Raw genomic sequence first — 115,343 nt, forward strand, 5'->3', positions numbered from 1 at the left:
TCCGTCCAGCCACGGTCCCCAGGCCAGCGACCGCGCCGGCAACCCGTGCGCGACCCGGTGGGAGGCGAGGGCGTCGAGGTAGGCGTTCGCGGCCGCGTACCCGCCCTGGCCCGCGCTGCCGAAGGCGCCCGCGACCGAGGAGAACAGCACGAGCTCGACCCGACCTGCCGTCAGCTCGTGCAGATGCCTTGCGGCGTCGGCCTTCGGGCCGAGGACCGCGGCGAGCCGGGCGGGGTCCTGCGCGCTGAGCAGGCCGTCGTCGAGCACCCCTGCCGCGTGCACCACCGCGGTGAGCGGCCGGTCCTGCGGAACGGTTTCGAGCAACGCGGCGAGTTCTCCGCGATCGGCGACGTCGCACGCCTCGACCGTCACCAGGGATCCAGCCGCTTCCAGCTCCGCGACGAGAGCCTTCGCGCCGTCTGCCTCCAGGCCTCGGCGTGAGGTGAGCAGCAGGTGCCCGGCCCCCTGCCCGGCGAGGTGCCGGGCGACGGCCGCGCCGAGGGCACCGGTGCCGCCGGTGATCAGCACGGTCCCGTGCGGGTCGGCGATGGTCGTGGGCTCACCCTGTCCGGTGGCCTTGGCCAGCCGCGGCACCAGTACCTGGCCGTCGCGGACGGCCGCCTCCTGCTCGTCGGGCAACGCGCGGAGTTCGTCGTCCGGACCGAGGTCGGCCAGGCCGAACCGGCCGGGGTACTCCTGCGCGGCGGTGCGCAGCAGGCCTCGGGCGGCGGCAGCGGTGAGGTCGGTGACGTCCTCGCCGGGGCGGGTGGCCACGGCCCCGCGGGTCACCAGGACCAGGCGGGACTGGGCGAACCGCTCGTCCGCGACCCAGGTGTGCACGAGGTCGAGGGCGCGGGTGACGGCGTCGGCCAGGTCGCACGGTGCCCATTCGAGTGCGACGACGGAGGGCACCGGGTCGGTGAGGGCGGCAAGACCGGTCACGATCGCGGGGCGGACGGAGCCGGCGTCCGCGAGACCGGTCACGACCACCGGTCGGACGCCGGTGTCCGCCGCGCGCACCCACTCCAGCCGGTGCAACGCCTCCACCCTCGTCGTCACCTGGTTCGCCGACACCGGGCGCAACGCCAGCGAGCGCACGCTCGCCACTCCCCGTCCGGTCGCGTCGGCCAGGGTCAGACTGATCGCGTCCTGGCCGGCGGGGCGGATCCGCACCCGCAGCGCCGCCGCCCCCGTCGCGGCCAGCGACACACCCGTCCAGGAGAACGGCAGGAACGCTCCGCCGGCCACGAACTCACCGAGGCCGACACCGTGCAGTGCCGCGTCGAGCAGAGCCGGGTGCAGGCCGTACTCCCCGGCCTCCGCCACGCGGTCCGGCGGCAGCTCGACCTCCGCGAACACCGTGTCGTCGTACCGCCAGGCCGCCCGCACTCCCCGGAACGCCGGGCCGTAACCGAAGCCCTGCTCCGCAGCCCGTTCGTAGAGATCACCGACCGGTACCTCGACCGCTCCCGCGGGCGGCCATTCCGTCAGATCGTCGGCCTGACCGGCGGAAGCGCTCACCGCACCGGTGGCGTGCACCGTCCAGGAGTCCTCATCGGACTGTCGTGAGTGGATGGTCAGCGGCCGCCGCCCGTCGGCAGGCGCTCCGACGGTCACCCGCAGGGACACCTGGCCGCGCAGCACCAGTGGCGCGCCGAGGGTGAGCTCGTCGACGGCCGGGCACCCCAGTTCGGCCCCCGCGCACAACGCGAGGTCCGCGAACGCCGCACCGGGAAGCAGCGGCTCCCCCAGCACCTCGTGCTCGCCGAGCCACGGCGCGGTCCGCACCGACAGCGTGCCGGTGAACACCGTCCCGGCGTCCGGCAGGTCGACGGCGGCACTCAGCAACGGGTGGCCGGGCGCGGACTGACCGAGTGAGGCCACGTCGGCGACCGGAGCCGCGTCGAGCCAGTACCGGTCGCGTTCGAAGGCGTAGGACGGCAGGTCGACCGGCGCGGAGCCGGTGCCCGCGAACACCTCGGCCCAGTCCGGCTCGACGCCCCGCACGTGCAGCCGGGCGAGCGCCGCGAGCACCGACGAGGCCTCCGCGCGTCCGGCACGGAGCAGCGGGACGGCGTCGTCGACCATCGCGGCGAGAACGGCGTCGGGACCGATCTCGACGAACTCCGTGACGCCCTGCTCCCGCAACCGCGTGACGGCGTCGGCGAACCGGACGGGCTCACGGACCTGCCGCACCCAGTAGTCCGCCGACAGCTCAGCCGAAACGTCCACACTGGACATGAACGGCACGGTGGGTTCAGCGCACTCGAGGCCGTCGATCGAGGCGCCGAACTCGGCCAGCATCGGCTCCATCAGCGCCGAGTGGAAGGCATGACTCGTGTTGAGCCGCTTGGTCTTCGCGAACCGCGAAGCCACCGCGACAACCGCTTCCTCGACCCCGGAGAGCACGACCGAGGAAGGCCCGTTGACCGCGGCGAGCGACACTCCTTCTGGCAGCGGCAGCACGTCCTCCTCGGACGCCTGCACCGCGATCATCACGCCACCCTCGGGCAGCGCCTGCATCAACCGCCCACGCGCGACGACCAGCGCGGCCGCGTCCTCCAAGGTCAGGATCCCGGCGACGTGGGCAGCGGCGATCTCGCCGACGGAGTGCCCGGCGACGAACCCCGGCCGGACTCCCCACGACTCCAGCAACCGGAACAACGCCACTTCCAGCGCGAAGATCCCCTGCTGAGCGAATTCCGTGCGATCCAGCTCAGCAGAATCTAGGACCTCGCGAAGCCGCGGGTCCAGCAGCGCACACACCGCGTCGAACGCAGCGGCGTAGACCGGGAACGCCTCGTACAACTCGCGTCCCATGCCCGCGCGCTGCGAACCCTGGCCGGTGAACAGGAACGCGACCTTGCCGGCACCAGATCGTCCGATGTGGACATCCGGAGCGGCCGTCCCCGAAGCGACGGCCTCAAGCCCGCGCAGCAGTTCGGCACGGTCGGCGCCGACGACGGCCGCACGGTGGTCCAGCGTCGCGCGGCCACCGGCCAGCGCCTGGGCCACCACGGGCACCGGCAGGTCCGGGGCCGCGGCGAGCAGCCGTCGCGCCTGCTCGCGCAGAGCGTCCAGGGTCTTGGCCGAGAGCACCCACGGCACCACCGGCAGTTCGCGGGAGGCGGTGACGACAGGTGCGTCCGGCGCCTCCTCCAGCAGTACGTGAGCGTTGGTGCCGCTGATCCCGAACGACGACACCGCGGCGCGACGGACGCGCTCACCCGCGGGCCACGCGACGGGCTCGGTCAGCAATCGGACCTCGCCCGCGGTCCAGTCGACGTGCGGAGTCGGCTCATCGACGTGCAACGTCCTGGGCAGCAGCCCGTGCCGCAACGCCTGCACCATCTTGATCACGCCCGCGACACCCGCGGCGGCCTGCGTGTGACCGAGGTTCGACTTGATCGACCCCAGCCACAACGGGCCCTCCGAGCGTTCCTGGCCGTAGGTCGCCAGCAGTGCCTGAGCCTCGATCGGATCGCCGAGCCGCGTGCCGGTGCCGTGCGCCTCGACCGCGTCCACATCGGACGGAGTCAGGCCCGCGGTCGCCAGCGCGGCCCGGATGACGCGTTGCTGGGACGGCCCGTTCGGCGCTGTCAGACCGTTGGACGCGCCGTCCGAGTTGACCGCCGATCCACGCACGACGGCGAGCACGCGGTGCCCGTTGCGCCGGGCGTCGGATAGCCGTTCCAGCACGAGGACTCCGACGCCCTCACCCCAGCCGGTGCCGTCGGCTGCTGCGGCAAAGGACTTGCAGCGTCCGTCCGCCGCGAGCCCGCGCTGGCGCGAGAACTCGAGGAACGTCGCCGGCGTGGCCATCACCGTCACACCACCGGCGAGCGCCAGCGAGCACTCGCCCGAACGCAGCGCCTGAGCGGCGAGGTGCAGTGCCACCAACGACGACGAGCACGCCGTGTCGACGGTGACCGCCGGGCCTTCCAGCCCGAACGAGTAGGCGATCCGTCCGGAAAGGACGCTGCCGGAGTTGCCGATTCCGAGGAAACCCTCGAGATCCGCCGGCGCGGTCGTGATCCGGGCACCGTAGTCGTGGTACATCAGGCCCGCGAAGACACCGGTGCGGCTGCCCCTCACCGAGTCGGGAGCGATGCCCGCGTTCTCGAACGCCTCCCACGACGACTCGAGCAGCAACCGCTGCTGCGGGTCCATCGCGACGGCCTCACGGGGACTGATCCCGAAGAACGCCGCGTCGAACTCCGCCGCGTCGTAGAGGAACCCGCCCTCGCGGGTGTACGTGGTACCGGTTCGCCCGGGGTCCTGGTCGTACTCGACGTCCCAGCCGCGGTCGTCCGGGAACTCCCCGACGCCGTCCCTGCCTTCCGCCACCAGCCGCCACAGGTCGTCCGGCGACGTGACGCCACCGGGATACCGGCAGCTCATCCCGACGATCGCGATGGGCTCGTCGGCCGCGACGACCGCGGCCGGCACCGCCGCGACCGAGGTACCCAGCAGTTCGGCGCCGAGGTGCGCCGCGAGCGCGGCCGCACCGGGGTGGTCGAACACGAGCGTCGACGACAGCCGCAGCCCGGTCGCCTCCGCGAGCCGGTTGCGCAGGTCGACCGCGGTGAGCGAGTCGAACCCGATGTCGCTGAACGCCTTGCTCACGTCGATCCTGGCGCCGGGTTCGTGGCCCAGCACGGCCGCGGCCTCGGTCCGGACCAGCTCCAGCAGCAACGCCTCGCGCTCGGCGGCGGAGACGGAGGCCAGCCGCTCACCGAACGCCGAGCCGGGCACCGCGCGCCGGGCCGACGGCCGCACCAGGCCGCGCAGCAGCGCCGGCACCTGACCCGCGCGGAACGCGGCCAGGTCCAGCTTCACCGGCAGCGTGACGGCCCGGCCGGCCGCCAGTGCGGCATCGAACAGCGCCAGTCCATCCTTTGTGGACAGCGGAACCAGGCCGCCCGCTGACGCGTCGGCGGCCATGCCGGTCTCCCAGGCACCCCAGGCCAGCGAGGTGCCGGGCAGTCCGGCGGCCCTGCGGTGCGCCACCAGTGCGTCGAGATAGGCGTTGGCGGCGGCGTAGTTCGCCTGCCCGGCCGCACCGAAAACACCCGCGACCGACGAGAACACGACGAACGCCGACAGACCAGCGTCGAGAGTCAGTTCGTGCAACAACCAGGCCGCGTCCGCCTTGGGACGCAGCACAACCGCGAGCCGCTCCGGCGTCAGCGAGTCCAGCACACCGTCGTCGAGCACACCGGCCGCGTGCACCACGGCGTCGAGACCGGGCAACGAGCCGAGCAGCGCGGTGACCGCGTCCCGGTCGGTGACGTCGCAGGCCACGACCTCGACGCCGAGCTCGGTCAGCACGGCCGCGCCGGGTGCGTCCTGCCCCCGGCGGGTGGCGACGACGACACGTCGGGTGCCGCGGTCGAGCAGGTGCCGGGCGAGCGCCGACCCGAGCGCGCCGGTGCCTCCGGTGATCAGGACCGTGTCCCAGTCCAGCGGGTCTCCGGCGGGCGCGGCGGCCCTGACCAGTCGCGGCACGAACACGCGGCCGTCGCGGACGGCGAACTGCGGCTCCCCGGCGGGGAACCTCGTCACGTCGGCCGAGTCGGTGTCCACCAGCACGAACCGGTCGGGGTGCTCGGCCTGCGCCGCCAGTACCAGTCCGCGCACGGCCGCACCGGCGAGATCGGTGACGGCCTCGTCCTCCACGGCGACCGCACCTCGCGTGACGACTACCAGGCGTTCGTCGGGCGCGTGCTCGGCGGCGAGCCAGTTCTGCAACTCGCTCAACACCTGAGTGGTCGCGGCGAGCGTGGCCGCGGGATCGACGCCGCCGCCGACCGTCAGGAACGTCGGCCGAATGTTCTCGGACGTCCCGCCAGGCGGCAGTTGCGGCCAGTCCACCGCGAACAGCGACTGCCGGGGCACGGCGACCGGCCGCATCGTCAGCCCCTCGACGGTGGCGACCGGCTGCCCGGTCTCGTCGGTGGCCACGAGCGCGACGGTGTCCGATCCGGTGGCGGACAACCGGACCCGCAGCGCCGAACGACCACGCGCGGGCACCGTGACGCCGGTCCAGGAGAACGGCACCCTGCCCGCACCGGTGTCCGGCAGCACGCCGAACGCCAGCCCGTGCAACGCGCTGTCCAGCAACGCGGGGTGCAGCGCGAACCGCCCGGCGGCCTGTGCCGAGTCGGGCAGTGCGACCTCGGCGAAGACGTCGTCGCCACGCCGCCAGGCAGCGCGCAGGCCCTGGAAAGCCGGCCCGTAGTCGAAACCGCGGTCGGCGAACCGGGCGTAGAGGTCGTCGACGTCCAGTGCCTCGGCTCCCGCGGGCGGCCACTCGGCGGGGCCCGTGACGGACTTTCCTGCCGTGGACAGGGTGCCGGTGGCGTGCCGGGTCCACGGCTCGTCGAACGCCGAACCCGCCGGGCGCGCGTGGATGCGCAGACCTCGGACACCGTCCGGGCCGGGAGCACCGACGGCGATCTGGACCTCGGCTCCGCTGTCGGTCAGGGTCAGCGGCGCCTCGATGGTGAGCTCGTCGATCCGGTCGCAGCCGGCCTGTTCGGCGGCGCGCAGGGCCAGTTCGACGAAAGCGGTGCCGGGCACCAACGTCGTGCCGAGCACGACGTGGTCGGCGAGCCACGGGTGCGATCGCGGCGACAGGACACCCGTGCAGAGGAACCCGTCACCGTCGGCGAGCGCCAGAGCAGCACCCAGCAGCGAGTGGTCGAGGCGGGTGAGTCCGGCGGCGCTGACGTCACCGGTCACGGCGGGTGCGGCCAGCCAGAACCGCTCGTGCTCGAACGGGTAGTGCGGCAACGAAAGCCGCCGGGCGCCGCCGAAGAACCTCGGCCAGTCGACGGCCGTGCCGCGGACGTGCAGGGTGCTCAGCCCGCGGATCACCGTCTCCGGCTCCGGCTTGTCCTTGCGCAGCAGCGGAACCACGTCGTCGGCGAGCGGGGTGAGCACCGCGGCCGGACCGATCTCGGCGAACACCGTGACGCCCTGGGCGCGCAGGCGTTCGACGCCGTCGTGGAACCGGACCGGCTGCCGCACCTGGCGGACCCAGTAGTCCGCGTCCCACGCGGCCGACTCCTCCACTGTGGACACGACGGGAATCGCCGGCGCGGAGAAGGTGAGCCGAGCGAGGGCGGTGCGGAACTCGGCGAGCATCGGTTCCATCAGCGCCGAGTGGAAGGCGTGGCTCGTGTTGAGCCGCTTGCTCTTCGCGAACCGGGACGCGACAGCGACGACCGCGTCCTCAGCTCCGGACAGCACGACCGAGGACGGCCCGTTCACCGCGGCCAGCGAGACCCCGTCCGGCAGCGGCAGAACCTCGTCCTCACCCGCCTGCACGGCGATCATCGCGCCGCCCTCGGGCAACGCCTGCATCAACCGCCCACGCGCCAGCACCAGCGCGGCCGCGTCCTCCAACGACAGAATCCCCGCGACGTGCGCCGCCGCGATCTCTCCCACCGAGTGCCCGAGCACGAAGTCCGGCCGGACACCCCACGACTCCAGCAGCCGGAACAACGCGACCTCGACCGCGAAGATCCCCTGCTGCGCGAACTCCGTGCGATCCAGCTCCGCACCGTCCAGAACCTCGCGCAGCCGCGGGTCCAGCAGGGCGCACACCGCGTCGAACGCAGACGCGTAGACCGGGAAGGCCTCATACAGCTCACGCCCCATGCCGGTGCGCTGTGATCCCTGGCCCGAGAACAGGAACGCGGTCTTCCCACCGGGCTGTCCCTGGACGACGTCGAACTCCCGCAGCGCGGTGAGCAACGCGTCCCGGTCCGAAGCGATCACGACGGCGCGGTGCTCCAGACCGCCCCGGGTCGCCGTGGCGGCCGCCAGTTCGGGCAGCGCGAAATCCACAGTGGACAGCAGGTGCGCCTGCTCGCGCAGTGCGGTCGCCGTGCGAGCGGACAGAAGCACCGGCGTGACCGGCAGCGCGGGCACCTCCACGGCATCGACGACCGGCGCCTGCTCCAGGATCACGTGCGCGTTGGTGCCGCTCATCCCGAACGACGACACGCCCGCACGGCGCGGCCTTCCGGTCTCCGGCCACGGTGTCGCGTCGGTGAGCAGCCGGACGTTGCCCGCCGCCCAGTCGACGTGCGGCGTCGGCTCGTCCAGGTGCAGCGTCTTCGGCAGCACGCCGTGCCGCATGGCCTGGATCATCTTGATCACGCCACCGACCCCGGCGGCGGACTGGGCGTGCCCGATGTTCGACTTCAGCGAGCCGAGCCACAGCGGTTCGGGCCGATCGCCGCCGTACGTCGCGAGCACGGCCTGCGCCTCGATCGGGTCGCCGAGCCTGGTGCCCGTGCCGTGCGCCTCGACCGCGTCCACATCGGACGGAGAGAGCCGGGCGCCGGCCAGCGCGTCCCGGATCACGCGTTGCTGCGACGGCCCGTTCGGCGCGGTCAGCCCGCTGCTCGCGCCGTCCTGGTTGACCGCGGAACCCCGCACCACGGCGAGGATCTCGTGGCCGTTGCGCCGGGCGTCGGACAGCTTCTCCAGCAGGACGAGCCCGACACCCTCCGCCCAGCCGGTGCCGTCCGCCGCAGCGGCGAAGGACTTGCAGCGCCCGTCCGCCGCGAGTCCGCGCTGACGCGAGAACTCGACGAACAACGTCGGTGACGCGAGAACCATGACACCGCCGGCGAGCGCGAGCGAACACTCCCCCGCACGCAACGCCTGCGCGGCGAGGTGCAGCGCCACCAGCGACGACGAGCACGCCGTGTCCACCGTGACCGCGGGCCCCTCCAGCCCGAACTGGTACGCCAGTCGTCCGGAGATCACGCTGCCCGCGTTGCCGGTCAGAATGTGGCCCTCAAGGCCTTCCGGCGCCTCCGGGAAGCCGCTGGCGTAGCCCGACGAGGACGCGCCGACGAACACGCCGGTCCGTCCGCCGCGCAGGCTCGCCGGGTCGATGCCGGCGTCCTCGAACAGCGCCCACGACGACTCCAGCAGCAACCGTTGCTGCGGATCCATCGCCAGCGCGGCTCGCGGCGAGATGCCGAAGAACTCGGCGTCGAACCCGGCGACGTCGTCGAGGAACCCGCCCGCCGCCGTGTGGCTCGCGCCGCGCTGGTCGGGGTCCTGGCCGGTCAGGGCGGCGATGTCCCAGCCGCGGTCGTCCGGGAACGGCGTGATGGCGTCGCGGCCCTCGCGCACCAGTTCCCACAGGTCGTCCGGCGACGCCACGCCGCCGGGGTAGCGGCAGCTCATGCCGACGACGGCGATCGGCTCCGGTTCGCCGGACTCGATCTCCTGCAGGCGCGTGCGCGTCCTCTGCAGGTCGGCGGTCACCCGGCGCAGGTACTCGACCAGCCGTTCCTCGTTGGACACCGTCAGTTCCCCAATGTGTTGTCGATGAAGTCGAAGAGGTCGTCCGCGGACGCCGTGGCCAGGCTGTCCGCGACGGCGGCGCCCGCGGTGCCGGACCACTTGGCCAGCAACGTCTGGAGCCGCCCGTGCAGCGCAGCCCTACCGGCGTCGTCGAGCTCGGCGGCCAGCAGCCGGGTCTCCAGGCCGTCCACTTCGGACAGAAGCCGGTCGGCGTCCGGCGCGGTGCCGGACAGTTCGGCGCGCAGGTGCGCCGCGAGGACCGCGGGCGACGCGTGGTCGAACACCAGCGTCGACGGCAGCCGCAACCCGGTCGCCGCGGCGAGCCGGTTGCGCAGTTCGACGGCGGTCAGCGAGTCGAAGCCGACCTCCAGGAACCCGCGGCTCGTCTCGACACCAGTGGCGTCGGCGTGCCCGAGCACCGCGGCCATCGCCTCGCGGACCAGCTCCAGCACGATCGCGTCCTGCTCGGGCGTGGTGCGCCCGGCCAGCCGCCGAGTCAGCTCGGCCGCGTCGGACGGCGCGACCGCCCGACGCGGCTTCGCCCGGACCAGACCGCCCAGCAACGCGGGCACGTCGTCACCGCGCAGCGCCGCGGGGTCGAGGCGCATCGGGACGAGCAGGCTCGCCGCCTCCGCCACGGCCACGTCGAACAGCGCCACACCGTCCTCAGCGGACAGTGGCAGCAACCCGGACCGGCTCATGCGACGGCGGTCCGTCTCACTGAGCCCACCGGCCATGCCCGTCTCCCACGCACCCCAGGCGAGCGAGACGGCGGGAAGCCCCGCCGCCCGGCGGTGGTGAGCCAGGCCGTCGAGGTAGGCGTTGGCAGCCGCGTAGCCGCCTTGTCCTGGAGTGCCGGAAAGTCCGGAGACCGAGGAGAACAACACGAACGCGGCCAGATCGGCGTCGCGGGTCAGCTCGTGCAGGTGGCGGGCACCGTCCGCCTTCGGCCGCAGCACGGCCGCGAGGTCGTCGCCGGTGAGCCGGTCGACAGTGGCGTCCGCCAGCACACCCGCCGCGTGCACGACGGCGGTGAGCGGGCGACGCAGCCCGGCCAGCAGTTCGGCCACCGCGGCCCGGTCGCCGACGTCGCAGGCCGCGATCGTCACTCCCAGCGCGGCCAGCTCGGCCGCACCCGGAGCGTCCAGTCCACGGCGCCCGGTGAGCACAACATGTTCGGCACCACCGGCGACGAGGTGCCGGGCGAGCGCGGCGCCGAGCGCCCCGGTACCGCCGGTGATCAGCACGGTGCCTTCGGGGTCGATCCCGTGCGGGACGGTGAGCGCGAGCTTCCCGACGTGCCTGGCCTGACTCAGGTACCGCAACGCGCCCGGCGTCTGCCGCACGTCCCACGCGGTGACCGGCAGCGGCCGCAGGTGTCCCGCAGCGAACAGCCCCAGCACCTCCGCGAGCATTCGCCCGAGCCGCTCGGCCCCGGCCTCGGCGAGGTCGAACGCCCGGTAGTCGACGCCGGGCACCGAACGGACGTCGGTCTTGCCCATCTCGAGGAACCGGCCGCCGTCCGCCAGCAGCGACAGCGACGCGTCCACGAACTCGCCCGCGAGCGAGTTCAGCACGACGTCCATCCGTCCGAAACTCTCAGCGAACGCGAGGGTGCGCGACGACGCCACGTGCTCGACGCCGAGACCGCGCACCACGGCGTGCTTGCCGGGACTCGCGGTCGCGTGCACCTCGGCACCGAGGTGCTGCGCGAGCTGGACAGCGGCCATGCCGACGCCACCCGCGGCCGCGTGCACCAGCACGGACTCGCCGGGCTTCAGCTCGGCGAGCTCGACGAGGCCGTAGTAGGCGGTCAGGAACGCGACCGGCGTGGTCGCCGCCTGCGCGAACGTCCAGCCGTCCGGAACCGGTGCCACCAAACGGTGATCGGTGACGGCGTGGGTGCCGAACGTGCCGGGGAACAGCCCGAAGACCTTGTCCCCCAACGTCAACCCGGTGACGCCAGAGCCGACCTCGACCACCACGCCCGCCGCCTCCTGCCCCAGCGGAACGGGCCCGCCGGGGTACTGCCCGAGAGCGTTGAGAACGTCGCGGAAGTTCACGCCGGCGGCACGGACCGCGATCCGCACCTCGCCCGCGGCAAGCGGTTGCGCCGACTCCGGCACCGCCGTGACACCGTCCACCGTGCCGGGCGTGGTGACCGCGAGCCGCCAGCCGCCTGCCGGAAGCTCCAGGCCCTTCGCCGTCCCCCGGACGACGCGGGGAACCAGAATCCGGCCCGCCCGCACCGCCAGTTCGGGCTCTCCGGCCGGAAGTGCGGGAACGGTGTCCCCGTCGAGGTCGACCAGCCGGAACCGGCCGGGGTGCTCGGCGCGAGCGGAGCGAACGAGTCCCCAGGCCGCGGCCGCACCGAGATCGGGAACGGCGTCACCGTCGACCGCGGCGACCGCTCCCCGCGTGAGGAACACCAGTTCGGCGTCACCATCGCCGGCGAGCCAGGCCTGGATCTCGGCCAGCACCGTCGCGGTCGTGGTGTGGACGTCGGCCGGAGCGATCAGGACGGTCTTGGCGTCGGCAGCGGGCTCTCCTTGAGCCTCAACCCAGTCGACTCGGAACAGGGCGTCCCGGACCTGCCCGAACTGGTCTGCCGCAACCGGTCGCAGCACGAGAGACGCCACGGACAGCACCGGCCTGCCCGACCCGTCGGCCACCGTCAGAGCCACGGTGTCCGGCGCGATCGGCGTGAGACGGACCCGCAGGCCGGCGGCACCTTCGCTGTGCCGCACCACCCCGGACCAGGTGAACGGCAACCGCCCCTGGCCGTCGTCGGGCAGCAGGTCGCCGAGACCCAGGCCGTGCAGGGCGGCGTCGAGCAACGCGGGGTGCAGGCCGAACCGCGCCGCGGTGTCGCGGTCGGCGGCGGGCAACGCCACCTCGGCGAACACCTCGCCGTCCCGCAGCCACGCCGCGCCCAGTCCCTGGAACGTCCGCCCGTACGTGAAACCCCGGTCCTCGAAACCGGTGTACAGGTCGGTGACGTCCACTTCGGACGCTCCGGCGGGCGGCCACTCACCGAGATCCTCGGCGGGCACCGGCTCATCGGTCAGCACACCGGTCGCGTGCCGCGTCCAGGGCTCGGTCTCGGCGCCGCGCGAGTGCACGGTGACCTCGTACCGGCCGTCGACCGGCACGACCGCCACCTGGATCCGGACCGTGCCGGTCGGTGGCAGCACGAGCGGTGCGGCGATCGTCAGTTCCTCCAGCACCGCACACCCCACCTCGGCACCCGCACGCAGAGCCAGCTCCACGAACGCCGTGCCGGGCAGGATGACCGTGCCGTGCACGGCGTGCCCGGAGAGCCACGGCGAGGTCCGGGTCGAGAGCGCGCCGGTCAGCACCCGGCCGCCGGACTCCGGCAGCTCCACGGCCACACCGAGCAACGGGTGGCCCAGCGCGTTGACGTCCCCCGCCGCGGCGCCGTCCAGCCAGAACCTCTCGTGCTGGAACGCGTAGGTCGGCAGGTCCGCACGAACCGGACCAGGTCCGAACACCCGCGCCCACGAAGCGGTGTCAGCGAAGCGCGCGAGCGCGGTCAGCACACCGAGGCAGTCGGAGCGCCCGGCCACCAGCGTGGGCACGGCCTCCTCGACCATCGGGGTGAGCACCGCGTCGGGACCGAGCTCGACGAACTCGGTGACCCCCGCGGCACGCAGCCGCGCGACGGCGTCGGCGAACCGGACGGGCTCGCGCACCTGCCGCACCCAGTACTCCGGCGAGACTTCCGGTTCTTCCTCCACAGTGGACACGAACGGGATGGCGGGTCCGGCGTGGGGAAGTCCTTCGACAACGGCGTGGAACTCGGCGAGCATCGGCTCCATCAGCGCCGAGTGGAACGCGTGGCTCGTGTTGAGCCGCTTGGTCTTGGCGAACTTCGACGCCACCGCGGTGACCGCGTCCGCCTCTCCGGACAACACGACAGAGGTGGCCCCGTTCACCGCGGCCAGCGAAACCCCGTCCGGCAGCGGCAGAACCTCGTCCTCGCCCGCCTGCACGGCGATCATCACGCCACCAGGCGGAAGAGCCTGCATCAGGCGGCCGCGCGCGGTCACCAGCTTCGCCGCGTCCTCCAGCGTCAGGATCCCGGCGACGTGCGCCGCCGCGATCTCCCCGACCGAATGTCCCGCGACGAAGTCCGGTCGCACACCCCACGACTCCAGCAACCGGAACAACGCGACCTCGAGCGCGAAGATCCCCTGCTGCGCGAACTCCGTCTGATCCAGCTCTGGCGAACCGAGAACCTCCGCGAGCCGCGGATCCAGCAGCGCACACGCCGCGTCGAACGCCGACGCGTAAGCCGGAAACGACTGGTAGAGCTCGCGCCCCATCCCCAGCCGCTGAGAACCCTGGCCGGAGAACAGGAACGCGGTCTTCCCACCGGCCGAACCACGGACGACCTCGGCGACCGACCGGCTCTCGGCGAGCCCGGTGAGCCCGCGGCGGAAGCCGTCGAGGTCGGCGGCGAGCACCACGGCCCGGTGGTCGTGCGATGCCCTGGCCGTGGCGAGAGTCCTAGCGGTCGCGACCAGATCGGGTTCGGTTTCGAGGAACGCCAGCAGCCGCGAAGCCTGCGCGCGCAATCCGGCCTCGGACCTCGCCGAGACCAGCCACGGCACGACGCCGCCGGAGTACGTCTCCGCAGGCACGGGCTCAGCAGCGGGTGCCTCTTCCAGAACGACGTGGGAGTTCGTGCCGCTGATCCCGAACGACGACACCCCGGCCCTGCGCACACGACCGCCGACCGGCCACGGCACGGACTCGGTCAGCAACGAGACCGCCCCGGCCGACCAGTCCACCTGGGACGAAGGAACGTCCGCGCGCAAAGTCCTCGGCAGCACCTCGTGCCGCAACGCCTGCACCATCTTGATCACACCGGCGACACCCGCGGCCGCCTGCGTGTGCCCGAGGTTCGACTTCACCGAACCGAGCCACACCGGCGCGTCCCGGTCCTGCCCGTAGGTGGCCAGCAGCGCCTGCGCCTCGATCGGGTCGCCGAGCCGGGTGCCGGTGCCGTGCGCCTCGACAGCGTCCACATCGGACGGTCGCAGGCCGGCGGCGTCGAGAGCCTGCCGGATCACCCGTTGCTGCGACGGGCCGTTGGGCGCCGTCAAGCCGTTGGAAGCACCGTCCTGGTTGACCGCCGAACCGCGCAGCACCGCGAGCACGGGGTGTCCGAGACGGCGAGCGTCCGACAACCGCTCCACCAGCAGCAATCCGGCACCCTCGCCCCAGGCCGTGCCGTCGGCGGCGTCCCCGAACGGCTTGCACCGGCCGTCCGCGGCCAGACCGCGCTGACGTGAGAACTCGACGAACCCGATCGGCGTGGACATCACGGTCACGCCGCCCGCGATCGCGAGCGTGCACTCCCCCGCACGCAACGCCTGCGCGGCGAGGTGCAGCGCCACCAACGACGACGAACACGCCGTGTCCACCGTGACGGCAGGGCCTTCCAGACCGAACGCGTACGCGACGCGACCGGAGAACACGCTCGCCGAACTGCCCGTGCCCAGATAGCCCTCGACCTGCTCGCGGGCGTTCATCAGCAAAGTGCTGTAGTCCTGGCCGTTCGTTCCGACGAACACGCCGACCCGGCTGCCGCGCAACGCCACCGGGTCGAGCCCGGCACGTTCGAACACCTCCCACGACGTCTCCAGCAGCAACCGCTGCTGCGGGTCCATCGCCAGCGCCTCCCGCGGGCTGATCCCGAAGAACGCCGCGTCGAACCCGGTCACGTCGTCCACAAAGGACCCGTGCCGGACGTAGGAACGGCCAGGCGTCTCAGGATCCGGGTCGTACACGGCCTCGACGTCCCAGCCGCGGTCGTCGGGGAACTCGGTGGCCGTGTCCCCACCGGCGGCCAGCAGCTCCCACAGGTCCTCCGGCGAGTCGACCCCGCCCGGGAACCGGCAGCTCATCGCGACGATCGCGATCGGTTCGTCGGCGGCCGCCCGCTCGGAGACCTCGGCAGCCGCGGTGACCACGCCGGTGAGCCGCTCCGCGAGGTGACGGACCAGCGCGCCAGGACTGGGGTGGTCGAAGACCAGGGTCGCGGGCAGCTTCAGGCCGACCGAGGCACCCAGCCGGTTCCGCAGCTCGACCGCCGTCAGCGAGTCGAAACCCAGATCGCGCAGGGCTCGCGCGGGATCGATGCGGCCGGGCTCGGAGAACCCGAGCACCGCGGCGATCTGCGTGCGCACGATCTCGAGCAACCGCCGGTCGCGTTCCTCCGGTGCCAGGTCGGCGAGGCCGGGTTCGGCATCGGTGCGGACGAGCCGCATCTCGGGAAGGTCGGCGAGCAGCGGACTCGGCGCCACGGCAGCGGTCCAGTCGACGTCGGCGACGACGACAGCCGTGTCGTCGAGGTCGAGGACCCGCTGAAGGCCGTCCAGGGCCAGCTCCGGCGCCATCGGCGGCACGCCGCGTTGCAGCAGCCGGGTCTCCAGGCCACCGTCGGCCATGCCGCCGCCGGCCCAGTGTCCCCAGCCGATCGACGTCGCGGGCAGGCCCAGGCCGCGGCGGTACCGGGCGAAGGCGTCCAGGAAGGCGTTGCCCGGCGCGTAGTTCCCCTGCCCGGCCCCGCCGTACGTGCCGGCGAGCGACGAGAACAGCACGAACGCGTCGAGGTCGAGGTCACGGGTCAGCTCGTGCAGGGTGATCGCCGCCTCGGCCTTCACCCGCAGCACCCGGCCCACCTGGTCGAGGCTCAGTTCGTCGAGCACGGCGTCGTCGAGCACGGCGGCGGTGTGGATCACCGAGCGCAGCGGGACGTCCTGCGGCAGGGCGTCGATCAGCTCGCCGAGCGCGTCGCGGTCGGCGGCGTCGCACGCGGCCACGGTGACCCGCGATCCGAGTGCGGTGAGCTCGGCGGCCAGGTCGGCGGCGCCGGGAGCGTCCGGTCCGCTGCGGCTGACGAGCAGCAGGTGCGAAGCGCCCAGGCCGGCCATCCGGCGCGCGACGTGGGCGCCGAGCGCACCCGTGCCACCGGTGATCAGAACCGTGCCCGCCGGACGCCAGTCGCGGCGGGCAGGCGCTCCGGCAGACCGGACGAGCCGCCGTGCGAACACGCCTTCCCGTCGCACGGCCAGTTCGTCCTCCGCGCCGTTCAGGGCACCCAGGAACAGGTCGACGGCGGTGTCGTCCGCGTCGGCGGGCAGGTCGACGACCCCGCCCCAGCGAGCGGGGTGCTCCTGGCGCACCACCTGACCGAGGCCCCAGACGAGGGCTTGCTCCGGGTCGGTGACCCGGTCTGCGGCCGAGGTGGAGACCGCGCCGCGCGTGATCGTCCACAAAGGAACTTCGTGCTCCGCAAGCGCTTGCACGGCGGCCAGAGTCGCCGCGAACCCCGCCGGAACCGACGGATGTTCCGGCACGCGACCGGCGGGAGCGACGGCCACCACACCGCGAACGTCCGTGAGGTCGCCCAGTTCGGAGCGGACCACTTCGGCGCCGTGGCGGGTGAGCCTCCGCGCGACGCGGCCGGCGAGATCATCTGCGCCGAGCACGACCCAGGTGCCGGTGACGGCCGGGGTTCCGGCGGCCACGAGCCGCCAGGTCGTCTCGTGCCGCAGGTCGTCGACGGCCGTGCGGCGCCGCGGTGTGCCGGGCTCCGACCAGTAGCGCTCGCGCTGGAACGGATAGGTCGGCAGGGTGACGCGGCGGGTGCCGGTGCCCGCGAAGACGCCCGCCCAGTCGACCTCCGCACCGCGGGCGAACGCCTCGCCGAGCGACGTGACGAGCCGGGACAGGTCTCCGTCATCGCGGCGAAGAGTGCCGACAGCGGCAGCGCTCGCGCCGACGTGCTCGATCGTCTCCTCGATGCCGACGGCGAGCACGGGGTGAGGGCTGCACTCGACGAAGACAGTGGCCCGGTTCGCGAGAAGCGTCGTGACGGCCTGGTCGAACCGGACGGGCTCGCGGAGGTTGCGGTACCAGTAGGCCGCGTCCAGCCCGGTGGTGTCCAGGACCTCCCCGGTCACCGCGGAGACGAACGGGATCCAGCCGGGCAGAGGACGCACCGCCAGCACCGAGGCCAACTCGTCGGCCAGCAGCTCGACCTGTGCCGAGTGCGAGGCGTAGTCGACGGCGATCCGCCGCGCCCGCACCTCGACCGACGCGAGCAGCTCGTCCAGCGCCCCGGCCTCACCCGAGACCACGACCGACGAAGGACCGTTGACCGCCGCCACCGAGATCCTGCCGTCCCACGGCGCGATCAGCTCCCGTGCGTGATCGACCGGCACGGCCAGCGAGACCATGCCGCCCAGTCCGGACAGCCGCAGAATCGCCTTGCTGCGCAGCGCGACCACCCGAGCACCGTCCTCGAGGGACAGACCGCCCGCGACGACCGCCGCCGCGATCTCACCCTGGGAGTGGCCCACCACGGCGGCGGGCTCGACGCCGTACGAACGCCAGACCTCGGCCAGCGACACCATCACCGCCCACAGCACGGGCTGCACGACGTCGACCCGTTGCAACGCCTCTTCGTCGTCGAGGACGTCGAGCAGGTCCCAGTCGACGAACGACGAGAGGGCCGAAGCGCACTCGGACATCCGCGAGGCGAACACCGGCGACGATCCGAGGAGCGCGCGACCCATCCCGGCCCACTGCGAACCCTGGCCGGGGAACACGAAGACGACGTCACCGGGGTTCGCCGGTTCACTGGCGACCGCGTCGAGTCCGGCGGCGTCGAGCACCACGGCCCGGTGTTCGCGCACCGACCGCGTGGTGACCAGCGCGCGCCCGACGTCGACCGGATCGTCGTGAAGGCCACCGAGGGCTTGGGCGAGGTCGCGCAGGGCAGGTCCGGTCCGGGCCGAGAGCACCCACGGCACCACCGGTAGTTCCGCGGACGGCTCGTGGTCCTCGGCGGAAACGGCCTCGATGATCACGTGCGCGTTCGTCCCGCTGACGCCGAACGACGACACACCGGCGCGTCGAGGCGTTTCGGTCTCCGGCCACCGCACCGCTTCGGCGAGCAACCGGACCTGACCGGAAGTCCAGTCCACATGGGACGAGGGAACGTCGGCGTGCAAGGTCCTGGGCAGCACGCCGTGGCGCATCGCCTCGACCATCTTGATCACGCCACCGACACCGGCCGCCGCCTGCGTGTGCCCGATGTTCGACTTCAACGACCCCAGCCACAACGGCCGGTCCCGGTCCTTGCCGTAGGTGGCCAGCAAGGCCTCGGCCTCGATCGGATCGCCCAGCGTCGTACCGGTGCCGTGCGCCTCCACGACATCCACATCGGACGGTGCGAGACGCGCGTTGGCCAGTGCCGCACGGATGACCCGTTGCTGCGCCAGGCCGTTCGGCGCGGTCAGGCCGTTGGAGGCGCCGTCCTGGTTGACCGCCGAACCGCGCAGCACCGCCAGCACCGGATGGCCGAGCCGGCGGGCGTCGGAGAGCCGTTCCAGCACGAGCAGGCCGACACCCTCACCCCAGGCGGTGCCGTCGGCGTTGTCGGAGAAGGCCTTCGCGCGGCCGTCGGCGGCGAGTCCGCCCTGCTGGCTGAACTCGACGAACCCCTCCGGCGTCGTCATGACGGTGACCCCGCCCGCCAGCGCCAGCGTGCACTCCTCCGCCCGCAGCGCCTGCGCGGCGAGGTGCATCGCCACCAGCGACGACGAGCAAGCCGTGTCGACGGTCAGCGCCGGGCCCTCCAGCCCGAAGGTGTAGGCGATCCGGCCGGAGAACACGCTGGCCGCGCTGCCGGTGAGCAGATAGCCCGACAGGGCCTCGACCTGTTCCTCCGACGGGCCGGAGATCTGGGCCATGCCGCCGACGAACACACCGGTGCGGCTGCCGCGCAGACCGTCGACCGGGAGGCCCGCGCGTTCGAACGCCTCGTGCGCGACCTCCAGCAGCAGGCGTTGCTGCGGATCCATGGCGACGGCTTCGCGCGGCGAGATCCCGAAGAACTCGGGGTCGAAGTCCGCTGCCTCGTGCAGGAATCCGCCCTGCCGAACGTAGCTGTGCCCCGGCTGCGCCGCGCCGGGGCGGTAGAGCCGGGCGACGTCCCAGCCGCGGTCTGCCGGGAAGTCGGAGATCGCGTCGGTCTCGCCCGCGACCAGGTCCCACAGGCGTTCGGGGGTGTTCGCGCCTCCGGGGTACCGGCAGGCCATGCCGACGATCGCGATCGGCTCGCCCGCCTTGTCCTCGGCGTCGCGCAGCCGGGCACGAACGTCGTGCAGGTCGGCCGTGACGCGCTTGAGGAAGTAGCGGAGCTTGTCTTCACTCGACATGGGAGGTCCTCGGAGAACTTTGGGTCGGTGGGCGCATCAGGAGATGCCGAACTCGGTGTCGAGCAGCCGGAACATCTCGTCGTCGGTGGCGGAGTCGAGCCGATCGGTGATCGACTCGTCCTCTCCTCCGTCGCGCCACTGGGCGAGCAGGACTTCGAGGCGGGCCAGGACGCGACCGCGGTCCTCCGTGCCGGACGCCGCCAGCCCGGCTTCGAGCCGGTCCAGGTCGTCGGCGAGGAGGTCGGTCGCGGGCTCCACCAAGGACTTCAGGTGCACGGCGACGGCGGCGGCCGTCGGATGGTCGAAGACGAGCGTGCTGGGCAAGGCGAGTCCGGTCGCCCTGGACAGGCCGTTGCGCAGTTCGACCGAGGCCAGCGAGTCGAGGCCCAGGTCGCGCAACGGCTGCTGGACGTCCACCGCCCCGGACGCGGAATGCCCGAGCACCACGGCGATCTCGCCGCGCACGATGTCGAGCAGCAACTGGTCGAGCTCGGATCCCTTGGCAGTGCTCAGGATCTCGGCGACCGCGCCACCGGGCGTCACCTCCGCGGCCAGCACCTCGCGCACCTCGGGCAGGTCGCCGAGCAGCGGGCTCTGGCGCTGTGCCGTGAACGCCGGCACGAACCGCGTCCAGTCGACGTCCGCGACGACGACCGCCGGCTCGTCCCGTTCCACGGCAGCGACCAGTTCCGCGACCGCCCGCCGCGGCGGCAGTCCGGCGACACCGCGCCGTGCCATCTGCACCCCGGCCTCGCCCTCGGCCATCCCGGGTCCGGCCCACGGCCCCCAGGCGATCGACGTGGCGGTCAGGCCGCGAGTCCGGCGGGCCTCGGCCAGTGCGTCGAGTGCCGCGTTGGCAGCCGAGTAGGCACCCTGGCCTCCGCTGCCCCAGGTGGCCGCGATCGACGAGAACAGCACGAACGCGTCGAGCGGCGCGTCCCCGAGCAGAGCGTCGAGGTGCAGCGCTCCGAGGACCTTGGCCGACCGGACGCGTTCGAACTCGGCAAGATCGGTGTCCACCAGGTAGTCGGGGTCGCCCAGGCCGGCCGCGTGCACGACGGCCGACGGCGGGAACTCCGCCAGCAACGCGGCGAGCGCGTCCCGGTCGGCGACATCGCACGCGCGCACCGTGACCCGCGTGCCAAGTGCGATCAACTCGTCGACGAGCCCGGAATCGGCCTGACCGCGGCGACTGGTCAGCACCAGGTGCTCGGCACCGTCCGCCGCCAGCCTCCGAGCCACCTGCCCGCCGAGCGCACCGGTACCGCCGGTGATCAGAACCGTGCCGCGGGGCCGCCACTCCCGGACCTTCCGGCCGGACGCCCGGACGAGACGCCGCCCGAACACCCCGGACGGCCGCACGGCGACCTGGTCCTCGGTACCGCCGAGCACGCCTGTGGGGTCCACATCACCCGCGAGGTCGACACAACCGCCCCACCGGCGCGGGTGCTCCAGGCCGACCACGCGGCCCAGTCCCCAGATCTCGGCGGCAGCGGGGTCCACCTGCTCGCCCGGCTCGACCTGCACGGCGTTGCGCGTCACGCACCACAGCGGCGCCTCACGGCCCGCGTCACCGAGCGCCTGCACGAGCACAAGCACCTGGCTGACGTCGGTGAGCAACGACAGCACACCATCGGTCTCCGGCAGCAACGCGGCGAGGTCCGCCCGGCCGATCCCGCCGGGCATCTCCAGCACCGTGGCGTCGAGCCCCTCGACGAACCGTTCCGCGGCAACGCCTTCCGGCACGACCACCAGCCACGTGCCCGAAGCGGCCGAGACCTCGACCGGCTTCCAGACCACGCGGTAACGCCAGTGCTCGGCTCCCCCGTCGGCCTCGGCACGCCACCGGGCCAGCGCGGGCAGCAGCGAATCCACAGTGGACTCGTCCACCGCGAGCGTGTCCGCCAGACCCACGACGTCGCCGTCGCGGACAGCGGCCCAGAACCGCTCCCCGGCCGGGTCAGCGGCCGCGGGCGTGCCGGGGTCGAGCCAGTACCGCTCCCGCTCGAACGGGTACGTCGGCAGGTCGACCGGCACCTCCGGCGATCCGAGCAGCGCGGTCCACTGTGGACCACAGCCGACCGCGTGCAGCCGGCCCAGCGCGGTGAGCAGCGTCTCCGGCTCGGACCGGTCCTCGCGCAGCAAAGGCACGGCGCCATCGACCAGCGCGGACAGCACGGCGTCCGGACCGATCTCGACGAACGTGGTGACGCCCTGAGCGCGCAGCGCCTCGACACCGTCCGCGAACCGGACCGTCGCCTCGACCTGACCGGCCCAGTACTCCGCCGTCGCCGGGTCGGCGGTCCCGCCGGTGGACACCATCGGCAACGTCGCCGAACCGAACGCCAGATCGTCGAGCACAGCACGGAAGTCCGGCAGCATCGGCGCCATCAACGGCGAGTGGAACGCGTGGCTCGTGTTGAGCCGCTTGGTCTTGGCGAACCTCGACGCCAGCTCGGTGACCGCGTCCGCCTCCCCGGACAACACCACAGCGGAAGACCCGTTCACCGCCGCGAGCGACACCCCTTCCGGCAGCGGCAGAACCTCGTCCTCCGAAGCCTGCACGGCGATCATCACGCCACCAGGCGGCAAAGCCTGCATCAAACGGCCTCGGGCAGCGACCAGCACGGCCGCGTCCTCCAGGCTCAGGATCCCGGCGACGTGAGCCGCGGCGATCTCGCCGACCGAGTGCCCGAGAACGACGTCCGGACGCACTCCCCACTTCTCCAGCAACCGCACGAGCGCGACCTCGACCGCGAAGATCCCCTGCTGCGCGAACTCGGTGCCGTCTAGCTCCGGTCCGCCGCCGAGAACGACCTCCCGCACGCGCGGGTCGAGACAAGCGCACACGGCCTCGAACGCCGCCGCGAAGTCCGGGTACGTCTCGTGCAGCTCACGCCCCATCCCCGCGCGCTGAGAACCCTGACCGGTGAACAGGAACGCCGTCCGGCCCGACTTGGCGACCCCGGTGATCGCGCCACGGCCGTCCCGGATCGCGGCCAGCCCCGCCGCGCGGTCCTCGGAAGCAGTTGCGACGACCACCGCCCGGTGGTCGAACGCCGCCCGTCCGGCCGCGAGTGTCCGTGCCACGTCCACCGCATCGGCGTCAACGCTCAGCAACCGCTCGGCCTGGGCCCGCAGCGCGGTCTCGGTGCGGGCCGACAGCAGCCACGGCACAGGTCCGGCGAACTCCCGTTGCGCCACAACTTCGGCAGGCTGTTCGAGGATGACGTGCGCGTTGGTGCCGCTGACACCGAACGACGACACAGCGGCCCGGCGGACATCGGTCCGCGGCCACGGAGTGGTCTCGGTCAGCAACGAGACCGCGCCCGCCGTCCAGTCCACCTTGGCCGAAGGCGTGTCGAGGTGCAGCGTCCTGGGCAGCACGCCGTGCCGCATCGCCTCGATCATCTTGATGACCCCGCCCACCCCGGACGCGGCCTGGGCGTGCCCGATGTTCGACTTCAGCGACCCCAGCCACAGCGGGACTTCCCGGTCCTGGCCGTAGGTCGCGAGCACGGCCTGGGCCTCGATCGGATCGCCCAGCACGGTGCCGGTCCCGTGCGCCTCGACCACGTCGACGTCCGAAGTGGACAGACCGGCGTTGGCCAGCGCCTGCCGGATCACCCGCTGCTGCGACGGACCGTTCGGGGCGGTGAGCCCGTTGGACGCGCCGTCGGAGTTCACCGCCGATCCGGCGACCACGGCGAGCACCGGGTGGCCGTGCCGACGGGCGTCCGAAAGTCGTTCCAGCAGCAGCATTCCCGCGCCCTCGGCCCACGCCGTGCCGTCGGCGTCGTCGGAGAACGACTTGATCCGCCCGTCCGGCGCGAGCCCGCGTTGGCGGCTGAACTCGACGAACGCTCCGGGACTCGACATCACCGTCACCCCGCCCGCCAGTGCCAGCGTGCACTCACCGGCACGCAATGCCTGCGCGGCGAGGTGCAGCGCCACCAACGACGACGAGCACGCGGTGTCGACGGTCAGCGCCGGCCCCTCGAACCCGAAGGTGTACGCGATCCGGCCGGACAGCACGCTGGCCGCGGTGCCGGTGCCGAGGTTTCCGCCGACGTGCTCGGGCGCCTCGTGCAGCGGCGGGCCGTAGTCCTGCGAGGCGACGCCGGCGAACACACCGACGGCGTCCCCGCGTACCGCCCGCGGGTCGATGCCCGCGTGTTCGAACGTCTCCCAGGTGACCTCCAGCAGCAGCCGTTGCTGGGGGTCCATCGCCAGCGCCTCGCGCGGGCTGATGCCGAAGAAGGCGGCGTCGAACCCGGCCGCGTCCGCCAGAAAACCACCGTGGGCCACGTAGGTCTTCCCCGGCCGGCCCGGTTCCGGGTCGTGCAGCCCCTCGAGATCCCAGCCGCGGTCCGGCGGGAACGGCGTGATCGCGTCGGTGCCGGCGAGCACGACGTCCCACAACCGCGCCGGGGACGTGACACCGCCCGGATAGCGGCATCCCATGCCCACGACGACGATCGGGTCGTCCGACCCCGCGTGCGCGACGGGCGCCTCGCCGGTCTCGGCCTCTCCCACCAGCCACGCGGCCAGCGCGGCGGGCGTCGGGTAGTCGAAGACCAGCGTGGGCGGCAACGTCAGCCCGGTCGCCTTGCCCAGCCGCGAGCTGAGCTCCACCGCGGTGAGCGAGTCGAACCCCAGGTCGGCGAACGCGCGGTCACCGTCGAGCGCCTCCGGATACCCGAGCACGGCGGCGGCCTGCGCGCGCACCAGGTCGATCAGCTCGACCTGATCCCCTCGCGAAGGAACGGCAGGACGCCCGGAAACCGGGGCACCGCTCGCCGTCGTGAGCCAGTAGCGCTCGTGCTGGAAGGCGTACGTGGGCAGGTCGGTCGCCCGCGCACCGGTCCCGGCGAAGTAGGCGGACCAGTCGACCGGTACGCCGTGGGTGTGCAGGGTCGCGACGGCGGTCAGCAGCGTGGTCGCCTCGTCCCGGTCCGGACGCAGCGCGACGGCGGTCACGGCGTCGGCGAGCCCGCGGGCCAACGCGGTCAGCACACCGTCGGGTCCCAGTTCCAGGAAGGCCGTGACGCCCTGGTCCTCCAACGACGCGACGGCGTCCGCGAAGCGCACCGCGTCCCTGACCTGACCGGTCCAGTACTCCACAGTGGACAGATCGGCCTCGACCCGTCCGGTGCGAGTCGACACGAACGGCACGGCCGACGGATGGAAGTCCAGCTCTCGCACGACTTCCGCCAACGGCGCCAGCACAGGGTCCATGGCGGCGGAGTGGAACGCGTGACTCGTCGTCAGCCGCCGGGTGCGACGGCCTTGTGCCGCCCAGTGGGAAACGACGTCCGCGACAGCGTCCCGCGGGCCGGAGACGACGACCGAGGACGGCCCGTTCACGGCGGCGAGGTCCACCCCGTCCGACACCGTCGCGACGATCTCGGCTTCGCTCGCCTCGACCGCGGCCATGGCCCCACCCGCAGGCAACGAGGCCATCAACCGGCCTCGCGCGGCCACCAGCGCCGCCGCGTCGGCCAGGCTCAGCACACCCGCCACGTGGGCGGCGGTGATCTCGCCGAGCGAGTGCCCGGCGACGACGTCGGGCCTGATGCCCCACGACTCGACGAGCCGGGCGAGGGCCACCTCGACCGCGAACAGGCCCGCCTGCGCGTAGTCGGTGCGATCGAGCAGGCCGTCGGCGTCGAGGAACACGACGTCCTTGAGCGACGCCAGGCCGATCTTCGCGCACACCTCGTCGAACGCGGCCGCGAACACGGGGAACGCCTCGTAGAGGTCCCGTCCCATCCCGGCGCGCTGGGATCCCTGGCCGGTGAACAGGAACGCGAGCTTGGTGTCCGCGCGAGCCTTGTCCTGCACGAGGCCGTCGGTGGGAAGGCCGCCGGCAAGAGCCTTCAGGCCGGCCGGGCCGGAGACGACGACAGCCCTGTGTTCGAGCAGCGCACGGGTCGTCGCCAGCGAGTAGGCGGCGTCGAGGGAAGTCTCGGACAGCCTGGCGGCCTGTGCGCGAAGTGCGGCCGGAGACTTGGCGGACAACAGCAGAGGCAGAACCGCCGGCGCCGCAACAGCAACCGAGCCGGCCGTAACGGGCGCTTCCTCGACGATCACGTGCGCGTTGGTCCCGCTGACCCCGAACGACGAGACCCCGGCACGGCGCGGACGTTCCCCGGCAGGCCACGGCCGCGGCTCGGAGAGCAGCTCAACGGCTCCGGCGGACCAGTCGACGTGGGGCGAGGGCTCGTCGGCGTGCAGCGTGCGCGGCAACGTTCCGGCGCGCAGGGCCAGAACAGTCTTGATGATCCCGCCTACGCCGGCCGCGGCCTGGGCGTGCCCGAGGTTGGACTTGAGCGACCCCAGCCACAGCGGGGTCTCCCGGTCCTGACCGTAGGTGGCGAGGATCGCCTCCGCCTCGATCGGGTCGCCGAGAACCGTACCGGTGCCGTGCGCCTCGACAGCGTCCACATCGGACGGAACGAGCCGGGCGTCGGCCAGCGCCGCCCGGATCACCCGCTGCTGAGCGAGGCCGCTGGGCGCGGTGAGACCGTTGGAGGCGCCGTCGGAGTTGACCGCCGACCCGGCCAGCACGGCGAGCACGCGGTGGCCGTTGCGCCGCGCGTCGGACAGCCGTTCCAGCACCAGGACGCCGACGCCCTCCGCCCAGCCGGTGCCGTCCGCACCGGCGCCGAAGGACTTGCAGCGCCCGTCCGGGGCGAGACCGCGCTGACGGCTGAACTCGACGAACCCGCCGGGCGTGCTCATCACCGACACCCCCGCGGCGAGGGCCAGGGTGCTCTCCCCCGCGCGCAACGACCTGATCGCGAGGTGTACCGCGACGAGCGACGCCGAGCACGCGGTGTCGACGGTGAGCGCCGGGCCTTCCAGACCGAACGCGTACGCGATCCGTCCGGAAAGGACGCTGGCGGCCAGTCCCGTCAGCAGATGACCCTCGACCTCAGCGGGTGCCTCGTGCAGCCGCGGCCCGTAGTCCTGGCCGTTGGTGCCGACGAAGACGCCGATCCTGTTGCCGCGCACGGAGTCCGGGGCGATGCCTGCCCGTTCGAACCCCTCCCACGCGGCTTCGAGCAGCAGCCGCTGCTGGGGGTCCATCGCGAGGGCCTCGCGCGGGCTGAGGCCGAACAGCTCGGCGTCGAACCCCGCGACGTCGTCCAGGAACCCGCCGTGCAGGACGTAACTGGAACCGGGCGCCTCGCTGGAGTGCAACCGGTCCAGGTCCCAGCCCCGGTCGGCGGGGAACTCGGTGACGGCGTCCCGTCCCTCGGCGACCAGCGTCCAGAGGTCCTCCGGCGTCCGCACCCCGCCGGGATACCGGCAGCTCATGCCGACGACGGCGACGGGTTCGTGCGCCTGGTCCTCCAGCTCGCGGACCCGGCCCCGCGCCTCGCGCAGATCACCGGTGGCGCGCTTGAGGTAGTCCAGGAGCTTCTCTTCGTTCGTCACGACGCGGCACCCAGTTCCTGGTCGAGCAAGGCGAACATCTCGTCGGCGCTGGCGGCGTCCAGATCCGCCGTGGCGTCGGGTCCCGGCGCGATCAGCGCGCGCAACCTGGTCAGCACCTGGGCGCGGGCCGCACCGTCGAGATCGCGCAGACCTGACTCGATGGCGTCGAGGTGGCGGTGCAGGCCGGTGTCCGAACCCGACACCTCCGCGTCCAGATGTGCGGCGAGCGAGGACACCGTCGGGTGGTCGAACACGACCGTCACCGGCAGGTCGAGCCCGGTGACGGAGGCCAGCCGGTTGCGCAGCTGGACGCCCGCCGCGGAGTCGAGGCCCAGTTCGCGGAACGACCCGGTGAGCTCGACCTCCTCCGGCGACGCGTGCCCGAGCACGGCGGCCGCGGCGGAACGGACCAGCTTCACCAGCGTCCGCCGCCGCTCCTGGCCGGTCTGCCCCTCCAGGTAACCGGTCCACCTCTCGGTGACACCCACCACCGCTCCTGCCACCGGGCCGGACGTGGTCAGCCAGTAGTCGCGGTGGTCGAACGCGTACGTGGGCAGGTCGACCCGCCGCCCCGCGGGGAGCAGCCAGTCGACACCGACGCCGCGCACCGCCAGTTCGGCCAGCGACAGCCGGACCCGTGCGAGGCCACCGTCACCACGGCGCAACGCACCGGCGACTACAGCATCCGGTGCGGTCTGCTGCATGCCCATCGTCAGCACGGGATGCGGGCTCAGCTCGACGAACGCCGTCCGGCCCTCACCCGTCAGCAGCCGCATCGCCGGGTCGAACAGCACCGGCTCGCGCAGGTTGGTGAACCAGTACCGCGCGTCCAGGCCGGTGGTGTCGAAGAACGAGGCGGTCACCGCCGACACGAACGGGATCTCCGCCTGGCGCGGCCGGATCGGGGCGAGGTCGGCCAGCAGTCGCTCCCGCAACGAGTCGACCTGCGCGGAGTGCGACGCGTAGTCCACCGGGATCCGCTTCACGCGGTCGCCGCAGTGCTCGACCAGTTCGTCCAAGCCCTCGGGCGCGCCGGAGACGACGACGGACTCGGCCCCGTTGACCGCGGCGATCGACAACCCTGGCCGCTGTGCCAGCAGGGTTTCGACCTCAGCCACCGGCAGCCGCAGCGACACCATCCCGCCGCGACCGGACAGCTCGGCCAACGCCCGGCTGCGCAGCGCCACCACCCGCGCACCGTCCGAAAGGGACAGTGCGCCCGCGACGCACGCGGCGGCGATCTCGCCCTGACTGTGCCCGAGCACGGCCGCCGGACGAACGCCGTGCGACTGCCACAACGCGGCCAGCGACACCATCACCGCCCACAGCGCGGGCTGGACCACGTCGACGCGGTCGAGCTCGTCCCCGCGGCGCAGCACCCGCAGCAGGTCGAAGTCGGTGAACGGCGCGAGCGCGGCGGCGCACTCGACCAGCCGCGCGGCGAACACCGGGGACGTGTCGAGCAGCTCCCTGCCCATGCCGGCCCACTGCGATCCCTGACCGGGGAAGACGAACACCGCCGCCGAGTCCGCGTCGGCGAGCCCGGTCACCGCGGTGGAGGTCTCCTCACCGGCGGCCAGAGCAGCAAGTCCGCGGCGACGCGTCTCCGCGTCCGGGCCGAACACGACCGCGCGATGCTCGAACGAGCTGCGCGAGGTCAGCAACGAGTGCGCGACATCGACCGCGCGATCATCCACACAGGACAGCAACCGGGCGGCCTGTCCGCGCAACGCGGCGGCACTGCGAGCCGAGAACACCCACGGCACCGAGGGATCGTCCAGCCCAGACGGCTCCTCCACCACAGCCGGCGCTTCTTCGAGGATCACGTGCGCGTTGGTGCCGCTGACGCCGAACGAGGACACCCCGGCGCGGCGCGGTCGTTCCCCCGCGGGCCACGGCCGCGCCTCGGTCAACAGCGAGACAGCCCCCGAAGTCCAGTCGACGTGCGGCGACGGCGAGTCGGCGTGCAGCGTCTTCGGCAGAACGCCGTGGCGCAGCGCGAGGATCATCTTCAGCAGCCCGGCCACCCCGGCGGCGGCCTGGGTGTGGCCGAGGTTCGACTTGACCGAACCGAGCCAGAGCGGTTCCGGCCGGTCCTGCCCGTAGGCCGCGAGCAACGCCTGGGCCTCGATCGGATCCCCCAGCGCGGTGCCGGTGCCGTGCGCCTCCACAGCGTCCACATCGGACGCGGACAGCCGCGCGTCGGCCAGTGCCGCGGCGATGACCCGTTGCTGCGCCGGGCCGTTCGGCGCGGTGAGCCCGTTGGACGCGCCGTCCGAGTTCACCGCCGAGCCGCGCACCACGGCCAGCACGGGATGCCCGTGCCGGACCGCGTCCGAAAGCCGTTCCAGCAGCAGGACTCCCGCGCCCTCGGCGAAGCCGGTGCCGTCCGCCCCCGCCCCGAACGCCTTGCAGCGCCCGTCGGCGGAAAGCCCGCCCTGGCGCGAGAACTCGACGAACACCGACGGCGTGGCCAGCACCGTCGAACCGCCCGCGAGAGCGAGCGTGCACTCGCCGCGGCGCAGCGACTGCACCGCGAGGTGCACGGCGACCAGCGAAGACGAGCAGGCGGTGTCGAGCGTCAGCGCCGGGCCCTCGAAGCCGAAGGAGTACGCGACCCGGCCGGAGGCGAGCGACCCGGACGTCCCCATCAGCACCCGGCCGGCGAGGTCGGCGTCGGACGCGCCAGTGCCGTAGTCCTGGTACATGGTTCCCGTGAACACGCCCGTCTTGCTGCCGCGCAACGACATCGGGTCGATTCCCGCGCGTTCGACCGCCTCCCAGGAGACTTCGAGCAGCAGGCGGTGCTGGGGGTCGGTGACCTCGGCGGCGGCCGGCGAGATGCCGAAGAACCCGGCGTCGAACGCGCCCGGTTCGGCGAGGAAACCGCCGTGCCGAGTGGTGGAGTGCCCCGGCTCGTCCGGCCGGTGCAGGTCGTCGACGTCCCAGCCGCGGTCGCCGGGGAACTCCGTGATCGCGTCGGTCCCGTCGGCGAGCAGCCGCCACAGGTCCTCCGGCGTCGTGACGCCGCCGGGGTAACGGCAGCCGGCGCCGACGATGGCGATCGGTTCCTCGGCCGCCCGCAGACGCTCGCGCGCCTGGTGCAGTTCGACGGTGACCCAGCGCAGGTTCTCGAGCAGCACCCGGTCGTGCTCAGCCATGGTTGCCCAGCTCCTTGGAGATGAAGTCGAGGATTTCGTCGGCCGAGGCGGTGCTCAGCCGCTGTGCCGCGTCGTCCGGTGCGGGCTCGGGCCGTCGCAACCGGGCCCCCAGCGCGTCGAGCCGGGCCGCGACGGCCGCCAGCACGGAAGAGTCCACTGTGGACTCCGCCAGCGCCGCCTCCAGCCGGTCGACGTGGTCGAGCACGACCGGCCGCGCCGGTTCGGTGACCAGCCCGCGTTCGAGGTGCGCGGCGACGGCGGCGGGGGTCGGGTGGTCGAAGATCAGCGTCGCGGGCAGCCGCACGCCGGTCGCGGCGGTGAGCCGGTTGCGCAGCTCGACCGCGGTCAGCGAGTCGAACCCGATCTCGGCGAACGGCTGGGCCGGGTCGACCGCGGCCGTGCCCCGGTGCCCGAGCACCGCGGCGACCTCACCGCGCACCAAGTCGAGCAGCACCTGATGCCGCTCGGCCGCGGGCACGTCGCTCAGCCGGACCTGGCTCTGCCGCGGGGTGACCGGAGTGCGCACGAGTCCGCGCAGCAGCGGCGGAATCTCGCCGAGCCGCGCCGCCGAGGTCTCCAGCCGCACCGGGAACAGCACCGCGTCCCCGGCCGCCCAGGCCGCGTCGAACAGGTCGAGGCCCTGACGGCTCGACAGCGGCAGCACGCCCGTGCGGCTCAGCCGTCCTACGTCGGCTCCGCTCGTCATCGTGCTCGCCTCGGCCCACAGTCCCCAGCCCAGCGATAGCGCGGGCAGTCCTCGCGCCCGGCGCTGAAGGGCGAGCGCGTCGAGATAGGCGTTCGCGGCCGCGTAGTTGGCCTGGCCCGCCGTGCCGAGGGTGCCCGCGACCGACGAGAACAGGACGAAGCTGCGCAGGTTCGCGGTGAGCTCGTGCAGGTGCCGGGCCGCGTCGATCTTGGGGCGCAGCACGGTGTCGAGCCGATCGGGCGTCAGCGCGGTGAACGTCGCGTCGTCCAGCACACCGGCGGCGTGCACGACCGAGGTCAGCGGGTGCTCGGCCGGAATCGCGGCGAGCACCTCCGCGAGCCGGGACCGGTCGGCGGCGTCCGCGGCCACGACCTCGGCGGCCGCGCCCAGTTCCGTGAGCTCGGCGACGAACTCGGCCGCACCGTCGGTGGCCATCCCGCGCCGGCTCAGCAGAACCAGGTGACGCGCGCCGTGGACGAGCACGAGGTGCTTCGCGACGAGCCGGCCGAGGGTGCCGAGCGCTCCGGTGACGAGCACGGTGCCGTCCGGGTCGAGCAACGGTTCGGTGGCGGCGCGAACTTCCGCGCGTGCCAACGCCGGGACGTGGGCGATGCCGGCGCGCAACGCGAGTTGTCCTTCGCCGGTACCAAGTGCGGCGGGCAACGCGCTCAACGACCGCGGGTCGTCGTCCACGTCGGCCAGCACGATCCGGCCGGGGTGCTCGGCCTGCGCCGAGCGCAGCAGGCCCCACACCGCCGCGCCCGCGAGGTCGGTGACGTCGTCCCCGGTGGCCGACCGGGTCAGCACGACCAGCCGTTCGTCGCCCGGGCGGTCCAGCCACTCACGCACGAGGGCGAGCTGCTGGAGGAGCACCTCGCGGACGTCGCCGGTGCCCACGGGCGAGATCACGTCGGTCCCCGCGGGTGTGGTGACCTCGATCGGCTGCCACGCGAGCCGGTACAACGAGTTCGAACCGGCCGCGAGCTGCGCGGGTGAGAACGGGCGCAGCGTCAAGGCATCCGCGGTGAGCACCGGACGGCCGCTGTCGTCGTCGACCGCGAGCGACACCGTGTCCAGGCCCGCGGACGAAAGCCTGACGCGCAAACGTTGAGCACCCGAAGCGTGGGAGGTGACACCGGACCAGGTGAACGGCAGCCGCGGCGCGTCGTCAGCGAAGAAGTCGCCGAGCCGCACGGCCTGGGCGGCGGCGTCGAGCAGTGCCGGGTGAACGACGAACGTGCCGGGCTCGGCGTCGATCGCGACCTCCGCGAAGACCTCGTCCCCCGCCTTCCACGCACGCGTCAGACCCTGGAACGCTGGCCCGTAGTCGAAGCCGTCCTCGGCCGCGGCGACGTAGAACTTCTCGACGTCCACCTCGACCGCGCCCTTCGGCGGCCAGGGCAGCGCGGGCCGGGTGTTCTCCAGAGCCGCGAGCGTGCCCGACGCGTGCCGGGTCCACGGCATGTCGCCGTCCTCGAGACGGGCGTGGATCCGCAGCTCACGTCCTTCGGAAACGGTGACCTGGACGAGGATCGCGCCCTGGCGAGGCAGCACGAGCGGTGCCTCGACGGTCAGGTCCTCGACCGCGGCACCCGTCTCCCGGGCCGCGTGCAGGGCCAGGTCGAGGAACGCGGTGCCGGGCAGCAGTGGCGTGTCGAGCACGGCGTGGTCGGCGAGCCACGGCTGCGTCCGCAGCGACACCCTGCCGGTGAACAGCCGGATGTCCTGCTCGGCGAGCCGGGTCGACGCGGTCAGCAGCGGGTGCCCGGCGGCGTCGAGGCCCAGTCCGGTGACACCGGGCAGCACCTGCGGGGCGTCGAGCCAGAACCGTTCGCGCTGGAACGGGTATGCGGGGAGCGCGGCGTGCGCCCCCGCGGGCAACGTCCAGTCGACCGGCACGCCGTGGACGTGCGCCTCGCCGAGTGCGTTCAGGACACGAACGAGAGAGCCGTCGTTGCGCTTCAGGGTGCCGATCGCGACGGCCGTGTCGCTCACGTCGTCGAACGACTCAGCGAGCGCGGTGACCAGCACGGGGTGCGGGCTGCACTCGACGAACACGTCGTGACCGGTGGCCAGCAGAGCCTCGGTGGTACGGGCGAACTCGACCGGTTGCCGCAGGTTCTGGTACCAGTACCCGGCTTCTAGGTCCGCGGTGTCCGTGAGCGCGGCGGTCACCGTGGAGTAGAACGGGATCTGTCCCGATTCCGGCCGCACCGGCGCCAGGACGCGAGCCAGTTCGTCCTCGATCAGCTCCACGTGCGCCGAGTGCGACGCGTAGTCGACGGCGATCCGGCGCACCCGGACTTCTTCAACAGTGGCCAGCAACTCCTCGACGGCGTCGGCATCGCCGGACACCACCGTGGAGGACGCGCCGTTGGCCGCGGCGACCGAGAGCCGCCCACCCCACGGGGCGATCAACTCCTTCGCGCGTTCCACCGGCGCGGCCACGGACACCATGCCACCGCGCCCAGCGACCGCGAGCAACGCCTTGCTGCGCAAAGCGACCACCCGAGCACCATCCTCAACGGACAGTCCACCGGCGACGACGGCGGCGGCGATCTCACCCTGGGAGTGCCCGACGACGGCAGCGGGTTCGACGCCGTGCGCACGCCAGACCGCGGCGAGCGACACCATCATCGCCCACAGCGCCGGCTGCACCACGTCCACGCGGGTCAACGCCTCGGCGTCGTCCAGCACCTCCAACAGGTCCCAATCCACAAAGGACGACAGCGCCGCAGCGCACTCGGACATCCGCTCAGCGAACACCGGTGAGGCTTGGAGAAGCTCACGACCCATGCCCGCCCATTGCGCACCCTGGCCGGGGAACACGAACACGACCCGGCGAGCCGCGCGAGCCACACCCGCACCACTGCCCTGCTCGGCCAACGCGGTCAGCCCCGCCTGCAGATCACCGGCAACGACGGCGCGGTGCTCGAACCGCGACCGCGCCGCGAGTGCACGAGCAACCCCGGCCTCGTCACCTCCGACCAGTGGCAGAAGCTGACGCGCCCGTTCCCGCAGAGCAGGTTCGGTCCGCGCGGACAGCACCCACGGAACCTGTGCCGTGGAGAGGGTGGTCTCCGGCGCCGGAACGCCTTCCAGGACAACGTGAGCGTTGGTGCCACTGATCCCGAACGAGGACACCGCCGCCCGTCGCGGCCGCGTCACCGACGGCCAGTCGCGGGACTCGGTCAGCAGCTCGACCGCGCCGGACTCCCAGTCGACGTGCGGCGAGGGCTCGTCGACGTGCAGCGTCTTCGGCAGCACGCCGTGGCGCATGGCCTGCACCATCTTGATGACCGCACCGACACCGGCCGCGGCCTGGGCGTGCCCGATGTTCGACTTCAGCGATCCCAGCCACAACGGCTCGTCCCGGTCCTGACCGTAGGTCGCCAGCAGGGCCTGCGCTTCGATCGGGTCACCGAGCGGCGTGCCCGTTCCGTGCGCCTCGACCGCGTCGACGTCCGAAGTGGACAGTCCGGCGGCGGCGAGCGCCTGGCTGATCACGCGTTGCTGGGAAGGCCCGTTGGGGGCGGTGAGGCCGTTGGAGGCGCCGTCGGAGTTGATCGCGGAGCCGCGCAGCACCGCGAGCACCGGGTGCCCGTTGCGGCGCGCGTCGGACAGGCGTTCCAGCAGGACCATCCCGGCGCCCTCGGCCCAGGCGGTGCCGTCGGCCGCCGCCGCGAACGGCTTGCACCGGCCGTCCGGTGCCAGCGCGCGCTGGCGGCTGAACTCGACGAACGACCCCGGCGTGGCCATCACGGCGACGCCGCCCGCCAGTGCGAGCCCGCACTCGCCCTGCCGCAGTGCCTGGGCGGCCAGGTGCAGCGCCACCAGCGACGACGAGCATGCGGTGTCGACGGTGACAGCGGGGCCTTCAAAGCCGAAGGTGTAGGCGACGCGGCCGGACACGACGCTGCCGGAACCACCGGTGAACGAGTACCCCTCGGCCTCCTCCGGCAACGGGGCCAGCCGCGCGGTGTAGTCGTGGTACATGGCGCCCGCGAACACGCCGGTCCGGCTGCCGCGCAGGGACACCGGGTCAATGCCCGCGTTCTCGACGGCCTCCCAGGAGGTTTCGAGGAGCAGGCGCTGCTGCGGGTCCATGGCGGTCGCCTCACGAGGGCTGATGCCGAAGAACTCCGCGTCGAACAGACCGGCGTCGTGCAGGAACCCGCCGCGCGTCGTGTACGTGCGGCCGGAGCGGTCGGGGTCGGCGTCGTAGAGCGCCTCGACGTCCCAGCCGCGGTCGTCGGGGAACCCGGTGATGGCGTCGCGGCCGTCGGCGACCAGCCGCCACAGCTCGTCGGGGCTCGTCACGCCGCCGGGGAAGCGGCAGGCCATGGCGACGATCGCGATCGGGTCGCCGGACACCTGCGTCGGCGCCGCCGACTCCGCGCTCTCGTCGGGACCGGCCAGTTCGGCGTGCAGGCGGTCCACCACCGCGGCGGGGGTCGGATGGTCGAACAGCAGGGTGACGGGCAACCGCAGCCCAGTGGCGGCAGCGAGGCGGTTGCGGAACTCGACCGAGGTCAGCGAGTCGAACCCGATCTCCTTGAACGCGCGGTCCGGTGCCGTGGCGGCCGGGTTCGCCAGCCCGAGCACAGCCGCGATCTCACCGCGCACCAGTTCGGTCAGCGCCTCCCTGGACATCGCGCCGCTCGTCCGGACGTTCGCGCTGCCCGCACGCAGCCGAACCAGGCTCCGCAGCATCGACGGCACCGCTCCCGCGGCTCTCACCCCGGCCTCGTCGAGCCGCAACGGCACCAGGACGGCGTCCTCGGCACCACGGCACCCGTCGAACAGGTCCAGACCGTCCGAAGTGGACAACGCCCCGACACCGGTGCGGGACATCCGGATCTTGTCCTGGGCGGCCAGCCCTCCACCCATGCCCTCGGTCGTCTCCCACAGACCCCACGCCAGAGCGGTGCCCGGAAGGCCTGCGGCCCGCCGATGCGAGGCGAGCGCGTCGAGGAAGGTGTTGGCAGCGGCGTAGTTCGCCTGACCTGCGGTGCCCAGGGTGCCCGCGACCGAGGAGAACAGCACGAACTCGGCGAGGCCGGACGTCAGCTCGTGCAGGTACCAGGCAGCGTCCACCTTCGCCCGCAGAACGTCGTCGAACTGCTCGGCGGCCAGTGCTTCCACCGGACCATCGGCAAGAACGCCGGCCATGTGCACCACAGCCGTCAGCGGCCGCGAAACGCCTGCCAGCAGTGCCTTCAGCGCATCGCGGTCGGCGACGTCGCAGGCGGCCAGGGTGACGCTCGCACCCAGCCCCTCCAGTTCCGAGACCAGACCGTCGTCGCGGCCGCGACGGCTCACGAGCAGCAGGTGGCGGTACCCCTGGCCGACGAGCCGCCGAGCCAGTTCACGGCCGAGCCCGCCGGTCGCGCCGGTGATGAGCACGGTGCCGTCCGGGTCGGCGGGCGGCGCTGTGTCCGGGACCGTGGCCCGGACGAGCCGCGGCACGAGCACGGCACCATCGCGGTGCGCGAGCTCAGGTTCACCGGTGGCCGCCGCGGCCGCGATCTCGTCCGGAGTCAGCTCACCTTCGGTTTCCAGCAGCACGAACCGGCCCGGATGTTCGGTCTGCGCCGAACGGACAAGTCCCCGCACAGTGGCCTGCGCGAGCTCGTTGATCACGAAGACGAGCCGGGCGCCGTCGAAGCGAGGGTCGGCGAGCCACGCGCGGACAAGGCCCAACGCGTGCGCCGCGGCGGCATGTGCCCGCACCGGCACCGTGCCGGAACCGGTTTCCGGCAGCACGGCAACGAACTCGGGCACCTCGGCCAGTGCGTCGAGGTCGGCGGTGACCACGCAGGTCGACGAGGTCTCCGCCGAGGGCACCGGCACCCAGGTGACGCGGTACAGGTCGTCGCGGGCGACCGTGGCCGACAGCTGGTCGGAGGTGACCGGCCGCAGCACCAGCGCGCCGACCGAGGCGACCGGCGTGCCCGTGAGGTCCACAATGGACATTTTGACGCCGTCGCGGGCCGGGGTGTACCGGACGCGGATCGCGCTCGCGCCGGTGGCGTGCAGGCGGACGTCGTTCCAGGAGAACGGGATCCGGCCCGCGCCGACCCCTGCCGGGTCGCCGAACGCGACGGCGTGCAACGCACCGTCGAGCAACGCCGGGTGTAGGCCGTACGCCGCCGCTTCCGCCATGCGGTGCTCCGGCAACGCGACCTCGGCGAACAGCTCGTCGCCGCGCCGCCACACCGCGCGGAGGCACTGGAACTCAGGCCCGTAGCCGAAACCGGCCTCGGCGAGCCGCGCGTACCGGCCGTCGAGGTCGACCTGCTCAGCGTCCGCGGGCGGCCACACCGGTTCGGACGACGACACGTCACCTCCCGCCGAGATGAACCCGGCGGCGTGGCGAACCCAGCCCGCCGTCATCGAGGACTGGCCTGGCCGCGACGAGACGGTGATCGTGCGCCGGCCGCTCTGTTCGGGTGCGCCGAGGGCGACCTGGAGCTGGACGCGGCCGTCGGCAGGCAGGACCAGCGGTGTCTCCTGAACCAGTTCGTCGAGTCGATCACAGCCCGCCTGCCCGGCCGCGAGCAGCGCCAGTTCCACGAAGGCGCTGCCGGGCAACAGGTTCGCGTTCAGCACGACGTGATCGGCCAGCCACGGCTGCGTGCGCGTGGACAGCACGCCGGTGAACAGGACGCCGTCGGTGCCCGCGATCTCGGCGCCACCGCCGAGCAGCGGGTGCCCGGTCGGGGTGAGGCCGGCAGCCGCGGCGTCGGCGGGCAGCGAGCGCGGCGACAGCCAGAACCGGTGCCGTTCGAACGCGTAGGTCGGCAGGTCCACCGGAGAGGCTCCGGACGTGACGGCGGGCCAGTCGGCCTCCACACCGCGCACGACCAGTCCGGCCAGCGCGGTGAGCACGGCCTGAAGATCGTTCCGTTCGGCCCGCAGGGTGGGCAGGACCGCGAAGTCGCCCTCCGGCAGGCAGTCCCTGGTCATCGTGCTCAGCACGGCCTCTGGCCCGAGTTCGACGAAGGTGGTGGCGCCGGCGTCGACCAGGCGGTCGATCGTGGCGGCGAAGCGGACGGTGTCGCGGACGTGCCGCACCCAGTAGTCGGCGGTGCCGGGGTCGCCGTCGACCACCAGCGGAATCCGCGCCGGGTGGTAGGTGACCGACTCGGCGACCTCGCGGAACGCGTCGAGCATCCCGTCCATCAACGGGGAGTGGAAGGCGTGGCTGACGTTGAGCCGCCGGGTCCGTCGACCGAGTTCCGCGAAGTGCTGCGCGATCGCTGTTGCGGCGTTCTCTTCGCCCGCAACGACGACAGCGGCAGGTCCGTTCACCGCGGCGAGCGACACCTCGTCGCCGAGCAGCGGGAGGACCTCGTCCTCGGCCGCCTCCACCGCGACCATCGCGCCGCCGGCCGGCAACGCCGCCATCAGCGCGCCCCTGGCCGCGACGAGCCGGGCCGCGTCGGCGAGATCGAGGATCCCGGCGAGGTGCGCGGCGGCGAGCTCACCGATCGAGTGGCCGGCGAGGAACCCCGGCCGGACGCCCCAATGTTCGAACAGCCGGAACAGCGCCACCTCGACGGCGAAGAGCGCGGGCTGGGTGTAGGAGGTCCGGTCGAGCAGTTCCGGGCCGGTCACGAACACGACAGTCCGCAGTGGACGGTCCAGGTGCGGGTCGAGCGCGGCGAACACGTCGTCGAGCGCCTGGGCGAACGGCGGGCAGGACTCGTACAGGTCCTGTGCCATCCGGGCCCGCTGCGAACCCTGGCCCGTGCAGAGGAACGCGAGCGCACCCTCAGACGTCCGACCGATTGCCTTGTCCCCCAAGGCGTCCAGCGCGGCCAGGTACCCTTCGCGGTCGGCGGCGACGAGACCGGCTCGGTGCTCGAACCGGGTGCGAGCGGCCAGCGTGGCGGCCACCCCGGCGAGCGGCAGGTCGGGGTGGGCGATCAGGTGGTCGCGCAAGCGCTTGGCCTGAACGAGGAGCGCGTCCTTCGTCTTCGCGCTGAGCAGCCACGGCGCCGGGGAGTCACTCGCCCGGCCCTGATCGATGGCGGGTGCCTCCTCCAGCACCGCGTGTGCGTTGGTGCCGCTGATCCCGAACGACGACACGGCGGCCCGGCGGACCCGGTCGCCCGCCGGCCACGCGACGGGTTCGGTCAGCAGCCGGATCTCGCCGGAGGACCAGTCCACGTGTGGGGAAGGCACCTCGGCGTGCAGCGTCTTCGGCACGACACCGTGCCGAAGAGCGAGCACGAGCTTCATCAGGCCACCGATCCCGGCGGCGGCCTGGGCGTGCCCGATGTTCGACTTCAGCGACCCCAGCCACAACGGGGTCTCCCGGCCCTGGCCGTAGGTGGCCAGCAGCGCATGCGCCTCGATCGGGTCGCCCAGCACGGTGCCGGTGCCGTGCGCCTCGACCACGTCGACGTCCGAAGTGGACAGACCGGCGTCGGCGAGGGCCTGGCGGATCACCTTGCCCTGGGCGGGACCGCTCGGCGCGGTGAGCCCGTTGGACGCGCCGTCGGAGTTGACCGCCGAACCGCGGACCAGCGCGAGCACGGGGTGCCCGTGGCGACGTGCGTCGGACAGCCGTTCCAGCAGGACGACGCCCACGCCCTCGGCCCACCCGGTGCCGGACGCGTCGGCGGAGAAGGCGCGGCAGCGGCCGTCGTCCGACAGCCCGCCCTGCTTGGCGAACTCGACGAACATCCCCGGCCCGGACATCACGGCCACACCGCCGGCGAACGCGAGCCCGCACTCGCCCGCCCGAAGCGACCGCACGGCCATGTGCAGCGCCACCAGCGAAGACGAGCACGCGGTGTCCACGGTGACCGCCGGGCCTTCGAGCCCGAAGACGTGCGCGACGCGGCCGGAGATCAGGCTGGTCGTCGTGCCGGTGAGCAGGTGCCCTTCGGACTCCTCGGCGGCCTCGTGCAGCCGCGGTCCGTACTCGTGTGAGGTGGCGCCGAGGAAGACGCCGTCGCGGTGGCCGCGCACGGTCTCCGGCCGGATGCCGGCGCGTTCATAGGCCTCCCAGACGGCCTGCAGCACGAGTCGTTGCTGCGGGTCCATCGCGAGGGCCTCACGCGGACTGATGCCGAAGAACACCGGGTCGAACTCGGCCGCACCGGCGAGGAACCCGCCGTCGCGCACCGCACCGCTGTCCCAGCCCCGGTCAGCGGGTGGCGGGCCGACCGCGTCCGTTCCGTCGTCGACCAGCCGCCAGAGGTCCTCCGGGGATTCGACGCCACCGGGGAAGCGGCAGGCCATGGCGACGATCGCGATGGGTTCGTCCGCGTGCCCGGACGTCTCGGGAGCCTCGGGCCCGGTCTCACCCGCCAGGTGCGCGGCCACGGCCGCGGGCGTGGGGTGGTCGAACAGCAGTGTCGCCGGCAGCGTGCGGCCGGTCGCCTCCGCCAGCCGGTCGCGCAGTTCGAGGCCGGTCAGCGAGTCGACGCCCAGGTCTCGGAAGGTCCGGGAGACGTCCACGTCGTCCGGCGACCGGTGTTCCAGGACGGCCGCGACCTCAGCGCGGACGAGGTCCAGCGGAGTGGCCGAAGCAGGTGCTCGTTCCACCGCGGGGACGTCTCGTCGTTCCTGCGGCTCCCCGGACAACCAGTAGGTCTCGCGCTGGAACGGATAGGTCGGCAGCTCGACCCGGTTGCCCTGCCACGCCGCGAAGACCGCGCCCCACTCGACGTCCCGACCGGTCACGTGCAACGCGGCCAGTGCCCGCAGCAGAGCGGCGGTCTCGGACCGGGCACCACGTTGTGCCGCAACGACCTCGGCGCCGGTGACGGTCGCACGGGCCTGCTCGGTGAGCACTCCGGCCGGGCCGATCTCCACGAAGTCCGTGACCCCAGAAGCTTCCAGGGTCTGCACGGCGTCGGCGAAGCGGACGGCGTCACGGGCCTGGCGCACCCAATACCCGGCGGTGTTCAGCTCGGTCGCGAGCAGCCCGGTCACCGTCGACACCACGGCCAGCCGCGGGTCCGAATAGGACACTTCCGCCGCGATCCGGCCGAACTCCGCCAGCATCGGCTCGATCCGGGCGGAGTGGAAGGCGTGGCTGACGGTGAGCTGCTTGGTCCGGTGCCCGCGTGCGGCCAGCACCTCCGCGGCAGCGAGAACCGCGTCCTCGTCACCGGACAACACCACCGCCGCGGGCCCGTTCACCGCGGCAAGGGAAACCTGATCGTTCAGAAGCGGACGGACGTCGTCCTCCGCGGCCTCCACCGCGACCATCGCGCCGCCGACCGGCAGCGCCTGCATGAGCGCGCCTCGGGCGGCGACCAGCCTGGCGGCGTCCGCCAGGGAGAACACCCCGGCGACGTGCGCCGCGACGAGTTCGCCGACCGAGTGCCCGGCGACGAGGTCCGGCCGGATCCCCGCGCTGGCGAACAACTCGAAGAGAGCCAGCTCGAAGGCGAACAGACCGGGCTGGGTGTACTCGGTGCGGTGGAGGTCGTCACCGTCCTCGCGCACGACGTCGGCGAGCGGCCGGTCGAGCAGGCCGTCGAACGCGGCACAGGCGGTCTCGAACGCCTCCGCGAACACCGGGAACGCCGACGCCAGTTCCACGCCCATCCCGGCGCGCTGGCTGCCCTGACCGCTGAACAGGAACGCGAGCGACCCGCGCGGGGAGACACGACCGCGGACGATCTCGTGCGCGCGCCCGCCACCTGCCAGGGTGTCCAGGCCGCGCAGCAACGCCTCCTGGTCGCGACCGACGACGACCGCGCGGTGCTCGTGGTGCTTTCGGGTGGTCGCAAGGGAGAGTCCGGCGTCAACGGCGTCCACTGAGGACAGAGCGTCCTGCATTCTGGCCGCCTGGTCGCGCAAAGCGGCCGGCGTGCGAGCCGACAGCAGCCAGGGCAGCGCGGACGGCGTGCTCGGAGCAGTGCGGTTCCGTGGCGGCGCCTCCCGTACGACGACGTGACAGTTCGTACCGCCCATGCCGAACGACGAGACCCCGGCGACCAGCGGCGCACCGGGTTCGGGCCAGTCCGTCACCGCGGTCTGCACCCGCAGGTCGAGTTCCCGCACCACCGGGTTGGGGCTCTCGAACCCGAGGCTCGGCGGCAGCTTCCTGGTGCGCAGCGCGAGAACGACCTTGACCAGCCCGGTGACTCCGGCGGCCGCCTCGGTGTGGCCGACGTTCGTCTTCACCGACCCGACGGCCAGTTCGCGCCCGAACACCTGGCCGAGAGCCGAGGCCTCGACCGGGTCACCGGCCTTGGTGCCCGTGCCGTGGAGTTCGACGTACTGCACGGCGCTCGGCGCGATTCCGGCGCGGTCGTAGGCCAGTCGCAGCACTTCGGCCTGGGCGTCGGCGTCCGGAGCGGTGAGCCCTGCCCCGCCACCGTCGTTGCCGATCGCGCTGCCGGCGATCACCGCGTGCACGAGGTCGCCGTCGGCCAGAGCCTGGTCGAGGGGCTTGAGGACGACGGCCGCGCCGCCCTCACCGCGCACGAACCCGTTGGCGTGCAGGTCGAAGACCCGAGCGGTGCCGTCCGGTGACAGGCCGCCGAAGCGGTCGGCGAGGACGGCGCCCTCCGGCACGAGGTTGAGGTGCACGCCACCGGCGATCGCGACCGCGCATTCCCCGCGGCGCAGGCTTTCCACGGCCTGGTGCACCGCGACCAGCGAGGACGACTGGCCGGAGTCGACGACGAAGCTGGGCCCGCGCAGGCCGAGCGCGTAGGAGACGCGGTTGGCGATGAGGCCGCGGCGGACGCCCGCCATCGAGTGCCGGGTGACGGCGTCGGCGCCCGCGCGGTCGAGCAGGGTGGCGTAGTCGTCGGAAGCGGCACCGACGAACACGCCGGTCCGCGCGCCCGGCACCGTGCCGGCGTTCTCCACGGCCTCCCAGGCGAGTTCGAGCATCAGCCGCTGCTGCGGGTCGATCGCGGCGGCTTCGCGCGGTGAGATGCCGAAGAACGCGGGGTCGAAGTCCGCGACCCGGTCGAGGTAGGCGGCGGGCGGCGCGGCGGGGTCGGTGACCCGGCCGGTGGGCGGCGCACCGATCGCACATCGGCCGTCGCGCAGGAGTGCCCAGAACCCGGCCGGGTCATCCGCCGCGGGCAACCGGCAGGACAGGCCGATGATCGCAATCCCCTGCGGCATGAGCCCTCCTCGCCTGGTCGCCCGCATTGCCCGCAAAAACTAGAAAGAACGGCTTGCCGCTCACTTCCACCGACTTCTCCGCCCCTGAAAGTCACGGATCGCAACGAAAGCGCTGCGATCCGTGATCTACGGGCAGACGAAAAGGGGCGGCCCTCGCGGACCGCCCCTCACTGCCTTGCGCCGCCTCAGAACTGGGCGAGCGCCTCCTTGGCACGTCGTTCCAGCGCCGGCAGCCCCGCCGCGAGCGTCAGGCCCTCCGCGCACAGGTTCCGCGCGGCCTCGCGGTGGCCCAGGCCCACCTGTGCCTGCGCCAGTGCCAGCAGGCAGTGCACCTCGATCTGCCGCAGCCGGTCCTTCCTGGCCAGTTGCAGGGCTTCGGTGCCGACCAGCAACGCCTCGTCGTGGTCGCCGCAGGTGCCGAGCACCGTCGCCATCCCGCACAACGCTTCCGCCACGTGCCAGGGCGAACCCCAGTGCCGCGCCACCACGACGGCCTCCTGCTGGTGGCGCACCGCCGACGCGGACTCACCGAGCACCGCCTCCGCGCAGGCCAGTGCGTTGAGCGCGCCGACCTCCGTTTCGCGGTTCTGTTCGTGCCGCGCGATCTCCAGTCCCTGCAACGCCTGTGCGCGGCCCTGCTCGTAGTCGCCGAGGTCGATCGACACGAGGCTCAGCCCGCACAACGCCGAAGCCTGGCCGTACGGGTGGGAAAGCGCCTTGTGCAGCTCGAACGCCCTGGTCAGCGAACGCCGTGAGCCGGCGAGGTCGTCCTGCAACCGTTGCACGAGACCGATCCCGACGAGCACCGCGGCGGTGCCGAGCTGGTACCTCTCCGCGGCGGCGAGCTCCAGAGCCTCGTCCAGGCACGCACGGGCCGCGTCGAGCGCGCTGCGCTGCCGGTGCACAGAGGCGAGATTGTTGAGCGCGATCATCTGACCGAGCCGGTGACCGTGTTCCCGGTGCAGCTCCAGCGCACCCTCGAACTGCTCGGCGGCCAGGTCGAAGCGGCCGGCCACCCGCAGCGCGATCGCCGACGCGTTGAGCGCGGAGGCCTTCCCCTCCGGCCAGTTCACCTTCTCGAACACGCGCAGTGCCTCGGTCATCCACTCGACCGCCTGCTCGTGCCGTTCCCTGTGGACGAACGCGAGCCCGATGCTCTGCGCGGTAACGGCTTCCACGGCGGGCACGTGCTGCCGGCGCGCGGCGGCGAGGACGGTGGTCGCGAGCTCGACCCACTCGACCCGCCGGCCGCGGTGGTAGAACGACGTGCGCACCGCGTCCGCGAGGTACCAGGCGATCGGGTACGGCCCTTCGGTCACCGCCTGCGTGACGACGGCGGACAGGTTCTCGTGCTCGGCGTCCAGCCAGGCCGCCGCCTCCGCCGAGTCGGCGAAGGAGATCGGGTTCTCCGGCACGGCAACGGGTTCCCGCGGCAGCCGCTGGTCGTGGCGGCGCCCGAAGGTGCGCTCGGCCGCGTCGGCGCCGGACAGGTACCGCTCGAGGAACCGCTGCCAGGCCAGGGCCCGCGACTGCGCCGGTTCGTCCGCGAGTGCCTGCCGCAACGCGTAAGCGCGCAGCAGGTCGTGCAGCCGGTAGCGACCGGCCACGTGCTGTTCGACCAGGTGCGCGGCGGCGAGCTGCCGCAGCTGGCGCTCCACTGTCGCGACCGCGTCCCCGGTGAGCGCCGCCGCACCGCAGGCGGTGAAGTCGGGGCAGGAAGCCAGGCCCAGCAAGCGGAACAGCCGCCGCAGTTCAGGAGCGAGCGCCTCGTAGGAGACGGTGAACGCCCGCGTCACAGCGCTCTCGTCGGCGTCGTCGAGGATCAGCTGTCCCAGCCGGTCGCCCTTGGCGAGCCCGGCCGCCATCGCGGCGACACTGCTGTCCGGGCAGGTCACGATGTTCGCCGCGGCAATGCGCAACGCCAGCGGAAGATGCCCGCACAACCGGGCGAGCTCGCCCGCCGCCTCCGCCTCGGCCACCATCCGGTCCTGCCCGAGCAGCCCGTCGAGCAGCACCCGCGAGTCCTCGCCGGTGAGCGGCCCGAGGCCGAGCGAGAAGGCCCCGAGCTCGGCGACCAGCCGCCCGAGCCGGTTGCGGCTGGTGACCAGCACGGTCCCGGTGGGCGGCAACAACGGCAACACCTGCTCGGCGTCCCGCGCGTTGTCGAGCACCAGCAACACCCGCCGATCAGCGAGCAACGACCGGTACAGCCCGGCCTGCGCGTCGACCTCCTCGGGAATCCGTTGCGGCTCAACACCCAGCGCCCGCAACAACTGAGCCAACGCCACCGTAGGCTCCATCGGCTCGCGGTCGGCGTCGAAGCCGCGCAGGTTCACGTAAAGCTGCCCGTCAGGAAACTGGTCGCGCACGCGGTGAGACCAGTGCAGCGCCAGCGCCGTCTTCCCGACCCCGGGAATGCCGTGCACGATCCAGACGTCCGAGTCCCCCGCCCGCGCGCCGAGCTGCCGATCCAGCCGCGCCAACTGCTCGGCCCGCCCGGCGAACCCGCGCACGTCCCGCGGCAACTCCGCAGGCCTCGACGGCGCCACGACCTCCACCGCCGGCGTCACGACCTGCTCGGGCTCGTCCTCTTCTCCCTGAAGCACCTGCACGTGCATGGCGCGCAACCGCTTCCCGGGCTCGACCCCCAGCTCGGCGTCAAGCCGTTCGCGCGTCTCGTTGTAGACCTCCAGCGCCTCGGGCGTCCGCCCGGACCGTTGCAGAGCCAGCATCAGCTGCTCCTGCAGGCGTTCGCCGAAGGGGTACTCGTTGACGAACCGGCGCAACTCCTGCAGCACATGCGTGTGCCGCCCAATTGCGAGCTCAGCGTCAAAAAGCGTTTCCAGCGCGGCCATCCGCTGCTCGGCCAGCACCTGCCCGCTGCGCCGCACCAGCATGTCCGTGGTACCACCCAACGGCGGCCCCTGCCACAACTCGAGCACAGCACGCAGCCGGTCGACACCACGACGCGGCTCACCACAGTCGATGAGCCGGCGGGCGTCCTTGGTGATGTCGTCGAAGACCTCGACGTCCAGCTCACCGGGCCCGACCTCGATCAGGTACCCGGGCTCCCGGCGCACGATCACCTCACGCCCGAGCAGCTTCCGCAACTCCCAGACCCGAACCTGCAACTGCCCCCGCGCACTGGCCGGCGGCCGATCCTCCCAAAGCAGGTCGATGAGCTGGTCCTCGGACACCACCTGGTTGGCGTTGAGCAACAAGGCGGCCAACACAGTCCGCTGCTTGGGCCCGCCAAGCCGAGCAGGCCCGTCAGCACCGACAACGGTGACCGGCCCGAGCAACCGGTACTTCAGATCCGCGAACGCCGGAATGGCCAGCACGGGCGCACGCCCGTCCGACCTGCTCCGCACGTGCGCGGCAAGCGATCTGGGGGCGACGTTGTGGTCGACTGTCATCGGCAACTCAGTCCGAGCCGAACGCACGGTCGTCAGCCTCGGGCAACGCCGCTTCCACAGCGGGAACGGTCTCGGTCCTCCACATGATCAGCAGATTGACCAGGAACACCAGCGATACGGACACAACGACAACGACGGCGGCGGAGCTCATCATGGCGGCGATCCTCACCAGCCCCGCTGACACGCCGCTGACACCGCCCGGCCCACTAGTCAGCACGAGCCGGACACGTCCCCGCCGCCCGCACGAAAGCCGCCGGACCACACGGCCTCGATCAGCGAATTCGCCGAAGCACCAAGGCTGTACGAAACTTCAACAACCACTCCGGACTGTGACGCAAGTCGCTCCCTCCTCCCGACCGGACAGTCCATAGGGGCCCAATGCACCCGGAGTGTCCTTTTTGGACACTCACGGCCGCGGAGGCTCGTACCGGATCGGCATCCGGCGCTTGCGACGAGGAGCATCGGGCCACACGTGACGAGCGATCCAGACGTTCAAGAAGAGGAAGGCGATCGCGAAGACGAACGTGCACGACCAACCGAGGAACACCGCGCTCTGCGACCGCACGTCCGGCTGCAACGGCCTACCGTGCCGCACGGTGTGAACGGCGTAGTGCCTACCGATGTCCTCAGGCGCGAGCCATCCCGTCACGGTCGACGTGTACGTCTCTCCAGACGACCGGACCCGGACGTCGACCAGGCACTCGTGGTGGAAGCCGAAGCCCCGCCACGCCACCGGGCCGCGGCGTTCGCAGGACTTCGCCGTGGCCACCAGGCCGGCCTTCGCCAGGTCGCCGGGTTCGACCTCGTTCCAGAAGTGGTTGAAGATCGTGGCGCCGAGCAGGTAGCCGAGCAACGGGATGATCAGGGCGACGAGGACGCGCCGGAGAACGTTCATCCCTCCTCCTTCGCCTGACCTTTGCTTCTAGCTCAACGCGACCAGAGAGTAACGGACCGTGTCGGGCGTCCGGTACACCCCTGAGACGGGCTATCGCGGACAGGGACGTGCTCATCGCCGTGTCAGAGCTTTGTCAGCGCCATGTCCCAGCCTTGCCCAGAGGCACTGCGCTCGCGCTGTCCCCAAGACAAGCCGCACGCACACGATTCCCGGCGCTGGACCGAGGCCGTGGCCAGGCTTTGACCGAACGGAAGAAACCACCGCATGAAGACAAAGATGAAGACCCAGGGCGCCACGGCGGCGCTGGCGACCTTCGCTGTCCTGGGCTGCCTGACGTTGAGCGCGACGCAGGCTTCCGCCGCCGCGCTGCCCGTCGTCAACATGGAAGCCACCGTCCTGGCCGCCCAGATCGATCCCCGGCGCGCCGACGACACGCTGACCCCAGGCGCCAAGGATTCCGTGCTGGCCGTCGAGCGGGCCCTCCAGGCACGCAATCTGCTGGACGCCCAGTGGGTCGACGGCTACTTCGGAACCACGACCATCAAGGCGTACGCGGCCTACCAGCGTTCGCTCGGATACACCGGACTGGCCGCGAACGGGCTGCCCGGCCCGAGTTCACTGGCCACGCTCGGGCAGAGCCGGTTCACCGTCTCCCACGTGATCAAGCCAGGTTCGAAGGTTCAGCGTGACGGCTACGTCGTCAACACCCGCACCCAGGCGATGCTCACCGAGACCGAACGTCTGCTGGGACGTCGCCTCGTGCTGGACCAGGGCTCCTACAACCCCGGCGGCGACCCGACCTCCGCCGGCACCCACGACGGCGGCGGCGTCGTGGACATCAACGTCGACGGCATGTCGGCCGCCACCCGCACCGCGGTCGCCCGCGCGCTGCGCCAGGTCGGCTTCGCCGCCTGGGTCCGCAGCCCGTCCCAGGGCGACTGGCCGTGGCACATCCACGCCGTGGCGATCAACGACACCGACCAGGCCACCCAGGCCCAGAACCAGGTCGGTGACTACTACCTCGGCTTCAACGGCCTCGCCAACCACCGCCCCGACGACGGCCCCCGGATCCCGATCAAGACCTGGGAGGACTACCAGCGCGCGAACTGACCAGAAGCCATCCAGATCATCGACACTTCTCGAAAAGGTGAACCCGTGAAAATCGCACGCGCGATGCTCGCCGTCGCCGGGACCGCACTGGCCCTGGTCGCACCTCTCATGGCCGCCTCGCCCGCGTTCGCCGCGAGCCGCGACGGGGACTGCGACAGCGGAGAGTTCTGTTACTACTACAACAGCAACCAGGCCGGCTCGATCTCCGACTTCACCGGCTCGATCAGCGACCTCGGCGCCACTCAGCCGTCCTGCTACGAGTTCAAGGGCGCCGGCGCCGGCCAAGGCGTGTGCGTGAAGAACAACGCGGCATCAGTGCGCAACCGCACCAGCCACACGGTGCGGGTCTACTTCAACAGCGGCTACGGCGGCGCCAGCCAGGACTTCGCACCCGGCGCGTCCGGCAACCTCAACGCCACGCTCAAAAACAACAACGCCAGCCACAAGTTCCTCACCGGAGGCGGCGGTTCAGAAAGCCCCACCAACGACTACGACGGCCGCCCTCGCGGGTTCGCCCAGAACAACTGCACCGCCTTCGCGGCCTACCGGATCGCCAGCAGGCTCGGCGTCCCCAGCTTCAGCAACTCCTACGGCGGCACCACCTGGGGCAACGCCGGCACCTGGGACGACGCCGCCCGCCGCGTCGGCGTCACGGTCAACAAGACCCCGAAGGTCGGCGCCATCGCCGTCAACGACGTGCACAGGGTCGGTCACGTCGCCTACGTCAACGCGGTCCACTCCGACGGCTCGTTCGACGTCGAGGAATACAACTGGAACAACCCGCTCGCCTACGGCACCCGCAAGAACGTCCACGTGAGCAACGCCCAGGCCGACTTCCAGTGGATGCTCCACTTCTGACCGGCCAGTGATCACCTCGAGGTGCCGGTAGTCCCTACCGGCACCTCGTGTTCACCCAAGAGGCGCTCACAGTCCGATGATCGGCCGCGTGGCTTTGAGGTCGCTCTGGAACGGATCCTCTCGCAGGTACGCCTTCGGGCGTGGCTGCGAGAGCTCGAACCTCTTCTGCTCCAGCGCCAAACGTTCCTGCAGGAACCTGACGGCGAAGGCCGCGCCCGCCACGAATTCCGGAGAAGCGTCGTCCGGCGTGTGCTGGTGCCACTCGTCCGGGTACGGCAGGTCGAGGTCGACGCCCATGGACACGAGCACCGCCTTGAGCTTGCTCACCTCGTCCGAGAGCGGCGAATGGTCGAGCTTCTTCTTCCGGCGGGGCACCAGTGCCTCCTAAAAGATCTGTACCTGGGCCTTGGAGCTGAGCCGATCGAGCCCGGTGACCGGCTGGTCGCGGTTGAGCATCAGCTGGATCGGCCGGTCCTCGAACATGCTGACGTCGAGCGGGTGTGAGTACCCCCGCAGGTCGAGCCTGTTCAACGCGGGCAGTCTCGCCAGCGCGGCCACGTCCACCAGCGCGGCACAGTTGCGCAGACCGAGTGACCTCACCGACGGGTGCTCCAGCACCGGGGTCAGATCGGCGGAGTCGCCGACGCGGTCGACCTCGAGCCTGCGCAGCTCGGTGAGTCCCGCCGCGAAACCCAGGTCTGTCAAGGGTTCGCTGCTTTTGAGCACCAACTCGCGCAACGACTGCAGCAGCATCAAGTCGTGCGTGTCGGCAAAGCCGTCCGCTGTGAGGTTCAGGTACTCCAACGACAACGAGGCGTGCAGCGGCGAGATCGAGCACCGCCCGTTCACCCGCGCCAGCAACCTGGTGAGACCGCGCAACCCGTACAGCACCGACAGGTCGTCGAGCCGATCCGGGTAGATCTGCACATGTGCGCTCACGAGTTTGCGCAGCCGCCGCAGATGGGGCAGCCAGGCCACGTCCTGCACGTCGATGTGCCCCTGCAACAACGGCGCATCCCCCAGCACGATGTCCGCGTACCGCGCCGGGTCGAAGTACCGCCAGCAGTCGATCAGCTCGAACTGCACGTCCGAGCGCGGATCTCCCGCGTAGCAACGCAGCAACTCCAGTGCGTCGTTCTGCGTCGACAGCGCGACCGAGCGGATCACCGCCCGGGCCGAGTTGTCCGTCAGACCGTTCAAGGTGTCGGGCAGCCGGCTCAGCAGCTGGCTCCCCAGCGTCGCGAGCACGCTCACCTCACCCAGATCCTGAGGTGGGATCACCTCGCGGGCCGCGACGTCCACCGCCTGGATGACGTCCGCGGGCACCTCGACCGCCATCTCCAGGCACGCCACGCACAGCAGGATCAACTGACGCCGCAGGTCGCTTTCCGACGGGTCGTAAGCGCGGTTCAAGATGCCGCGCAACAACCAGCCGCGCTGCTGCGGTGACGCGTGCGCACAGGCCATCAGCAGCGTTTCCCGCCACAGGTCCGAGTGCGCGACGTTGATCAGCAAGTCGATGCTGTTGCGGTCGACGGCTTCCCGCGCCGCCAGGAACTCCTGGAACGTGCGGTGCACGAAGTCGATCCGTCCCAGCGCCGGTTGCCGGATCACACCGCTGCGCACGGACAGGAACTTCAGCACCTCGTGCGGTGACAGCAGGACGTTCGGCATCATGTCGATCTGGCGGCGCACCTGGTGCAACGCCTCGTCCATGGACATCTCCGCGCGGCCGTTCTCGTTCAGCCACCACGCCAGCGACCGCAGCAGCGACCGTTTCTCCGACAGGCTCAGCTGCTGCTCCCGTGCCGATGGCACGCCGTAGTCGGCGTCGCGACGTTCGAGCAGCATCTCCAGTGCGGCGTCGTACAACGCCATCCGGTCTCGCGGCAGGTTCGCCTGCCGGTCCAGGTTCAACGCGGCGATCATGGCGCACAGCAACGGACTGCGCGCCAATGAGCTCAGATGTGACCGCGACTCCAGGTTGGCGAGCAACGACCGCTCGTGGCTAGCCACGTCTTCTCGCCTGCACGGCAACAGTTCGTCCCGGCCGTGCGTCGCATCGAGCAGCGCCTGGTGCCAACGGCTGACGAACACCCGCACGTCCTCGGGTGTCATCCTGTCCAGCATCACGGTGTCGAAGCTCTCGTGGGCCAGCCACTTGTTCCCCACCGCGGAGGGTCGCGACGTCAGCACCACCCGCGCCCTGGGGTAGGTGCGAACGAGGTCCTGGATCCACTCACGGACCTTCTGCCGCTCGGCCTCGACCAGTTCGTCCACACCGTCGACCATGAACAGCGCGCCGTTCGCGGTCGCTGTCCGGTCGACCCACCCGTCGGGCACCTGGCCCCACGACAACGCGTTGGCATGCGTGAGGATCTGGTCTCCGACCGGCAGACGACTGCCGGCGAAGTCGCGCAGTTTGACCAGGAACGGCACCAGCCCGTTCCACCCGGCCATCGCACCGGTGAACCGCTGCCGCGCAGCCGTGATCGCGAGCCACTGCAGCAAGGTCGTCTTGCCGGCACCCGCGTCCCCCTGGATCACCACACGACATCGGGTGCCCAGCGCTTCCTCGACCCGCAGCAGGCGTTTGTTCGTCCCGGCCTGGTCGAACTGGGAGAACTCGTCGATCCGCCGAGTGCCGCGCTCCGGTGCGGTCTCGATCGACGCGGACAGGCTGAGGTACGCGACCGAGAGGGTCATGCGCGGCTCGTAGTAGATCGTCGTGATGCCTAGCAGGTCGAGCCGGTCGTACGCCTCGATGACGCGTTTCAGGTAGTTGCCGCGGAACTCGTCGTCCTGGTCGGCCGCCATCACGTTCTCCGGCCGCGCGGCGGGCAACCGGTCGAGCACCAGTTCGATCTGCGCGGCGAGTGTGGAGAGCCGCGCGAGCGTCTCGGCGGCCGCGCGCGCGTGGAACTCGGGCAGTTCCAGCACCAGATAGGAAAGGCAGTAACAGGCCTGGGTCAGCACCAGCTGGTAGAACGCCTCGCCCGGCTCGGACAACCCCGCCTGACGCTCTACCTCGCTCATCTGCCGGCGGACCGTGGTCGCGAGCTTCCTCGGCTCGAGATCGCTGTCCAGCAGCACACGGTCGGACAGGTCGGCCTGGGTGATCGACTCGATCACCTCGAGCAGCGCGGCCGACCGCTCGTTGTCCTCGAGCCCGGTGAACTCGATGTCGCACAGCGGCGTGAGCCGCTCGACGATCTGGTCCTCGATCTCTTCGAGCTTCCGCTTGAACTGCCGCTGCTGGCGCAGGGCGGGGAACCGGTGGGCGATCAACTCGGCCAGCGGCATGCCGCGCCGCACCGTCGTTCCGCGCTCCAGGAGCCACGAGGTCGCCAACCTGGCGGCGACCGTCGAGGCGAGTCTCAGGAGTAGCTGTTCCACGCGGGTCCGCAGCCCTTCACCAGTTGAGACGAGTGAACAAGCTTTGTCCGCAAACGAAGCAACATCAATCCGGCGATCGAGTGGGACTCACGCCGCCGATCCCACCCGTCGCTTCCGGCGGAAGCTCTCCAGATCGCGGCGGGCACGTCAGGTGGCGGGATCACCCAACGCCGAGAGAATGGTCCTGGGCCGGAGCTGCTCGGTCCGAGACCGGACCCCCTTCGCGGAAGGCAGTCGTCGTGCCGCTCATTCATCCGTCCGACCCCCGCCACCAGGCTCGCCCTCACGTGGAGGCCAACCCCGTGTTCACCCGTGAGCCCGGCCGCATCCCCAGGGACCGCATGCCGGAGGGCGAACTCGACGCGGACACCGCCTATCAGGTGGTGCACGACGAGCTGATGCTCGACGGCAACTCCCGGCTCAACCTGGCCACCTTCGTGACCACCTGGATGGAACCGCAGGCGGCGACGCTGATGGCCGAGTGCGTCGACAAGAACATGATCGACAAGGACGAGTACCCGCGCACCGCCGAACTCGAGCAGCGCTGTGTTCGAATGCTCGCCGCGCTGTGGCACGCCCCCGACGCGGACCAGCCGACCGGCTGCTCCACCACCGGTTCCAGCGAAGCGTGCATGCTTGCGGGACTCGCGTTGAAACGCCGCTGGCAGCACCGGCGCCGCGCGGCATCCCTGCCGGTCGACCGGCCGAACATCGTCATGGGCGTCAACGTCCAGGTGTGCTGGGAGAAGTTCGCCAACTACTGGGACGTCGACTGCCGGCTGGTGCCGATGGAAGGCGATCGCTTCCACCTCACCGCCGACCAGGTCGCCGAGCACTGCGACGAGAACACCATCGGTTTGGTCGCCGTGCTCGGCTCCACGTTCGACGGCAGCTACGAACCTGTCGCCGAGATCTGCGCTGCCCTGGACGCGCTGCAGGCAGACAGGGGCTGGGACATCCCGGTGCACGTGGACGGCGCGTCCGGCGCGATGATCGCCCCGTTCTGCGATCCCGGTCTGGAGTGGGACTTCCGGCTGTCCAGGGTCGCCTCGATCAACACCTCCGGCCACAAGTACGGACTGGTCTACCCCGGCGTCGGCTGGGTGCTCTGGCGCGACGCCGCCGCACTGCCGGAGGACCTCGTGTTCCACGTCAACTACCTCGGCGGCGACATGCCCACCTTCGCCCTCAACTTCTCCCGCCCCGGCGCCCAGGTGGCCGCCCAGTACTACTCGTTCCTACGACTGGGCGTGGAGGGCTACACCCGCGTCCAGAACTACAGCCGCGACGTCGCCACCAGCCTCGCCGCCCGAATCGAAGGCCTCGGCCCGTTCCGCCTCCTCACCCGCGGCGACCAGCTCCCCGTCTTCGCCTTCACGGTCACCGACGACCGCTTCTCCGTGTTCGACGTCTCCGCCGCCCTGCGCGAACGCGGCTGGCTCCTCCCCGCCTACACCTTCCCGGCCAACCGCGAAGACCTCGCCGTGCTCCGCGTCGTCGTCCGCAACGGCTTCACCCACGACCTCGCCGACCTCCTCGTCGACGACCTAATTCGCTGCCTGCCCACCCTGCAGGCGCAGCAACAACCTCGTCACACCGAAGCCTCAGCCGCCTTCTCCCACGGCGCCGATGGCGACAAGCGTTGACCTCGTCGCACGAGGAGAGCTGAGATCCCGTGTCCGGTCCCCAGAGTCGCTGGTGCTGCTCCCGTTCGGCGGCACGTGGACGACCGGGCGCGAAGTCGCGGCAGTACACGGCGAACGCCACGGTGAACTCGTCCAGGTGATCGACGAACCTGCAACGCGAGCACGAGCACGAGCGCGAGGCCGTGTCCGCCGATGGTGTACATGACGAACGTTCCGGCTGCGAGAGTGGCAGGAAAGAGGAACAGTCCTGCGCGCAGTGACCGGTCTGCGAACGGCCCGGCCAGCAGCGTGCCGAGGAAATTGATGGCGCCGAAGAGGATCAGGCAGCCCGGCGAACAGTCCCGCAACGATCGTGCCGGAACGCAGGACTCCTCCGAGTGCCCGGAGGCCGCCCGCGGCCGGTGGCGTCACGTGCGGCAGCGTCATGGCCTGGGCGGCCAGCGCGATCCCGGCGATGCCGGCCCCCATGATGAAGGTGCCACGCCAGCCCCAGACTTCGCCGAGCCAGGCGCTAAGGGGAACCGCGACGACCGTGCCGAGGGCCACGGCGGGCCTGCGGCGGTCGAGGCGGTGCGCCACGTAGCGGCTTCATGAATGTGCGCGCCGCCTCCAGAGGTGACTCCCAGGTGGCAATCCGCTCAGTGGTCGAGGGCGGCCATGTTGGCTTCGTCGTAGCGGTCGCCGGTGGCCGGCGTCAGGTTGTCCAACCGGGCGATCTGGCCGTCGGTGAGGCTGACGCGGTCGGCGGCGGCGTTCTCCTCCAGCCGGTCGATGCGCGTGGTGCCGGGGATGGGGACGATGTCGTCGCCCTGGGCGAGCAACCAGGCCAGAGCGACCTGCGCGGGCGTGGCCTCGGCCTCGGCGGCGACGGCGCGCACCTCGTCGACGATGCGCATGTTGCGTTCGAGGTTGCCGCCGGCGAATCGCGGGTTGGTACGGCGCCAGTCGTCGGCGTCGAGGTCGTCCAGCGTGCGGATGCCGCCGGTGAGGAACCCGCGGCCCAGCGGGGAGTACGGAACGAGGCCCACGCCCAACTCCCGCAGGGCCGGCAGCACCTCGGCCTCGGGGTCACGGACCCACAACGAGTACTCGGACTGCACCGCGGCGATCGGATGAACAGCATGCGCCCGCCGGATCGTCGCGGGCCCCGCCTCCGACAGTCCGATGTGACGGACCTTGCCCTCGGCCACCAGCTCCGCCAGCGCCCCGACGGTCTCCTCGATCGGCGTGTCCTGGTCGCCCCGATGCTGGTAGACGAGGTCCAGGTGGTCAGTGCCGAGGCGGCGCAGCGATCCCTCCACTGCGAGCCGGACGTTGGCCGGGCTGCTGTCGTTGCCCGGGCGGCCGGTGTGGGAGATGTGACCGAACTTGGTCGCGAGCACCACCTCGTCCCGGCGTCCCTTGACGGCGCGGCCGACCAGTTCCTCGTTGACGTAAGGGCCGTACGCCTCGGCGGTGTCGATGTGAGTGACGCCGAGGTCCAGGGCCCGCTGGATGGTGCGGATCGACTGGTCGTCGCGCTGGCCGGCGCCGGTGTAGAAGGCCGACATGCCCATGGCACCCAGGCCGATGCGGGAGGTCTTCAGCCCGCCGAGCGAGGTGGTTGTCATCGTGGTGATCCTCTTCCTGTGGTGAGCCCGACGCTTTAAGTTCCGATCGGTACAGAACGCTAACACATCTGGACCGATCGGTAGTAAAGTCGGCGTCATGAGTGGATCCCAGCGCACAGTGTTCGGCCGCCCCAGGGAGTTCGACATCGACGAGGCACTGGAGCGGGCCATGCAGGTGTTCTGGGCGCGGGGGTACGACGGCACCAGCCTCACGGACCTGACCGACGCGATGGGGATCACCAAGTCGAGCATGTACGCCGCCTTCGGCAACAAGGAGCAGCTTTTCCGCAAGGCCGTGCAGCGCTACGCCGAGGGGCCGGCCTCCTACGCGACACGCGCCCTGCGAGAGCCCACGGCGCGGGAGGTGGCCGAGGCATTCCTCCGGGGAGCCGTCCAGACGACGACGTCGCCCAACGCCCCCGCCGGGTGCCTGTCCGTTCAGGGAGCACTGGCGCTGAGTGAGCAGGGCCGGCCGGCGCACGACGTGCTGGTCGACTGGCGCATCGATGCGGGTGACCAGCTCGAGGCGCGCTTCCGGCGCGCCGTCGAGGAGGGCGACCTCTCGGGTGACGCCGACCCGGGACGCCTCGCCCGTTTCATCATGACGACGGCATTCGGCATCGCCGTCCAGGCCGCGAACGGCCTCGGTCCTGACACGCTCGACGAGATCGTCGACACGGCACTGCTGTCCTGGCCGACGTGACCACGGCGCACGGGCCCAAGCACTCGAAAGGCGAAGACACGTCATGAAAACACCCAGGAACTCGACCGAGCGACCACGCAGGAGACGCCCGATCGGCGTCGGGATCGTGGGGCTGAGCGCGTCGGGCGGATGGGCGGCCAGGGCCCACCTGCCCGCGTTGTCAGCAGTCGACGGCATGGAACTCACCGCCCTGGCAACGAGTTCCCAGGCGTCGGCCGCCGCTGCCGGCGCCGCGTTCGGGGTGCCCGGCTACGCCTCGGTCGAACAGCTAGTGGGCGACCAGAACATCGACCTCGTGGTCGTCGCGGTCAAGGTGCCCCAGCACCGCGAACTGGTGCTGCCCGCGCTACGGGAGGGAGTGCCGGTGCTCAGCGAATGGCCCTTCGCCACCGACCTGGCCGAGGCCGTGGAGATGCAAAGCGCCGCCGGTGAAACGCGTAACTTCATCGGGCTTCATGGACGCTCCTCGCCCACCATCCGCTGGCTGGCCCACCTCGTCGCCGACGGGTACGTCGGGGACGTGCTGTCCGCGACGGTGCTCGCGTCATCGATCGAGTGGGGAACCCCGGTCTCCGAGCGGATGCGATACACCCTCGACCGCACACTCGGCGCCACGATGCTCACCATTGCCTTCGGCAACGCCATCGACGTGGTGTCGATGATCGTCGGTGAGCTGCAGGACGTGGTCGCCTCGACGACGACCCGGCGCCCGATCGTTCCGCTCGGCCACACCGGACAGACGGTCCGGATGACCGCCGAGGACCAGATCGCAGTCTCCGGCGCACTGCACGGCGGAGCGATCCTCTCCGTCCATCACCGTGGAGCAACGGTGTCCGGACCCGGGTTCTCCCTGCTCATCGACGGCACCGAGGGAACTCTGGAAATCACTTCCACGAGCGGGTATCCACACCTCGGGCCTGTTGCGGTGCGCGGCGCACGAGGTCGCGCCCCTCTGTCTCGGCTGACACTGCCCGATGGCCACGACGACTACCCCCACCTGGCCGGAGAACCAGTTCACAACCTGGCGCACACATATGCGGCGATCCGGAACGATCTCATCGACGGCACCGCGACCGCCCCGGATTTCGCCCACGCCGTGAGACGTCACCGACTCCTGGACGCAGTCGTCCGATCGGCCGCCGAGGGACGACGCGTGTCTCTCGCGGAACTCTGACAAGGAATTCCCCGTATTCCGCCGGACGGCTTCACCTCCGGCGATCACGGCACCACTGCATTCACGATCACCTCAAACAAGCAGATCTCGCACGGAAGGATCAGTGTTGATGACCGAGAACAGCCTGCACGACTTGTATCTGCGATACATCGCGGCACTCAACGCCCACGAATTCGGCGGCATGGATGAGTTCATCTCCAAGGAAGTTCTGCTAGGCGGCGAGCCCGGCACACGGGACGACGTCGTCGAAGTCCTGGAGGGGATCGTCGACGCCGTACCGGACATCCACTGGGAGATCCAGGAGATCCTGCTCGACCGCGACGGCATCGCCGTCCGCCTGACCAACACCGGCACGCCCGCGAAGGAATGGCTCGGCGTCCAGCCGTCCGGGGCCTCGTTCAAGATCGTCGAGTATGCGATCTACAAGGTCCGTGACGGCAGGTTCATCCACATGACCAATCTGCACGACTCGGCCGAGATGCTCCGCCAACTGACCGCTTGACCTCTCCAGAAGGTTTGGGCCCGGCTCTGCGGATCGTCGACAGCCACCCTGACCTGCTCTACCTCAAGGCGGGAAGCGGGTCAGGGATGGGCCGCGGCGGGTCCGGGACCGTCGCGAACCAGCTTGCGGAGAACGACATGCCGGCCGCTCGTGTCTACGACGCCGCACAGCCAATCTCGATCTCCGGCTACCCGGCGACGTTCTGGCGCTATATCTAGGGCCGCAACGGCGCGCCTGAAGATATAGGCGCGCTCGGCGAGCTCTCCTACATCCACATCGGACGGCTCCCTCGCCACGTTTCCGTCTACCGGACTCACATCGCGCCCCGGATTGAGACAGCTCGCGTTCCGGACGATGACAAGCACTTCCTGCTGCAACTTGTCTCCAAGCTGAGAGACGAGATCCAGGATCTTGAGTTCCCGCTGGGACCAACTGCGACGCACGGAGACGCACACGTTCAGAACCTGATGATCAGCGACGGTGCGGCAATCCTGCGACATGCCGAGTTCTCCGTGACGATTGAGGTCTACGCGCAAGCGTCCTCGCAGAAGACTCGGGACGCACTCAAGCGGCTCGGCGAGAGCCTTGATCAGTGATGCTGCTGCACTTTGCTGCTGCGCCGGCAAAGAAAGTGGCCATCCACTCAAAGTGGACGGCCACTTTCGCGCCATGGAGCTGAGGGGACTCAAACCCCTGACCCTCACACTTCCAGTCTGGTTTGCAACAACTTCGACAGCACATCACAGCGGAGTCATCCGCCGACAAGAGCCGCTGCCAAGGCGGGCACTTCACCTGAAATTGGAGATGACCCTAGAACCACCCGCGACCAACACCCGTATCGCGACTCAGGAAACCGGTGCGAACTGCGCCAAAGCCATAACAGCAAGCTTACCGATCAGCCCTCGTTGACGAACGATCACGTCAGTTCACGGCGTTTCGGCACCCTTCGGTAAGTTCACCCGCTCGCGAGCGACCCCACTTGTCGTTAGTCAAAACGAAAGAGCCAGTGGCTCCTTCTTCACGCCTCATCTGCCTGTTGATCATGAAATGATGATCAGACGAAGATCACCCCGTAGACATGAAAAGCCCGCTGAACTGGGCTTCCATCCAGAATCAGCGGGCTGATTCAGACCGTCGGGACGGCAGGATTTGAACCTGCGACCCCTTGGCCCCCAGGCACTTTACAGGGCCAATTGTCCAGCATGGACAGTGCGGATGACGAGCATCAACAGTGCATTGACGTCCGTGAACATCCGGCGTGGCGCACAGGGATTGTCGCTCAGATAGTCGCTCAACCACACGCCTTCATCGTCCATTATAGACAAACACCGAGTGGCACTCAGCAGACTCCATGGGTACTGAAACAAGGGCCGTTGCATGCCAGCGCACCTACGGCCGTCTCAGGGCATCTTGTGCACCGATCTCCCCAACCTCAAAACCACGCAGGCTGGTTGCCACGCAACAGCTCCGAGATGGCCTCCAGCTTCTCCCCCGCGCTCCACCTGGGCCATCGCGATCTCGCTCAGCTGGTTGCGATGCCATTTCTGCGTGGCGTCGATCGCGGTCAGCAGCTCGTAGATGGACTGGACGTCGTCGTCGAGCTGCCGAACCTTGGCGCTGTATCCGGATGGGGTGGACCAATCTGCGACCCATACCGCTTGACGCGTCACCGCCTGTCCCTGGATTTTCTGTCCATGGACCTTCTGTCCACTCGATCCCATTTGTCATCCCGCACAACGATGACGGCGTCTCCGACCATCTCCAGAACTTCAGCAGGTGCGTTAGCGATCCATCCATCAAGTCCCACCTCGAGGGAGAACTCCCGCGTCAGCGACAAAAGGGCATCGCTGCCCCGTTTGCGAAGATCCGCGTTTCGCTCATCGAGCTCGTTACCCACATGCCTGATGGCGATAGGTTTCACCGTGCTGCCCAACAACGCGAGGGTCGCCCTAGAACCTTCGTAAAGTGCCTGGTCTGCCAGCTCGGGAACCGACAGGAGCAGTTCAGGAAGGCGACAGACGCTAACAAACAGGCCGAAGGGGTCAGCCTCGTCCAGCCGGCCAAGTTTCACGAGGGTCTTGATGAGCTTCTCGGTTAGCTCCAAGTTCGCCTGTCTCGTATGCAGAAGCTGGCAGATCGCCTGTACCAGGTTGTCCTCGTCACCGGGCTCCAGATCGTCAGGAACGTCGTCCACTGAGTACCGATCCAGCCGCATGGTGTCACGACCGAAAAGCGTCAGATAGATGGTGGCGAGCGCGCCGCCGATCCAGTCCTCCGGCTCCTCCATTTCGAGGGCGTCGTGCAGCGCGAAGCCGTAGCGAAGCCGCCGGAAGTTGTCGACATCGCGCACGAGGTGAGCGCGGAGGTAGTCACCGTGGGACGGCAGCACGTCGACAGCGGAGACTCGCGACCACGTGACCGCGTACTCTTCCGGATCCACCGAGAGGGGCCCGACCAGCGCCAACCAGCCATCCGCATCGACGCCTGCACGCCAGAGGTCGACCACCGACTGCCACTCACTAAATGGCGACTCGCAGTCACCGAACAGCGTGGTGAGAGCGACTTGCTCGTCCGATGACGCGCTCAGCCGGATGGACACCAAGTTCGCCGAGTAACAGCTCAACTGGCGGACGCGGTCGAGCGGGATCGGGCGGTATCTGTCGTACGTGCCGTCCCCCTCCGAGCGGGAGCGGAATCTCTGCACGAGCTCCTCTAGAAGGGTCAGGATCTGCGCTCTTTCCGCCGGATCCAGCTCTTCCATCAGCTCGCGGAGGAAGATGAGCGTCGAGGTGCGTACCGCCAGAACCTGATGGGACAACAACGCAAACAGCAGCGAGTCGTCGGGCTCTCGGCGACGCTTCCCACCGAAGGATTGGTCCGCGATCTCTCGCAGTTCCTCCAGCGTCCGCTGCGCGACGAGGAACTCGCCGAAGGTCGCATGCATGAACTCGTACGTGCGGCTGGCCTTGACCTGGCCCGCGATCTTCGACCCCACGAGCACCGCCTCGGCGGTGTGCATGAAGAAGAATTCGGCAAGCACTCGCTGCCCCGGCTCCTCGGCACCGCCCGGCGGCTGGGATCTGAGCAGCAACACGGACAAGTCCGCGTCCAGTTCCTTCTCAGAGATGGCCTGGCCGCCGCGGTTAAACATGCCCAGCGCCACGACCGACAGTCGTTCGATCTGGTCTCGGGAGGCCGCGTCCACTTGATCGGCCGAAAGCGAATCAGACTTCGTCACCTCGCGCCGGGCGAACGTCTGGAACAACATCCGGTACAGGGTCGTCGCCGAGACACCCTCGTCGATGACGGGCGCGGCCTGGTCGGACGAGTAGATGGCCAGCATGAGCAGCAGGAGCGGTTGCCTCGCTAGCACCGGTTGGCTCAGCGCGACGTCCAGTGTGACCTCCCGAACGCGGCCGTTCGTTATCTCGTCCGCGTTGGCGTGGTTCCACACTCTCAGCCACTCGGCGGTCTGCTTTTCGCGGAAGTCCTCCAGTTTGAGCACGGTGGTCTTGGGCGCGACCTCAACTCGATCCGCCACCACCGTGCGCGAGGTGACGATGACGACGAGCGGGCGGCCTTGCTCCTGTTCAACGCGCTGAAACTCGGCGACCTCCTGCAGATAACCGCTCCGATCGGTGTTAGACGCCTGCAGCAGCTCGTCCAGCCCGTCGAGAATCACCACCTGGACGGTGTCCGCCGGTTCGTCCACCAGCCCCGGCCACGACACGCGGCCGTTCGTCGACTGCGCGAGCGCCTGCTCGACCTGCGCCAGCACCGGTGCGTTCGCGCTGACACCGCGCAACGGCACTAGAATGCAGGTGTAGTCGACCGCAGGAAGCTTGGCGGCCAGGATCTTCATGAGCATCGACTTGCCCGCTCCCGGATGCCCCAGCAGAAGCAGTGGACGGGCCGCGTCTGCCGACGTGACGAACGCGGGAAACCACAGGTCGAGGTTCTCCTGCCGAGCCAGCTTGGACCACCAGTGCTCATCCGCGATTCGGGATGCGGCGGTCGTGCAGACCACCTTGTAGTCCGGTGGCACGAACGACTCGCCGACCGACGGCAGCTGGAGGTGCCCATATCCGGCGGCCTCGGTGGACGTCAGGATCGATCGCGTGAGTCTGCCGTCGTTCGCATTGCTCAGAGCCGCGCGAACCGGAGTGGATCGTCCAGAGTCGGACCGGTTGTTCAGCACAAGAGACAGCAGCGATGTGACCCGCCCGAAATTCGCTTCTTGGCGCGAGAACAACTCGACGATCTGGTGGGTGGACTCGGCGATCGACTCCCTGGTCGCGGCGTGTTCGTCGAGGTAGATCCCGATGAGCATCTCCGGTGCCGAGTGGGCCAACTTGACGTAGTAGTTCTCGTACCGGTCCAACGCGTCCTCCACCACGTCGGAGACCTGGACCCACTGCCCTGGTGAGCCGGCCAGCCCGTCCAGGAACCGCTCGACGTTCGTCGAGAGTCGGCCCAACCACGCATGGACCTCCGCGAGGTTCTCCTGGTAGCCCTTTGCCGGCGAGGGATACGGCACGGGCGAACGGTAGATCTGCTGAAAGAAGTCGGAGTTCTCGTCCTCGTGCAGCCCGGCCAGGCGCAACTTCTCCTTGGTGGACAAGTCCACCCGCAAACTGATCTCGTTGCCGAGCACGCCCCGCAGCGCGTCGAAGTAGGCAGCCACCACGATCGTCGTGTGCGCCGCGATCACGAGTTGACGCCGGGATCTCGTGGGCACGTTCTTCATCCGTGATCCGAACTTGCCCATCAACGACCTGAGCAAGCCGATCGCTTCGTTCTTCTGGTCCACCCAGCCCCAGATCGGCTCGAACAGAGCCAGCGGCGCAAGCGCGGCCGGGCCGATCGTCGCCACCCCGGCGGCTACACCCGCAAGCAGAATCCCGCCGCCGAGCGCCTTGCTAAGTCGCTCCACGGCTTTGGGCTCTTCCGCTCCCAGGATCCGAATCGCGCCGTCGAAGGTCAGGGCTGGTTCGCGACTCATCGCACTCCTCGTGCCGACGGCAGATTTCATTAGGTAGATACGGGTGCCCCCGCCGGACGTTACGCGTGCGAGGTCAGCCGTACCGCCGACCCCTCCTTACTCTCAAAGTCCGTAACTGCCGTAACCATGCAGGTCAGGCGGTTACGGATAGACCCGCGCATCCGTAACCATCAAGGGACAGCCGAACCTGGATACGGATCGAATCGACTATCCGTAACCGCCTGACCAGGAAGGTTACGGCAGTTACGGACCTGAGAAGATGGGCACAACAACTCTCCCCCGTCTCCAGCCCCTCGAAGCCGCTGTCCGGGAACTGCGGCGCGATCGGACAACACGACGCATCAAGGGCTACGTCACCTTCACCAACGACCACCAGGTCGGACTCTCCGACGCCTGGGCGCGCTACCTCACCGCTCCGAAGATCGAGGGGGAGAAATGAGCACCACCGATGACGTCATCGAACTGACGAAGTTCCTTTACAAGATCCCGGAAGCGATGTTGCTGCTCTCCCTTAGCCGCTCGGTCATCTACGAGCAGATTCGCGCGGGACGACTGCGGTTCGTGAAGCAGGGCAGGGCAACGCTCGTTCCGGCGTCGGCCATTCGGGACTACGTGGCGCTGTTGGAGCAGGAAGCGGAGGTGCTCTATGGCGAAACCGCGTAGAAGTGACGACGGCCCGAAGCGGCGTAGCCGCGGAGACGGCGGCATTCACTGGGACGAGGCGCGTCAGCGGTACATCGCCACGGTGGACCTCGGTTTCGACGCCCGTGGAAAGCGCAAGACCAAGAAGGCCAGCGGCAAGACGTACACAGAGGCCAAGGAGAAGCTCAAGGAGATCCAGCGCGACCTGGACGACGGGCTGCCCGCCACGCCTCACACGTACAAGGTCAAGGAAGCGGTCCAGGCGTTTCTCAAGTACGGCTTGCGTAAGTGCGGCAAGGAGACGGTGAAGAACTACACCTACCTCGCAGACGGCCACATCATCTCGTGCCTGGGTGAGCGCAACCTCCGCGAGTTGTCCGCCGACGAGGTGGATGACTGGTTGGAAGAACTCTCGCTGACGCTGTCCACGCGCACCCTGCGGTTGGTGCACTCGATTCTCAACCGCTCGGTGCGCATGGCACAGAAGCGCGACAAGGTGAAACGCAACGTCGTGCAGTTGTGCGAAGCACCGATCGGGCAGGACGGCCGTCCTTCAAAGTCGCTCACCTTCGAGCAGGTGGAAGCGGTGTTGAAGGCAGCGGAGAACACGCCGATGTACGCCTACATCGTGCTGTCACTGCTGATCGGCGCACGCACGGAGGAACTGCGCGCGTTGACGTGGGACCACGTCGACCTAGCGGGTAAGCCAGACGCCGTGCCGGTCGTACTGCCGGCGATCTCCGTGTGGCGGTCTGTGCGGGAGGGTGGCGACACCAAGACGCGGAAGTCCCGGCGGACGCTCGCAATGCCGACGCGATGTATCGAAGCGTTGAAGGCGCACCGCATCCACCAGGACGCCAGGCGCAAGCTCGCGGGCAAGCGTTGGCAGGAACACGGCCTGGTGTTCGCGTCCGAGGTGGGAACGCAGCTCGACTCCCACAACGTCCGCCGAGCGTTCCGGAGGGTCGTGAAGGCGGCCGGGCTCGTCGCAAAGGACTGGACGCCTCGGGAGATGCGCCACAGCTTTGTCTCTGTACTCTCTGCGGCCGGCGTGCGGGTCGAGGACATCGCGCGCCTGGTCGGTCACAGCAGCACGGTGGTGACGGAGACGGTTTACCGCCACCAAATCGCACCCGTGATGCAGCACGCCGCTATCACGATGGACGACATCTTCCCGGCGGCCAGCTAGAGCAATCGTCCGAATCCTCAACGACCTGCGTTTTCTCCAGTGTGATCAAACCTGAGACGTCAAAGAGTCCTTCTGACCTAGGCATCTCACCTGGGCCAAAAGGACTCTCCTCATTCAGGACTGCTGACGGCGCCTGCCCTTCCCCCTCAGTCGGGCTTGTGGCCTCTGGCGATGGTTCATTTCCAGGATCCTTATTGCCCTCTCTGCACGCTGCTGGTCACCTGTCCGCAGCGCAACGGCCGCAGCGGCGATGTGGACGATGGCAGCAACGAGGCCCGGCAGGACAATCACCACCAGCAGCGCGATGACCACGCCAGGGGGAAACCCAGCTACTTGAGCGGCTAGCGGGACAGCCGAACGGCCAACCAGGGACGGGATGGCATGCAGACTTGCCATGGGCAGCTTCCTCCGCACCAGCCCCGGTGAGGGTCGGCAGGCTGCCTCAGGCTTGGTCGGGGTGTCCTGAGTGCGTCCCCGGCGGCGCTCCCGGCCGCGTGATGTTGGTCTTCAAGGCGATTTTACATGTCGCGACCGAGCACTACCCGCACCAGACCTTCTCCGGAGTTGCGCTCCCATACCTGCGAGATAGACGCATGCCGCCGCTGCCAAGTCTCCCCGCAGCGGCATTGCCACGTGTACGTCCTGTCGTGCCAATCGAAGTCACGGCCCTCAACCCGTCCCGGCGTTGCCTGTGCTCGGCCAGTTGACCCGATCGGGCCCCCTTGATTGGCAACGTGCCACGGTCGGTAGTTGGACTGGCGCACGTTCGGCCGTCGCGTCACCAGAAGCTTGTCCCGCGTCCAATCCGGGTTGTGCTCGTCCTTGGTGACGTCAGCGAGGTTTCGGCCGCATGGGCAGGCGATTCGCAGGATCACAGCACCCTCCACGCTACCTATAAAGGTCTCAGGGGCGGTCGCGCCAAGCCGTCCGAGCTAGTGGAACCGGCTTACCTTCGAAGGCCTAGTCACTCAGTTAGTCACCCAGGTCCCCAAATGGTCCCCAAAGAAGATGACGAGCATGATCAGACTGGAAACATGGAAAAGCCCCTCTGACCAGGTATTTCACCTCGGTCAGAGGGGCTTTCCGCGACCGTCGGGACGACAGGATTTGAACCTGCGACCCCTTGACCCCCAGTCGTGGAACGACTGAGCGTCGTGCTCCGGCCTGTTCTTCCAGGTCGTCTCCAAGTGTAACTGGCCGAGTAAAGGAGTCTACGAACTCAGCCTGTCGATCATGCTCCGGAACCAGCCGCTCCGGCGGATCCAGACCGCCGGGAAGGGCGCGGCGTCCGCATGATCCTGTCGCCCGCGGCAACCGCGCGCTCTACAACGAGGACGAACGGATGGGTGCGCCGGTGAGTGCTCTGCATGATCTCTGCGGCCTGGTGCAGCAGGTACTTTTCCAGCTCCTCCGCTGAGCCGTGCCTGTTGGCAGCGGACTTACGCGCATCTTCCTTGGCGTATACGTTCCAGTAGCTGATTGGGTACCAGGCAACGACGTAGACGCCATCCGTGGTGTTCAGGTCGCGCAGGTACCGCATCTCAAGCTGATCAGCCTGTGCTTTCAGGACGTCGTCATGCCAAGCACCTTTTATCTCGATCGGCACCGTCACGGCCTGGCCGTCGATCGCGTGCTTAGCGTCGCCCACAACGTCAAGCTTGATGTCAGGTCGTTCGCCGGCATCACCTTCGTTGGTTGGCCGGATCACGACCTCACGATTGACCACCACACGACGCCGCTCCAGTCGTTGCTTGAGTTCGTGCGTGAGATAGGCGCCGAGAGTGCCTTCGGGCTTGGGGCGCCACGCCAAGGGGCGAGGGCTGTTGGGCTTTGCCCCGACTGGACGATCGACACGTTCGCAGTCCCAAAGCAGATTACCGTGCGTGAACAGGTCGTTCTGGATCTCGTCTAGGACGTCGAGGATCACGCCTGCAAGTTGAGCCGCTGTGTTCACCACGCGACGCGCCCGATGGCTGAGAAGATCCGTGATTTCGCTAGGTTCAAGTCGACCAACCCGGTTTGCCTGATCACGACGGCGCGCCTCGTGCAGAGCCGACTGAATGCCCAACAGGTCCGGGTACACCCCAACAAGATCACGAAGCACATGCACACTGGCCTTCGTGCCTCTTTGAGCAAGCTCGGTGATGATGTGCCGGCGCCAGTCGTGCACTTTATGCTCGCGCCCGACGAAGGCGGCACGTTCGAACACATCGGTCTCAGGCGGGCACACGGTGCTCAGCCAGCGGTACACCTCGCCGAGCTCTTCCTCAGCAAGGTCGCTGATGATGGGCTGACGCGTCGAGTCGTCTGCGCTACGAAACGCGAGGTCTTTGGCGAATGCCGGCGACTTGCCGACAAACTCCCGAACGATAGGCCAATGCGCCGCTGGGTTCGATGTCAGCAGCGCAAACCCAGCGGCTGCGGCCATGTCGATAAGGAGTGGCTGATCGCCTTCGTTTCCCACCTCGGCGATCGCGCTACGAGCCTGATCAATAGCAGACGGGTAGTCAACTTCCAGCGGCAAACGCAGCAAGTTCGCCCAACTGGACACGGCCATGGACCTGGCGGCTTCACCTTCGAGCACGACTGGTCCTTCTGCAATCACGGCGACTTCAGCACCTGTGTCCTCGACGTCGCCGCTGTCAGGCGTACGCAGTGCGTCGCCGACCTCATCGGCGAGCTCCGCCAAGAGTGGCGCGAACGTCAGCGGCAATTCCGGCAAGTGAACGGGCTGCTCGCCGCGGACAACCCGTGTACGTACATACTGCGCCAGGGCTGTGCCCAGTTCGTCGTGAGCATGCTGCTCCACACGCGCCAGGAGCTCTCGTTCCAGTTCGACCTCTTGCCTACCGAACCGCTCGAGGTTGTCGAAGATCGCGCCCACCCAGAACTTCCAGCGGTCCGCCGGTACGACATCCAGCCCCTGTTCATCTTCGGGGACTTCTCTGGCCGCTGGGTCTGAGTGCACCGTTGCGAAGGCGACCATGCACGCTTCCGCACGACGCGAACCTCGGAGGCCAAGCCAACCTTCGTGATGGTCCTGCTCAGCCTGCAGGAAGTGGACGGCAGCAGCTAGGAGCTTCTGCCGTAGTTCTGCCGCAGGCCACAGCGTGGCCCCCGAACTCATTGTTCTGCACCAGGAGCCAGTTGGGTCGTAGTCTCCCGTCTCTGGGTTCAACTGCAGGTAGTAGACCAGGTTGACGAACGCGATCGCGTCCCCATCTGCCGCCTTGTCCAGTCGCTCACGTTGCTGCGCTGCGAAGAGCTCGGCGTCCTTCCATACCTCGGTTTGCGGCTCCTCAACCAGTTCGTCGGCTGGCTTGGCAAGCTCCTCCGCAACGCGGGCAAGAGTGTCAGCCAGGCGCGTTTCGCCAGCAGCATGATGATGCAGGCTTCGAAGCGAAGCCCACTCCGCGTCTGCACGATCGAGCAGCGTGCGCCGTCGGCCACGCTTGGTTCCTTGCGGTGCAAGGCGATCGGCGTCGTAACGAAGCCGACCCCACCGGTTGACGATCAGGTACGTCCAGTATGGACTGTCCGAGGCCTCCAGTGCCCCGCTCGCCTTGAACATCCCCTCAACAAAGGCTCGACGCAGATCGCGGGCGGCCACGATTTCCTCACCCGACACGATGTCGATCAGATCGACCGCTGACGGCAGAGGCATCCGCTCAGCACTGTTGAGGAAGCAGAGAACCATTCTCGCGGTTCTGTCGATCAGATCCATCGCCTTCGGCGACTGGAGCACGCGTTCCACTACGTCGGCGACAAAGTCACGTAGACGACGCACACGCTCATGGGTGAGGTGTCCCTTGCTGAGGTGCGGCACCAGCTCCGCAAGCTCCTCCTCATCCAAATCTTCGTACGCCACGTCAGGATCGCGCTTGGCGAGGAGCAGACCATCGCGCTGAAGCGACTGCTCGGCGAAGGTGACCAGCTCGTCGAGTGCCTCGTCCGGAATGGACTGTGGAAACCTGTGAACCTCGAAGTAGTACACCCCGATGAAGCCGCTGATAGTTGCTCCAGGGTCGATGTGCTGTGCAGCCTCTGCAAAGTTCAAGTGTTCCGGCCACAGAAGTCCAAGGAGCGTACCGATGAGTTCCGAGACGCTGTCAGGTCCGCGGTCAACCTTCTGGGTGTTTGTGGAGTCGGTCCCAGCTTCTGGAGCCAAGCCTTGCAGAAGATGACGCAGGCGATCGACAACGGCAGGACTTGCGTCAACCGCCAACGCTGCCTTCGCCGCGCTTTGTCGTACGTGCACCGGCCACCCGGTGCTTGCGGCGACCCGCAAGAGAGGCTCGGCGAGCTCGGGCACTCCCGATTCCGAAGCCAACCGAACGGCAAGTCGCACTCGCGCGAACGTCGGCCAGTCGTCGCTGGGCGAGCCGTCCGCGTGGCTCAGCACCTCGCTCAGTTGGCTGCACAGGCCTGGGTGTTCCAGTCGCCAGCGTGCGCGTTGCCACGAGCGATCGGCCAGCTCGATTCGATCTGCTCGGGCAAGAAGCCCGTCCACGATGTCAGCTCTGATTTCGGGTGCGGTGATGACCGACGAGTGGGCTGCCAGACCTTCTGGGTCTGCGAGTGCGAGCCAGCGGGCCTCCGCCGGGGCATGTGCGAGTAGCCATGCAGCCGTTTCGCGCAGGTGTTCAGGAATTGCCGCTGTGTCCTCGTCCGCCGCGCTCACGAGCAGCACGCCCTCGAGCTGCCTGGCAGGGATTGGTATCGGTGCGGTGAGTCGCGCTGCGAGATACCGCGCTGCGAGGAACGCCGCGAATGACGAGTGCGCGAAGGCCACCTTCTCCGGACTCGTCCGCGTGAAGATCGCAGTGGCCAGGGTTTCCATGACCAGTTCCTTGGTAACAGGAAACTCGCCGGCTCCTGCAGCCTCGTTGTCGCCGACCATCTGCCCCATGGGGATTGCATGATCGGCGACGTCCACACCGAGGACGGTCGTGTGCACCGAGCGGCGACCGCTGAGCAATAGATGCGCCGCTATCCTTGCAGCAACGGCAACCCGTTGCTCTGCCGTCGAGTCGACCGGACGTGCTGAGATTCGATCGGGCGCGTGCTCGTCTGCCAGCCGTGTGACGCCGCGCTCCAGCCAGAGCGCTGGGGTTCCCCGCAACGAATCAGAGTCTGACCTGAAGGCGTTCAACAACACCTTGAGCGTGAGTGGCAGCGAGGCCAAAGCACCGGCACCGTTCCTCACAACTGATTCCAGGAACCTGCCAGCATCCACGTCCGTTGTCGAGATCAGCTCAGCAACGTCGTTCTGCGTCAGTGGCGCCAAGTCGCCGACCGTGCATGAGCCGAGCTCTCGGACGAGGACGTCGGTGATCGCTTCCCGGTAGTCGGCGGTGCGGCAAGCGATCCAAATGCGCACACCGCGAGTGTCCCGGGGCCGTAGCTTCCTCGTCAGCCACTTCGCGAGCTGGCTCAGGAAGAGGCACTCGTCCAGCTGGTCAATCACGACGAGTAGTCCATCTGGCACCGGAGTGCTGATGTCGGACTTCGTGGGGAGCGCGTCGAGGTAGCTACCCAGACGCTCGTTGATCGCTTCCCGGCTGTCGAGCTCGTCACCGACCAGCCAGAGAGTGCCGGGCTCTCCTGGCAGCGGCGCAGACTCGCGATCCGCTTCCGGAATCAGATCTTCGAACGCAGTTGTCTTGCCGGCACCTGGCTCACCCAGAAGAACCCAGCCGCCGGACTCAGCAGCGTCGGCGGGCCGACGCCAGCCTCCGTTCTGGCCGTCGGGCTCAGCCAGAAATCCACTCGGGTCCATCGCAAAGGGAGGGTCGTCACCGTCTCCTGCGTGACGGAGCCGGACCCATCGCGATGCCTTCGTTGTGAACTCCACGGGCGCCACCATGTAGACACCATCGCCAAGTCGTTTCGTCCTGATACAACGCTCAAGCGTCAGGGTCCGCTCGCACTGAGCACGGAACGGGCCCGTCATGGCCCGACGAGCCGCTCGGGCCAAGTGCTGCTTGATACCGACCCGCGTATCCCAACCACTTGAGAAGCAGCAGGACGAGGTAGTGGCGCGTGAGAAGCCACGCCTCAGTGAGCAGGCCGTCTGTCGTGTAGACCTCCTCGAACGGTGACTTGGCGTGAACGAGTTGATGTCTCACTCGAGTCGTGACCTGTGCACCGCTCAGAGGAGTTCCTGTCTCGGATTTTGCACTCGCGTAAGCAGCCAGCACCGGTTGTGCCCCAGGGTCAACATCTGTCGGGATGTTCGCGGCGCTCAGCAGGGTCTCGATCCTGCTCGCAGTCGACAGCTCCTTGTACTTCGCGCCACTCATCTTCCCGCTGAGCTTCAGCTCCACCCAGCACAGCCACTCGATCGCAGGGAAGGCCGTCATGATCCGCTGTTCGACGCGCCCTGTGTGGTTGGCCTCCACCGCTCTCGACAGCAGGTGCCGAGCGATGTCCTCCCTCTGGGGGTCCTCGAAAGCCGCCAACACGCAGTCGAGCAGCGCCTGCAGATCGTCGACGTGTTCGTGATCCAGCCATGCCATGGAGGCGTTACGCCCAGGGTCGCAAAACAACGGCCCCCATTCCTCCCAGACAGCGACCCCCGCCGGCGAGAAGCCGACCGGCAGTGCAGGAGGGACCCAACGACCGAAAGCGAACGACACACCGAAGTGCAGCGCACGCAACATCACTCGCACCTCTTCAGCGATGAACAACGCGCCATCGCCTCGAGTAATGGACATGACGTGCGTCATCGCGATGCGCGGATCAAAACCCAGCGCTTCCCACACCGTCTCGTGGTCTGGGCGGGGCTCGAGCACCACGTCCCACTCGCCAACGCTGAACCGCCAGCGACCTCGTCCTCTCTGGACGTCGGGCAGATTCATCCAGTGCACGATGACATGGCTGAGCACCGAGTCAGCGCGGCCAAGAGTAGAGCCGTTGAGGGTGCCGTCGTCGAGGGTGCGGTAGCGACCGGTGACCTCAACGTTCCCTCCCGGACGCGCCAACTCGATGGTGACCTCGTCCGCTCCGATCGCCCTGAACTGCCACGACGTGGGCACTTCGCCTTCGAGCTTCCACCGAACTCTGAACTGCGAGCCGCAACTCATCCATACGGCACCGCTGACGGTGCTAACTCCAGGCCCTGCGAAGCGACCCGCGTACAGGCGGATCTCTTGGCCGGGCTCGTTGAACGGATACACGGGTTCGAGGAGAGCCATGTCCACTGGCTCAAGGATCTCGGCTGTCAGGTCGGATTCAGATCTCATGCCCAGTCCCAGTCCTAAAGGAGTCGATCACGCTTGGCATCAGCCTCTGCTCGAACGGCCGCGAAGAACTCCTCGTCGATCTCTTCATCGGCAGCTTCGTCATCGGGATCCACCTCGTCGCCGAGTTCAGCGTGCGACCGGTACAGCAACCAGCATCCGCGGATCCCGTCCAGAAGGTCCTCGAGAAGGTCTAGTGAGGGACGTGCCGGATCCAGCGGTGTCACCCGCGGCATCAGCCCGGCAAGAAGCTCTTCGTCACCTGGTCCATACTGTTGGGCCTGCGTCCTCGCCTCCTCGATCGCCTCCACCAGAGCGTCCGGATCCGGCACCTTGCCCTCGGCGGCGGTCATTGCTCCGGCCACCAGGTCGACAACGACGCGCCGCGGACTTTCGCCGGCCATCAGCCGCTCGAGGACCAAGGTCGGCGTCTCCACCGTCAGTGCCTCGATGTTGTCGGCCTCCATGACGACGTTCGCAGGGCTGACACCTGATACCTCGCTGGCGACCTCCGCCGCCGCCTGCAACCAGTGCGCGGCGGCGACCGCTGCTGCGGTCGGGTCGACCTCTTCGAAGAGCTTGCTGGACCACAACGGGTGCGCGTGCAGGAAGTCGTGGGCGGCGTTCACCTGAAGCGGCGAGGCATCGGCACGACTGAGCTGGACGGCCTGCCGTGCACGGCCCGAGAAGTCGCCTAGTTCGGCCCGTTCCACAGCAGCCAACTCCTGCTGGACATCAGCGAGGACCAAGTCCGTGAGTTCCTGATCGCCGATGGCGTGCACAGCGCGTCCAACGCGATGTGCGGCTTCTTCCACCCGAACATATGACTGCACGAGGTAGCCCTGGCCGTCCGGCAAGTAGGGCTTTCTCACGTGGTCAAGCACCTCAGCGAACGCCTCCCGCTCCCCTTGGCGGCGCCATCCCTCGCTGTTCGGCTCGATGCTCTCCGCACTGGTGGCCGGGTGGGTGTACGTCCACCACGCCATACGCGACATCGTCGTCAAACTCGCTGCAAGCCGTAGAGCGCCTTGCTGGTCGACGGACGATGGCAACACTGCGACAGTGCGAGCCAAGTAGCCGTCACCGGTCTCCCAGGTCGCGAGCAGAGCTTGACGTTCCTCGTCGAGGGCGTACTTCGTCATGCACTCATCTTCGCGGATCAACGCCAGCTATTTCCGTCGACGCGCTGCCGCCGACCGTCGAGCCAGCTTCAGCATGTGGGCGGTTCGCGCGTGGAGAGCCATCGTGCGGCGCACCTCAGGAGGAAGCTCGTTTCCCGGATCAATCTCCTGCTCCAGCCGTTCAAGGAAACCCTCTGTTGCTCGCGACGTACGGGCCCTCCGATCAACAGTCTTCGCCCAAGAGGCGTGCGCGGCGATCCTTGCTCGGAAGCTTCGTTGCTCAGCAGTCAGGCCACCTGGGGCCGGCTTCTTCTGGTCGTCAGACATTCTCACCGATCCCTAGTCGCAGCTGCGTGTCCTGCGCTCGCTCGGCGGCAGCGCTGGCACCGTAGTGACGAGGCATGTCCTCTGATGTCCAACCGAGAAGCAACATCAGGTCCCCGGTGTCACCACCGGCCTTCTTCCACTCGTGGGCGTAGTTGTGACGCCATCGGTGCGCGTGCACCCCCGACAAGCCAGCAGCAACTCCGCGGCGCTTGAGCATTATCTTGATCCCGTTCGGTGCCAGCGGCCGTCGACCACGCTCCGCCAACCAGAAGGCCGGCAGGTCCGCACCGACATGCCGCTCGCGTGCTCTCAAGTACCGGCTGAGCGCACGAGCAGTCTTCGGACCGAAGCGGACCCGTCGCTCTTTACCACCCTTGCCTCGGTAGTGGACCGAGTCCAAGTTCAAGTCCACGTCACCGAGATCCAGCCGACCGACCTCGGACAGACGGGCACCGGTGTTGTAGTAGAGCCGGATGATCGCCTCATCACGCAGTTGAACGAAGGTCTTCCCCTTGCAGGTGTCGAGGACCTTCTTCGTGTCGTCGTCCCGAATGACAGGGATCAGCTTCTTCTGCGTCTTGGGCTGCCTCACCCGATCCATCGGCGAACGGTCGATCTCCTCCTCGTCGTGCACCAACCACTTGAAGAACTGCTGCAGTCCTTTGTGCTTGTTCAGTGCGGTAGCAGCCGACCTGGTCTCGACCATCCACGCTTGGAACGCCTCAACGTGTTCCTTGCGGACCTCGGTGGGATCCTCCCCGGCATCAGCGGCGTGCGGCTCTGAGCACTCCCTAGCGAGGTAGCCGGCGAGCTGGGATGCGGCGAGCAGGTAGTTGTAACGGGTGGTCTCGGGGTAGTTGCCTGCCCGAAGCGTTCGATCCCAGTCGCGGAGAAAACCTGCCCACGTCCGCGACAAACCTGCCGTCAGGCGCAACAGCTCAAGCGCCATCGCGGACCGCCTGGCGTCGTCGTGCAGCTCGATGTAGCTCCATGTTGCGCCTGCTGCCGACCTCAGGCCGGCAGCCGCACATATGAAGATCGATGCGTGCCGTCACGCAGCTCTCCTCCAGCCAGGAGCGTCGACTTCGACGGCCAAAGCAGCGAGTTCAACATCGTGGGCGCGTTGGAACACGAGCACCTCGTGGTGGGCCACGAGGGAAGTCGGGAAACCGGACGTGCGAGACGCCCTGCGCCGCTCAGCGAGCGAAGCTCGGGTGACCAGGCGGCTGTCACGCAGCTCTGCGGTCAGGGCGATGCACCGGTCGACCAACACCAACCCGGCTGCGGCGCTGGCCGCGATTAGTCGCGTGGTCAGGTCGACCAGGAAATCGTCCGAGCCACGGTAAGGCTGCGCGACGACCGCGACGTGTCCGCCAGAACACAACAGCGGCTCGCAGCAACGCAAGGTCGTGGTGAGGTCGGCGATGGTGGACTTGATCGGGTCATCGCCGGGGTCGGCCGTGCGGCCCGACGCAGTCCGCACGGCGGTCAGGACCAGTCCGACCCGGCCTGAAAGACCGGCAGCTCGAACCGCCTCCAAGGCTTTCGGTCGCGCGTCGAGAACCGAACCGTCCCGCAAGGCGCCTGCGACCTTGGCGGCACTGACGTTGGCTCGCGCGAGGGTCCACCATCGACGATCGGCAGTGAGTCCGAAGGCTTGTCGTCCGGCGCGCAGCGCTTCCGACAGGACGGTGCCCGCGCCGCAATCTGGATCCAGAACGAGGTCGCCGAGGCGCGTGTAAGTCGCGATTGTGCGTGCCGCGACAGCTGGCGGAACCCGCTCCAGGTCGGTCTCGGTATCCGGCACGAGGCCAGCCTCGCGCAGCTGTGTGAACGGGTCGCGTTGCCCAGTCTGCCAGACCGACAGCGGAGGCTCTAGGTGTTCAAGCATGGGAACTCACACCGCCTTCGTTGATCGGCTGGCGGGCGAACACCAGTAGGTCGTCGTGCACCTGGACGTGCCGAACCGGTGTCGTCGGTGGCCTCGTTGAAGTACGCGAACGGACGTGGCCAGCCGACGTCGTTACCACGAGCACGCCGTCTCGAACCGGCGTGCGCAGCAGGGCGATTCGGTCGAGGTAGAGCAACCCAGCCGAGTGGGTAGCGCGCACCAGCGAGTTGGCCGGGTCGGCGAATCGGTGGCTCGCTCGGTTACCACGGGTGATGACGGCGAGGACGCCTGCCGGGGCGAGCAGATGGCCCCAGTCTGCGAGCCGGAACCAGCTGAGCGCCTGCGGCTCCGCCACCGCAATGACGAGGTCGTACCCGTCCGAGCTGACGCGACGCGGAGCTGACTCCGGTCCGCTGTTGATGTGTGCTAACGGTCCTGCGAGACCGTCGATAGTCGGACTGCCGACGGACTCCGCCAGTCCGCTTCCGGACTCCGCGCCGAGGTGTGCGTCCTCTTGGTCTGGGTTCGTGACGACGGTCTGAGACTGGACGCTTCGCCCCAGTCGGACCACGGTCCATCCAGCCTCGTGCAGTCCGGCGCACGGGCCGGACCGGGGCTGCCCTTGGCTGCCGCGCACCGTGTGCAGTCCGGTTGGCATGAGGCGGGCCGGAGGTTCGAGCAGAAGCACTCGTTGACCGGGTTGGGAGTAGGTGGTGACGATCTTCACGACCGCGGTCAGCAGCCAGCTTGCGAGCAATCCGGTGACTTCGCCGAGATCGTCCTGGGCACACGGCCAGACGGTGCTCGGACGACCGGAAACGACATGGCGGAGCGCGAACGGCAAGCCGCGCCGCCGACGTGTTCGCCGCGTCGGGGGCAGTGAGGTCAGGGCAGGCACGTGGTAGGACTTGCTGAGGTTCTCGGGGTCGTCTTCGGCAGACTCGTTTCCGTTTCCCGCGGTCATCTCGCGTCTCCTCCGATGGGATAGTGGCGCGCTAGCTGTCACCCCTTAACTCCGCTTTTTTGCTTCGTTTTGGACTCGTTCGCTCGAATTTCTCGGCATCTCACCCAGGCCACTGCGTCAAGATTCTTTTGGTGACCGCAAGATGCAGCCGACGAGCCAGCTAGCGAACAACTAGCAAGCCACTAACTCCGCAGCTCATCGCACACATCGGCGCCCGATCTGAGGCACGACAGACGGGCCTCTCGTAGCAGCAGTTAGTAGCCATGCCGAGACCTTTTGCCCGCAGCCTAATAGCGTCTTGGTATTTACTTGGTATCGCTCGTGGCTTCCTGACGTCGTTGCTGTTCGCATCGACACTGCAGGAGTGAAGTCATGAGCACGAACTCGTTGGACATCGCGCGGGACGCATTCAACTGGCTGGTCACCGGGCCTCACCCGGTCTCGCTGAACGGCCGCCTCTTCACAGGCCTGCCGGACCGGGACATCCCGCTCGACGAGGTTCGCGACCGGCTGTTGGCACGCCGCTGCTCGCAGTCGACGAGGGACTCGGTGTGGGCGCACCTGGTGCTTCGTTCCCGGATGGAAGGAGCAACCTGGACCGTCGCGGCCGTGGGGGTTGCGCTGCCCGCTTTGACCTCGGTGGCGGCCACGTTGTCAGACCGGTTCGCCGGCGACCCAGCCGACGTTCACGCCGAGGTGTTGCGCGGCTTCCTCGCCGCGTTGTCGACCATCGATCTGCGTCCGCCGCGGATCATCTTGCGGCTGCGGTGGGCCGCCTACCGGTCCGGCCACGACGCCCTCGCCGAGGCGTTGTCGAGTCCGACTCCCATCGCGCCGGGGTTCCGGTCGGCACCGCCGCACGCCCCGTGGGGCCATCCCGATCTGGTGCTCGCCCGCGCGGTCGCGGACGGAGTCCTGACCCAGACCGAGGCGGCGCTGATCGGTGCGACTCGGCTGGAGAACGTGTCCGTCGTGGACTGGGCCGCGCAGCACGGGGTTGGCGAGTGGGCGGTCTACAAGACGCGCAAGCGCGCCGAGCTCCGACTTGTCGACTACCTCCGCGGGGCCGTCGCCGAGGCTGATCCAGGAGACCCGCTCACCGACCAGGTAGCTGCCTCGGTGGCCCTTGCGCGACCAGTTCGACCAGCCCTCGACTTGCCGTACCCGTCACTTTCCGTGGCTGCCGTCGAAGGCGATTCGGAGCAAACAGTTGAGGGTCGCGTGTCCAAAACGGACACGAATTCCGGAGTTCAGGGATGCGGGACACACCCGCGCACAGCCCGGCCTTCGGAGGGGTCCCAATGCGCCTGATCGATCGTTTCTCCGCCACCGCAAACCGGTCGCGCGACGCTCTCGTCGGCAACGGTCCACAGTCGACAACGCTGACGAACTGGTCGCGCATCGCCATGGTCGCGGGAGCTGTCGTTCTCGTGCTGCTGGCGTCCGCTTCGGTAGCCGGCGCCGACACGACGGTCGTCGCGTTGGCCAAGTCGGTCGACGAGGTCCTCAACAACATCCGCAACTGGATCATGGGGATCCTCGCCGGCCTGGCGACGGTGTTCCTGTCCATAGGCGGCGCTCGCTGGATCGTGGGCGGCAACGACCCCGGCGAGGTCGAGAAGGCCAAGTCCGCGTTCAGGTCCGCTGGTTGGGGCTACGGCCTGGCGGCCCTTGCACCGCTGGTCGTCGAGATCCTCAAAGGGATCGTGGGTGCCTGACGATGGCCGTCATCACTCCGCCCAGCGCAAAGGGACGTTGGTGGCGCGCGGGCTTGCTGTTGGTGTGCATCGTCATCGGCCTGCTGTGCGCGCTCACCACGGCCGTCTCCGCCCAGCCCGTCGCACCAACGCCCACCGCGCCCACACCGACCACGCCCCCGACCGATTCAACGCCGCCCTCGACTGCGCCGACCACAACACCGCCTCCGACCGTCAATCCGCAGCAACCTCCTACCGAACGCCCAGAGTGCGGCATCACCGATCTGTCGGCGTGCGTGAACGAGGGCTTCTCGTCGTTCATCAACCTGTTGGTCGGCGAGTCCCTGAACTGGCTGTTGCAGATGCTCGGCAGCACTCTCCTGTCGACTCCCACGCTCGACCAGCTGCCGCGTATCGGTGAGATCTGGGAGCAGTCCCGGCTGTTCGTCGTCGCGGCCTACTCGCTGCTGGTGCTACTCGCGGGGATCCTGGTCATGGGTCACCAAAGCATCCAGACGCGCTACACGATCCGCGAGATCGCGCCTCGCGTAGCCGTGGGCTTCATCGCCGCCAACCTCAGCTTGATGCTGGGCGATCAGGCGATCCGGTTCGCCAACGCCGCGTCGATGGCGGTGCTCGGCGACAGCCTCGATCCGCTGACATCCGGCAAGGCGGTCACGGAACTGTTCGTGGCGCTGGTCAGCCGGTCCATAGTCGACGGCGGCCTGTTTGCCGGGCTGTTGTCACTCGCGCTGACGATCCTGTTGATCGGGCTACTGGTCGGCTATGTCGTGCGCGTCGGGCTCACCGCCATCCTGCTCGCTGGAGCGCCACTCGCGCTCATGTGCCACGGCCTGCCACAGCTGGAGGGCGTCGCGCACTGGTTCTGGCGCTCCGGTGCCGGAGTCCTCGGCATCCAAGTTGGACAGAGCCTCGCGCTGGTCGTGGCGCTCAAGGTGTTCCTGGAGCCAGGCGGCTTCAACTTCTTCGGCATGCCGACCGCGGACGGCATCATCAACCTGATCGTCCTCATCGCGCTGATCTGGATCCTGGTGAAGATCCCGACCTGGGTCATGAACCAGGTGCGAGTCGGCGGCGGGCGTCGCTCTTTCCTCGGTGGCCTGGCGTACGCGTTCGCGTTCGGCAAAGCGATGGCACTCGTCGGGGGTGGCCGAGCCGCGGCAGCAGGAGCTCGCACCGCAACACGGTCGAGCAACACGGCGGGCCGCACCGCGGCCGCAGATCCTCCGTGGCCGGCGCAGCCTCGCTTCGCCTCGACTCCTGAGATGGTCGCCAAGCGCCTCAAGGAGTCCTACGACGCGGAACGCCTGCGGGCTGCTCGTCGGTCGCGTGTGCCGTCCCAGGATCCGAAGTTCCTGCAACCTCAACCCCAGCACACGATCCACGATCCCGCCGTCATGCCGGCGACGCTCGGGCCGACGCAGCCGGAGTTCAGTTCGGCCGCCGCGCCGGACGCGCCCATGACTCGGCCTCGACGAGGCCCCAAGCCCGGTAGCTCCCCGCAGTTCCAGGTTGCCGGTGGACCTCGCCGTCGCACCGCCGCACCCAAAGCGGCCCGGCCGGTCCGCCTGGCTTCGGTGCCTCCGCAGTTGCAGTTCCGACCGGCAGTTGAGCCGCCGCCCGCACCGCCAACGCCCAAGCCGACAGCAGCACCGTCTGCGCCGGTGTTCCAGCAGGCGCAACCCGCACCCCGCATCGGCGATGCCCGTCGGCGCACCCACTCCGTTGCACCACCGGTGTTCCAAGCACCGAAACCACCAGGAGGTGAAGGGAAATGAGCCAGCCGGTCAGGATTCCCTCGGACGTCGACCGCGAGGACCGAGTGCTCGGCCCGCTCACCGCGCGACAGCTGCTCATCGTCTCCGTCACCGGAATCGTGCTGTACGCGACGTACACGGCCACGCGCTCGTTCGTGCCACTGGCGGTGTTCCTCGTCGTCGCGATTCCGATCGGTGCCACAGCCGCGTTCCTCGCGCTCGGTCAGCGTGACGGCGTCACGCTGGATCGGCTGGTGCTCGCCGCGCTGCGGCAGCGGATGAACCCGCGGCACCGTGTCGCGGCACCCGAAGGCATCCACGACGTTCCGGAGTGGCTGGGCGATGCCGCAACGCCCTCGCCCGCCGCGTTGCGCCTTCCTGCAGAGGGAGTCGCCGACACCGGTGTGATCGACCTCGGCAAGGACGGCCTCGCAGTCGTCGCCGTGTGCTCCACGGTCAACTTCAGCCTGCGCACGCACGCCGAACAGGAGTCGCTCGTCGCCTCGTTCGGCCGGTACCTGCACTCGCTCACCACCCCAGTTCAGGTGCTCGTGCGCACCGAGCGACTGGACCTGTCCGGTCAGATCGCCGAGCTCCGCGAGCAAGCAGGCGGGCTGCCGCACCCAGCGCTGGAACAGGCCGCGTTCGAGCACGCCGAGTACCTCGACCAACTCGGCCGCGCCACCGAACTCCTGCGGCGCCAAGTCCTGCTGATCCTGCGCGAACCGCTGTTCGCCACAGGTCCCACCGACGGCCTCGGTGGCGCCTCCCCACTCACCGCGCTGATGGCCAAACGCAAGGCCACCAAGCAGGCCCAAGCGTTCGATGATCCCGCCCGAAGAGCCGCAGAGACCCGGCTCGCCCGACGGCTCGGCGAGGCCGCCGAACTGCTGTCCCCCGCGGGAATCGTGGTCACCCCACTGGATGCCGGGCAGGCAACCGGAGTACTGGCGTCGGCCTGCGACCCCGACAGCCTGATCCCGCCGAACGCCGGTCTCGCCAGCTCGGACGACGTCATCACCACCGCGCCGGAGCCCGAGTGGGACGACGACGCCGAAGACCCCGATGACTTCGACACCGTCGAGAGGAATCACCGATGAGCACGTTCACCCCGGATGCCCTCTCGGTCCACCCGCGCGCTCTGGAAGTCGGCGGCGAGTGGCTAGCGTCCTTCGCGGTCACCGGTTACCCGCGCGAGGTCCATCCCGGTTGGCTGCAACCGTTGCTGACCTACCCCGGACGGGTCGACGTCTCGCTGCACATCGAGCCGATCGACCCCGTCACCGCGGCCAGCCGCCTCAAGAAGCAACTGTCCAAACTGGAATCCGGCCGTCGGCACACCAGCGACAAGGGCCGGTTGATCGACCCCCACGTCGAAGCGGCCACCGAAGACGCCTACGAGCTGTCAGCGCGCGTCGCCCGCGGCGAAGGGAAGTTGTACAGGTTCGGGCTGTACCTGACCGTGCACGCGCCCACCGAGGAAGCGCTCAGCGACGAGGTGTCGGCCGTGCGCTCGCTCGCGGCGTCGTTGCTGCTGGACTGCAAGCCGACGACCTACCGAAGCCTCCAGGGCTGGATCACCAGCCTTCCCATGGGCCTCGATTTGATCGGCATGCGCAGGACCTTCGACACCAGTGCGCTGGCGTCGGCGTTCCCGTTCACCTCCCCCGACCTGCCACCGCCGGGCCCGACCTCGGTCGGTGCACCGACAGGCGTGCTCTACGGGTTCAACATCGGCAGCCAGGGCCTCGTGCACCACGACCGGTTCGCGCTGGACAACCACAACTCGGTGATCCTCGGACGCTCGGGCGCGGGCAAGTCGTACCTGGTGAAGCTCGAACTGCTGCGCTCGCTGTACTGCGGCATCGAGGTCCACGTCATCGACCCGGAGGACGAGTACGCGCGGTTGGCCGCAGCTGTCGGTGGCAAGCACGTCCGCCTCGGTGCCGATCAGGTCCGGCTCAACCCGATGGACCTGCCGATCCACACCCGTGCGGACGGTCGTCGAACCACACCTCGCGACGCACTCGTCCGGCGGTCGCTGTTCATGCACACCGTCGTCTCGGTACTGCTGGGCCGCGAACTGGAGCTGGCCGAGCGCGCTGTGCTGGACCGGGCCATCACCGCCACCTACCAACGCGCCGGCATCACCTCAGATCCGCGGACCTGGACGCGCCCAGCACCATTGCTCGCCGACCTCGCCGAGGCTCTCGCGGAAACAGATGCGCCTCAGCTCGCGGCAGGGCTGAAGCCCTACGTCACCGGCTCGTTCTCCGGCATGTTCTCCGGGCCGACGACGACGCATCCCGAAGGACACCTAGTGGTCTTCTCGCTGCGAGACCTGTCCGATGAGCTCAAGCCGATCGGCACCCTACTGGCCCTCGACGCGGTGTGGCGGCAGGTCTCCAACCCTGCTATCCGCAAACGACGGCTGGTCGTGGTCGACGAGGCGTGGCTGTTGATGAAGGAGCGTGCAGGCGCCGAGTTCCTGTTCCGTGCCTCCAAGACGTTCAGGAAGCACAAGGCCGGGGTCTTGGTCATCTCGCAGGACGCCCTGGACCTGCTGGCGTCGCACCTGGGCAAGGCGGTCGTCGCAAACGCCGCGACGCAGATCCTGCTGCGGCAATCCCCACAGGCGATCGACGAGATCTGCACCGTCTTCAACCTCTCCCTGGGCGAACGCCACTTCCTCCTGTCCGCGGACCAAGGCCAAGGCCTGCTCAGCACCGGAACGCAACGGGTGGCCTTTCAGGCGATCGCCTCCCCCGCCGAGCACTACCTGGTCACGTCGGACCCGACAGAAGTCGCCGAAATGCCCAGCACCACAGCGGACATCGAGTCCGCGTTCGTCGAGCTCGACGCCGCCTAGTGCACCGAGGGGAAACCCATGCTTGCTTCGCTGCCCGAGGCCGGTCGCCGACCGGCTCGGCTTCTCACGCAGAACCGCGAGATGCGCCAGATCGGCGCCTGGAACTGGTCGCTGCCGGCCTGGGCCGGTCGGCTTCCGGACGGCCGCACCTACAACACCTGCCCGAGCGCAGGCGTCTGCGCGCAAGCCTGCTATGCCCGCCACGGCACCTACACATGGCCCGTCGTCCGCGCCAAGCACCAGGCGAACCTGATGTTCGTCCTCGACGACCTGCCCGGCTGGGAGTCCGCCATGCTCGCGGAGCTTGGCGCCACCAAGTTCCGCGGCGCGTGGGTCCGGATTCACGACAGCGGCGACTTCTTCTCTGCTGCCTACCTTGAAGCCTGGCTGCGGATCTGCCACGCACGACCGGACATCAACTTCTACGCCTACACCAAGGAAGTCGACCTGTTCCGCCGCCTTGTCGAGCCCAGCCCGCCGCCGAACTTCCTGTGGGTCTTCTCGTACGGCGGCACCCAGGACTCCGCGCTGAACCCGGACACCGACCGAGTCGCCGACGTGTTCCCGGACGAGTCCGCCATCACGAAAGCCGGCTGGACCTCCCAGGAAGCGAGCGACCTGCTGGCCGTGCTCGGGCCACACCTGGTTGGGGTTCCTGCCAATCGGATTCCGGCCTATCTCAAGCGTCTCGCCGGGCGCCGGTTCTCCGAATGGCAGGCCGACGTCGACGCCGAACGCACTGCCTCGCGGCGCCGTCGACACCTGCGGCTGGTCGTCGACAACACCGAGCCGGCCGGCCACGCCGATGCGGCCTGACCGATTCCCTTCACCTGCTCCACGGGGAGGTCTCGTGTTTTGCTTGTCCCCCAATCGCTTCTCGCCGGTCCAGGACTATCTGCGCGACCCGCTGGGTGCGTTCCAGAGCGCGCTGACGTACCTGCGTGAACTCGCTCTGGCGTGGGGCCCGGTCATCGCTCCCGTGCTCGCGATCGCGACGACCGGCGTGATCCTCGCGCGACGCCGCTGGCAGCGCCGGTATCACCAATGGCTGGTCAGCGATGCCCGCCTGATCACCGTGCTCGCTCCGCCCACGGTCGATCCGTCCGGTGCGCTCACGATGTGGTCCAACCTGGTGGGGCTACTCAGGCCTGGGTGGCTTCGCCGTTTCTCCGGCCAGCCCCACCTCGCCTTCGAGCTCACGTTCACCGCGGACGGCGTCCAGATCCAGTTCTGGATACCTGGTCTAGTGCCGCCCGGCATGGTCGAGCGCGCGATCGAAGCCGCCTGGCCCGGCTCCCACACCCGGACCTCGCCCGCGAGGTCGTTCCCGGACGTCCCAGAGGGCCGGAAAGCCGAAGCCGTTGGCGGTGAGCTGCGGCTCGCACGGACCGAGGCTCTGCCCATCCGCACCGAACACCCCGTGGATCCGATCCGAGCACTTCTCGGTGCCCCGGTCGGGCTTGGACCGCACGAGCGGGCGTGCGTACAGGTCCTTGCCCGCCCCGTCGCCGGCCACCGCGTCGCCAAAGCACGTCGAGCTGCCCGCAGCGTGCACGCAGGCCGATCACCCCACCTGGTCGGTCGGCTCCTCGACCTCGTCACGCCAGGCAAGACGCCGAAGTCGTCACCAAGGAGTCGGAGCCACGGTGTCGATCGGCAGGTCAGCCTGGAGCACGCCGCTCAAGACCGCGCTGTTGTCGAGAAATTGCGGGCGAACCAGTTCGAGACTCGCATCCGGTACTCGGTGACCACGACCATGCCGGAGACCGCGACCGCAGGTGAAGTCCAAGCTGTGCGGGAGGTTCTGCGTGGCCGCGGGCATGCGATCGCGTCGGCGTTCGCCGCCTACTCCGAGCACAACTACTACCGCCGCGTCCGGCTCCGCCGACCAGCCGCCACTCTCGCCGATCGCCGGTTCAGCAAGGGCGACCTGCTCTCGATCCGCGAGCTTGCGGCACTCGCGCACCTGCCGGTCGACGAGGCCACTCCTGGTCTGCAGCGGGCCGGCGCGAAGGCCGTGCCGCCTCCGCCAGGAATCGCTGACGTCGGCGAGCACGTCAAACCGATCGGGCGTTCGGACTCCGGCCACTCCCGCCCTGTCGGCCTGCACGTCGCGGACGCAACGCACCACGTGCACCTGCTCGGGGCCACCGGTTCCGGCAAGTCCGAGCTCATGGCGCAGATGATCCTGGCCGATGCCGAAGCGGGCCGGGGCGTCGTGGTGATCGATCCCAAGGGCGACCTCGTCTCCGACATCCTGATGCGGCTGCCAGAAGAACTCGGCGAGAAGGTCGTGCTGTTCGACGCCGACTCCAAATCCCGCCCGCCGGTGCTCAATCCCCTGGACGGCAGAGACAAGGTCCGTGCGGTCGACAACCTCGTCAGCATCTTCTCCCGCATCTACGCGTCCTCGTGGGGACCGCGCACCGAGGACATCCTGCGCGCCAGCCTGCTGACTCTGACCGCGATGCCCGGCACGCCGACCCTGGTCGACCTCCCCAAGCTGCTCACCGTGCAGGCCTTCCGCCAACGGGCACGCGACCACATCGACGACGAAGTGCTCAAAGGCTTCTGGTCCTGGTACGACGACCTCTCCGAAGCCAACCGGGCCCAGGTGATCGCACCGCTGATGAACAAGGTCCGCGGCTTCCTTCTCCGGCCCTTCGTCCGTGCCGCCATCGCTGGCGGCGAATCCACCGTGGACATGGACGACGTGCTCAACAACGGCGGAATCTGCCTCGTCCGCATCGCCCGCGACGCCCTGGGCACGGAAACCGCACAGCTGGTCGGCTCGATCGTCGTCGCACGCACCTGGCAGGCCGCCACCCGCCGAGCCAACATCCCCAAGCGCCAACGACGCCACTGCGGGCTGTACATCGACGAGTGCCACAACTTCCTGAACCTGCCGTATCCGGCAGAGGACATGCTCGCCGAGGCACGCGCTTACAAGCTGTCGACCGCCCTTGCACACCAGTACATGAACCAGCTCACGAAGGAACTCGAAGAGGGCATCAGCACCAACGCCCGGTCAAAGATCTACTTCAACGTATCTCCAGAGGACGCAAGGCGTCTGGCGAGGCACACCATGCCGAGGCTCTCCGAACACGACCTCTCGAATCTCGGCGTCTACCACGTCGCGGCCCGCCTCGTAGTCGGCGGCGAAGAGACCCCAGCGTTCACCGCGGTGACCGAGAAGCTCAGGCCGGCCATTCCAGGACGCGCCAAAGCCATCCGCAAGGCGGCCAGGGTGAACACACGCCCTCCAGCATCAGACGCCACCGAACCGAAGTCGTCCACTGTGGATCCACGCCGCGCCGCGTAGTCCCTCCACACCTGGGAGGTGCGTTCCATGATCTCGAACCCCACACCTCAACGAGCGTTGCGAGGACACATGCCGCAACGCCCCACACCACGAGCAGCCACCACCGGCGAACACCACGCCCAGCTGGCCCGACGACTCACGCCACGAGACCGATGGCTGACCAGAATGCTCTACGAACACAAAGTCCTGACCTCAAAGCAGATCATCGAACTCTGCTACCCGAGCAAACGCGCAGCCAACCACCGCCTGCGCGACCTGTTCACGTGGCGCGTCGTCGACCGCTTCCAACCGTTCGTCAACAAAGGCACCGCGCCCATGCACTATGTGCTCGACATCGCTGGCGCGGTCGCCCTCGCCTACGAGGACGGCCTGGACCCCAAGAAGATCGGCTACCGGCACGAAGACGCCCTGGGAATCGCATACTCCCTGCGCCTGGCCCACACCGTCGGGATCAACGGCTTCTTCACCAGCCTGGTCGCGCTCAGCCAACAACCCTGTGCCACCGGTCACCTGACCGCGTGGTGGTCGGAGCTGCGCTGCCTACGCTTGTTCGGCGACATGGTCCGCCCCGACGCCTACGGCCGCTGGCGGGAAGACGGCCGCGAGATCGAGTTCTTCCTGGAGTTCGACTTCGGCACCGAGGCTCTCGGCATTCTCAGCAGCAAGCTCCACGACTACGAGAAGCTAGCAACCGCAACGGGAATCAGCACCCCGGTACTTGTGTGGCTACCGACCAACAGCCGCGAAACCAGTGCACGCAGCGCACTCACCACCACGCTGGCGCAACTCGATCGCCCTGAACTCGTGCCGGTGGCCACCACCGCGGGCGTCGCGGGTGAACGAAACCCGGCCGCTGCCAGGTGGCTGCCGATCTCCACCGCCGCCTCGCGACGGCCGGGCCGCCTGCGGCTCGCCGAGCTCGCGCAACTCTGGCCTCAGGCCGCCCCACCAGCAGCGCCGCCCTCACCCGCGGTCTCAATCCGGGAGGTGTCCTTGGCTCTGAGCGCGCCGGATCCACTTCCCCCACCACAGCCCACCAGCAATTTCGGGAGGTGACCCGTGAAGATCGCCGTCGCCGTCGCAGCAGTAGTCGTCGCCCTGCCCCTCTTACTCGGCGGCATTGGACAGGCAATCGTCAAAGGGCTCCTCGGAGGCAGCAGCACTCAGCTAAGCACAGCAGCGCTAGCCGATATCCCCGGCGACTACCTGGCGCTCTATCAGGCAGCGGCCCCGACCTGTCCCGGCTTGGAGTGGTCGATCCTCGCCGCGATCGGCAAGATCGAGAGTGATCACGGTCGCAGCCCACTGGCTGGCGTCGCGAACGGAACCGAGAACTATGCGGGCGCACGAGGACCGATGCAGTTTCTCCAACCCACGTTCGACGGGGTCATCGCGCGGCGCCCGCTTCCGCCAGGTGGCCAGAAGCCGCCGTCCCCGTGGAACAAGCAGGACGCGATCTACGCCGCCGCCTACTACCTCTGCGATTCCGGTGCCCAGAAGGACATCCGCAAGGCGATCTGGGCCTACAACCACGCGGACTGGTACGTCAACGACGTGCTCGCACAGGCGAAGAAGTACGGCGACGCCACGACCGGCACCGGCGACTGCAACAACATCCAGGCACCCAACCCTGTTGCAGCCAAGGCAATCGCGTTCGCTTGTGCCCAGCTGGGCGAGCCCTATGTCTGGGGTGGCAACGGCGAAACCGGTTGGGACTGCTCGGGTCTGATCATGGCCGCCTACAGGGCCGCCGGCATCGTCATCCCTCGTACGACGCAGCCGGAGTACGAAGCCGGTCCACTCGTACCCGGCGGCCAACCGCTCATACCCGGAGACCTGGTCTTCTACGGCACGCCGAGCAACGTCCACCACGTCGGCCTTCACCTCGGCGCCGGAAAGATGGTGCACGCTCCGACCTTCGGTCAGCCTGTACAAGTCAGCCCGTATCGCTGGCGTGGGGACGACTACCTCGCGGCATCCCGGCCGACCGCGGGTGGTCTGCTTGTAGCTTCCACGCACACTTGACCACTTCCGCGCAGACGACCACAAGATGACCATTTGATCAGGTACCGAGACCAGTTCGCGTTCGCAACGCGCGCTCATGCCGCATCGGCCAGCTGACCACGCGCAACCCCTTCATCGAACTGACCCGGAGGAGCGCGGCGACGGAAGCCGAGACACACAGCGACCTGCGGTTCGGTCGTGTGTTTGTCGAGCTGGCGGCACCGGTGCGCCCGTCAACCCTTGGTGATTCGCCGAGTCTCTACCCGGCAGGACTTCGCTCGGTGATCTCACCGCGGCCGGCTAGCCTGGCGTCAGCCTGCGGTGATCCACTCGGCCGGGACCAGGGCGCCTTGACCGTCACGCCACCGCCGGATCACCGCAGATGCGAAGACCGGTTGCTCCAGGTCTGCGTGTTCCATGGCGATGACCTGGAGCTTGCCGTCTGCGGTGGTGATGGTGTCGGCGATGGCTTGGTACGCGCGCAGGAGAGCTGTCCGGTCGGACTCTGCGGCTGGCTGTAGGTCTGTTCCTTTGTAGTCGGCGGGGAAGTAGACCTGGGAAGGCTGGTCGAGAACGAGCAGCTGCGGCACTGGCCGATTGTGGTCGATGAACCACTCGTGCAGGCTCAGGAACGCGGCCAGGTGGTAGCCCAGCCAGTTTTGCCCGCCGCCGATCTCCTTGAGGGGGACTGGTCCGTCGTCGGTGTCGGCCACGACGGTGAGGCGGCGCAGGTCGAACCGGATGGGGGCGTCCGAGTGCTCGAGGACGAGTGCGCGGGCCTTGGCGGTGATCTTCTGGTTGATCAGTGACAGGCTGCTGTTGACCCGGTCGGCCTGCACGTCGTGGCCGAGGGCCTCCTCCAGTTCCTCGATGGCCGCGCGCATGTTTTCGCGCTGGTCGCGGATGCGGGGTGCGACTGTGTAACGTGCGGCGTTCTCCAGGAACAGGCTGATGCGCCCGCGGACGGCGGCGGCGCGTAGCGTGGTGTCGCGGTACCGTGCGGCCTCGCGCATGCCGGCCTCGAGTGCGTCGCGTTCGTCGTGGTTGGCTCCGAGTGCGCGGCGGTGCTCGCGGAGCAATTCTTCTTGTTCGTTAATGAGGGCCTGGATCTGCGGGGTGTCGTCGCTGACGTGGACGACGTTGGCGTTGAGCTCCTCCAGGTCTGTCCGCAGTGCGGTCGCGACGGCGCTCGGGGCGGTCACTTCGCTGTTGCAGACCGGGCATGCTTCCAGAGCGGTGTCAGGGCTGACTTTGAGCAGTGACAAAGAAGTCAAGCGTTCGCGGTGGTCGAGTGCTTGCGTCAGGAACTCGCTGCGGTCGCGGAGTGCGCTTCTGAGTTCAGCGAGCCGGGCGCGCGTCTGCTGGAAGGCGATGCGCAGTCGATCCCTCTCCTGCGAGAGGGTGGCCAGGGGATCGTCTTCGTCCTCGGGGATCTCGGGCAGACCGGGCAGGGGTGCCGAGGCGGCGGTGCCGAGCAGCGCGAGCGCGTCGTCCAGCGTGAGTTCGTCGGTGTTCAGAGGGTCGAGCAGCGAGGTCTCGACCGCTTCCCTTACCAGGGCACGGGCCTGTCCGGACGCGGGCGCTGCGGATTCCTGCTGGTTGAGATCTCGCTCATGGTTCCGCAGTTCGGACTTCATCCGCTGCAGCTGTGCACGTTGCACGGCCTGTTCGGGATCCACAGCCCCGATGAAGTAGGGGAAGATGTCGCGGATCGTCCTGGGGCCGTGATCCTCCCCCTGCGAGTGGAACAGGTGGTCGGGATTCGCCACCACGTTTTGGGCTTGAATGCAGAAGTACAGAGCATGGCGGATGGACGGGGCCATGGTGTTGCCCCGGGTGGTTGGCAGGCGGATTGAGAGGTCGATGCCCGTGAACTCGGCGAGCAGGCCGCGCGCGGCCTCGATGGTGAAAGTGAACTGCATCTGTTCTGCAGCCAGTGGGAGATCCCCTGGCTGCTGGAAGACCAGGCAGAGCCGGGGGGATGGGGTGGTTCCGCGCGCTGCCGGGCGGGCCACGAACAGCTGACGGTCGCCGCGGACGATCTGCACCGCGAAAACGTCGACGTACTCGCGCAGCTTGCCCGCGCTGATGGGGTAGTTGTCGCCGCTGCTGGCCATGCAGTAGTTGGTGACATCCCAGAGGGAGGTCTTGCCCGTGAGGGAGTCGCCAGTGACGATGTTGAGTTCGCCGAGGTTGAACTCCAGGCTGCGCACCTGACCGGGCTGCTTGCCGTACAGGGTCAGGGACTTGAGCTGCCAGGTCACGGTCGTACTCCAAGCAGGGTGAGGACGGTGGCGGTAGGCCCGCCGGTGGGCAGCCACCGGCCGAGCATGTGGGCGGCCTTCTGGATCGCGGCGGCTTCGGCTGACAGGTTCCGGATCCCCTTCGGGATGGCCTTGTCGCGCAGGGTGAGTGCGGCCCCATCCAGAACGAGGACCTGGGTCTGCAGTGCGAACAGCAGTCCGGGCCGCACCACGGTGAGAAGTCCGGGGGCGTTGGCGGACATGTGAACTTTGATGGTCCCGTTGTTTTCCGCCCACTGGGCCATGTTGGCGTTGGCGTTCGGAAGCAGGTCCCGGACCGCAGGTTGCAACGCCATGACAGCGGAGGCGACCACGAGGGGCAGCGGACTGGGGCGTTCGTGCGCGTCCAGGTGGCCTTGGACGACGCGGGCGCAGACTAGGGCGGTGAAGGCCGGGTTGTACAGCGCCCGCTCTTCCCTGCTCCACTCGACAGGGCTGCTCATTTGCTCGACACCGACCCGAGCAGCGCCATGAGGCGCTCCTGGAACTCGGGGTGCCAGCCGATCCGCTGCTCGTCAGCGAGGATCTGGTACGAGCCCTTGGTGACGAACGGCTCGTCGCATCCCGGCCGGATGGGGAACCGGGCATCGCGATCGACCCACCGGTAGATGGCGCGGGCCTCGCGGACCTTGGCCTCCTCCGCGGCCTCTTGCCCCAACTCCTCGCGCATCTCCTCGAAGCGGCTTGACCACTCCTCGACGAGGAGCTTCTCGTACTTACCCAGCTCACCTGGCCGGAGCAGGTTGTCATTGACCCACCTCGACCGCTGGGTGAACGCCCGTAGGTAGTCGCTGACCGCCTGCTGGATCCTGTTGTCGCCGACATTCACGAGGCGCAGTTGCCGGACGTAGACCTGTTCTCCGCCGGCAGGGTCCGCGCCGCCTGTCTCAGGCAGGTCGTCGTCGATGGGCAGGCTGTCCGGGCCGAATCCTTTGCGGCGTTCGCTGAACACCACGTCGAACTCCAAGCCGGTCACCGGCCCCGACGCAGGGTCGCGCAACTGGGCGACGACCCTGCGGAAGAACCACCCGTCCAGGCGTTCCAGAAAGACCTTCGCGTGTTCGTGGCCCACGGCGAGGCCCAGCAGGCTCTGGAGGCGCTCGGTCGTCTCGTCGATGTCAGGCGCCGCGTCGAGCACGCGAATCCGCTCGAGCAGGGATCGACGCTGATCTGCCGTCAGCTTGTCCCAGGCCTTGTACGCGGACTTGTTGGTCTCGTTCCTGGAGGTGCGACGGGCTTCATCTAGCAGCTCGAGCGCCTTCGCTTCGTCCCGGGGGCTGCCAGGGCCCGGAGGCCGGAGGTGGTAGGCGGCGCCTTCCGCGGCGGCCTCGGCGGTCGTGAGCAGGAAAAAGGTGGGGCGATCCTGGCTGGCTGCAGACTCGGCCCAACCGGTGGCCCAGATCCGCAGGCTCTTCCACAGGTCAGTGGCCTTGTCAGTCATCTTGGTCCCCGGAGCGCGGTGCTTGAGCTGGTAGAGGCCCGGTCCCGCGTCCTCGTGGACCTCGATGTCGTCGCCCGCTTCGATGGCCACGGACCAGTCGGGACCGGCTCCTGTCTGTTCGACGCAGAAGTAGAGCGCCTTGCGGAGCTGATAGAGGTAGCCGACCGCCGAAGCCGACGCCTCGAACAAGTCGATCTGCTCGCCCATCCCGAACCTCCCCGCCGATCACATGATCCGGCCGTCCCGCCGTTAACCGTGGCGGGGCACTCGCGTGTTACACGGCGTTATAGCAGCGATGCACGTGAGGATGGTGCGGACAGGCGTCCAGGACGTCCCCGCCCAGGTTCGTGGCCTGCAGGCTCGCGGTTGACGAGGCAATCGGAGATCGTTGCCGCTGGCTGCTTGATCGCCGCGACGGCGCGTTCGGCGTCGACCGATCTTCCTGACAAGAAGGCTAAATTACTGACCGGCAGACCGCAATCAGTGGCTGCCAGAGCGGATGCGCAATGGCAGGAACGACTAGATGGGACTGCTTACGAGCGCGAGTCATAACAACGTAAAGAAGCCGTGAACCTTCCGGGTATGGCTCGTCCTCACACCCGTAAAACTCGTCCGATCCAAGCAAGAGGATTGTCGTATCAGCCTCCCGCCCTTTTGTCTGGTGAAGGTTCATAACTTGAATCGGTCGCCGCCGATTCGCAAGATTTCCAACAAGAGATTCATCGCGAACTTGAAGCAAGTCAGCCATAATAGCCGCAATTCCCTGTTCGCCACGTCGGATCTGCAGTTTATTACGCGTGCGCTGGGCAGCCTGCAGCCAGGTCTCTTGGCCACGAAATGTACCAATTCGACCGTAGGCGCCGGCGACTGTATCCGCCAGGAGTTCCAGGTTGAGCGGATTTACCGAGGCTCGAAGATCTGTCGCAAGTTGCGCAAGTGCGCGTTCCAAAGCGGGGTTATTGGCGGGGGTGAGCATCTGCCGCGCGAGCGGAGAAAGCCCTTTGCCTCGCTGCGTTGCTGTAATGTATACGGCCAGCGCCCGGAGAACCGGAGCCGAGTCGTCGCCGAGCGCATACTGGACCAACGCCAATTGAGCGGCGAGCGCTTCACCGTAAGCTTCCCCAAATCCAACTTGCTCGTGAATCAGTCCCGCAGCGGTCAATGCGTCCGATAGTTCTGTAGTCGCAGTGTTCGTGTGAGTGAAGATGCTTACGCTGTGCCCGTGATGACGGGCTTGTCGCGCGAGGTCGATTACTTGCGCGTAGCCTCTATCGTCCGTCATTTGCGTGATGGTCAAGCGCCCGGTACTGGCAGCCACCCGCAGTGCAGGATCATTGAAACGTCGCCGTCTAGCTGCCTCGGCTGCGGCGGGCAGGACGCCGCTGGGATCTCGATAACTTGCGGGCGGCAAATCGATCTGCTGGGCCCCAGGGATGGACAAGGCTGAGGCGATGCGTGTCGCCGCGTCGACTCCAGGCTTGAAACCGCCATAGATGGACTGGTTCACATCTCCGAGCAGGATTCGCCGGGCGCGAGGTGCGATCAGCTGAAGAAATTGCCACTCTTGCGCGTCGGTGTCCTGGAACTCGTCACAGATCACAAGGCCATAGCGACTGGAATAGTGGTCGCTCACCCTCCTTATTGCAAGCAGACTTCGTGCAGCGGGTATGAGTTGCTCGTAGGTGAGTCCTTTAGGGGCTCCAGGAACACGCATATTTGCCGAGCTTAGAACGGTGAGCGGCGGAGCAAATCCATGACTGGATCCAAACGCGCTTATGATCCGCCATGCGAACCCGTGGAACGTTGCAACTTCCAACCGAGGGCCATGAGGGCCGATAACTTCTCCGGCGCGGTCGACAATTTGCGCAATCGCCGTCCGAGAGAAGGACAGGAATAAAACACGTTGACGCGCCGGGAGTACCGCGCGAGCTCCAGCCTTTTCAGCAGCACATCGAAGAGCCTGCAGCCATTTATCTGCAGCTTCAAGGTGCGCACGGGCCGCCGAAACAGCGGTGATGGTTTTGCCAGTACCAGCTCCACCGGCAACGACGACAACAGGATCGTTGCTTGAGACGACAGATTTTTGCTCGTCGTTCGGCCTGTATTTCATGAGGACTCCGGCGCAGGTCTCGGAATCTCGGCGAGGTCGATCAAAGTAGCGCCACTATAGGTAGGGCTTGCAACTGCACCGAGGACATCAAGGACAACCTTGATCATCGGCGGATGGACTCCGGTCTCTGAATACAAGGCTTCAAGGAGCTGTTCATGAAGACCCTGCTTGTGAGTTACTTGACAAAGTTTCGTAAAAGCAGCCTCACCAGCCAGACCAGCAACCGGATCCGGAATTCCGTACGCAGTGAGAGCGGAGCTGGCGCCAGCAACTTTGTCAATACCTATTCCAGCAAGCATGGCTCTTTCGATAGCGCCAGCAGGCAGCCGGATAACCACATCGCTTGTTTCTTGGATCTTTTGAAGCTGAAGCTGAGATTGAGGGCTATCCTTATCTCGATCGATTAGCGCCACAACGCGGAATCCCAGAGAACGAGCCAATGAGGCCACCCTTGGAATTTGGTCAATTCCACCGTCCTGCCCAGTGCCCGCGGCGACGAGACGCACACCATGAGCCGAAAGAGGCAGAGCTCCAGGAGGATATCGGCGGTCGACCTTTGCGTAGACCGCCACGTCATGGGGACCCTCAGTGATCGCAACCGTCGGCGCAGTCAACGCCGCCAAGAGTTGCGTGTGCAGCTGCCGCACAGCCGTCAGGGCCTTGCGATCAGTGATGGTTGAGAGTTGATGGTGCGCGCGGGTGCCGCCGTGGCGGACGAGGCGGACGAGTTCGTTGGGCTCGAAGGCGCGGGCAACCTCGGGACGCCGAGTCGATAGCCAAACTTGCCCAGATCGCGCTCGAAGGACGGACGCCAGATGCTCCGCTGCCGCAGTGTCAAGCCGATCACCGAAGTCGTCAGCCAAAACGATCGCGCCCGGAACGTTAGCGAGCAGCATGGCCTCTGCTACCGACAGGATGGCGGTAGCCGTGCTGCCCTGGTTCGTCAACGCCAGGAGCCCGGCCGCGTCGAGACGCATTGCTGCTTGCAACGTGCGCAGCAGAGCAGCGATAGAACCGTCTTCTGCGAGAAACCCAACATCGGCGGACGTGATGGGAACATCGCCGAGGCGTGCTCCGGCACCACCAGACTGCAGAACGGCGTCTACCGCCTCGGTGATGGCGGGATCTGTTGACAACGCGCCAATTGCGGCGTTGACGGCGTCGTAGAGCCGCTGAAAGGCCTGCTTCGCGGCCAGAGGATCACGGCCGTCGATTATCTGCCGTAGTCGACCACCAGGACGCAACTGCATCGGCTGGCTGACACTGAGATTGATGACTGGAAGAGCCCTGCGGGTCGTGGCAGGCACGCGTACGTATTGGCTGATTGCCGGGTTGCTGAGTGCGGGATAGTACGTAACCGTGTCAAGTACATCGGCGTCGCTGTCGTAAGTGAGTCGATAAGCAAGCCGAACACACAGGGGGGTGAAGGGGTTCGCATCGAGATCGTCGCTTGCCGCGCCAGACAGGTCGAGGGGCTCCAAACAGCCGTCGAACAACTGCTGTGCATCAGGGTCAAGATCGCTCAATGTCACTTCGATCTCGGCGACCTCGGCACGGGTCGTGACTTGAGACTCCCCGGGAACTGGAGCCTCTACATGCTGCCGAAGATCAGCTACTGACGGACTACGAGCCGTGTCCGGATCAAGCACACGAACAAGCGCGGCGATAACGTCGCTGCGACCCGCGCGCGGCACGCCAGCGAGCAGAACGTGACCAACCGGGCGAAGATCCAAATTGTCCCAGCCCCTGAAGCCCGAGATCACCAATCGCGTGACGCGCATCGAGTCATTCTCCAGGATGGCCCAGGATTTATCCTCAACGGCGCGCGGATCGCTAGTCGCAAGTGGCGGGCGTGGACCCTCGATTCACTTTGATGGAGGACTGGCCGCTCCGACCGTCAGGCCCTTCGCCCAAGATCGGGCTCACTCAGACGCGGCTCCGGCAACATCCTCTTTTCCTTCCAGCAGCTTGTACAGGTTGGTCCGATCCATGCTCGACTCACGTGCAACCTGAGCTTTCGGCACCCTGTCGTCGATCGCTGCGGTTATCCGCGCGAACCGCGTCTTGCGAGCCGTCTTGAGCTTGCTGAGGGTGGCGACTCGGTCCGCCTGAAGCTCGGCCTCTTGCTTGCGGATCTTCTGGAGGTGGTCCTGCAGCTCCTGCACCTCGGCCGCGCTCTCCCTGAGCAACCCGAAGTGCTCTTCCTTGTCCACGTCCCGCTCCTTCCCACCGTGCTTGAGGCACAAGCCGGGCGAGCCTGTTGTATCACGGCGTGGACCACTACACCTCGACTCGACACCAGCAGGCTCCGAGACGAGTTCACGCGGGTCGGTTCCAGCCGCCCAGCCAGGCATGCCGGCCAGTCTCGGCGAGTTCGGACTGACGTTGCCGCCAGTCCGGCATCCACTGGTTCATCTGCCGCTGCCAGGCAGGGCCGTGCGAGCGTCCAGCCGGACCGGTGGCGTGAGCCATCTCATGTGCGAGCAGGTACTCAACGAGCCGCACAGGCAGGCTGAACGCCGACCAGTGCGCGGCCACGGTGTGCTTTGGGGGCGTGTAGTACAGCCCCCAGTGACGGCGACCGAGGTCGCGGACGACGTAAGTCAGGTCCGAGATCTGGCCGTCCAGCTCGTACTGGCGCCCGTGCCGTTGCAGCCACGCCAGCCCGATCTTGCGGTAGAGGCCGATGATCGCCAGGCGAATCTGGGCCGGTGACTGCCGATGCACGTACAAGATCCCTTCCGGGGCGAACGCGGGCAGCTGGTCGACAGCCGCGGGCACGTGGTCCACGAGCTGCAGCCGGTAGCTGGCCCCGTAGAGGTGGAACTCCTCGCCGTCGATAAACTCCTTGATCGGATGGGCGGGCGCGAGCCGCGTAGCGATCTTCACCTTCTCGGTGAGCCACTGCCGTTTGCAGGTGACAAACCAGGTGATCAAACGCGGATCCGTGTTCTGCGGGACCAGAACCAGGACCGCACCGCCTGGTTCGACTTCAAGCGCTAGTCGGCGACGTCGCGGGCGGACCACCACCTCGATCTGCCAGTCTGCTGGGAGCGACACCGCCGCGAGCGCCGCGCGGAACGGCTCTGAGCTGGTCATAGCAGGCCCTCCCGGTAGTCGACGTGGTCGAGCGAAGTGGCCACCGTGGCGGCACCGACACGGAGGAGTTCGTTCACGCCGGTCAACGTGACGGAGTGGATCGGCCCAGGAACGCCGTACACCCGCCGCCCCAGCTCCTTTGCGGCACCAGCGACCGTGAGCGCGCCGCTGCGTCGTCCAGCTTCAACGATCACGGTCGCCGCCGTCAGGGCGGCCAGCAGGCGGCACCGCGCGCGGAAGCGGGCTCGGCTCGGCAACACGCCGATCGGGTACTCGCTGACCAACAAACCGCCCTGATCAACAACCTGCTCGTACAGGCGGACGTGCTGTTGTGGAAAGGTTCGATCCACGCTGCAAGGCAGGATCACAACCGTCCGGCCGTCTGCGGCAAGCGCGCCGTGGTGGGCGGACTCGTCCACTCCGAGGGCCCCTCCGCTGACAACCACCGCGCCGGCATCGGCCAGCCCACCACCGAAATGCGCGGCAATGGTGTTGCCGTAGGCAGAAGAGGCGCGGCTTCCGGTGACCGTGACGGCGGTGTTGGTCAGCTCGGTGAGCGAAGCCTTGCCATGCAACCAAAGGGCTAGCGGAACGCCGGGGCCGACCAGAGCAGACAACCGACCCAGCGGCCAGTCCTCGTCTTCCGGGACAAGCAAGCGGGCCGTGCCGTTGTCGATGGCCCGCAAGTCGTCCTCTATCCGGAAGTCCTGCCGAGCAACCTCGGAGAGGACCACTGCGGGAGCAGCGCCGTTTCGGATGCGAGAAACGGCGTCAACTGGGCCGTGCACGGCGACGAAGTGGTGCACGGCAGGCGCTGGCGGTTCCACTGCGCGCGAGAGGAACAAGCGGGCGCGAAGCACGTCGGACGACGACATGATCAACTCTCCTGACGAGTGTCGTGTCGGTTCTGTCATCCGTAGACGACTTGACCGAGGGTGGCGAGCTGGACGATCGCGTCGAAACCAACGCAGTCGAGCTGACAGAGCGCGTCGGTGGCGGCGTCATGGCTGTCGGCGTCCAGCACGTCGACGATCTGACCGATGATCTCGTTCGACAGCTGGACGGAATCGCGCTCGCACACGATGCGGGACATGGTCGCGAGCATCATGTTGTGGTCCAACGGGAAACGGTCGCCGGTCTCGTCTTCGATCAGTTCGACGTTCCAGTCGAGTACTTCGTCGGCGGTGGCGTCACTGCCGTCTCGCGCAACGGTTCGCTCGTGGGCGACCGTCGACCAGAAGTGGCGCATGTCCCCTGAGTCGAGCCACATGCACCACGTGTCGTCGGGCGTGAGGCGCGGCACGCGGCATTCGTTCGAGGTCTGGGAGTTTCTCTGATCGTTCACGTCGTACTCCGTCCACAAAGGTGCCGAGATAGGGCTCTTGCCAGCGAAAGGCTTGCGAGTTCGATCAGCGGCAGTGGCCGGTGACCTGAACGAGGTGCGCCATGTCGACCACGGGCCCAGCCCAGTAGGTGACGTGCGCCGGCTCATCTCCTACGCCCCATACACAGAGCCGGAAATCGGGGTCACTCGGGCAGGCCCAGACTGACCTACGACCAGGCCCGTCGGATGCAGGATGACCGTGTTCGTCGCAACGATGGCTCTCAAGTGCGCCACCCCAGCAGAGGCCCACGTGCTGAACCGCACGGACGTAAGGGGCGTCAAACGGGACCGCGTGCGACTCCTGTTGCGCAGCAGCCCAATCGGCTAGCTCATCAGGGGTCAACGGCCGATGAGAAGTGATCAAGGCACGGACCGTGTCAGCGTCGTTGAGCCGGCCGTGGTCACTGCTGTCAGCGAAGACGAACGAACTCGGACTGGTGAACCACAACGTGATCCACTGTGGGCCACGATGCCACCCACGCGCGTACCCGCGTCGATCGAGCAGCTCAGTGATCGGGACCGGCGGCAACGTGCCGTCCAGTCCTCGGTCCGGACGCGGGGTCCACCTGTGAGCGCGAAGATCATCGTCAACGGTCGGGTAGATCATGTCCGTGGTCTGGACTCCGGAATAGCCGCTTGCCGCGCGACTCAGTGTGTCTGCCAAGCCGCTCATGCGTCCCGTAACGTTGCGCAGTCCCTTTGCCGACATGGGTTGCGAACTCAACGTGTCGTCGTGCAGGTCGGCTACCTGACAGCGGAGGTTCCCCGCGAGATCGCTCAAGCTCGTGAGGCTGGCAGCCTGCAGGCGGTTCACCGTCTCCAGGGAACGGACGCGCTCTCGTTCCTTTTCGAGCTCCGCACGAAGGGCGTCATGGGTGGCTGAACTGTTGCGACTCATCGCGAAACCTCACTTAGGCGGCTGACTGGTATCCCGTTCCAGGGCACGTGGCCAGGTCGGGGAGGTAGGTGGTCCTGAACTCGTTCCACGCACGCTCGGAGTTGGCGCGAGCGTTGTTGCGGCCCTTGTCCAACCGGTTCGGGCCGCGTCGTTGCTCCGCTTCCTGGTTGAGCCGTTGACGGACCAACCAGGTCACGGCCTGCACCTGGTGGGCGGAGATGTGCTCACCTTCAAGTGCGGAGATCCGTTCTGCCGCGCGGTGATAGAGGCTCACCACGTGGTCGTAGTGCCGGCGGGAGATCGAGCCGTCTTTACGGCGGGACCCGCTCACGGGCGCCGATTCGTACTCCTCGGACGTGAGCGCACGACCATGCGCCACAGACAGCGCGTGGCGGTCGATCACCACGCACGGTGCATCCGGATCACGGTCCCCGCCGAACTCGATCAGGTGGGCGAAGTCGCGGATCTTCGGTCCATTGAGGATGTCCTCGTACCGCTCCCCGTTGAGCAGCCGGTCCGCCGCGCGTTTCTGTCCGGCAGTGGCGAACATCCCGCAGCCGGGGCCACCGATCCCCTTGCCATCACGTAGGACACGGGCCGCGTTCAGGACGTTGCCGATCCACCCCTGTTGCGGCGAGTAGATCGCGAGCATTCCGGCGCCGAGATGGGCGTTGCCGCCCGCGATCACGGCTGCCACGTGGTGCGCGTCGGAGTACCAGCGCATCCCCTGTGCGATCTCGTCACGCGTGGCCTGGTTCCAGTGCCAGACGATGTTCTGGTGGCCTACCGGATGCACCCGGAACCACGGGTGCGCATGGGTTTCAGGCATGGCAGCTCAGCCCCCGGAGTCCTCAGGATTCACGCCACGGACGGGGCAGGAACCGGAATCGACGTCATGGCAGCGAAATCGAAGATCGCGAGTTGACCGGTTTCCGCAGCGAGCGCCATCGCATCGGACAGCTCCGCCGTCACGACCGAGACGTCCAGGTAGACCCGACCGGTCACGGGGTCGCACCAGCCGCCGAGGACACGGCCCGGCAGCGAGAGGGCACCCTTCGACCGCGACACATACTCGTGAATGTCACCGCTGGTCACGCGACGTTCGTAGACACGCTCAAGTTCCGGATGCACCGCCACCGCGTAACCGCAACGAACGTCCGAACCGCTGCTGGGATCTACAGAGAATCCGCCGTCCAGGACCGACAGAGCGTCCGCCATCGCACTAATACGGGCAGACCAATCGATCAGAGTCATAGTCATGGCAGCACTCCGCTTGACGAGAGAGATTGGCTGAATGACGTAGCGATTCAGTCCAGCGCAAATAGACGTTCAAGAGCCGTCGCTCGCGCTTCCAAGAACTGATCGCTGCCACCGACACCAACAAGGGAGGCGCTGACCGATTCGAAAGGGCTCACAGGGACGCCGTGCCCTGGTCCTCACCCTCTCGAACCAGAGTGTTGACCTCTGGTCGTTGAGTCGACATGTAGAAGTACACATCCATAGTCAACACTTCACAAGCCCCAATTTCTCGCCTCACCCGAAATGGTCATTCATCCGCCGGCACGCTTCTCTCTCGCCGCCTACTCGCTTTCGATCATGCGGAGCGCACCGGCCAACGACCAATTCGAACGCGCATATTAAGCGATTCTTGGGCGGCGGAAACGGGAGAACAAGGAAGCGGAGACCATCGCACGCAAGGCAACCAAGGGGTCAGAGGGTTACGAGGGCCGACCACCAGCCAAGTCGACTGTTCCAACGCCTGTCGGCCACCGAGTCGGGTGCTACACGGGCAGCCCCAGAACCACCCTTGACCAGCGGAGTCGTCTGCATCAAGGGCTTCCACCTAGAGGGAAGCCACAGAGGACCGTACTCAGGAAGCCCAGCAGGGCCCACTCATGAGCGTGGCGCCTCCGCGACCTGGGTCACGAAGGCGCCACGTATTTTAAGTTCGACAAACAGAAAAACAAAGACAAGATCACGAGCATTCAGAACAGAGAATAACCAGACAGGCAGGATTGCATTTGTCGTACGACCCATATCCTACGCGGGATTACCCTTAGACACGAGGTTGCGATACCGAGCACATCTGTTTGCCAGGCGGGCCAATGAGGTTGGGCGGCGTTGAGACGTAGTAGGCATTGACGACCACTTGCCCGCCAGAGCGGAAGAAAGGGTGTTGGGCCCAAGGCGGTTCACACGCCGTCCCGGTGTTTCCTCCGCTCCAGTGGAACTTGATGAGGATGAAGCTGTCAGCGCAGTGGAAATAGCGCGCCGTGAGTTCTCCGACCGGTTGGGGCAACGGAACGAAGCCGCATCCGGGCGACGGCATGATTCTGGCGGAAGCATCGGCCTCCTGGGGATCAGCGATAGCGGCCGCGGCGAACATGGCTGCGGCACTGAGCACGCTGGCGAGTCGACGGTTCATCGGACTGGCTCCAATCTGGAAACTGGTTGGTAGAGCTGGAAAGCGGAGGGCCGCAGCGGTTCAGGACACGGCTGCGTGATCGACTGAGACGGTCTGCCGCCCGAGAAGTTCGGCGAGAGTGCACGTGTCGACGCTGGGCTCTGCGTCGATCTCGCTGAGCGTGGCGGTCAGCAAGGCGAGCGTTCGGGGCACCGCGCTGTGCTGCCCCAGCCGGGCCTGGACGCGCATGATGTCGCGATAGACGCCTTCGTTGTACTGATCGAGCTCTCGCGCCCGCTCAAGCAGGAGAAGTTCGGTCTTGGGGTCTGCGCCGTTGTGCTCGCTGATCAAGGCGCCAAGAGCGTCCAGCACATCACGGCGCGCGGACTCTCGAAGCGGTTCGAGCCATGGAGACGACAGGTCTTCAGCGAGGTCGCCCGCATAGAGGTCAACCGCGGCCTGCAGCTGCGATCCCTGGAGTACTCGGCGGAACTGCCATAGGTCTACATCCGCGAGCTCATCATTCAGCCTGTAGCGGCCGCCGTCGTTCAGCACGAGGTCGGTCACTACGCCGTCCGTAGCGTCCGCGAGCACGCGGCGAAGCACGGACAACGCGTTGTGGAACGAGTTGTACGGACGCGGCGGCCTGCTATCCGGCCACACCGCCTCGTTCAGGGCTTCGCGTCGCACGCCCTGCGGATGCAGTGCCAGGTGGACAAGGACTTCACGGTGCTTCGGGGTGAGCAGGCCGTTGAGCTCACGAGCCTCGGAGTCCGTCTGCACGAACACGAGCTGGAAGCGGCCGAACACCTTCACCGACAGCCGTGGTCGCGCGGCGTCGGTGATGCGGTCCGCAACCACGCACGCACGAGGTTCGGGAACAGAGAACCCCGGATCAAGGTCGGCTTGATCGACGGAACTCAGCCCTTCCGGAATTCCTATGTCGACTTCAACCTCCCGAAGAGCGGTCAGCAGGTCCGCGGCGTCCTTGGCCGGCAGGTGGAACAGCCGCGCGCCGGCGAACTCGTCACCGAGGCCAGAACTGGTGGCGCTCACCGTCCCGTCAGCTCGAACCGCCACCGTCGCGCCTGGCCGCCATTGGCCGAGGAGGATCCCGGCGAGGCCGAGGGTGGATCCGTTGTCCAGCACTGCCTGAAGCCGGCGTTCGGCGTGTGCGACGGGGCAGGCGACCAGGACGACGGCGGGCGTGGGAGTCCGAGGTGCTCCGCTTGCTCGACGTGCGCGAGTGAGCAGGGAGGCCTCCATCTCATCGAGTGCGGCGTCCAGCGAGGTAACGACTTCCACGGACTTCGGGAGGCATTCAGCACCAAGTCCTTCGAGGAGCAGATGGAGGTCTTGGGCGGGCACGAGCACACGAAGGTTCTCGTGACCCTGCTGCTTCGCCAGGATGTGCAGGAGGAGCGCTCGGACTGCCGCGGTCGCTCCTGGGCCGGCCAACCCGATGCCGCGCGTGCTGGCGAGGTTCACTGCGAACTCGCCTTCTGGCCTCGAACCAACCGCTGCGGGCACGGGCACAGGACCGCCGAACGACTCCACCTCGTCGACTTCGGCCACACCAAGCTCCCGCTGGGGCGGATCGAAGTCGACGAGTTCCATCTCGTGGCCGTGCTGCCCCTGATCGTTCCGGTGGAGGACTTGCAGCGCGCGGACTGCGGGCGCTGCTGGCCGACGAAGGTCCGCACGGTCCCCGCTGCCGAGCCGGTACCGACGTCGCCGGCGCATCTGCGTCGTCGCCAGCACGGCCGAGATCGCCCCCGCCAAGCCAGCGCTCACGTACACGGCAGGCATCAGGTCGATGCCCTGCACCGCCTGATCATCACGTGGCTCGTCGGCCCGCTCCACCGGAGCGGGTGCAACGGATGTGCTTGGTGCCGCGTTGGTCGGCGGTGGGAGTTGCGGTGGCTGAGCTCCTGCCGGTTCCGGCACGTATGCGGCGATCTTCCAGCCTGGCCGCACCAGGTCGGGACTGGTGAGGGAACGCCCGTCCGCCTGTTCGACCCCGCAGTTGAGCTGGAAGAGCTCAGGCCAGCGATCGCCACCACCTGGCCCGTAGACGCGTTCGGCGACCCTCCACAAGCTGTCGTAGATCCCGTTGTGCGGAAGCCGGATCTCATCGACGACACGCACGAGACCGGGCGGAGCAGGCTCCGCACGATCGACCACCACCCCAGTCGCCGCGGGCAGCACTGGGCCCGGCACCGCGGGTGCGACCGCCGCGATGGACATCGGCTCGTGGAAGCGCACATCTGGCCCAGTAACAGGTGTGGTTGCCAGCGCGCGGTTGGTCAGGAGGGTCAGCACAACGGCACCAATAAGGGTGCCGGCGAGTGCTTGCAACGGTCCTCGTGCCCGAGATGCTTCCCAGGTCATGCCGCGGAGAACATCGAAGATGGAGCGGAGGACGGCCAAGGCGAAGCCGAGCCAGGAGATCCAGCAGATGATCGCGAGCAGGTTGATGAAGAGTTGGCCGCTCATGGGGTTGAGCAACGTGGTCTGAGTCTCGCCCCACGTCGGCATGTGGTCGGGCAGTGGCCAGCCGACGAAGTGTGCCAGCGCCCAAGGCAGGCCGACTACGAGCGCGGACAACGCGACTAGCGCAAGCAGTCCTCGCACCACACGGGCGATAGCGAGCATGACGGACCTGCTCACCATCGTCGACTCGTGGGTCATGGCGTATCGATTTCCTGCGGCGCAACGGAATCAGCTGCGATTGCGGGCGCCGCGGACGGAATCACTGTTCGCCGCTTGCGCCTTCCTCGGTTCGGCTTGCGGGCGCTGACGATCTGTTCGAGGTCTGCGGAAGGGGTTTCAGTGAAGGCAGCCAGTTCGTCGATAGCGATCACGTCGTTGTTGTCCATGATCGCGTCACCGATCTGCTGGTCGATCTCGCTGAGCCGCTGGAGCACCGCGGTGCGCTCGTGCGTGAGCTCGCCGACGAGCAGGGCCGCTTTCGTTCGTCGCGCACTGCGGGCGGAGTCGGCTTCCTCAACACGGCGGGCGATGTCGTCAGTCGTTGCCATCTCCGTTTTCCTTCCTGCTATGAGATTCCGCGTTGCGGTTGTGCTTCCCCGCGGCCGGTGACCGTGATCGTGTCCACGGCGAAGAGGCTGAGAAGCTGGGAGCGTTGGTGGATCGTCACGGTCACGGTGACGGTGTTGTCAGTGACCGAGACCGATCCGGTGTGGTGTGACGCGGCAAGGTGGTTCTGGGCCGCGGCGGTGGCTCGGGCCGGTAGGAGTCGCAGGGTGCCGTCAGCTCGGTAGGCGGCCACGTCGATCTCCTGCGCTCCAGCACGTGCGGCTTCTTGTGCCTGCCCCATCGCGCGGACCTTCGCAGCGAGCCCAAGTCCGCCGTCGAGCACGAGGCCACCGAACGCGAACGCAGCTACCGCGATGGTGACCACGTAGGCAGTGACCTGGCCGCGTTGGTCAGCACGTAGTCGTTCGAACCTCTTCATGGCGCAGCTCCCGACGTCCCGCGCCAGGTGTCGACGACCGAGGAGAAGGTGCAGTTGAGAGTGCGGCTTCCGGGCACTCCAAGCCCTGACAGGTCACCGAGGTCGACGGTGCACGAGACCGTCGCGGTCACCGTGGAACCAGCCCGGAGTCCGGCTGTGTCGATCGCGACGGCCAAGGACCGGCAGGTGACGCCCGCTGCCGCGAGCGCCGAGGCAGCGGTCTCGTGGGCGGCAGCGGTGGCTTGGGCCGCCGTTCGAGCTGATGTTGCCGCTCGAACGGCCTGGTGTGCGACGTCGCTGATTCGTACCTGGGTGGTGGCCAGCCGGCCGCAGAACACCACGAACAACAGCAGGAGAACCAAGAGCGGCGCTCCCAGAGCGAGCTCGGCTGCGGCGGAGCCTCGTTCGTCTCGCAGTCGCGCTTCTACAGCGGGATTCATGGCGACACCGCCGGGGTGAACCTCTCGACCGGGCCGACGGCCTCGGCGTGCACCGCGAGAGACAGGAACGGAACCACGCTGACCGCCTTCCCGCGCACCTGGACGGAAGCCTGTGTTGGACTGCGTTGTGCGGAAACCGTTGCGCCACGCAGCGTTCGGTTACCGAGCTGTTCGAGGATCAGCTCCCCTGCTGCTGTACCGGCACCAGCGCTCCCGCCCAGGACACGGGTGGAGGACAAGCCCTGCGCTGCTGCGGTTTGTGCGATGTGGGCCGCGTGCATGTACAGCGCGAACTGCGCGATCAACAGGAACAGCAGGAACAGCAGCGGTGCGGTGATCGCGAGCTCGGCTGTACCGCTTCCTCGTTGATCGAGGCGAGCGCGCTGGATGAGCTTGAGCATGGTCATCGCCTACAACTCGATGCTGTTGGCCTTCTGGATGGCCTTGGCCACGATGACCGCCACGATCGCGATCGCCGCGGCCACCACTAGCGCGGTGGTCACGACAAACTCGGTCGAGTAGCCCCGGTCGTCGCGGCGGGCCCTCTCCAGACCGGCTTCGAAGTAGAGGACGAGAATCTGGATCTCGATGGACATGAACCTCTCCTAGCTGCGTTAAGTGGCTGATCGGGCCCTTTAGAGCCCTTCCAAGACGTTCAGGACTGCCGGGAAGCCGATGAAGATCAGGAACCCGGCGCAAAGCACGACTACCGGCACGCTCATTCGTTCGGTGGCCGCCTGTGCCTCGGCTTCGGTGAGGGCTAGTTCCCTCGTGCGGAGAGCTCCGGCTTTCGCTGCCAGGCTGGCGCGGACACGAGCGCCTTCGGTGCCGGCGAGGCTCACCGAGGCGGCGAGCTCTGTGAGCGGTCGCACGCCAAGCTCGGTGCCGAGCTGGCGCAGGGCGGCCCAAGGAGTGCTCCGGGTGAGCTTGGCGGTCATGAGGGCTCGACGGAGCTGTTCGAACGCCCAGCCTTTGCCGACTCCGACTGCCACGTTCAGCGCTCCGTCGACACCTGCTCCTCCCGCCAACAGGACCCGGATCAGGTTGAGATAGGCCGACAAGGCGTACCGGAACGTCGAACGGCGTCGTTCGGCTTCCCGACGAACGTGGACGTCGGGCAGGAAGAAGCCCCCGGATGCGAGCGAAACGCTTGCCAGGAAGGGGATCTGCCAGCCGAGCCCTGCGTCGGCGACCAACAGCACCAGCTGCACGAGCGGGGGCAGGAGGCTTCCGGTCACCGCGAGGGCAGCTTTCTCGGCCAGGTGGTCGTCAACGGCTTTGCCGACGACTGCGAGGTCACCTCGAAGCGCCTTGCTGGGCAGTCCGAGCGAGGACAGGGTGTTCACGAACGGCTTGCCGACAGCCGAGGCCCAGCCGTTGGAACCGTCAGAGAGGATCGGCGCAGGTGCGGGTTCAGCCTGCAGCTGGTCGACCAGCGCGCGTAGCGACGGCCGTGGAGGGAAGACGTATGCCGCGAGCATCCACAGCCCGATCCCGATTCCGGCTCCCCAGAGCGCCATGCTGATCATGTCGTCGCTCCCTTGCTGGTGGCCGCTTCGTCCACAACGGACTCAGGCGTGCGGATCGAGCGCAGTTCGGTGAGGAACCGGTCCGACTCGCGGAACCGCGAGATCTTCGTCATCCACGCGAACGCCGTGGCGAACAGCGCGCCGACGAGCAAGAGCGCGAACTGGCCGACCGGGGAGTCGAACGGGCGGAGGTAGTCGCGGTTGAACAGCACAAGGCCGGCTGCGAACACGAGCGTCGTGACGACGATGAGCCGCACGCTGGTCCGGCTGCGAGCGCGCCCGGCATCCACGCGCATCCGCATCGTCGCCTGCTCCCGTGCCTCGACAGCGAGCTCGCCGAGCAGGTCCGCGAGCTGGCGGGCCTGGTGGTCGGAAGCCAGCACGAGTGCGGAGATGACCAGGTCCGCAGTCGGGTCGCGCAGTTGCTCGGCGAGTTCACGAAGTCCCGGTGCCAGGCGCTCGCCGCGTTCCAGCCTCATCGCGAGGGCCGTGATCTCGTCCCGGATCGGCTCCGGGCAGGTGGACGCGGTGGCGATGATCGCCTGTTCCAGACCAGCCGCGGCCATGAGCGTGTCGCGGAGCATCTCCGTCCAGCCGGCGATCGCCTCAATGCGTTCGAGCTGCCGTTGGTGGTCGACGTTCGACGCCAGAATCCGCGGAAGACCGAGCACCGCGGCTGCACACAGGGCGGCGCCCACCACCCAGCCGGTGAACATCCCCACCCCGATGCCGACGAGCAGCACGACGGCGAGACGACCGACGACCTTCCGGTCGAGGTGCATTGCAAGAGCGGCCGGTCGTGCCTCGCCTTCGGGCTGGCCGCGCAGGCCGATGACGACGAGCAGGACGCCGGTAGCGGCGCCGGCACCGAGCAGGGCGAACAGCAGCGTGGTCGTGGTCATGGCGTCCACCAGCCGTCACGCCGGTCGCACAGCTCGGGGTCGTAGCCCGCCTCGACGAGCAGTTCGACGGTGTCGGTTCGCAACGGCGCGGCTGGGACCGCGCGTCGGTCCGGGCCTGGGCGCCAGCACTCGTTGCTGATGATCTGCGCCCCTTCGGCCCCGACCACCTCCCGTACTGACGACACGACGCGCTTGCCGTCGTCGCCACGCGGCTTGTCCAGGTGCACGACGAAGTGAAGCGCCGAGGCGACGAGCAGGTTGGTCGCCTCGATCGGCAGCCGCTCGAGCCCTTGGACGGCGTAGGCGGCGAGCTTGGCGAACGCGCCCTGGCTGGAGCTGGAGTGCAGGGTGCCCATCGAGCCGTCGTTGCCCATGGACATCGCGTTGGTCAGCGGGATGACCTCGGGGCCGCGAACCTCTCCGACGATCACGCGGTCCGGGCTCATCCGCAGCGACTGCCACACCAGGTCCGACATCGAGATCCCGCCCTGGCCCTCGATGTTCGGCTCGCGGGCTTGCAGCGCCACGACGTCCGGATGGAGATCTGGGTCCCCGCCCAAGCCGAGTTCGAAGACATCCTCGACGGTGACGAGCCGCTCCCACGACGGGATGGCCGAGGCCAGGCCGCGCAGCATCGTGGTCTTGCCGATCGACGTGCCGCCGGTGACCAGAACGTTGCGACGGGCACGCACGAGAGCGGACAGGAAGCTCTCCAGCGCCAGATCAATGGTTCCGAGCTCGCGCAGCTCCGCGAGATCCACCGTGGAGAAGCGATGGCGGCGGATCGAGACCGACGGGCGCGCGGTGACGGCCATGACCGCGGAGACCCGTTCGCCGCCGGGTAGCTGGAAGTTCACGATCGGCGAGCCGCGGTCGAACCTGCGTTCCTCCACACCAGACCGGGTAGCCAGGTCTCGGATGAGCTCGATCAGCTCGGTGTCTGACCCGACCACCGGCGGCAAGCGCTTGCGGCTGCCATCGGCGCACCTGACGAAGACGCGCTCGCCGTTGATGTTGATGTTCTCGATCTCGTGGTCGGCCAGCAGCGGCTCCAGACCCGCCAGCCCGAAGACTTCGTCCAGCACCTGTTTGATCAGGCGCAGCTCCACGTCGGGCGTGACCAGCATGCCGCCGGCCGCGGTGTTGTGGAGTTCCGCGCGAGCGTGTGCCTCAGCAGCGTCGGTGAGGATCGCTTCCGCGAAACGCCGACGGTCCTGCGCAGTCATCGGCGGTCGTCCAGCGGCTTCATCGCCATTGATGCGCTGGCCGAGCTGCTCAGTGAGCGCGCTGCGCAGGTGATCGCGCAGCCGCTGCACCGCTGCCGCCTCTCCGGCGACGTGGTGAGGCAGGTCGGACGGCCCGGCCAGGCTGGTGCCGTTGAGATTCGGCGAGGTCATGACGAAGCTCCGTCTCGGTGGGCCACAACGGGCTGCAGCGCGGCAAACGGCGCCAAGTGGCGGGCGGGTTCTCGCGGCTGTGGCACGGTGGCGTTCAAACGCGCGTGCAGACTCAGTGCGAGCTTGAAAGCGGCTCTGCCGAGAGCGGACTTCTTCGGTCCGTTCCTGCCGTCTCCCTGACCGCACAGAGCTTCCGCACCCTTCACGTCGTGCGGGATGTGTGCCATCACCGGGACGCGCAGCTCCTGGCACACCTGGTTCAAGCTGAGGCCTCCCCCGACCAACACCAGGCAAGGCCGTGGCGACCACTGCTGAGCGGCCTGGAGCTTCAGCGCGACACGGGCGAGTTCCTCCTCCCGCGGACGGACGACAAGCAGCATCGCGTCAGCGCTGCGGATGACCGACAGCGACGGAGAAGCCGGGTCTACTCGCCCGCAGTCGGCGATCACGACGGTGTCCGGCCGATCACCAGTGCGCCGCAATGGCGATGGCGGGCCTGTCGCCAGCAGGCTCAGTGCTGCGCGAGCTTGCTCAGCTCCGACAGGTCCAGGGACCACTCGAAGTCCGCCGGGGAGGAACTGAGCGTGCTGGACGAGCTGGTCCGGGTCGAGGTTGCCACGGGTCCGGGTCGAGGCGGCCAAGCCGACCAAGGTCGGCTCGGGGCTCAGCCGGAATCTGGTGAGCAGGTCACCTCCGGCAGGGTCGGCCTCGACGACGACCGGGACCTCAGGACCAGGCCAGCGGGCGCCGAGCGCCACGGCGAGCGTGGTTACGCCCGGAGAGGCTTTCAAGGAGCTGACGGCGATGAGCATCAGCGGTTCCCTCCTGCGATCGCGAGCAGACTCACCTGGCCAGCCGGCGCCAGCAGCAGCGCCCGACCGTCTGTTTCGGACATTCGCAGCGAGACGACGGTGGTCTGCTCGTTCTCGCGTCCCGAGACGCCGAGCACCACCGCGGTCCAAGACTTCGCGGCCACGTCCGGTGTTCCTTGTCCTGTCGCCAGCAGAACGGCCACGGTCGTGCCTGCCGACAGGTCGGGAGGAAACTGCCCAGGCTTGAGCCCGACCGCGGCGATCGCTTTGCCCTGCTCGGGAATCTGCGGAGCGCCGAGCATCGACCGCGTCACCAGGGTCCCCTCGGGCAGGCTGTAGGCGAGAGGCTGCCCGACGGTCGTCGGTGCGGCCGAAGCAACGATCACGTCCATCCCGACGTCGACCGCGACGGCGATTGGGCGAAGGTCCTGCGCGGCCAGGACTTGGCCTGCCGTGACAGGCCGTGACAGGGCGAGAACGCTCTCCCTGTCTCCCAGCTCGGTTGCGAGCACCGCTCCTCCGAAGCCACAGGCAGGAATCAGCACGAGTCCCAGCAGCAGATGTGGAATCCGACGGCGGCGGCCGGTCCATCGCTTACGTGTCTTGCCGTCGCGTGCGACCCACGTCGAGGTCTGGGACGGCGTTTTGGTGTTGGTCGCGGTCATTTTCGGGCCCCCTTTTTGGCATGGCTCCATCGAGACACGTCGGTTGAGCAGTTCGACGTGCCTTGAACTAGCGGATGTTTTTGACGAGCTGAAAAGCGAAGGGATCAGCCGGTCGTGATCCCCTGGCTCTCGGCCACGCGGAACGAAGCCGAGGCGGTGGTCGACAGGTTCGGGAACGTCCCGCTCTGTCCCGCGCCGGACCAGGTCACGGTCCACTGCACCTTCACGCTCACCAGGAAGGCTTGCGCCGGCCGCCCAGCTGAGGAGGACCTGTACGTGTGCCCGCAGTCGGGTGAGGCGCTCTTCGGGTCACCTCCGGCAGAGAACGGCGTTCCCGAGCTGGTGCACGTCACCGAGCTGCCGTCGCCCATCGACCAGGTGGCGGACTGAGGCTTCGCGGTGGCCGTGACCGACACACCTGGCACAGACGCCCTGGCCGAGATGTCGCCCCAGCTGTCCCGGTCCAGCCACATCCAGGTGGGCAGGTTGACCAGCTGCTCTCCAGCCGGGTTCGCGCGGATCTTCGGCATGGGCAGCCGCAACCGCTTGCGTGCCATCTCCGCGACCTGCTCCGGGCTGGGCGGCGGAGCGTCAGCACCTGCTGGAACCCAGATCGGACCGCGGGAGTCCGGGTCCTTCCCGTCCGGGGAGCACAGCAGCATGAACCACCCGCCGGGCTCCTTCGGCGTCTCCTGACCGGGTCCTGGTCCAGCGGGCACGTACCGGCAGCCGAGCAGTTTGTCGTCGCCGTTCTGTTCCTGGCCGCCCACCGGGCGCTGACCGTGACTCGTCGAACCGTCCGGGCGTCCTCCAGCCGAGACCTGGCACCAAGGCGACGACTCCTGAGCGCAAGTGGTTACGCCCCAGGCATCATCCGCAACCACAGGTGGTGAAGCGACAAGAAGAAGCGCTACCGCGAGTGCCACGGGAACGATTGTTCGTCGCATCGCTCAACAACTCCCGATCTCGTGGACGGCGTAGTCCGAGACCTTCCACGTGCCGTCCGGCTGCTTGTCGACCGCGGCCTTGATGAGCCGCCGTCCGCCCGGTACGTCGTCGGCGAGCAGGTCGCTGTCCTTGCGGTACTTGAGCCAGTTCGTCGAGTCTCCGCAGTCGGTGATCACGACCCTCGTCGGGACGTCCGCCGGCTGCGCGTCCGACACCTTCGGGTCGAGGATCGGTTTTCCCTTGCTCACCAGGCCTTTCTCCCGATCCGACCGCAGACTTCGTTTCAGCTTGTCCAATGCAGCGCCAGCCGCGTGCTGCCCGAGCAGCTGTGAGTCCGGGTCCGCAGTGGTTCCCGCATCGGCGAAGCCCTCCCACATCCCTCGGTAGGCGCTGCCCGCGTTCGTACGCGCCAGCTCGGCCGGCTTCGCTACGGAGGTCGTCTCGGTCGGCGAGGTGGACGGCGCAGGTCCTCGGTCGCATGCGCTCGCCGCTACCAGCACGCCGCCAAGCGCGAACAACGTCGTGGTCTTCTTCATCGCGGCCTCCATGTCGGCACAGTGGAAGTTGGCGTCGAGGTGGCCTCGTTTGGGGGCACGGAGACCACCTCGACTCGGACGCCCGGAGTAAATGTGACTTCCGGGCGGAGTTCTTCGGCGTGCGCGAGCAGCACGATGAACACGAAAGTCGCGCAGGCACGGTGAAGCGCTCTTGGCGCTTCGTAGGCGATGACGGGATCGGTTTCCGCGAACGGCAGGCACATCACGCAGCCTCCGTCAGGCCTGCAACATCACGTAGACGGCTCCGCTGAGGAGTGCCGGCCCGAGCGCTACTGGATCGTGACGACCAACCCGCTTCGCCACGAGCAGCATTCGCATGACGATCCAGACCAGCAGCAAGCCCACGGCGAGTCCTAAAACGACACACATCCAGCCGCACCAACCCAGGTACAGCGCCAAGGCCGCGGTAAGCGTGACGTCGCCGAACCCGAGCTCGGCAGCAAACCTCTGGTAGAGAGCCAATCCGGCCATGAACACGACGACGCTGGCAACTCCCGCTCGAAGCAGCGGCGCGAAGTCGCGCTGCGACAAAGCCTCGGCACTGATCAACACCAGGCCGCCGAAGAACAACGCGCCGACGACCTTGTGCGGCAGGAGATGACGGATCCAATCGACCAAGGCGAGCACAGTTCCCACGATCAGCAGCCACGCCATTGGCTCCGCAGGCCGCGGTGCCACCAGCGCTACATAGGTCAGCGAGGAACCCAGAAACAGGCTCGCAGCAAGGGAAGTGGTCTTCGCGGGCCAGCTGCCCCACGGCCAGGACACCGGCTCGCACCGCGTGATCGAGCAGGCGGTGAGCACCACCAGCGGCCCCGAGGCCAAGCCGAGCAGACTGTAGGACAACGCGAGCATCACGCCCTCCAGTTGAAAGTCCGAAGGGGGTGATCAACGCCGGCAGGTGCAACAACACGTTGCGGAGCAGCAGAAGATGGTTGCTGGTAGCGGATGGTCGCCGAGACATCGTGATCCCCGATCGCGTTCGAGGCCAGCCCAGGACTGCCTCACGTCTGCGTTTCAGGGATCAGCTCGATAGCGACAAAGCCAACCCAATCGGAATAGTCCGATTGGCCTAGCGTAAGCAGTGACGGCGATCACGTCAACCGGTATCGCCGAACCTGCTCGTCACTGACCGCGGCGGCGCCCGAGCAACCGTTCCGCAAATGGCATCAGATCTTGGTAGTGGCCGCCGGCAAGACGAGCGAGGACAGCCACCATGCGCGCGTCGGCCCCCACGAAGACTCGCGCACGGCGACGTTCAGCTCCACTTAGGACGATCAGCGCCGCCTCCTCCGGTTCGGTGCGGGCGACCTTCTTCTCGAAGCCCCTGACAACGGCGTCCCGGTTCTCTGCGGCCGCGAAGGTTCCGTTGCTGACGATCGAGGTCCGCACACCGCCAGGGAACACGCATGTCACCGAGATCCCGCTGCCGGCATCGGCGAGCTCCTGGCGCAACGCCTCGCTGAAGCCGCGGACCGCGAACTTCGACGAGTTGTACGCGGTGTACTTCGAGGTCGCCACGAGGCCGAACGCGCTCGAAAACGTGACGACCCGGCCGCCCGTCGACCTGAGGATGAACGGGAGGTGTGCCTTGACGGTGTACATCAGCCCCTGCCAGTTCACCGCCATGACGCGCTCGATGTCGGCGACGTCGGAGTCGAGCAGGCTGCCCCGGTGGATGACTCCGGCTGCCGCGAACACCGAGTCGACCCCGCCCAACTCGGACTCGGCCACCTCCGCCGCGGCCCGCAGCCCTTCCCAGTCCGTCACGTCAACGACCTGCGCAAGCGCTCGCGCCCCGATCGCCTCGCAACGGCGGGCCGTCTCCTCCAGTCCAGCGGCATCGCGATCGAGCAGCGAGAGTCGAGCTCCACGTCGGGCGAGCTCAACGGCAAGTGCGCGACCGATTCCCGCACCAGCGCCGGTGATCACCGAGACCTTGTCCTCGAAACAGCTCAAGATCCAGCACCTTCCCCGTGGCCGGCAACTCAGCCGACCTTCCCACGTTCGGACAGGGTCAGGGTGACGAGCGCGGCGGTGGTGTGCTGGTCCAACGCCATGAGCGCTGCGGAGACGTTCGTCGTCATCCAGCCGCCGTCCTCCGCTCGAAGCCGCAGCACCCCCTTGGCCCGGCCACTCGAAGCCAGCTCGTCGGAGAGCCCGAGCGCGGTGCGCAGGTCCTCGCGGTGGATGCCGGGGCGATGCGACGTGCCAAGGGTCCACGCGACGCCGGGCATGGGGTTGTCGACCCACTTCAGGAGTCGCATCGTGCGGAGGTCGACGATCGCCCGCCAACGCCCCGGTCTGGCCTCGGCCGCGAGGACCTGCTGAGCGAGCAGGACCGGCATGGGTGGCGGCGCAGCCGGCACGGCCTCGGCAGGCCCGATGTCGTAGGTGATCCCGCGAACGACGAGCTCGACCCGGCCACCTGGAGTCTGCGCCTCCACACACCGGCACGCGAAGCGCACCGCGCGCCTGACCCCGTCATCCCGGTTCACGGTCCAGGTGGCCAGGTGCTCCGCACCCGCGGTCGCGTTGACTATGAGCGCCAGCGCCTTCGACTCGTCCGAGTTGGTCTGGAGCCGCTGGTAGGCGAAGAGCTCAGCCAG

The 115,343-nt window shown here is 68.5% G+C and carries 66 protein-coding genes and 4 pseudogenes (2 of these 70 cut by a window edge); 18 read left to right on the forward strand and 52 right to left on the reverse strand.

What is annotated here, in order from left to right; genetic code table 11:
• The 12 genes and pseudogenes from ACH413_RS11710 to ACH413_RS11765 form a co-directional block, all read right to left on the reverse strand.
• On the reverse strand, window positions 1-9,333 hold the 5' portion of the coding sequence (locus ACH413_RS11710) for a type I polyketide synthase (protein ID WP_360031064.1). It extends 5,550 nt beyond the left edge of the window; the window shows 9,333 of its 14,883 coding nt (coding positions 1-9,333); it begins with the start codon at window positions 9,331-9,333; the stop codon falls past the left edge of the window.
• A gap of 2 nt (window positions 9,334-9,335) precedes the next feature.
• Complete coding sequence (locus ACH413_RS11715; RefSeq protein ID WP_396424969.1) at window positions 9,336-16,670, reverse strand: SDR family NAD(P)-dependent oxidoreductase; 7,335 nt, start codon at window positions 16,668-16,670, stop codon at window positions 9,336-9,338.
• A 435-nt stretch (window positions 16,671-17,105) separates the two neighbouring features.
• Window positions 17,106-17,942 (reverse strand): annotated as a pseudogene (locus ACH413_RS11720) (acyltransferase domain-containing protein); the annotation flags it as partial.
• Window positions 17,943-18,158: 216 nt separating this feature from the next.
• Window positions 18,159-18,419 (reverse strand): annotated as a pseudogene (locus ACH413_RS11725) (ketoacyl-synthetase C-terminal extension domain-containing protein); the annotation flags it as partial.
• Between the two features lie 12 nt (window positions 18,420-18,431).
• Window positions 18,432-18,764, reverse strand: a pseudogene (locus ACH413_RS11730) (hypothetical protein); the annotation flags it as partial.
• A 36-nt stretch (window positions 18,765-18,800) separates the two neighbouring features.
• Window positions 18,801-19,469 (reverse strand): annotated as a pseudogene (locus tag ACH413_RS11735) (beta-ketoacyl synthase N-terminal-like domain-containing protein); the annotation flags it as partial.
• A gap of 156 nt (window positions 19,470-19,625) precedes the next feature.
• Window positions 19,626-27,032, reverse strand: a complete 7,407-nt coding sequence (locus tag ACH413_RS11740; RefSeq protein WP_360031068.1) for a type I polyketide synthase — start codon at window positions 27,030-27,032, stop codon at window positions 19,626-19,628.
• The gene (locus ACH413_RS11745) at window positions 27,029-30,193 is read right to left on the reverse strand and encodes a type I polyketide synthase (protein WP_360031070.1); all 3,165 of its coding nucleotides are present in this window, start codon (window positions 30,191-30,193) and stop codon (window positions 27,029-27,031) included. The genes ACH413_RS11740 and ACH413_RS11745 overlap by 4 nt, the downstream gene beginning before the upstream one ends.
• Window positions 30,186-43,010: a type I polyketide synthase gene (locus ACH413_RS11750; RefSeq protein ID WP_360031072.1), complete on the reverse strand. Its 12,825-nt coding sequence runs from the start codon at window positions 43,008-43,010 to the stop codon at window positions 30,186-30,188. The genes ACH413_RS11745 and ACH413_RS11750 overlap by 8 nt, the downstream gene beginning before the upstream one ends.
• A gap of 185 nt (window positions 43,011-43,195) precedes the next feature.
• Window positions 43,196-46,426, reverse strand: coding sequence for a BTAD domain-containing putative transcriptional regulator (locus ACH413_RS11755; RefSeq protein ID WP_360031074.1), 3,231 nt, complete (start codon window positions 46,424-46,426; stop codon window positions 43,196-43,198).
• Window positions 46,427-46,433: 7 nt separating this feature from the next.
• Window positions 46,434-46,610 (reverse strand): hypothetical protein, encoded by a 177-nt coding sequence (locus ACH413_RS11760; protein ID WP_360031076.1) that lies wholly within the window; start codon window positions 46,608-46,610, stop codon window positions 46,434-46,436.
• A 222-nt stretch (window positions 46,611-46,832) separates the two neighbouring features.
• On the reverse strand, window positions 46,833-47,321 hold the full coding sequence (locus ACH413_RS11765) for a DUF6346 domain-containing protein (RefSeq protein WP_360031078.1): 489 nt from the start codon (window positions 47,319-47,321) through the stop codon (window positions 46,833-46,835).
• Window positions 47,322-47,585: 264 nt separating this feature from the next.
• On the opposite strand from ACH413_RS11765, the gene ACH413_RS11770 reads away from it, so the two are divergent.
• Window positions 47,586-48,431 (forward strand): peptidoglycan-binding protein, encoded by an 846-nt coding sequence (locus ACH413_RS11770; protein ID WP_360031080.1) that lies wholly within the window; start codon window positions 47,586-47,588, stop codon window positions 48,429-48,431.
• Between the two features lie 45 nt (window positions 48,432-48,476).
• Window positions 48,477-49,289: a CHAP domain-containing protein gene (locus ACH413_RS11775; protein ID WP_360031082.1), complete on the forward strand. Its 813-nt coding sequence runs from the start codon at window positions 48,477-48,479 to the stop codon at window positions 49,287-49,289.
• Between the two features lie 66 nt (window positions 49,290-49,355).
• Here ACH413_RS11775 and ACH413_RS11780 read toward each other — a convergent pair whose 3' ends face one another.
• Window positions 49,356-49,664 (reverse strand): hypothetical protein, encoded by a 309-nt coding sequence (locus ACH413_RS11780; RefSeq protein ID WP_360031084.1) that lies wholly within the window; start codon window positions 49,662-49,664, stop codon window positions 49,356-49,358.
• A gap of 9 nt (window positions 49,665-49,673) precedes the next feature.
• Window positions 49,674-52,685, reverse strand: coding sequence for an NACHT domain-containing protein (locus ACH413_RS11785; RefSeq protein WP_360031086.1), 3,012 nt, complete (start codon window positions 52,683-52,685; stop codon window positions 49,674-49,676).
• 287 nt (window positions 52,686-52,972) lie between these two features.
• On the opposite strand from ACH413_RS11785, the gene ACH413_RS11790 reads away from it, so the two are divergent.
• Entirely contained in the window at window positions 52,973-54,331 is a 1,359-nt protein-coding gene (locus tag ACH413_RS11790) for a glutamate decarboxylase (protein ID WP_396424962.1), read from the forward strand.
• Window positions 54,332-54,969: 638 nt separating this feature from the next.
• Here ACH413_RS11790 and ACH413_RS11795 read toward each other — a convergent pair.
• Window positions 54,970-55,941: an aldo/keto reductase gene (locus tag ACH413_RS11795; RefSeq protein WP_360031088.1), complete on the reverse strand. Its 972-nt coding sequence runs from the start codon at window positions 55,939-55,941 to the stop codon at window positions 54,970-54,972.
• A 97-nt stretch (window positions 55,942-56,038) separates the two neighbouring features.
• Here ACH413_RS11795 and ACH413_RS11800 point away from each other — a divergent pair, with 97 nt between their 5' ends.
• The 3 genes from ACH413_RS11800 (at window position 56,039) to ACH413_RS11810 (ending at window position 58,320) form a co-directional block, all read left to right on the forward strand.
• Window positions 56,039-56,644 carry a TetR/AcrR family transcriptional regulator gene (locus tag ACH413_RS11800; protein WP_360031090.1) on the forward strand — a complete coding sequence of 202 codons (606 nt, stop codon included), beginning with the start codon at window positions 56,039-56,041 and terminating at the stop codon, window positions 56,642-56,644.
• 43 nt (window positions 56,645-56,687) lie between these two features.
• On the forward strand, window positions 56,688-57,818 hold the full coding sequence (locus ACH413_RS11805; protein WP_360031092.1) for a Gfo/Idh/MocA family oxidoreductase: 1,131 nt from the start codon (window positions 56,688-56,690) through the stop codon (window positions 57,816-57,818).
• A 109-nt stretch (window positions 57,819-57,927) separates the two neighbouring features.
• Window positions 57,928-58,320: an ester cyclase gene (locus ACH413_RS11810; RefSeq protein ID WP_360031094.1), complete on the forward strand. Its 393-nt coding sequence runs from the start codon at window positions 57,928-57,930 to the stop codon at window positions 58,318-58,320.
• Window positions 58,321-58,400: 80 nt separating this feature from the next.
• Here the strand turns inward: ACH413_RS11810 and ACH413_RS11815 are convergent, their stop codons facing one another.
• From ACH413_RS11815 to ACH413_RS11825, 3 genes are all read right to left on the reverse strand, one after another.
• The gene (locus tag ACH413_RS11815; RefSeq protein ID WP_360031096.1) at window positions 58,401-58,991 is read right to left on the reverse strand and encodes a hypothetical protein; all 591 of its coding nucleotides are present in this window, start codon (window positions 58,989-58,991) and stop codon (window positions 58,401-58,403) included.
• Window positions 58,992-59,720: 729 nt separating this feature from the next.
• Entirely contained in the window at window positions 59,721-59,990 is a 270-nt protein-coding gene (locus ACH413_RS11820; protein WP_360031098.1) for a hypothetical protein, read from the reverse strand.
• Window positions 59,987-63,322 carry a hypothetical protein gene (locus tag ACH413_RS11825; RefSeq protein ID WP_360031100.1) on the reverse strand — a complete coding sequence of 1,112 codons (3,336 nt, stop codon included), beginning with the start codon at window positions 63,320-63,322 and terminating at the stop codon, window positions 59,987-59,989. Before ACH413_RS11825 ends, ACH413_RS11820 begins: the two co-directional genes overlap by 4 nt.
• 259 nt (window positions 63,323-63,581) lie before the next feature.
• Here ACH413_RS11825 and ACH413_RS11830 point away from each other — a divergent pair, with 259 nt between their 5' ends.
• From ACH413_RS11830 to ACH413_RS11840, 3 genes are read left to right on the forward strand one after another with little or no spacing between them, the layout of a single operon-like run.
• Window positions 63,582-63,761 carry a hypothetical protein gene (locus tag ACH413_RS11830; RefSeq protein WP_360031101.1) on the forward strand — a complete coding sequence of 60 codons (180 nt, stop codon included), beginning with the start codon at window positions 63,582-63,584 and terminating at the stop codon, window positions 63,759-63,761.
• Window positions 63,758-63,985 (forward strand): helix-turn-helix domain-containing protein, encoded by a 228-nt coding sequence (locus ACH413_RS11835; protein ID WP_360031103.1) that lies wholly within the window; start codon window positions 63,758-63,760, stop codon window positions 63,983-63,985. The genes ACH413_RS11830 and ACH413_RS11835 overlap by 4 nt, the downstream gene beginning before the upstream one ends.
• A complete protein-coding gene (locus ACH413_RS11840; RefSeq protein ID WP_360031105.1) occupies window positions 63,969-65,153 on the forward strand; it encodes a site-specific integrase in 1,185 nt (394 codons plus the stop codon). The genes ACH413_RS11835 and ACH413_RS11840 overlap by 17 nt, the downstream gene beginning before the upstream one ends.
• 1,231 nt (window positions 65,154-66,384) lie before the next feature.
• Here ACH413_RS11840 and ACH413_RS11845 read toward each other — a convergent pair.
• The 6 genes from ACH413_RS11845 to ACH413_RS11870 all read right to left on the reverse strand — a co-directional run bounded on the left by ACH413_RS11845 (window position 66,385) and on the right by ACH413_RS11870 (window position 76,697).
• Complete coding sequence (locus ACH413_RS11845; protein ID WP_360031107.1) at window positions 66,385-71,019, reverse strand: hypothetical protein; 4,635 nt, start codon at window positions 71,017-71,019, stop codon at window positions 66,385-66,387.
• A 40-nt stretch (window positions 71,020-71,059) separates the two neighbouring features.
• Window positions 71,060-72,397: a hypothetical protein gene (locus ACH413_RS11850; protein WP_360031109.1), complete on the reverse strand. Its 1,338-nt coding sequence runs from the start codon at window positions 72,395-72,397 to the stop codon at window positions 71,060-71,062.
• Between the two features lie 14 nt (window positions 72,398-72,411).
• Window positions 72,412-73,536: a hypothetical protein gene (locus ACH413_RS11855; RefSeq protein WP_360031111.1), complete on the reverse strand. Its 1,125-nt coding sequence runs from the start codon at window positions 73,534-73,536 to the stop codon at window positions 72,412-72,414.
• A 298-nt stretch (window positions 73,537-73,834) separates the two neighbouring features.
• Complete coding sequence (locus ACH413_RS11860; protein WP_360031113.1) at window positions 73,835-74,791, reverse strand: tyrosine-type recombinase/integrase; 957 nt, start codon at window positions 74,789-74,791, stop codon at window positions 73,835-73,837.
• Between the two features lie 102 nt (window positions 74,792-74,893).
• On the reverse strand, window positions 74,894-75,649 hold the full coding sequence (locus tag ACH413_RS11865; RefSeq protein WP_360031115.1) for a DNA methylase: 756 nt from the start codon (window positions 75,647-75,649) through the stop codon (window positions 74,894-74,896).
• A 76-nt stretch (window positions 75,650-75,725) separates the two neighbouring features.
• Window positions 75,726-76,697 carry a hypothetical protein gene (locus ACH413_RS11870; protein WP_360031117.1) on the reverse strand — a complete coding sequence of 324 codons (972 nt, stop codon included), beginning with the start codon at window positions 76,695-76,697 and terminating at the stop codon, window positions 75,726-75,728.
• Between the two features lie 372 nt (window positions 76,698-77,069).
• Here ACH413_RS11870 and ACH413_RS11875 point away from each other — a divergent pair, with 372 nt between their 5' ends.
• The 9 genes from ACH413_RS11875 to ACH413_RS11915 all read left to right on the forward strand — a co-directional run bounded on the left by ACH413_RS11875 (window position 77,070) and on the right by ACH413_RS11915 (window position 88,388).
• On the forward strand, window positions 77,070-78,008 hold the full coding sequence (locus tag ACH413_RS11875) for a hypothetical protein (RefSeq protein WP_360031118.1): 939 nt from the start codon (window positions 77,070-77,072) through the stop codon (window positions 78,006-78,008).
• Window positions 78,009-78,103: 95 nt separating this feature from the next.
• Window positions 78,104-78,415 carry a pilin gene (locus ACH413_RS11880; RefSeq protein ID WP_396424970.1) on the forward strand — a complete coding sequence of 104 codons (312 nt, stop codon included), beginning with the start codon at window positions 78,104-78,106 and terminating at the stop codon, window positions 78,413-78,415.
• 2 nt (window positions 78,416-78,417) lie between these two features.
• Entirely contained in the window at window positions 78,418-80,193 is a 1,776-nt protein-coding gene (locus ACH413_RS11885) for a hypothetical protein (RefSeq protein WP_360031122.1), read from the forward strand.
• Complete coding sequence (locus ACH413_RS11890) at window positions 80,190-81,272, forward strand: PrgI family protein (protein WP_360031124.1); 1,083 nt, start codon at window positions 80,190-80,192, stop codon at window positions 81,270-81,272. The genes ACH413_RS11885 and ACH413_RS11890 overlap by 4 nt, the downstream gene beginning before the upstream one ends.
• Complete coding sequence (locus ACH413_RS11895; protein WP_360031126.1) at window positions 81,269-83,041, forward strand: helicase HerA domain-containing protein; 1,773 nt, start codon at window positions 81,269-81,271, stop codon at window positions 83,039-83,041. The genes ACH413_RS11890 and ACH413_RS11895 overlap by 4 nt, the downstream gene beginning before the upstream one ends.
• 18 nt (window positions 83,042-83,059) lie before the next feature.
• The gene (locus ACH413_RS11900; protein ID WP_360031128.1) at window positions 83,060-83,857 is read left to right on the forward strand and encodes a hypothetical protein; all 798 of its coding nucleotides are present in this window, start codon (window positions 83,060-83,062) and stop codon (window positions 83,855-83,857) included.
• Window positions 83,858-83,900: 43 nt separating this feature from the next.
• The gene (locus ACH413_RS11905; protein ID WP_360031130.1) at window positions 83,901-86,363 is read left to right on the forward strand and encodes a helicase HerA domain-containing protein; all 2,463 of its coding nucleotides are present in this window, start codon (window positions 83,901-83,903) and stop codon (window positions 86,361-86,363) included.
• A gap of 27 nt (window positions 86,364-86,390) precedes the next feature.
• On the forward strand, window positions 86,391-87,419 hold the full coding sequence (locus ACH413_RS11910) for a replication-relaxation family protein (protein WP_396424963.1): 1,029 nt from the start codon (window positions 86,391-86,393) through the stop codon (window positions 87,417-87,419).
• A gap of 3 nt (window positions 87,420-87,422) precedes the next feature.
• Window positions 87,423-88,388 (forward strand): bifunctional lytic transglycosylase/C40 family peptidase, encoded by a 966-nt coding sequence (locus ACH413_RS11915; RefSeq protein WP_360031134.1) that lies wholly within the window; start codon window positions 87,423-87,425, stop codon window positions 88,386-88,388.
• Between the two features lie 290 nt (window positions 88,389-88,678).
• Here ACH413_RS11915 and ACH413_RS11920 read toward each other — a convergent pair whose 3' ends face one another.
• From ACH413_RS11920 to ACH413_RS12055, 28 genes are all read right to left on the reverse strand, one after another.
• Complete coding sequence (locus ACH413_RS11920; protein ID WP_360031136.1) at window positions 88,679-90,631, reverse strand: DUF3732 domain-containing protein; 1,953 nt, start codon at window positions 90,629-90,631, stop codon at window positions 88,679-88,681.
• Window positions 90,628-91,113 (reverse strand): three component ABC system middle component, encoded by a 486-nt coding sequence (locus ACH413_RS11925; protein ID WP_360031138.1) that lies wholly within the window; start codon window positions 91,111-91,113, stop codon window positions 90,628-90,630. Before ACH413_RS11925 ends, ACH413_RS11920 begins: the two co-directional genes overlap by 4 nt.
• Window positions 91,110-92,318, reverse strand: a complete 1,209-nt coding sequence (locus tag ACH413_RS11930) for an ABC-three component system protein (protein WP_360031140.1) — start codon at window positions 92,316-92,318, stop codon at window positions 91,110-91,112. Before ACH413_RS11930 ends, ACH413_RS11925 begins: the two co-directional genes overlap by 4 nt.
• A gap of 247 nt (window positions 92,319-92,565) precedes the next feature.
• Window positions 92,566-94,221 carry a UvrD-helicase domain-containing protein gene (locus ACH413_RS11935; RefSeq protein ID WP_360031142.1) on the reverse strand — a complete coding sequence of 552 codons (1,656 nt, stop codon included), beginning with the start codon at window positions 94,219-94,221 and terminating at the stop codon, window positions 92,566-92,568.
• The gene (locus ACH413_RS11940; RefSeq protein WP_360031144.1) at window positions 94,218-96,002 is read right to left on the reverse strand and encodes a hypothetical protein; all 1,785 of its coding nucleotides are present in this window, start codon (window positions 96,000-96,002) and stop codon (window positions 94,218-94,220) included. The genes ACH413_RS11935 and ACH413_RS11940 overlap by 4 nt, the downstream gene beginning before the upstream one ends.
• Window positions 96,003-96,143: 141 nt before the next feature.
• Window positions 96,144-96,434, reverse strand: a complete 291-nt coding sequence (locus ACH413_RS11945; protein WP_360031146.1) for a hypothetical protein — start codon at window positions 96,432-96,434, stop codon at window positions 96,144-96,146.
• A gap of 106 nt (window positions 96,435-96,540) precedes the next feature.
• Window positions 96,541-97,320, reverse strand: a complete 780-nt coding sequence (locus ACH413_RS11950) for a YgjP-like metallopeptidase domain-containing protein (RefSeq protein ID WP_360031147.1) — start codon at window positions 97,318-97,320, stop codon at window positions 96,541-96,543.
• On the reverse strand, window positions 97,317-98,195 hold the full coding sequence (locus ACH413_RS11955; RefSeq protein ID WP_360031149.1) for a DNA-processing protein DprA: 879 nt from the start codon (window positions 98,193-98,195) through the stop codon (window positions 97,317-97,319). The genes ACH413_RS11950 and ACH413_RS11955 overlap by 4 nt, the downstream gene beginning before the upstream one ends.
• 35 nt (window positions 98,196-98,230) lie before the next feature.
• Window positions 98,231-98,665: a hypothetical protein gene (locus ACH413_RS11960; protein ID WP_360031151.1), complete on the reverse strand. Its 435-nt coding sequence runs from the start codon at window positions 98,663-98,665 to the stop codon at window positions 98,231-98,233.
• Window positions 98,666-99,615: 950 nt separating this feature from the next.
• Entirely contained in the window at window positions 99,616-100,431 is an 816-nt protein-coding gene (locus tag ACH413_RS11965) for a hypothetical protein (protein ID WP_360031152.1), read from the reverse strand.
• A 29-nt stretch (window positions 100,432-100,460) separates the two neighbouring features.
• Entirely contained in the window at window positions 100,461-100,820 is a 360-nt protein-coding gene (locus tag ACH413_RS11970; RefSeq protein WP_360031154.1) for a hypothetical protein, read from the reverse strand.
• An 838-nt stretch (window positions 100,821-101,658) separates the two neighbouring features.
• Window positions 101,659-102,027, reverse strand: a complete 369-nt coding sequence (locus ACH413_RS11975; RefSeq protein WP_360031156.1) for a DUF6355 family natural product biosynthesis protein — start codon at window positions 102,025-102,027, stop codon at window positions 101,659-101,661.
• Between the two features lie 60 nt (window positions 102,028-102,087).
• Window positions 102,088-103,833, reverse strand: a complete 1,746-nt coding sequence (locus tag ACH413_RS11980) for a BTAD domain-containing putative transcriptional regulator (protein WP_396424964.1) — start codon at window positions 103,831-103,833, stop codon at window positions 102,088-102,090.
• Window positions 103,834-104,693: 860 nt separating this feature from the next.
• The gene (locus ACH413_RS11985) at window positions 104,694-105,047 is read right to left on the reverse strand and encodes a hypothetical protein (protein WP_360031159.1); all 354 of its coding nucleotides are present in this window, start codon (window positions 105,045-105,047) and stop codon (window positions 104,694-104,696) included.
• Between the two features lie 17 nt (window positions 105,048-105,064).
• Entirely contained in the window at window positions 105,065-105,484 is a 420-nt protein-coding gene (locus ACH413_RS11990; RefSeq protein ID WP_360031161.1) for a hypothetical protein, read from the reverse strand.
• Complete coding sequence (locus tag ACH413_RS11995; RefSeq protein WP_360031163.1) at window positions 105,481-105,924, reverse strand: TadE/TadG family type IV pilus assembly protein; 444 nt, start codon at window positions 105,922-105,924, stop codon at window positions 105,481-105,483. The genes ACH413_RS11990 and ACH413_RS11995 overlap by 4 nt, the downstream gene beginning before the upstream one ends.
• On the reverse strand, window positions 105,921-106,331 hold the full coding sequence (locus tag ACH413_RS12000) for a TadE/TadG family type IV pilus assembly protein (RefSeq protein ID WP_360031165.1): 411 nt from the start codon (window positions 106,329-106,331) through the stop codon (window positions 105,921-105,923). Before ACH413_RS12000 ends, ACH413_RS11995 begins: the two co-directional genes overlap by 4 nt.
• Window positions 106,332-106,334: 3 nt before the next feature.
• Window positions 106,335-106,520: a hypothetical protein gene (locus ACH413_RS12005; RefSeq protein ID WP_360031167.1), complete on the reverse strand. Its 186-nt coding sequence runs from the start codon at window positions 106,518-106,520 to the stop codon at window positions 106,335-106,337.
• 39 nt (window positions 106,521-106,559) lie between these two features.
• Window positions 106,560-107,453: a type II secretion system F family protein gene (locus ACH413_RS12010; protein ID WP_360031169.1), complete on the reverse strand. Its 894-nt coding sequence runs from the start codon at window positions 107,451-107,453 to the stop codon at window positions 106,560-106,562.
• A complete protein-coding gene (locus ACH413_RS12015) occupies window positions 107,450-108,355 on the reverse strand; it encodes a type II secretion system F family protein (RefSeq protein ID WP_360031170.1) in 906 nt (301 codons plus the stop codon). The genes ACH413_RS12010 and ACH413_RS12015 overlap by 4 nt, the downstream gene beginning before the upstream one ends.
• Complete coding sequence (locus ACH413_RS12020) at window positions 108,352-109,752, reverse strand: ATPase, T2SS/T4P/T4SS family (protein ID WP_360031172.1); 1,401 nt, start codon at window positions 109,750-109,752, stop codon at window positions 108,352-108,354. Before ACH413_RS12020 ends, ACH413_RS12015 begins: the two co-directional genes overlap by 4 nt.
• Complete coding sequence (locus ACH413_RS12025; protein ID WP_360031174.1) at window positions 109,749-110,564, reverse strand: chromosome partitioning protein; 816 nt, start codon at window positions 110,562-110,564, stop codon at window positions 109,749-109,751. The genes ACH413_RS12020 and ACH413_RS12025 overlap by 4 nt, the downstream gene beginning before the upstream one ends.
• Window positions 110,564-111,229 carry a hypothetical protein gene (locus ACH413_RS12030; protein WP_360031176.1) on the reverse strand — a complete coding sequence of 222 codons (666 nt, stop codon included), beginning with the start codon at window positions 111,227-111,229 and terminating at the stop codon, window positions 110,564-110,566. Before ACH413_RS12030 ends, ACH413_RS12025 begins: the two co-directional genes overlap by 1 nt.
• Before the next feature lie 104 nt (window positions 111,230-111,333).
• Complete coding sequence (locus ACH413_RS12035; RefSeq protein WP_360031178.1) at window positions 111,334-111,999, reverse strand: hypothetical protein; 666 nt, start codon at window positions 111,997-111,999, stop codon at window positions 111,334-111,336.
• Window positions 112,000-112,179: 180 nt separating this feature from the next.
• On the reverse strand, window positions 112,180-112,713 hold the full coding sequence (locus ACH413_RS12040) for a hypothetical protein (protein ID WP_360031180.1): 534 nt from the start codon (window positions 112,711-112,713) through the stop codon (window positions 112,180-112,182).
• Window positions 112,714-112,950: 237 nt separating this feature from the next.
• Entirely contained in the window at window positions 112,951-113,589 is a 639-nt protein-coding gene (locus ACH413_RS12045; RefSeq protein WP_360031276.1) for a prepilin peptidase, read from the reverse strand.
• A 270-nt stretch (window positions 113,590-113,859) separates the two neighbouring features.
• Window positions 113,860-114,693 carry an SDR family NAD(P)-dependent oxidoreductase gene (locus ACH413_RS12050; RefSeq protein ID WP_360031182.1) on the reverse strand — a complete coding sequence of 278 codons (834 nt, stop codon included), beginning with the start codon at window positions 114,691-114,693 and terminating at the stop codon, window positions 113,860-113,862.
• A 29-nt stretch (window positions 114,694-114,722) separates the two neighbouring features.
• Window positions 114,723-115,343, reverse strand: the 3' portion of a protein-coding gene (locus ACH413_RS12055) for a GAF domain-containing protein (RefSeq protein ID WP_360031184.1). 414 nt of this gene lie beyond the right edge of the window; the window shows 621 of its 1,035 coding nt (coding positions 415-1,035); its start codon lies beyond the right edge, outside the window; it ends in the stop codon at window positions 114,723-114,725.

Source organism: Lentzea sp. NPDC020367 (genome assembly GCF_044387305.1).
Lineage (GTDB): Bacteria > Actinomycetota > Actinomycetes > Mycobacteriales > Pseudonocardiaceae > Lentzea.

Excerpts from the sequence above, each read along its gene's own strand:
- ACH413_RS11745 (WP_360031070.1), bottom strand. The coding sequence starts at position 30,193 with ATGGCTGAGCACGACCGGGTGCTGCTCGAGAACCTGCGCTGGGTCACC.
- ACH413_RS11750 (WP_360031072.1), bottom strand. The coding sequence starts at position 43,010 with ATGCCGCAGGGGATTGCGATCATCGGCCTGTCCTGCCGGTTGCCCGCG.
- ACH413_RS11755 (WP_360031074.1), bottom strand. The coding sequence starts at position 46,426 with ATGACAGTCGACCACAACGTCGCCCCCAGATCGCTTGCCGCGCACGTG.
- ACH413_RS11765 (WP_360031078.1), bottom strand. The coding sequence starts at position 47,321 with ATGAACGTTCTCCGGCGCGTCCTCGTCGCCCTGATCATCCCGTTGCTC.
- ACH413_RS11770 (WP_360031080.1), top strand. The coding sequence starts at position 47,586 with ATGAAGACAAAGATGAAGACCCAGGGCGCCACGGCGGCGCTGGCGACC.
- ACH413_RS11795 (WP_360031088.1), bottom strand. The coding sequence starts at position 55,941 with ATGACAACCACCTCGCTCGGCGGGCTGAAGACCTCCCGCATCGGCCTG.
- ACH413_RS11800 (WP_360031090.1), top strand. The coding sequence starts at position 56,039 with ATGAGTGGATCCCAGCGCACAGTGTTCGGCCGCCCCAGGGAGTTCGAC.
- ACH413_RS11805 (WP_360031092.1), top strand. The coding sequence starts at position 56,688 with ATGAAAACACCCAGGAACTCGACCGAGCGACCACGCAGGAGACGCCCG.
- ACH413_RS11810 (WP_360031094.1), top strand. The coding sequence starts at position 57,928 with ATGACCGAGAACAGCCTGCACGACTTGTATCTGCGATACATCGCGGCA.
- ACH413_RS11815 (WP_360031096.1), bottom strand. The coding sequence starts at position 58,991 with ATGGCGCGAAAGTGGCCGTCCACTTTGAGTGGATGGCCACTTTCTTTG.
- ACH413_RS11825 (WP_360031100.1), bottom strand. The coding sequence starts at position 63,322 with ATGAGTCGCGAACCAGCCCTGACCTTCGACGGCGCGATTCGGATCCTG.
- ACH413_RS11830 (WP_360031101.1), top strand. The coding sequence starts at position 63,582 with ATGGGCACAACAACTCTCCCCCGTCTCCAGCCCCTCGAAGCCGCTGTC.
- ACH413_RS11835 (WP_360031103.1), top strand. The coding sequence starts at position 63,758 with ATGAGCACCACCGATGACGTCATCGAACTGACGAAGTTCCTTTACAAG.
- ACH413_RS11840 (WP_360031105.1), top strand. The coding sequence starts at position 63,969 with ATGGCGAAACCGCGTAGAAGTGACGACGGCCCGAAGCGGCGTAGCCGC.
- ACH413_RS11845 (WP_360031107.1), bottom strand. The coding sequence starts at position 71,019 with ATGGTGGCGCCCGTGGAGTTCACAACGAAGGCATCGCGATGGGTCCGG.
- ACH413_RS11850 (WP_360031109.1), bottom strand. The coding sequence starts at position 72,397 with ATGAGATCTGAATCCGACCTGACAGCCGAGATCCTTGAGCCAGTGGAC.
- ACH413_RS11855 (WP_360031111.1), bottom strand. The coding sequence starts at position 73,536 with ATGACGAAGTACGCCCTCGACGAGGAACGTCAAGCTCTGCTCGCGACC.
- ACH413_RS11860 (WP_360031113.1), bottom strand. The coding sequence starts at position 74,791 with ATGGCGCTTGAGCTGTTGCGCCTGACGGCAGGTTTGTCGCGGACGTGG.
- ACH413_RS11870 (WP_360031117.1), bottom strand. The coding sequence starts at position 76,697 with ATGACCGCGGGAAACGGAAACGAGTCTGCCGAAGACGACCCCGAGAAC.
- ACH413_RS11875 (WP_360031118.1), top strand. The coding sequence starts at position 77,070 with ATGAGCACGAACTCGTTGGACATCGCGCGGGACGCATTCAACTGGCTG.
- ACH413_RS11880 (WP_396424970.1), top strand. The coding sequence starts at position 78,104 with ATGGTCGCGGGAGCTGTCGTTCTCGTGCTGCTGGCGTCCGCTTCGGTA.
- ACH413_RS11885 (WP_360031122.1), top strand. The coding sequence starts at position 78,418 with ATGGCCGTCATCACTCCGCCCAGCGCAAAGGGACGTTGGTGGCGCGCG.
- ACH413_RS11890 (WP_360031124.1), top strand. The coding sequence starts at position 80,190 with ATGAGCCAGCCGGTCAGGATTCCCTCGGACGTCGACCGCGAGGACCGA.
- ACH413_RS11895 (WP_360031126.1), top strand. The coding sequence starts at position 81,269 with ATGAGCACGTTCACCCCGGATGCCCTCTCGGTCCACCCGCGCGCTCTG.
- ACH413_RS11900 (WP_360031128.1), top strand. The coding sequence starts at position 83,060 with ATGCTTGCTTCGCTGCCCGAGGCCGGTCGCCGACCGGCTCGGCTTCTC.
- ACH413_RS11910 (WP_396424963.1), top strand. The coding sequence starts at position 86,391 with ATGATCTCGAACCCCACACCTCAACGAGCGTTGCGAGGACACATGCCG.
- ACH413_RS11925 (WP_360031138.1), bottom strand. The coding sequence starts at position 91,113 with ATGAGCAGCCCTGTCGAGTGGAGCAGGGAAGAGCGGGCGCTGTACAAC.
- ACH413_RS11930 (WP_360031140.1), bottom strand. The coding sequence starts at position 92,318 with ATGGGCGAGCAGATCGACTTGTTCGAGGCGTCGGCTTCGGCGGTCGGC.
- ACH413_RS11935 (WP_360031142.1), bottom strand. The coding sequence starts at position 94,221 with ATGAAATACAGGCCGAACGACGAGCAAAAATCTGTCGTCTCAAGCAAC.
- ACH413_RS11940 (WP_360031144.1), bottom strand. The coding sequence starts at position 96,002 with ATGCGCGTCACGCGATTGGTGATCTCGGGCTTCAGGGGCTGGGACAAT.
- ACH413_RS11950 (WP_360031147.1), bottom strand. The coding sequence starts at position 97,320 with ATGACCAGCTCAGAGCCGTTCCGCGCGGCGCTCGCGGCGGTGTCGCTC.
- ACH413_RS11955 (WP_360031149.1), bottom strand. The coding sequence starts at position 98,195 with ATGTCGTCGTCCGACGTGCTTCGCGCCCGCTTGTTCCTCTCGCGCGCA.
- ACH413_RS11965 (WP_360031152.1), bottom strand. The coding sequence starts at position 100,431 with ATGCCTGAAACCCATGCGCACCCGTGGTTCCGGGTGCATCCGGTAGGC.
- ACH413_RS11970 (WP_360031154.1), bottom strand. The coding sequence starts at position 100,820 with ATGGCGGACGCTCTGTCGGTCCTGGACGGCGGATTCTCTGTAGATCCC.
- ACH413_RS11975 (WP_360031156.1), bottom strand. The coding sequence starts at position 102,027 with ATGAACCGTCGACTCGCCAGCGTGCTCAGTGCCGCAGCCATGTTCGCC.
- ACH413_RS11985 (WP_360031159.1), bottom strand. The coding sequence starts at position 105,047 with ATGGCAACGACTGACGACATCGCCCGCCGTGTTGAGGAAGCCGACTCC.
- ACH413_RS11990 (WP_360031161.1), bottom strand. The coding sequence starts at position 105,484 with ATGAAGAGGTTCGAACGACTACGTGCTGACCAACGCGGCCAGGTCACT.
- ACH413_RS11995 (WP_360031163.1), bottom strand. The coding sequence starts at position 105,924 with ATGAATCCCGCTGTAGAAGCGCGACTGCGAGACGAACGAGGCTCCGCC.
- ACH413_RS12000 (WP_360031165.1), bottom strand. The coding sequence starts at position 106,331 with ATGACCATGCTCAAGCTCATCCAGCGCGCTCGCCTCGATCAACGAGGA.
- ACH413_RS12005 (WP_360031167.1), bottom strand. The coding sequence starts at position 106,520 with ATGTCCATCGAGATCCAGATTCTCGTCCTCTACTTCGAAGCCGGTCTG.
- ACH413_RS12010 (WP_360031169.1), bottom strand. The coding sequence starts at position 107,453 with ATGATCAGCATGGCGCTCTGGGGAGCCGGAATCGGGATCGGGCTGTGG.
- ACH413_RS12015 (WP_360031170.1), bottom strand. The coding sequence starts at position 108,355 with ATGACCACGACCACGCTGCTGTTCGCCCTGCTCGGTGCCGGCGCCGCT.
- ACH413_RS12020 (WP_360031172.1), bottom strand. The coding sequence starts at position 109,752 with ATGACCTCGCCGAATCTCAACGGCACCAGCCTGGCCGGGCCGTCCGAC.
- ACH413_RS12025 (WP_360031174.1), bottom strand. The coding sequence starts at position 110,564 with ATGCTCATCGCCGTCAGCTCCTTGAAAGCCTCTCCGGGCGTAACCACG.
- ACH413_RS12030 (WP_360031176.1), bottom strand. The coding sequence starts at position 111,229 with ATGACCGCGACCAACACCAAAACGCCGTCCCAGACCTCGACGTGGGTC.
- ACH413_RS12040 (WP_360031180.1), bottom strand. The coding sequence starts at position 112,713 with ATGAAGAAGACCACGACGTTGTTCGCGCTTGGCGGCGTGCTGGTAGCG.
- ACH413_RS12045 (WP_360031276.1), bottom strand. The coding sequence starts at position 113,589 with ATGCTCGCGTTGTCCTACAGTCTGCTCGGCTTGGCCTCGGGGCCGCTG.